Origin of the sequence: Rhodococcus sp. BH5 (assembly GCF_027583855.1) — a bacterium.
GTDB classification, from domain to species: Bacteria; Actinomycetota; Actinomycetes; order Mycobacteriales; family Mycobacteriaceae; genus Rhodococcus_F; species Rhodococcus_F qingshengii.
Window position 1 is genome coordinate 1 of record NZ_JAJHVW010000008.1, and the last position, 115,108, is coordinate 115,108.

The following is a 115,108-nucleotide window of genomic DNA, read 5'->3' on the forward strand; positions in this document are numbered from 1 at the left end:
AAGCACGCCGCCAGCGTTCGTCCTGAGCCAGGATCAAACTCTCCGTTGAAGACTCTAGATATCACCAACCCGAAGGCCGGCTAATCAGTCATAGACAAAAAGAGTCAAATCACTAGCAAAAAAACTCAACTAGCAAAAAATGTGTCGGCAATCATTCAGACGGAAGAATGAACAATCACCGACGAAAAATACTCACACCCCGAACATCAGAACCGAAACCCGAAGGCCCGGAACATCATCCGATATGTGAAGTACCAAAAATTATTTGGCACTGACATTCATCGACACACTGTTGAGTTCTCAAAGAACACGCACACACCATCACCACGACCCTATGGCCGCCGCTCCGGGGCAACTTTTCCAGCCTATCCCAACCTGGCCACCGGCGCAAACCGGAACCCCGTGAAGAAAAACTGGATTGTGTTCGCCAGGCACTTCGTACAACCTCGTGTCACTCACCCTTGCAGGTGGGAGTCGGTGTCCGTGTCGCTCTGACCTGGACAAAGTTACGCGAAGATCAACACAACACCAAATCGCCAGGTCAGAGCACTGCGGTCGGTTAACTTCACGGAACCCAGTACCTCTCGGCCAGTTCTTCGACGATCGGATCGCCTTCCGCGGCCTGCTCCAACGCTTCGAGATCGTCGTTGATCGACACCAACCGCGGATCGTCACCCTCAGCTTCCTGAATCGGGTGCCGACCGTCCTCGGCGAGTTGCCTCAGCAACTTTTCCTTGACGCGGGCTTTCAACGAATCAGCCATACCGCCAGCATGTGCCGCGCGGGCCCAGTTGTCGAGGCCTACTCGTCGTCCTTCTTGCCGAAGACACGTCGTGCCGTCGGAATCAAGATGATCAGCGCGCCGAGCAGAACGATGAGCGAAAAAACCTGCAGTGCCATGTCGACCTCTTACCGTCACGCCGGCGCGAGCCAGCTCCCCCACGGGGTGTTTCGAACAACCGTAAATGCAACGAGAACTCCGAGCACCACGATCGTCACAGTCGGCCGAAGCACGATCATGCGATCCCGCGTGCCTTTCCAACGGCGCACTGTCCAACCGATCCACGCGATCACCAACACCGCGATAAACGGCACGATCAAGGCATTGCTGGACACTGCGGCGCCAATATCCAGATTAGTCAGGTCATTGACCGCACGAAGGCCACCACACGCCGGGCACCACAATCCCGTCAACGCGTATATCGGACAAACGCCGTAACTACCCGCGCTGTGGGGATCACGGAAGTGGAGTACCGCGCCGGCCGTCACGGCCACTGCAGCAACACCGACGGGTGCGGCCAGCGAGCGTCGTCGACTTGTGACCGCTTCCAACTCCATGGCACCCACTGTAAGAGACCCCGGCAGCGACTAGCGGGCGCGAACGACTACCGACCGGACCACCATGTCGTGCCAGCACTGGTGCTTCGAGTCCCAGAGCGGCCAGAGATAGTTGAGGAAGCAGGCGCCACCCAGGATCGCCATCATGATCCAACGAAGCAGCGCCATCACCGGGCCGAGAGGCACACCGTCGGACTCCCGAATCACCGAAATTCCCAGCCACTTCTTGCCGAGCGTCTGTCCGGTGTTCCCTTGCCTGAAGACGAGATTCCACACCTCGATCAAGAAGATCGCCAGTATGCCGACGACCATGACGATCACCCCGACCGGATTACCGCCTTCAGCGCTCACGCTGCCGTCGTCGTATGTGGTCACTTCGGATCCGGAGAACGCGATCACTGCTCCGATGCCCGCGAGGATGACGCCGGGGAGCGGAACGACAAAGCCGTCGAGGATTGACGCAAACACCCGAGAGATCCAGCTTGCGTACGGATAGGCGGGCGTCGGCGGCTGATAACCCTGCGGCGGCATCGGCGGCATCTGCCCGTACGGCGGCTGATTCTGCGATGGTTGGCCTGGTCCCCAGTTCTGATCCGACATCGAGGTCTCTCCTGTTCAGGCACGTGTTCGCCGAACTCAGGATAAACCGCACATACGCAAGAATTGGGAACTAACGACAAGAGCCCCACATCCGGATTTCCGGGTGTGGGGCTCTTGGCTGAGCTGCCTGAGAGAATCGAACTCTCGACCTTTTCATTACGAGTGAAATGCTCTACCGACTGAGCTAAGGCAGCGTGCCTTTCGGCGGTGGCGAGTCTATCTGGTCAACCCCCGGATCGCGAAAACGGGGGTCGGAAAGCGGCTCCGATGGAGGCAACCATCGCATCGAGCGCCCACTGCAACTTGACGTTGAAGTCGACGGCCTCGCGGCATTCGAGCACCGCTTCGATGCACTTGAGCAACCCCTCCGGGGACGTTCGTGCAGCCAACTCGGCGGCCTGCCGAGCCATGTCGGGATGGGTCGCCGTCGACGTCGACCCCAGCGAATAGGAAAGCGCGTCCCGGTACATGCCGGCCAGGTCGATCAGCGTCCGGTCGAGAAGATCGCGGCGGGCCCGGGTGTCGCGCGATTTCTGACGCGCTTCGAGGTCCTTGATCAGACCAGCCGATCCGCGCAGAGTCCCGGCTGTTCCCTTGCCGGTTCCACCACCACCCAAGGAAACCTTGAGCTCCTCGAGCTCCTGTTCCTTGAGTTCGGCGTAGAACGCCTTGGTGTCAGCCTCGATCGACTTCACCAAGTTCTCTGCGGCCTTGTACGCCGTCGAAGCCCCGATCGCGTCTGCGGCAAGTCGAAGCGAACGCTGACGCTCGTCGCGCGCGCTCTCGTCGGTGGCGAGACGCCGAGCCCGGCCGACATGTCCGCCGCTGATCGATGCGGCGATTCTCGCCCGTTCCGGATCCAGCCCGTCGCGGTCGATCAGTACCTGGGCGATCGATTCGACGGACGGCGTCACCAACGGCATGTGCCTACACCGCGATCGGAGGGTGACAGACATGTCTTCCGGATCGGTCGTCGGCGCGCAGAGCAGGATGACCGTGCGGTCCGGCGGCTCCTCGACAACCTTCAGGAGGGCGTTGGCTGCGCCTTCGGTCAAACGATCGGCATCCTCGACCACGATCACCTGCCACCGCCCCGTCGTCGGTCGACGCGAAGCGATGTTGACTATCTCGCGCATGCCTTTGACGCTGATGCTCAGGCCGTCGGGGATGATCCGTCGTACGTCACCATGGGTTCCACCCATCGTCGTCGTACACGCATGACACTCACCGCACCCTGGTGCACCGTCGGAGGTGCATTGCAGGGCAGCGGCGAAGCAGAGAGCAGCCACCGAACGACCAGAGCCGGGTGGCCCGGTGAAGAGCCACGCGTGGGTCATCTCCGAGCCGCTGGAATCGCCACGAGCCGACAGTGCAGCATCACGCAGGCTCTGCTCGACGTCGTGCTGACCCACCAGCCGACCGAACACACCTCGTTCGGCCACTTCAGTACTCATGCAAAAACCCTAACCGTCGGCACCGACGAAGCCTTACGAGTCCTTCTTCGCCGGAGCCTTCTTGGCGGCGGCCTTCTTTGCCGGGGCCTTCTTTGCGGCTGTTTTCTTGGCAGCGGCCTTCTTGGCCGGAGCCTTCTTGGCTGCTGCCTTCTTCTTGACCGGGCCGCGCGCACGACGATCAGCCAGCAACTCCGACGCCCGAGCATCGGAAATGGATTCGACGTCGTCGTCCTTGCGAAGGCTGGCGTTAGTCTCGCCGTCGGTGACGTACGGACCGAATCGGCCGTCCTTGATCACCATCGGCTTCTCGCTGACCGGATCGACGCCCAACTCACGCAGCGGAGGCGTTGCCGACGCCTGACGCCCACGACGCTTCGGCTCGGCGTAAATCTTGAGGGCCTCGTCGAGCGTGACGGTGAACATCTGCTCTTCGTTGGCGAGCGAGCGTGAGTCCGTGCCCTTCTTCAGGTACGGACCGTAACGGCCGTTCTGCGCGGTGATCTCTTCCTTCGATTCGGGGTCGACACCCACGACGCGCGGAAGCGACAGCAGACGCAGCGCATCTTCCAAGGTGATCGTCGCCAAGTCCATGGACTTGAGCAGCGATCCGGTCCGCGGCTTGGGGCCTGCGACCTTCTTGGCAGCCTTCTTCGCAGGCGCCTTCTTGGCCGCGGCCTTCTTCACCGCAGTCTTGGTGCTGCCCGAGCTGATTTCTTCCGGCTCGGGAGCGGTGACGGGAACGATGTCCGGTTCCGGCTCGGCCGGCGGTTCGGGCAGGATCTCGGTCACGTAGGGACCGAAGCGGCCTTCCTTCGCGACGATCTCGTGGCCCGTCAGCGGGTCGACGCCCAGCTTGCGGCCCTCTTGAGGCGTCGAGAACAACTTCTCGGCGTACTCGGGAGTGAGCTCGTCCGGTGGCAGGTCATCGGGAAGATTTGCCCGCTGCGAGATCAAATCGCCTTCGGGATCGTCCGGGTTCTGAACCATGCGCTCGAGATACGGGCCGAACCGGCCGACGCGCACGTGAACCTCGCGACCCTCGGCGTCGTCGAACAGTCGGATGGAGTTGACCTCGCGAGCGTCGATCTCCTCGAGATTGACACCGACCATCTTCTTCAGCCCGCCCTCGCGGGCGACCGATCCCTCTGCGCCTGTCTCGCCGCCGAAGTAGAAGCTGCTCAGCCAGTTGCCACGCTGCTCACGGCCACCGGCGATCGCGTCGAGATCGTCTTCCATTCCTGCCGTGAAATCGAAGTCGACCAGCCGGCCGAAGTGCACCTCGAGCAGCCCGATGACGGCAAACGCCACCCAGGACGGAACCAGCGCGCTGCCACGTTTGTAGACGTATCCGCGATCGAGGATGGTCTTGATGATCGACGAGTAGGTCGAAGGACGGCCGATGCCGAGTTCTTCGAGCGTCTTGATCAGGCTGGCTTCTGTGTAGCGAGCGGGCGGGTTGGTGCTGTGCCCGTCCGGATCGAGCTTGGTGGCCGTGACTTCCTGACCCTTGACCAGCACCGGAAGCCTGGATTCGGCGTCGTCGGACTGACCGCCGGCCTCTTCGTCGACGCTCTCGACGTAAGCCTTGAGGAAGCCGGCGAACACGATGGTGCGACCCGAAGCGGAGAACGTGCAGTCCTCGCCGGTGCCTGCCGTGCCGGAGATGCGAAGCGTCAACGTCGTACCGCGGGCGTCGGCCATCTGCGAAGCGACGGTCCGCTGCCAGATCAGTTCGTACAGCTTGAACTCGTCGGAATCGAGCTTGGAGTGCAGCTGACCCGGGGTCTGGAACACGTCGCCGGCGGGGCGGATCGCCTCGTGGGCTTCCTGCGCGTTCTTGACCTTGCGGGTGTACTGACGCGGCGTCGGATGCACGTATTCCGGACCGTACAACTCGGTGGCCTGCGCACGAGCGGCAGCGATCGCCGACTCCGAGAGAGTCGTCGAGTCGGTACGCATGTAGGTGATGTAGCCGTTTTCGTACAGACGCTGTGCGATGCGCATTGCACGCTCGGACGTGAAACGAAGTTTGCGTCCGGCTTCCTGCTGGAGCGTCGACGTCATGAACGGCGGGTAAGGCTTGCGGGTGTACGGCTTGTCCTCGGCGGAGGAAACCGTGAGGTCGACGCCCTGCAATGCTTCCGCGAGACGACGCGCGTACGCCTCGTCGAGCACAGTGACCGCGCTGCCCTTGAGCTTTCCGTCAGCTCCGAAATCACGGCCGGAGGCGACACGCGAACCGTCGACGGAGACCAGGCGAGCACCGAAACTACGCGGGCTGGCCTCTGCACCGGCGTCGAGCGTCGCGGAAATGTCCCAGTACGACGCCGACTTGAACGCCATGCGCTCGCGTTCACGCTGGACGATGACGCGAGTGGCCACCGATTGGACGCGGCCGGCCGAGAGCTTCGGCATGACCTTCTTCCAGAGAACCGGGCTGACCTCGTAACCGTAGAGACGGTCGAGGATGCGGCGGGTTTCCTGAGCATCGACGAGGTCGGTGTCGAGTTCGCGGGTGTCTTCGGCGGCAGCACGGATTGCCGGCTCGGTGATCTCGTGGAAGACCATTCGACGAACCGGAATCTTGGGCTTGAGAGTCTCGAGGAGATGCCAGGCGATTGCCTCGCCCTCGCGGTCGGGGTCAGTTGCGAGGAAGAGCTCGTCGGCGTCCTTCAACAGAGACTTGAGTTCGGCGACCTTGCCCTTCTTTTCCGGGCTCACGACATAGAGCGGCTCGAAGTCGTGATCGACGTTGACGCCGAGACGGGCCCATGACTCGCCCTTGTACTTGGCCGGAACGTCTGCTGCGCCGCGCGGGAGGTCGCGAATGTGACCGACCGATGCCTCTACGACGTAGTCCTTACCGAGGTAGGGAGCGATTTTGCGCGCCTTGGTCGGTGACTCGACGATCACGAGGCGACGAGGGTTACCGGACGCTCCCTGACCGCTGCCGTTGTCCGCTTTAGCCACCTGCTGCCCGAGCCTTCCTTTGGACGTTCACTGCCGTCGGCAGATCTTCAGAACTAGACGTGTGGAGCAAGTTATACCCCGTGTCTCTCTTTACAGAGTGACATACCCGCAAGACATTCGTGCAGATCAGTACAGTATGGGCTCCGTCGGACACGCGGCATGAGCACCGTTGGACACGCGGCATCAGCACTGTCAGACGTGTGGCCAGGCGACCGAGGTGTCGACGTGTTTCGGCGCCTCACCGAGGTATTCGACGAGCTTTGTCAGTCTCTTCTTTCCCGACACACGGAGCCCCGGACCCGGTGTCCGGTTACCCAGTTGAGTCGGCGCGATACCAACCCTCATCAAGGCCTGAGCCAGCGGTGCGTGTGTCTCCTTCGCATGGGGGTCGAGGCCGAACACGAATCGTTCACCGCCTTCTTCGAGTCGGCCGGCGGCGACGGCCCACACTCGGAGTTGGCGAGAATTAGGAACCCACCCGACCGGCACCGCCTTCACTGCTCCCTTGGTCCATTGCACGGACAGCGGAAGGAGTGCGGGCGTCGACTGAGTTCGGACGAGTGGGCTGCCTTCTTCGCTACGCGTCACCTCGGCCCCGAGTCCGCACTGCGCGATCAACTCGGCAACGGCCTGCGCTCTCCAGTCCCGATCCACGACGATCGAGATCCGCGCGCGATCCTCCGAGGTCACGACCTGCCCCGGTCCGGCCAGCATTCCGGCAAGGTCCGTCACGGCAGGTGGAATCGACTCGGCAGAGAAAAAGGACAGTTGGCTCACAGAGTGAAACGTAAGCCACGAAGGTATCGACGGCATAGACGACCGGCCGTGGCCGAACAGCTGCGTGCATTCACCTCGGACAGGGAAAGTACTAACCCAGCCCGAAAAGATTTGTCCCCCACCGCACGGATGCGATGGGGGACAAATACTGTCCGAACTATTCGCTCAGCAAGTGAGCGGAAAAATCAGACCGCGCGAACGCCGGTAGCCTGGGGACCCTTGGTGCCCTGGCCGACCTCGAACTCCACACGCTGGTTCTCCTCGAGGGTACGGAAGCCGTTGCCCTGAATTTCGGAGTAGTGAACGAAGACGTCTGCGGAACCGTCTTCGGGAGCGATGAAGCCGAAGCCCTTTTCAGCGTTGAACCACTTCACAGTGCCCTGTGCCATGCTTTTCCTTCTCTTTCTAACACCGGATTCGGTGAACAGCCCTTACAGTCCACCGGGCCGGTTCCGACCGCTGTACGTCTTTATTTCCCCCTCAGGAAAGGCAGAGCACCGCGCCCGCAACAACGATCCTGCGAGCGTGCACTTTCTCAAGCCTACGAACACAGAAGCTGCGACCGATTGTCAGTCAACCATGTTCTCCGCGTGCACAACAGTCGAAAAGGGAACTAAAAACGTTAAAAGTTCGCTACGAGAAAAACAGCCCACGATCGTGGTTTCCCGCTCGCGCGCCGAGCACCCGGTTCCACCAAGACCGCCGACCGTTGCGTATCATCAAAACTGCAGGTAGCGACAGTTTCCGATTGCCGCCACACCCCAACGCCGAGCCCGGAGAGTCACGTGAACGCACCTTCCCCGATCCCCGCCCCGGGAGGGAAGCCTGGCGAGACCTACGGGCAGATGCTGCTCGATCGGGTCGTCGCCGGGGTCAGTGGAAGCGAAAAACCACTGATGTTCACCGCGCAGTTACCTGCTCGCGTAGCCGAGTTCACCGAATGGCCGGAGTGGGTGCACCCCAGCGTCGTACGCGCGCTCGCCGAGCACAGCGTGCGGTCCCCGTGGATCCACCAGAGTGAGGCCGCCGACCTCGCTTACGCCGGAAAACACGTGGTCGTGGCCACCGGTACGGCGTCGGGTAAGTCACTGGCGTACCAACTCCCGGTGCTGACGGCCATGGCGACCGATCCGCTCGCAACTGCCCTGTACCTCTCCCCCACCAAAGCGCTGGGCTCGGATCAACTGCGAGCAGTGCTGTCCCTCACCGACTTCGACGTCGAACTTCGCAGCACGAACGCCAGTGCGTACGACGGCGACACCTCGCAGGAACTCCGCACCTGGGCACGCGAGAACTCACGCTGGCTCTTCACCAACCCCGACATGATCCACATTTCGCTGCTCCGCACCCATCAGCGATGGGCACACTTCTTCCGCAACCTGAAATACGTGATCATCGACGAATGCCACTCCTACAGGGGAGTCTTCGGATCCAACGTCGCGCTCGTGATCCGGCGATTACGCAGAATTGCAGCCCGTTACGGCGCCGAACCTACCTTCATCCTGGCCAGCGCGACCACAGCAGATCCCGGCGCAGCGGCCTCGCGGCTCATCGGCGCACACTGCAGCGAGGTCACGGAAGACGGATCGCCTCACGGCCCACGCACCGTCGCACTGTGGGAGCCTCCGCTACTCGAGGCATTGACCGGCGAAAACGGTAGCCCGGTACGACGTCCCGCGGGCGCGGAAGCAGCCCGGATCATGGCCGACCTCATGATCGAAGGCGCCCGCACTCTCACCTTCGTCCGCTCCCGCCGCGGCGCCGAACTGACCGCGATGGCCACCAAACGTCTACTCGCCGAGGTGGACCCGGACCTCGCCGAGCGAGTCGCGTCGTATCGCGCCGGATATCTGGCCGAGGACCGACGTGAACTGGAAGCTGCACTCGCCGACGGCACACTGCTGGGCGCAGCCACCACCAACGCACTGGAGCTCGGCGTCGACATCGCAGGCCTCGACGCCGTTGTCGTGGCAGGCTTCCCGGGCACCGTCGCCTCGTTCTGGCAGCAAGCGGGTCGCTCCGGGCGACGCGGTGAGGGTTCACTCGTCGTGTTGATCGCCCGCGACGATCCACTCGACACCTACCTCGTTCACCATCCGTCAGCGGTACTCGACAAACCCGTCGAGGCGACGGTGACAGATCCCGGAAATCCGTACGTCCTGGGACCACAACTTCTCTGCGCTGCAATGGAACTCCCACTTTCCGATGCCGAGGTGGACGCGTTCGGGGCTCTCGAGGTTCTGACGAGACTGTCCGAGGAAGGCAAGATCCGGCGCCGAAAGCACGGATGGTTCGTCACCGCCGATTCGAACCCCCACGGCTCTTTGGACATTCGCGGCGGCATCGGAACTCAGGTGGCCATTGTCGACGGTGAATCCGGCCGGATGCTGGGCACTGTCGACGCGGGCCGCGCTCCGGCCACAGTTCATCCCGGCGCCGTGCACATCCATCAAGGCGAGACCTACGTCGTCGACGAACTGGACCTCGACGTCGGACTCGCACTGGTACACACCGAGAATCCGGACTGGACCACCTCGGCCCGCGAGACCACCGAAATCACGATCACCGAACAACTCGAGCACAAGAACTACGGCGACATCGCCGTCGCTCTCGTCCAGGTCGAGGTGACACATCAAGTCGTCGGATACCTACGACGGTTGACTTCGGGTGAAGTCCTCGACTCGATCGAACTCGACATGCCCGCACACACTTTGCCCACCAGGGCAGTGATGTACACGGTCACGCCGGAACTCCTCGAATCAATCGGGGTCCCGCCCGAACGGTTCCCCGGATCACTGCATGCCGCCGAACATGCCGCAATCGGCCTGCTGCCACTGGTGGCGATCTGCGACCGCGGAGACATCGGCGGAGTGTCCACCGCGATGCATGCGGACACCGGACTCCCGACCGTCTTCGTCTACGACGGTCATGCCGGCGGCGCCGGGTTCGCCGACCGAGGGCACAGCGAACTGTCCCGATGGCTCACCGCGACGCGCGACGCCATACTCTCCTGCGAGTGCGCTCACGGTTGCCCGTCCTGCGTCTATTCACCCAAGTGCGGCAACGGAAACGACCCACTCGACAAAGACGGCGCGGTCAAGGTTCTGACCGCCGTCATCGACACCATCAGCTGACCGGACCCGCACGCGCGTAAGCCTGCGCATCCCCGATCCCGAAGCCCGACAACAACACCGGTGCGCGTATCTCGACCAATACATCCCACCCCTGCACCTCGCACTCCTCGAGCACCGTACGCATCCGCTCCGCGATCACCGCGGACATCTCACACGCCGACTCGTCGCCGCCGTCCAAGGCGCCCGCACCGCCGAGAGCCGAAAGATCAGCGGCCGACTGAGCCGTGTGCCGAGCCACCACTGCGGAACCGACATGCAGCATCCCACCGGTCACCATCACGATCGCCGCCAGAACGCAGCACGCCAGAACCGTGGCAACACCTTCGTCGTCACGTAGGTTCACCCCTCCTCCACTCCCGACTCCACAGCTGCCACCGCCTCGGAAGAAATGTCGACCAACGGCAGCAACGCACTCTCGGCGCTGACAACGGCAACGGCAAAACCGTCCACGATCTCCACCGAGATCGACGCATCTTCGGGTGCGATCCGGCGGGCCGTGGCGACCGCAGACTCACGATCACCACGTGCCACCAACCGCGCGGCCTCACGAGCGGCGTCGACACACCGAACCTGCATCGACACCGCCAGGACTCCACCGACACACAGCACGACCACCGTGACGATCGAAGCCAGAGCAATCGCGGCCTCCACCGTCACGGCGCCGTCGTCGGCTTGCCGAATACCTCTCGTGGACAACATCACACAGCTGTCTTGAGCGCCTTGTCAATGATGCCTGTCAGCGCCGAGACAATGGAGTCGCCAGTGACAACCGTGTACAGGACGGCACCGAATGCGGCAGCCGCAATCGTGCCGATCGCATACTCCGCGGTGGACATGCCGTCGTCCTCGGCAACCAACAGCGCAAATCTGGCCGACACCGTCCTCAACGTCTTCGAAATCATTTCTCCCCCTTCAATCGAAACCTTTGGCAGCACTTCTGCCGCAGGAGCTTTCACTCGGATCCGGCTCACAGCAGGCCGTTACCGAGCACAGTCGTGGCAAGCCCGATCACCACCGGGACGATGCCCAAGGCGATGAACGCCGGCAGGAAACACAGCCCGAGTGGACCGCTGATCAGCACTCCCGCGCGTTCGGCTGCGGCAGCAGCAAGATCCTCGGCGTCACCTCGACTGCGCTCGGCGAGTTCGGCCATGGATGAGGACAGCGACGAACCCGAACGGGCGGAACGCCGAGCCATTCTGGCGAGCGCCTCGGTATCGGGATCGAGAGCGGCTTCGCTCCACGCGGCGTCGGGATCGGCACCGAGCGCCAGAAGGTCGGCAACGCGACGAAGCGAGTCGGCCATCGGTTTCGGTGCCGTCGACGCCATCGCTGTGATCGCGGCGGAGACGGGAAGCCCCGCTCGTAGGCAGGCCCCGAGAAGGTCGAGACTTGCGGCAACTGCGAGTGGATCCGGCTTGTCCGGGACTGAAACCGAATTTTCTGTTGTTGTGTCCGCGAAGAGAATTTCTGCCGCCCTGGCCGAAGCACCGCGCCGATCGGGAATGATCGCGAGCGCCAACGCCATCATCACCACGGATGCCCAACTCACGACGTGACCTTCGCAGCTATCCGGTCGGTCCAGAGCAGACCCGCTGAGACACAAGCGGTTCCGATCACCAGGAGCACGCCGCCGAGCCCACCTCCGAACAGCACGCGCAGCGGCGAAGCCCCCATCAATTGCCCGAGACCGATCCCCAACAGCGGGAGAAAGGCCAACACCGCAGCGGTCGCCCGAGCGCCCGCCAACCCGGCCTCGGTACGCTGACGAAAGCGTCTACGTCCCAACATGTCCGTCCGGACGGCGCCGAGTAGTTCCGCCAGCGCCAGCCCGTGTTGGTCTGCGACCCGCCAGACGGATCCGATGCGGGAGAACTCACGCTCGATGCACGAATCCGGTACCGCGAAGGCCGCTGCGGCAGAACCACCGAGACGCGCCCTGGCCCCAGCGGAACGGAATACGGCACTCACTTCTCCGGTACATTCCTCGCCTGCAACAGAACTGGCCGCTGCAGGATGCGCGCCGACGCTCAGCTCGGCGATCAGCACCTCCAGACCGGAGAGCAGCATCTTCTGTGAGAGATCCCGGGTTTCGGCTGCATTCGCGCGTCGGCCACGGAGGATCAGGGTCCCGGCGAGGACGACAGCCGCACACCCTGCCGGAAGACCTCCGAGGATCCACGCGGCCGAAATCGCGAGAAATGCGGCGACGAACTGCCACGGAATCTGCCGGGAGGGCTTGCGGACGCTCGGGGTGTACGTAGCGAGCCGAGCACGTGAATCCCGCACCGGCGCAATCGAGACCGCCAACGCGAAGGCCAAGAGGGAAACCGTCACGTCCCGACCTCTCGATTGCGAAGCCGGAACATCCGCTCGAGCCGCTCACGACCCGAACCGCCGTCCGGCCACGCCTGCATGATTCGTACATACCCGTCCGCACCGCGGTCGATGACACCGATCTGTTCGAGACGCCTCGATCCGTCAGCCAATCTGTGCACGTGCAGGATCACTTGAACTGCCGCGGCAAGTTGACTGTGCAACGCGTGGCGATCCATCCCGCCGAGCGCCGCCAACGCCTCGAGTCTGGCCGGCACCTCTTCGGGCGAATTGGCGTGAACGGTGCCGGCGCCGCCGTCGTGGCCGGTGTTCATCGCCGTGAGCAGATCAGTCACCTCTGCGCCGCGGACCTCACCGACGACGATGCGATCGGGACGCATCCGCAGTGCCTGCCGAACCAGATCGCGCACCGTCACCTCTCCGACGCCCTCGACGTTGGGAGCTCTGGCGACGAGGCGGACGACGTGCGGATGCGGCGGCGCCAGTTCGGCCGCGTCCTCGACACAGACGATTCGCTCGCGCGGGTCGACCGCGCCGAGCATGGCGGACAACAACGTGGTCTTTCCCGCACCGGTCCCGCCGATCACCAGAAAAGCCAAGCGACAAGAAATGATGCGATTGAGGAGCTCCCGCGCGTCCGGTTCCACGGCGCCGTGGGCGGACAGCGCGTCGAGACCCTGTGTTGCGGGCCGCAACACTCGCAGTGACACGCAGGTTCCACCCTGGGCCACGGGTGCGAGTACGGCATGAAGTCGTACCCCGAAGTGCCCGTCGCCGACGCCCCGCAGGCGGCCGTCGACCCACGGTTGGGCGTCGTCGAGGCGTCGACCTGCCGACAGTGCCAACCGCTGCGCCAGTCGACGCACGGCTGCCTCGTCGGTGAACCGGACCCCCGACCTTTCGAGGCCGACCCCGCGGTCCACCCAGACCTGATCCGGCGCGGTCACCAGTACGTCGGCGACCCCGGGTTCGTGCAGTAGAGGTTCGAGCGGCCCCGCGCCTGTCAGTTCCGTCTGGAGCACCCTGACGACCTCCAACAGATCCGTGTCCGCCAGAACGCCGGAGGACTCGGCTCGCACGGCATCGGCAACGGTGGCCGCCGTCGGCTCGGCGACCGACGACGCCGTCAATCGCTCGCGAACTCGGTCCAGCAGTTCGGCCGTGACCAACGCACTCATGCCGCAGCCCTGCGCGGGCGTGCGCCGGATTCGACGGCGTCGAGTACCGCTGTTGCCGCCACACTCAACGGACAACCGCGGGTCAATTCGAGGCCACCACGCTCGAGCATCGGCGCCAGCGATCGGTGGCCGCGCATCACGGCCGTCAGGGGCAGGCCGAGCATGTCTGCCACATCGGCGCCGCGTAGGCCTCCCGGTGCCGGCCCACGCACGACGAGCCCGACGTTGGAGTTGTGTCGCACCACCCAGGCTCCGACCTTCTCGGCCGCGACGCATGCGGCCACGGTGGCCGGAACCACCACGAGCACCGAATCCGACATCTCCAACACGGCCTGACCTACCTCGCTGGGATGACGTGGCACGTCGCAGACCACGAGCCCGCCGGAACTGCGACCTGCGTCCAGCACGGCGCGAACGGCGGTCACTGTCGGACCGTCGATCTCCCGGCGACTGCTCGCCAGAACCCTCAGAAACTTTCCCTTCGCCGGCAGTGCATCGCGCAGCGCATCCGGGGACAACCGCCCGCCCTCGACGGTCAGTGCACCCCAACGTAATCCGGGAGCAGTCTCGATACCCAACAGCACGTCGGCGCCGGAACCGAGTGCGTCGACGTCCACCAACAGCGTCGGGACGTGACGTGCCGCCGACGTCAACGCGACTGCCGCAGCAGTTGCCGAGGCTCCGCCGCCGCCACAACCACCCACCACGCTCACGACGGTGCCGTCACCACTGACGTCGACGTGGTCGGCCAGAACTGCGACCAGCGCGTTCTCTTCCTCGGGCAAGGACAGAACGCTGTCAGCTCCGATCGCGGTGGCGCTCTTCCAATCGTCGACGGTCGGTGTGCCGTCGCATACGAGGAACACTCGCGTTCGCTTGGGGGAACGAGCCAGAGCATCTCGCGCCGCCGACGCGTCCAGTACCACCGCCGAGGCCCGGTTCCACTGTTGCCGGGACACGGGATGTTCGGCCTCGTCCAGCCGGCGGTCCACCGCGGCAGCGACGCGTCGCACGCTCGCGAGGATTTTCGCGTCGTCGACGAGAACCAGAATGGGAGCCCCGGTTTCCTGAGAGCTGATCGTCGTGTTCATGACTGCAGAGCCTGAACGAGCACCGGCACCGAAAACAGTGGGCCGAACAACCCTGTGGACAACTGGGAGGTTGGGGAGAAACAGGCCTGAGACAGAGGACGACCCCCGCCAATGGGGGGAGGAGGCGGGGGCCGTCTGAGTTCAGCCCCGGGGGGTCGGGCTGAACTAGTTCGAACGAATCGAACAGCAACGATCTTACACCCGCCATCGGCGAGAAATGCAAGCCTGAGCTGCACTGAACTGCTGTTTTTCGCCGAAAGAGGACGCTTGCCGGAGAGCACACGAACCGCCTGTCGGACTATCCTCAATCCTGTGACCGACAAGCCTGCGAACGGACTGAAGACCGGGCGGACAGCCGCTTTCTTCGATTTGGACAAAACGATCATCGCGAAGTCGAGCACCCTGGCGTTCAGCAAGCCATTCTTCGCACAGGGTCTGATCAATCGACGCTCGGTTCTCAAGAGCAGCTATGCGCAATTCCTGTTTCTACTGTCCGGCGCCGATCACGATCAGATGGAGCGCATGCGCGAGCATCTGACGGCGATGTGTGCGGGCTGGGACGTGGAACAGGTGAAGGCCGTCGTCGCGGAGACTCTGCACGACATCGTCGATCCACTCGTCTTCGCCGAGGCGGCCGATCTGATCGCAGATCACAAGCTGCGTGGACACGACGTCATCGTCGTGTCTGCTTCGGGTGAAGAGATCGTCGCACCGATCGCCCGCGCCCTCGGCGCCACCCATTCCGTCGCGACGTCGATGAGGGAGGAAGACGGCCACTACACCGGCGAGGTGGACTTCTACTGCTACGGCCCCGGCAAGGTCGAAGCCATGGAAAAACTCGCCGCGGAGTACGGTTACGACCTCGCCGCCAGTTACGCCTACTCCGACTCGGTGACGGATTTACCCATGCTCGAGGCTGTCGGACATCCGACCGCAGTCAACCCCGATCGAGCGTTGCGCAAGGAAGCGGCCGTAAACGGTTGGCCCATACTGACTTTCTCGAATCCGGTCTCACTTCGTGCCCGATTGTCGGCCCAGTCCACGACCACGGTGGCTACTACCGCTGCGGTGGGAATCGCAGCTCTGGTGGCCGGCGCCATGACCTTCGGGCTACTGCGCCGGAAACGCTGAAATCCAAGGCCCACAAACAAAAATTGGTACTTGCTGTGAGCCCGGACACAGGGTACAAAGGAGTTACGGAAGAACGGAAGGCCAGGAACGGCTCGGAAGAGAAGGACCGTTTCCCCAACCGAAATTCCTAGCACGGGCACTAGGGCACCCACGCGGAGCACAAGCCACTATAAGGGCAGAAGCGTTGTGGGCCTGCGAGATTCGTTCAATTTGAGCGAGGACCCCGCACAGGTTGCGGGGACGACCTCAGAAAGTGCGATCCCTCGCCGAGGCCACCCACACAACCCACCGAGCACGCTTGGTAACGAGTAGTCCGTGCTGACGGGCGGCGAAGTCGATTTATCGGCAGCGCCGCCCGTTCGTTATGTTCCGGCAGGGGCAATTTGCCGGACTATCCGGTAGCGGCGTCGGCAATCGAAGTCGCCTCTCGCGCACCGGCTTCGAGAGCACCACAGCACAGAATCACCCAACTGCCGACGCCCGCCGGATTTCCCGAAGCGAATCCTGCCGCGCCGTCCGTGTACGCCTGTGGTCGCCGAAGCCAACTGACCTCGGGGACCCCGAGATTGTGCGGATCCAGCCCCGACGAGACCGCAACCAGACGCGAGGCCGCGCGGGCGACGATGCCGTCAGCGGTGCCGAACGGGCTCAGCGCCAAGAGTTCTCCGTGTACGACGGCCGCCAGAACAGGTGCCGGTGCACTGGTTCCGCCTGTAACGAGTTGGGCGAGAGCGTCCAACCGCTCCCCCACTCCGCGATCCGACCGTGGCCGCCCCAGTTGATCTGCGTCCTCGACGAGATCCGCCGCGGCCAACAGGTGCAGCCGGGCCAAAGCCTGAAGTGGGGCGCGCTTCCACGTCGACTCCATGAGCGGAAGGCTGTCGCCGTCGAGAGCCTGAGCCACGCGCAGAGCACCCGCGAGAATCGGATCACCGGCCATGCCCTCGGTCGGCAATTCGGTGGTGCCACCGGCGAGCGATGCGGAAGCGCGCGCGGCACGAACCGCGGCTTCGGCGGCAGTGGTGGGCCAACCGCGACGGTTGGTCTTGTGCCGATGAACCTCACCCAGAGCATCGCGCGCATGATCGGCGGCGGCGCGTACGCCTGGAAGATCGACGAGGGGCTGCAAGGGGTCCGTCACGATCAACGACGGTACCCTTGCAGCCCCTCTGCGGACTTGCCTACCTACCTGTTGCGTCAGCTTCCCAGCTTGATGGACCCACCGGGAATCGCGTCGAGCAACTTGCGGGTGTAGTCCTGTTGCGGATTACCGAACACGTCGTCGATCGGTGCCGATTCGACGATCGAGCCACGCGACATCACCAACACGTTGTCCGCGATCTGACGAACCACGGCCAGGTCGTGCGTGATGAAGAGGTACGTCAACCCGAACTCTGCCTGCAGGTCGTTGAGCAGGGTCAAGATCTGATCCTGCACGAGCACGTCGAGAGCGGAGACCGCCTCGTCGCAGATCACGACCTCCGGTTGCAGTGCCAACGCTCGCGCAATTGCGACGCGCTGACGCTGTCCGCCGGAGAGCTCGTTCGGGAACCGTCGCATGACCGACTGGGGCAGACCGACCTTGTCGAGAAGTTCGCGGACGCGAGCCTCCCGTTCGGCTTTGGTCCCGACCTTGTGGGTACGCAGCGGCTCTTCGATCGTGCGGTAGATCGAGTACATCGGGTCGAGCGTGCCGTAAGGGTTCTGGAAGATCGGCTGCACTCGACGACGGAACGCAAATGTTTCCTTCGCACCGAGTTTCGACACGTCCTGACCGTCGAAGACCACGTTGCCTGCAGTGGGCTCGAGCAGACCGAGGACCATCTGCGCGACCGTCGACTTACCGGAACCCGATTCACCGACGATCGCCGTCGTGGTTCCGCGGCGGACCTTGAAGGACACGTCGTTCACGGCTGTGAAGTCGGTGGTCTTGCGGAAACCCTTGCGCAGCTTGAACACCTTGGTCAGATGATCGACGACAAGAACGTCGTCGGTCGCCTTGCCGAAGGACTCTGCCGCAGTTTCCTCGGCCTTGACTGCTTCGGCGACCTCTTCCGCCTGTTCTCGAATCTCGGCGCGCACCACCGACGAGCTGAGTCGCTTCGACGCCAACGACGGCGCAGCAGCGACCAGCTTCTGCGTGTACGGATGCTGTGGACGCTTCAGAATCTCCAGTGCCGGACCGGATTCGACGATACGACCCTTGCTCATCACGATCAGATGCTCGGCGCGCTCGGCGGCCAGGCCCAGATCGTGAGTGATGAGAAGAACGGCGGTGCCGAGTTCCGTAGTCAGACCGTCGAGGTGGTCGAGGATCTGACGCTGGACGGTGACGTCGAGCGCCGACGTCGGCTCGTCCGCGATCAGGAGCTTCGGACGAGCGGACAACCCGATCGCGATGAGTGCGCGCTGACGCATACCGCCCGAGAACTCGTGCGGGTACTGCCCCAACCGGCTCTCGGCTTCGGCGAGTCCTGCCTCCTCGAGCAGTTCGGCGGCCCTAACCTTGGCTGCCTTGCCCTTGGCGATCCCGTTGGCGGCCAGTGCTTCCTCGATCTGGAAGCCCACTTTCCACACGGGATTCAGATTCGACATCGGGTCCTGCGGAACCAAACCGATCTGGCTTCCCCGGATGTGGACGAAGTCCTTCTCCGAGACCTTCGAGATGTCCTTGCCGTCGAAGATGATCTCGCCTGCCGTCACCTTGCCGGTGCCGGGAAGCAGATTGATGATCGAGTGGGCGGTGGTGGACTTACCCGAACCCGATTCGCCGACGATCGCGACCGTCTGACCCGGGTAGACGGTCAGGCTGACGCCTCGAACTGCCGGAACCGGACCGGAATTGGACTGGAAAGACACCTCGAGATCACGAATCTCGAGCAACGGAGTTTCCTCCGAGGTGAGAGTTTCCTTGGTGGTCATCGTGCTCACCGCTTCCGCGACTTGGGATCGAGGGCGTCGCGCAGAGCGTCACCCATCATGATGAATCCGAGAACGGTGATCGCCAAAGCCGTTGCCGGGTAGAACAGAATGGTCGAACCCTGACGCAGCGTCACCTGAGCGTTGCTGATGTCGCCGCCCCACGAAACCTCGGTGGACGGAAGACCGATACCGAGGAAGGACAGCGTCGCCTCGGCAACGATGTACGTACCGAGCGAGATGGTGGCGACCACGATGATGGGCGCCAACGAGTTCGGGATGACGTGGCGGATCAGTGTCTTGAGCTTCGAGACACCCAACGCTTCCGAGGCCATGACGTAATCGTTGTTCTTCGCCGAGATCACCGCGCCTCGAGCGATTCTTGCCATCTGCGGCCAGCCGAAGAGCGCCAGCACGCCGACGACGGTCCAGATGGTGCGATCGGTGAACAGCTGCATCAGGACGATGGCAGCCAGGATCAGCGGGATGCCGAAGAAGATGTCGGCGACGCGGGAGAGAATCGAATCGGTCCAGCCGCCGTAGAACCCGGACAGTGCACCGAAGATCACTCCGATCACCAGCACCGACGCCGTGACGCCGACGCCCACGAGTACGGATGCGCGAGCACCGTAGATGGTGCGCGAGTACACGTCACAGCCCTGGCGGTCGAAACCGAACCAGTGGCCGGAGGTCGGTCCCTGCATGCTGTAGGTGAGGTCGCAGAACCGCGGATCGGTACTCGTGAACAAGCTCGGAAACGCTGCGATGACGATGACCGCGAGGATGATGATCGTCGAGATGATGAACAGGGGGCGCTTGCGTAGGTCGCGCCACGCATCGGTCCACATGCTGGTCGGCGCCTGATCGAGTTTGACGGCGTCCGTCTCCCCCGGTGCCGCAACTTCGGGCGGTGCCACGAAATGACTTTGCCGGACGGCGCGTCCGGTCTTCACGGTCTCAGACATAGCGGATCCTCGGATCGAGCGCGGCGTACAAGAGGTCGACGAGCAGATTTGCGATCAGGTAGATCACGATCAGGATGGTGACGAACGAAACCACCGTCGGCGCTTCACCTCTGGTCACGGCCTGGTAGATCGTGCCGCCGACGCCGTTGATGTTGAAGATGCCCTCGGTGACGATGGCGCCGCCCATCAACGTTGCGAGGTCGGCACCCAGGAACGTGACCACGGGGATCAGCGAGTTGCGCAACACGTGCACGCGAACCACTCGTCCACGGGAAAGTCCCTTGGCGGTGGCAGTGCGCACGTAGTCGGCACTCAGGTTCTCCGCCACGGATGTTCGGGTCAGTCGCAGGACGTACGCGAACGAGACCGAACCCAGAACCAGGGCGGGGAGCAGGAGATTCTTGAAGCTGGTGTTGCCACCGACCGTCGGCGGGACGATGCCCCATTTGACGCCGATGAAGAACTGAGCCAGGAAGCCGATCACGAAGATCGGGATGGCGATGAGAACGAGGCTGAACAGCAGGACGGTGCTGTCGAAGAATCCGCCCTTACGCAGGCCTGCGATGAGGCCGAAGCCGACACCGAAGACGGTCTCGACGATCAGTGCCATGAAGGCAAGTTTCATCGTGATCGGAAATGCCTGTGCCAGAACTTCACTGACAGGTCGTCCGGAGAACGACGTGCCGAAGTCCAGCGTGAAGATGCCCTTCAGGTACAGCAGGTACTGCTGATAGAAGGGGAGATCGAGGTGGTAGCGCTCCCGAAGCTGTGCTGCCACAGCCGGACTGAGCGCCTTGTCGCCCGCCAACGCGGCAATCGGATCACCGGGAAGCAGGAAGACCATGGCGTAGATCAGAAGAGTGGCCCCGAGAAAAACCGGGATCATTTGAAGCACTCGGCGACCGATGTACCAGAGCATCGGATCACCTCCTTGTCGATGATCGTGTACGTCAGCGGACAGTCCGGTGTGAACACGAGTTCGGGACGGCAGGCAGGGCGCCTGCCGCCCCGAACTCACGTTTCAGATGCGGATCGTTCTACGCGTCAGTTCTTTTCGATGTCTTCGTAGACCGGAATGCCGTTCCAGCTGATGGTCACGTTGGAAACGTTCTCCGACCATCCACTGGCTGCGTTGCGGTACCACGTCGGAATTGCAGGCAGGTCCTTGAGCAGCACTTCCTGAGCCTGATCGAGCAGTTCCTGAGCCTTCGCCTTGTCCGTCTGGCCGGCCGATTCGCGCAGGAGGCGGTCGAACTCGGGGTTGGAGTACTCACCGTCGTTGGAGCTGCCGCCGGTCTGGTAGTTCTGCGCCAGGAAGCCGTACTGCTGCGGGTAGTCACCCTGCCAGCCGGAGCGGAACGCGCTCTGGATGGTGCGGTCGGTGGCTTCGGTGCGGATCTGCGCAAAGGTGGCGTACTGCTTGCCCTTTGCGTCGATGCCGAGCGTGTTGCGGATGCTGTTCGCCGTGGCGTCGACCCATTCCTGGTGTCCGCCGTCGGAGTTGTATCCGATCTCGAAGCTGCCGGACCACGGAGCGATGGCGTCGGCCTTGGCCCAAGCGGCCTTGGCTGCCTCGGGGTCGAACTTCAGGTTGCCGTTACCGGTCAGCGAGTCGTTCCAACCCTCGATTGCGGGGCTGGTGAAGTCGAGTGCAGGCGTCCTGGTCTTGTTGAAGATCTGCTGCGTGATCTGATCGCGGTTGATCGCCATCGAGATCGCCTGACGGCGGAGCATGCCCTCTTCACCACTGAAGTGCGCCAGGCGCCCCGGGATCGTGAACGTCTCGATGGTTGCCGACGGCTGGTTGACCGTGCGACCGGCAAGATCCGACTCGAAGGTCGTGACCGCGCTCGGCGGGACCTGGTCGAGAACGTCGACGTTGTTGGCGAGGAGATCCGTGTACGCCGTGTCGAGGCTGTTGTACATGATGAAGTCGACGCCGGCGTTCTTCGGCTTGCGGTTGCCGTTGTAGTCCGGGTTCACGACCGTGTCGATGCGGACGTTGTGCTGCCACGCGCCGGCGCCGTCGAGCTTGTACGGGCCGTTGCCGACCGGGTTCTCGCCGAATGCGGTCATGTCCTTGAACGCGACCTCGGGCAGCGGGTAGTACGCCGTGAAACCGAGGCGGTCGGGGAACGCCGACTCGGGCTGCTTGAGTTCGATGGTGAAGGTGGAGTCGTCCACAACCTTCAGACCCGACATCGTCTGAGCCGTCGGAACCTCGGCGGCAACTTCGTCGTAGCCCTTGATCGGATCGAAGAACGATGCCTGGATCTGAGCGTTGGTGGAGAGGGCTCCGAAGTTCCACGCGTCGACGAACGACTTCGCGGTGACGGGGGTGCCGTCCGTGAAGGTCCAACCGTCCTTGAGCTTGACGGTGAAGTTCTGACCGTCGGTGCTCTCGATGGACTCGGCAACCTCGTTCTCCGTGCCACCGTCGGCGGTGTACGAAACGAGACCGGCGAACAGGGAGTCGAGGACGCGGCCGCCCTGGTTCTCACTCGTGTTCGTGGGAATCAACGGGTTCTGGGGCTCGCCCGCCCAGGCGTTGACGACACCGCTGGACGATCCTCCCGACGAATCGCCGGACGAACATGCCGTGATCAGCACTGCCGTCATTCCGAGCGCGACCGCGCCGGTCGCTATGCGTGAGATACGCAAAGGAATTCCTTCCACATCTAAGTGACCCCGAGCATGCTCGCGGCCTGCCGACAGCCGTAACTGCCGGCGTCGTGTCGCCTACAACTGAAAGTGAACGTGACTTCGAGTTGTGGTCGAATAATGGTTTGACAATAGACACATCCGACGCGGGGCGCGCATCGCACCCATTGTCCGCAATTCCGAGGGAAATCTGTCCGCGCCCATTCACTCGTCGGCGGAAGCGACCACCCGTCGCATCAATTCGACCGATCGTCGCAGGACAACGGGTTGCAACGTGATGCAACGGTGCGTTTACGCGAGCTTGTGACTACCCTCACACGGAGTCAGAAAAGTGTCGATCAAAGTGGAAAGAAGGCCGTCAGCCATGACAAGCGCAGCCGAAACAGACGTCCCCCAGGCATATCCGTCGAGCGCAGAGTTCGCTGCGGCCGCCAACGCGGGACCGGAGTTGCAGGCTGCCGCAGATACCGACCGCCTCGCTTTCTGGGCGAATCAGGCTGAGCGCCTTCACTGGCACGAGAAATGGACCGACGTCCTCGACTGGACCGACGCCCCCGTCGCCAAGTGGTTCGTCGGCGGCAAACTCAACGTCGCCTACAACTGCGTCGACCGCCACGTCCTCGCCGGCAACGGCGACCGCGTCGCCATTCACTTCGAAGGCGAACCAGGCGATTCCCGGGATCTGACCTACAACGACCTCCTCGCCGAAGTCAGCCGCGCCGCAAACACTTTCACCGACCTCGGCCTCGTCGCCGGTGACCGCGTAGCGATCTACATGCCGATGATCCCCGAAGCGATCGTCACCATGCTCGCCTGCGCCCGCCTCGGCCTGACCCACTCGGTCGTCTTCGCCGGATTCTCCGCCACCGCCCTACGCTCACGCATCGACGACGCCCAAGCCAAACTCGTCGTCACCGTCGACGGCCAGTGGCGACGCGGCGCCGCAGCACCCATCAAGACAGCGGTCGACGAATCCGTCGCCGGAGCCGAATCCGTCCAGAACGTATTGGTGGTCAACCGGACCGGCATCGACGTCGAGTGGACCGACGGCCGCGACCTGTGGTGGCACGAAACCGTCGCACAGGCCTCACCCGAGCACGAGGCGCAGGCCTTCGACGCCGAGCATCCCCTGTTCATTCTCTACACCTCCGGCACCACCGGAAAGCCCAAGGGCATCATCCACACCTCCGGCGGCTACCTCACCCAGGCCTCGTACACCCACCACAACGTCTTCGATCACAAAGCGGGACAAGACGTCTACTGGTGCACCGCCGACATCGGCTGGGTCACCGGACACTCCTACATCGTCTACGGACCCCTCTCGAACGGCGTCACCCAGGTCGTCTACGAAGGCACCCCCAACTCCCCGAACGAGCACCGCCACTTCGACATCATCGAGAAGTACGGCGTCTCCATCTACTACACCGCCCCCACCCTCGTGCGGACGTTCATGAAGTGGGGCCGGGAAATCCCCGACGCCCACGACTTGTCTTCGATCCGTTTACTCGGATCTGTGGGCGAGCCCATCAACCCCGAAGCGTGGCGCTGGTTCCGAGAGGTCATCGGCGGCAACAAGGCCCCCATCGTCGACACCTGGTGGCAGACCGAGACCGGCGCGATCATGATCTCCCCGCTGCCCGGTATCACCGCCACCAAGCCCGGATCCGCGATGGCACCGCTGCCCGGTATCTCCGCCAAGATCGTCGACGACGACGCCAAGCCCCTCGGCCCCGGCGGCAACGGCTACCTCGTCCTCGACGAGCCGTGGCCGGCGATGCTCCGCGGCATCTGGGGCGACATGGACCGCTACCGCGACACCTACTGGTCCCGCTACGCCGAAGAAGGCTGGTACTTCGCCGGTGACGGCGCCAAGTACGACGACGACGGCGCACTCTGGGTCCTCGGCCGCGTCGACGACGTCATGAACGTCTCCGGTCACCGCATCTCCACCTCCGAGGTGGAATCAGCACTGGTGAACCATCACGGAGTCGCCGAAGCCGCCGTCGTCGGTGCCGCCGACGAGACCACCGGACAGGGCATCGTCGCGTTCGTCATCCTCCGTGAAGGCGTCGAGAACACCGGCGACGTCCTCATCGCCGAACTCAAGGCTCAGGTCTCCACCGACATCAGCCCCATCGCCAAACCGCGTCAGATCACGATCGTGCCGGAACTGCCGAAGACCCGGTCCGGCAAGATCATGCGCCGCCTCCTGCGCGACGTCGCCGAAGGCCGCGACCTCGGAGACACCTCGACCCTGGTCGACCCCAAGGTATTCGACGCCATCCGCGGCAAGTAGGGCCTTCGGCCCCTGTGCGCCTTTTTGGTAGTCCCCACTACCGGAAAGGCACACAGGGGCGAAGCCCCTCTCGCAACTTCACTTCCTCTTTCGACGTCAGCCAGGACTCCTCGGCTACGCGGATGTCTGCGGCAACCCTCTTGTGCAAGGACTTTCCGCGCGAGGAGAGAAACACGCGTACCTTCCGGCGATCGTCCTCCCCGACTTCGCGGTAGATGAGCGCGAGCGAGACCAACTTGTCCGCAACTCGCGTCAGCGTCGGAGCCGGTGTTCCCGTTCGATCGCGCAACTCAGCCATCGTCAGCCCCTCGGTCGACGCCAGGGCTTCGAGCGTCATCCAGTGATCGAGAGTGAGATTCTCTGCCGCCAGCGCCTTCTCCGCCGCTGCCGCGGCCATTCGAGCTGCTCGGACCAGCGCAGTCGTCAGCGACGCATCAAGAATTCCGGAGTCACTTTTTCCCACTGATCGCTCCCCCGCTGTTGCGCAGTTCACACTTCTCGGGCAATACTTTCAAATGAAATGATAGTAACCCAGGCCAGGCCGCTGACTCCCGATTCCGGCGGCGACGCATGAGCGCTACCGGCGCGCTCGAACGCGCGCGCAGCGCGGTGTGGCGCCTGGGCATGGTGCTTCCCCTCCAGGGACCTGCCGGACTGTTCGGCCCCTCCTGCGAAGCAATCAGCGAATTGGCCGCCCGCGACCTCAACAACTCCGGTGGCGTACTGGGACGCGAAGTCCAGATCGAAGTGATCGACGGCGGCGCTTCGCCGAGCGTCGTCGCAGCCCGCGTGCAACAGCTACTCGACGCAGGCGACATCGACGCGGTCAGCGGTTGGCACATCTCCTCTGTCCGCCACGCTCTTGCACCCGTGGTCGCGGACCGCATTCCGTACTCGTACACCTCGCTCTACGAGGGCGGCGAGGTCAGATCCGGAATCTACTGCTCCGGCGAAACACCACGGCAGCAGATCGCGCCGGCGCTGAAGTGGCTGCGCGACAACGTCGGAGCGCGTAAGTGGTTTGTCGTCGGGGACGACTACATTTGGCCGCACAGCTCTCTCGGAGCCGTGAGGCAATTCGCCACCGAACTCGATCTCAGCCTTGTCGGCGGTTCGTTTGTCGACCTGGGGCGCGGAAACATGAAGCAGTTGGTCGAGACCGTCTCGAACTCCGGTTGCGACGGCGTGATCATGCTCCTCGTCGGCCAGGACGCCGTCGATTTCAACCGCGCCTTCGCCCGCCGCGGCCTCGACGAGTCGATGATCCGGTTCAGCCCGTTGATGGAAGAGAACATGCTGCTCGCGAGCGGGCCGAGGGCAACCCGCAACCTGTTTGCCTCCGCCGCGTACTTCCGTTCGATGGTCGACGGCAACTCCATGGATCTTCTCGGGCGCTACGTTGCACTGCACGGCGCGCACGCTCCGGCGCTGAACAATGCCGCCGAATCGTGTTACGAAGGGATACATACCCTTTCGGCCCTGGTTCGACGCGCCGACAGCACTCATCCGCGTGACCTGGACGCCGTCGTCGAGGGTGCCGCGTACGACGGGCCTCGCGGAACCGTCGAGTTTCGTGATCGTGTTGCACGGCAGAAGATTCAGCTCGCCGTCGCCGACGGACTCGACTTCTCGATCATCGCAACGCTCTGAGATTTTCCCTGAGATCTCCCTCTTGACTTCTGTGGCGCGCATCACTTAGTTTCATTTGGAATCATTTCATTTGAAAGTAACCCGTCCCGAAGTAACCGTCCCGAAGTAACCGGAGGTGCCCGATGGGCAGTGTTGGTTTGCTTTACGTGGGAGCCGTCCTCTTCGTCAACGGACTGATGCTGCTCGGCACAGTTCCCGTTCGATCCGCCTCGGTCCTCAACCTCTTCGTCGGCGCACTTCAATGCGTCGTCCCCACCGTCATGTTGATTCAGGCTCAGGGAGATTCGAGTGCCGTCCTGGCGGCCTCAGGGCTCTATCTGTTCGGATTCACCTATCTCTACGTGGCATCAGCAATCTCGCCGGCTTCGAGCCGGAAGGAATCGGGTGGTTCTCGCTGTTCGTCGCGTGCGCCGCGCTCGTGTACTCCTTCCTCTCTTTCACAGTGAGCAACGACCCCGTCTTCGGGGTCATCTGGCTCGCATGGGCAGCGCTGTGGACGCTGTTCTTCCTGGTACTCGGGCTCGGCCGCGAGAATCTCAGTCGCTTCACCGGCTGGGCAGCGGTCCTCCTGAGCCAGCCCACGTGCACGGTCCCCGCATTTCTGATCCTGACCGACAACTTCCACACCACACCCGCCGTCGCGGCCGGTTGGGCCGGAGCACTTCTGGTTCTCCTGGGCCTGGCCAAGATCCTCGCTGCACCCAAAACCGCAGTACCCCAATCCCGTCCAGTCTTCAACTGATCGACACAACCAAGGAGTGAAAGACAATGCGACACGGTGACATCTCCTCGAGCAACGACACGGTCGGCGTAGCAGTGGTCAACTACAAGATGCCCCGCCTGCACGATCGCGCCGGCGTCCTCGAGAACGCGCGCAAGATCGCCGACATGATGATCGGCATGAAGACCGGCCTCCCCGGAATGGATCTGGTGGTCTTCCCCGAATACTCCACGCAGGGAATCATGTACAACGAAGAGGAGATGTACGCGACAGCAGCCACCATCCCGGGCGACGAGACCGCGATCTTCTCCGCAGCGTGCCGCGAAGCCGACACGTGGGGAATCTTCTCCATCACCGGCGAACAGCACGAAGACCACCCGAACAAGCCCCCGTACAACACGTTGATCCTCATCGACAACAAGGGCGAGATCGTTCAGAGGTACCGAAAGATCCTGCCCTGGTGCCCCATCGAAGGGTGGTACCCGGGAGACACGACGTATGTCACCGAAGGCCCGAAGGGGCTGAAGATCTCGCTCATCATCTGCGACGACGGCAACTACCCGGAGATCTGGCGCGACTGCGCGATGAAGGGTGCGGAACTGATCGTCCGTTGCCAGGGATACATGTACCCCGCCAAGGACCAGCAGGTAATGATGTCCAAGGCAATGGCCTGGGCCAACAATTGTTATGTGGCAGTTGCCAATGCGGCCGGATTCGACGGCGTCTACTCCTACTTCGGACACTCCGCGATCATCGGATTCGACGGCCGGACGCTGGGTGAAACCGGCGAAGAAGAATACGGAATCCAGTACGCGCAGCTTTCCGTCTCAGCCATTCGCGACGCACGCGAGAACGATCAGTCCCAGAACCACATCTTCAAACTCCTCCATCGCGGCTACTCCGGTGTCCACGCAGCAGGTGACGGAGACAAGGGCGTCGCGGACTGCCCGTTCGAGTTCTACAAGCTGTGGGTCACCGACGCCCAGAAGGCTCAGGAACGCGTCGAGGCCATCACCCGAGACACAGTGGGTGTAGCGGATTGTCGCGTCGGAAACCTGCCGGTCGAGAAGACAATCGAAGCGTAAGGATCTCACTGTGCCTTATATCACCGACATGCTCCATGACCGGAACAGTGCAGCAGCACCACCGCCGGCCGAGGAACGAACCGAACCCGTACCGGTCGGGGCCTTCGACGCTCGCAAGCTCTCGAAAGCCCTGAGTTCCAAGATCGTCGGACAACAGGCCGCCGTCGACGCAGTGGTTCGTGCGATTTCGATCGCGCATGTCGGTGCCACGGATCCGACGCGTCCGCTCGCAAACATCCTTCTCGTTGGCCCGACCGGCGTCGGCAAGACGGAATTGGTGCGGCGCGTGGCCGCAGAACTACGGTCAGGACCCGATGATCTGTGCCGCATCGACATGAATGCTCTTGCGCAAGAGCATTATGCGGCGTCATTCTCCGGGGCTCCACCTGGATATGCCGGTAGCAAGGAGTCCTTCACGCTGTTCGACAAGAACACCGTCGAGGGCGATCCGTACACCCCCGGAATCGTCCTGTTCGACGAAGTGGAGAAGGCCGACCCCACCGTGCTGCGTGCGCTCCTGCAGGTCCTCGACAACGGCGAACTCCGGTTGGCGAACGGTCAGCAGAAGATCTCGTTCCGCAACAGCTACGTGTTCCTGACCTCGAATCTCGGCTCTGCTGCGGTGGCAGAACGTCGGCGATCTCACCTGCGGCAGCTCGCCGATCGCGTCCGGATCGATCGACCGCGCCATGGTCATCATCTGGTGCAACGCGCGTTGGAGAAGTTCTTCGACCCCGAATTCTTCAACCGCATCGACGAAACCGTGATCCTCGACGAGTTCGACGAACAGACCGCGGAACAAGTGACCCGTCTCGAGATCGAACTGATCACGACTCGGTTGGCCAGGAGAGGCATCGACGTCGAGGTGGAGGACAGCGCCGTCGCCCTGTTGCAACGGCGCGGGTTCGACCCGGTGTACGGAGCACGTGGCCTGCGCCGGACCATCCGGAACGTCTTGGCCGACCCGGTGGCCGCCGCCGTTCTCGACCTTCGGCCGGTCGGGACGCAGCCACTCGCCTTGCAGGCGCGGGCAGTTGGTGATCAGATACAGGTAAAGAAAGTCCCATGAGTGCTCGCTCACGTTGCGGATCGAATCCGCAACGTGGGCGACACATTTCAAACATGTCCGCGTAACGCCACCTCCCTAGGTTGGGTGCCTGCACCACAAAGTGCACATGCACAGGCACCCAGGGGGAGTGACGTCATGACAGCAGTGAACGAGCAGGTGTCCGCCGGCGCACCGGACAGGGCAGATCTCGGTGAGAACGCCGCACTGAAGGAGACGCTGGAGGACTACACCCTCCGATTTGCGCCACGCAGCTACCGCAAATGGGGAACCGGCGTCGTCGCGACCTCCGCGCTCGGCGGAATCGCGTATCTCGCAGACTTCTCAATCGGCGCCAACATCGGCATCTCGTACGGCACCGGTAACGCATTGCTGGGCATCGCCGTGTTTGCCGTCGTCATCATGGCGACCGGCTTCCCACTCGCCTACTATGCCGCGCGATACAATATCGACCTCGATTTGATCACTCGCGGAAGCGGTTTCGGCTACTACGGCTCGGTGGTCACCAACGTCATCTTCGCGACGTTCACCTTCATCTTCTTCGCGCTCGAAGGTTCCATCATGGCCCAGGGTTTGAAACTGGGGCTCGGGATACCACTCTCGATCGGCTACGCGGTCTCGACCCTGATGGTCATTCCACTGGTCATCTACGGAATGAAGGCTCTGGCAAAGCTCCAAGTGTGGACGACGCCTCTGTGGCTCGTCATGATGGTGCTGCCGTTCCTGTATCTGCTGTTCAAGCACCCTGATTCGGTGAGCGCGTTCTTCGCCTTCGGCGGTGAGGACGGCGCAAACGGCAAGGGCGTCAACTTCGGATCGGTGATGCTGGCCGCGGGTGTCTGCTTGTCGCTGATCGCACAGATCGCCGAGCAGATCGACTACCTACGCTTCATGCCGCCCAAGACGCCGGAGAACACCCGCCGTTGGTGGGCTGCAGTAATTCTCGCCGGCCCCGGCTGGGTGATCTTCGGCGCGTTCAAGCAGATCGTCGGACTGTTCCTCGCCGTGTACATCATCGCGAACGTCGTCGACGGATCCTCGATCGCCAACCAGCCCGTGCACCAGTTCCTCGAGATCTACCAGGACATGATGCCTCACTGGCTGGCCATGACGCTGGCCGTGATCCTCGTGGTCATCAGCCAGATCAAGATCAACGTCACCAACGCGTACTCCGGCTCACTGGCCTGGACCAACTCGTACACCCGCGTCACCAAGACCTACCCCGGACGCATGGTCTTCGTTCTGGTCAACCTGGCGATCGCACTGATCTTGATGGAAGCCAACATGTTCGACTTCCTCAACACGATCCTCGGGTTCTACGCCAACTGCGGTATCGCCTGGGTCGTGGTCGTCGCCTCGGACATCGCGATCAACAAGTACTGGTTGAAGCTCTCCCCGAAAGTCCCCGAGTTCCGACGCGGGATGCTCTACGACGTCAACCCCGTCGGCTTCGTGTCGATGCTGCTGGCCGCGGGCATTTCGATCCTGGTGTTCTTCGGTGCTTTCGGTTCGGCGATCAAGCCGTTCTCCCCGATCGTCGCAATCGTCATCGCACTGGTGATGCCGCCGATCCTGGCCGTCGCCACCAAGGGAAAGTACTACCTACGACGCACCGACGACGGCATCGATCTGCCGATGTTCGACGAGTACGGGAACCCCTCCGGTGAAACGCTTCTGTGCTGCGTCAGCGGAATCGAATTCGAGCGTCCCGACATGCTCGCGTCGAACGTGCCCGGCCCGAACGGCGAGAAGCAGTACATCAGCTCCCTGGCCTTGAGCACCGACAAGACCGGTGAGCACGTCCTGCCTGCTCAGCTTCCCTGACAACTGCTGTGCGCCTTTATTAACCGCCGGGGGTTAATAAAGGCGCACAGCAGGGTTATGCCCCTACATCGTCGAGCGACTCACCCTTCGTCTCACGCATGACCAGCAGCGCAACAAAAGTCAGCGTCGCCGCTACGAGAAGATAGATGCCGACCCAACCGACGCCGTAGTTCTTCGCGAGGTAGACGGCGATGAACGGCGCCACCGCTGCGCCCAGAATACTGGCCGTGTTGTACGCGATTCCCGAGCCCGTGTAGCGGACGTTGGTCGGGAAGAGTTCCGGGAGAACGGCACTCATCGGGCCGAAGGTCAGGCCCATGAGCAGCATGCCCACGATGAGGAACGCCAACATGCGACCGTCGTTCATTCCGTCCGGTTCGAGGAAGACACCGAAGGTCAAGCCGAACACCATGATCAGACCGGTGATGATCAGCAAGGTGATACGACGCCCGTAACGGTCGGCGAGCCAACCCGAGACCGGCACGGCAGCAGCGAAGAACACGACTGCGATCAACTGCAGGACAAGGAAATCGGTGTACTTGAAGCCCGCACCGGTTCCACCGTCGGCCGCCGTCTTGCCGGTTCCGTGGCTGAGCACCCAGGTGGTCATGATGTAGAACAGCGTGTACGTCGCGAGCATCACGAACGTACCGATGATCAGCTGACGCCAACTGGTCTTGAACACCTCGGCCACCGGAGTCTTGACCTTCTCGCCGCGCTCGACTGCGCGCGCGAACACCGGGGTTTCCTCGAGCTTGAGCCGGACGTACAGGCCGATCATCACCATGATTGCGCTGAGCAGGAACGGAATTCGCCATCCCCAACTCAGGAAGGCACCCTCGAGGTCCGGGCTGGAATTGTCGTGGTTCATGAACAACGTGATGATCAGGAACAGTCCGTTGGCCATGAAGAAGCCGATGGGCGCACCGAGTTGCGGCCACATCGCCGCCCAGGCCCGCTTGCCTTCCTTGGCGGTCTCGGTCGCGAGCAGCGCCGCACCCGACCATTCGCCGCCGAGCCCGAGACCCTGGCAGAAACGCATGAGCGCCAACAACGCCGGGGCCAGCAGTCCGATCTGGTGATAAGTGGGCAGCAGTCCGATGAGGAAGGTCGCGATGCCCATCGTCAGTAGCGAGCCGACCAGAGTTGCCTTGCGTCCGACGCGGTCACCGAAGTGTCCGAAGAGAATCGAGCCGAGGGGACGGGCGACAAACGCGAGTCCGAACGTCGCCAACGACGCGAGAAGCGCGGTGGTGTCGTTGCCCTTCGGGAAGAACAGGTGCGGGAACACCGATACTGCCGCTGTTGCATAGATGTAGAAGTCGTAGAACTCGATGGACGTACCCACCATGCTGGCGACCACGATTCGGCTGCGCGGCACTCCGGCGACGGTATCTGCGTCGCCGCCCTCCGGCTTGGGTGGATTCTCACTGACTGACGTGCTCAAAACATGCTCCTGCGCCGTTATACGAAAGATGTCCAATTGGTGGGATAGTGTCCCAATCAGTAGGAATTGAACACCCGCGGGGTTTTCCGACGCAAATTCGGTTCGCGAATTCGGCTCAGCGGGCAATCCGCGATAAAATTCCGTAAAGGTGAGCCGGGAAGTCTGGTCGGCACGTGCATTCGATGCGTCACAACGTCGATCACGTTCATGTCTGTTGCATCCGAATTCGGTTGCACGAACAAAGGTCGTCCCCACGCGTGATCTCCACCCTGCGTTCCGAACTGTCCCGCTACCTCCGCACCGAAACGGTGGGCGGATCGATCCTCCTGATCGCTGCCGCCCTCGCTCTGATCTGGGTGAACTCTCCTTTCGGTGAGAGCTACATCGCACTACGTGACTTCCAGATCGGTCCGTCCGCACTCCATCTCGACCTCAGCTTGGGCACGTGGGCGCAGGACGGACTGCTTGCCGTCTTCTTCTTCGTTGCCGGCCTCGAACTCAAACGTGAACTGGTGGTCGGCGAACTCGCGGACCGCAAAGCCGCGATGCTCCCGATCATCGCGGCGTGCGGCGGCGTCCTGGTCCCCGCGATCATCGCGGCGTCCATCGGTTTCGGCACGCCCGGCATGGACAAGGGCTGGGCCATTCCCGTCGCGACGGACATCGCTTTTGCCCTCGGCGTGCTCGCGCTGACCGGCTCGAAGATCCCGGCGAGCGCCCGAGTTTTCCTGCTCAGCCTGGCCGTCGTCGACGATCTGCTCGCGATCATCCTCATCGCCGTACTGTTCACCGGTTCCCTCGCGATGTTGTGGCTGCTGACCGCGGCCGCAGCCCTGGCTGCCTACGCCTACGCCCAACACAAACGCATCACGACGCCGTTCCTCTACGTCCCGCTGGCACTACTGACCTGGTACGCGATGCACGAAGCGGGGATACACGCCACACTCGCGGGCGTCGCGCTCGGCTTACTCACCCGGGTGAGGCGCGATCCGGACGAGGAGTACGCGCCCGGTAGCCGTCTCGAGCACCGTATTCAGCCCTACTCTGCAGGCTTCTGTGTCCCCGTCTTCGCACTGTTCGCCTCCGGTGTTCCGATCAACGCGGCGGTGCTCGGCGACATTTTCACCGACCCCGTCGGGCAATCGGTCGTCGTCGGTCTTCTGGTCGGCAAAACCGTCGGAATCTTCGGAATTTCCCTGCTCGCGATCAAATTGGGGATAGCAACCAAACCCAAGACACTGGAATTGAGAGACATGTTTGCCCTCTCAGTTCTCGGTGGCATCGGGTTCACCGTTAGCCTGCTTGTAGCAGACCTCGCATTGGACGGGGTCGGCGATGGCAGCGAGGCCGAGATAGCGAAGGCCGCAGTTCTCGTGACATCGTTGGTGGCATCGCTGATCGGATCAGCGCTGCTGTGGCGACGTGGACGAGTTCATGCGGCTCGAGACGACGCTTCCACCGCCATTGCCACGGACGCGAGAGAACTACCTGGAGAGGTCGACAAGTGAGCTTGACCAACGGAGAGAGCCAGCGCTTCACCGGAGATGGAGTACCGAACACGGTCTCTTCCATCCCTCTCACCGATGTGGACGCCCGCACGCCGGGCGAGGCCACCATCGGGGCCCTCGTCAAGGACGCGACCGCACAGGTCTCCACCCTCGTGCGCGCCGAGGTCGAACTTGCCAAGGCCGAGGTGACGGGCGAGGTCAAGAAGGGTCTGCAGGGCAGCGTCTTCTTCATCCTGGCCTTCACGGTTCTGCTGTTCAGCTCGTTCTTCTTCTTTTTCTTCCTGGCCGAGATGCTCGACACCTGGGTGCCGCGCTGGCTGGCGTTCCTCATCGTCTTCCTGATCATGGTGGTGACCACCGCGATTCTGGCGCTGCTCGGTTATCTGCGCGTGCGCAAGCTGAGGGCTCCGGAGAAGACGATCGAATCGCTCAAGCAGGCCAAGAACGTCATCCCCGGCAGCCATGACGACGCAAAGCCGTCGGTCGATTTCAACGCGCGCCGGTAGCGAGTCTGATCGAAAGTGGCAGCCCCAGATCCATCTACCGTCAGGTTCGACGGCCCCTGGATTCACCGGGACATTCACGCCAACGGCATCCGGTTTCACGTCGTCGAGGTAGGCGACGCGGAGCCGGATGCTCCGTTGGTGGTCCTGTTGCACGGATTCGCCGATTTCTGGTGGTCCTGGCGCCATCAGTTGACGGCACTGTCGGAGCAGGGATTCCGCGTCGTCGCCATGGATCTTCGTGGGTACGGCGATTCCGACAAGCCCCCTCGTGGCTACGACGGTTGGACGCTCGCCGGTGACGTAGCCGGCCTCATTCGTGCGATGGGTTACGGCAAGGCCACGCTGATCGGTCATGCCGACGGCGGGTTGGTGTGCTGGGCGACCGCGCTCCTGCATCCACGCCTGGTGCGGTCGATAGCGCTGATCTCGTCTCCACACCCGATGGCGCTCAAGAAAGCAGTCGTCCGCGACCCCTATCAGCGCCGCGCGCTTTTGCCCTCGTTCCTGGCCTATCAGGTACCGCTACGCCCGGAACGTCGGTTGACGGCCGACAACGGCGCCGAAGTGGAGCGTCTGGTTCGCTCGCGGTCGGGCCCCACCTGGCCGCAGCAACCCGAATTCGCAGACGTCATGAGCAAGATGCGGTCCGCGATCCGGATCCCGGGCGTCGCGCATTCCACGTTGGAGTACCAGCGTTGGGCCTTCCGCAGCCAGCTCCGCCCCGAGGGCCGACGTTTCATGCGTTTGATGGATCAGGTTCTTCGCATTCCGATCGTCCAGATTCACGGCGAACTCGACCCGTACGTGCTCACCCGTACCGTGCGTCGCGACAAGCACTGGGCTCCCGGCGAAAAACTGCGCACCATTGCCGGAGTCGGTCATTACGCGCATCAGGAAGCCCCCGAGCGCGTCAATCGCGAACTCGGGGACTTCCTCCTTACGGAGAAGTGACCGCTACAGGATGCACGCGCCCGTCGGTACGGGCGTCGATGCCGAGGCAGCCGCGTTCAACTGGCGCGAGACTTCCTGCGCGGTGAGGACGAATCCGGTGTCACTGTCGTCGACGGCAGCACCGAACACGACGCCGAGGACCCGCCCCTGATCATCGACCATCGGTCCACCCGAGTTGCCCTGCCGGATGGATCCGCGGACGGTGTAGACCTCACGCTGGGTGGTTCCGGCCTTGTAGATGTCCGGCCCGTTCAGGTTGAGGACCTCACGAACGCGGGCTGCGCTGGCCGTGTACGGACCACCGCCGGGGTAGCCGAGCACCAACGCGTTGTCACCGGTCCGAGCCTGCTCCGGAGCGAACGGCAGCACCGGCGCGTCCAATCCGGGAACCGCCAGAATCGCGATGTCCACGGCGGAGTCGAAGAGAACCACCTGCGCGGGCAGTGCGCCCTCCATGGTGTCCACGGTGATGCTCTCGGTTCCGGCAACCACGTGGGCGTTGGTCATGACGCGTTCGGGGGCGACGATGAATCCGGATCCCTCGAGCGCGCGCTGGCAACTCGGTGCGACGCCGTTGATGCGGAGAACACTCGGACGCAACTGCGCCGCCAACGGACTGGCGAGAACGCTCGCGTCGGGTGCTTCGACCTCGGTGATGGGCGTGCGCCCGAACGGGCCGATGACGTCAGGCAGGCCGGAGGTGTCGAGCAGCGCCGAGAACTCGGTCGGGATGCGGCGCAGCCACTGCGGCGCCACTTCGTCCACGCTGGCGAGAACGTCCGAACCACGAACAGCTGCGGCAATGTTCGGCTGCGACGAGGAAGTGAGCGGAATCGCGAGCAACCACGCCGCGACCACGACAGCCACCGCCTGTAGACCCGCACCGATGACGCTGTCGACGGATCGCGCCGTCGGACTGTGCATTCCGCTGCGTGCCGCGCGTCCGAGCACCATGCCGGCGACCTCGCCGATGATGACCAACACCACGATCAGCGAGATGCCCGCGAGGATGCGCAGCTTGCCTTCGGTGACGTGCACGAGCAGGTGCGGCGCCAACAGAATCCCGGCGACGGCGCCGAGGATCACGCCGACGAACGCCAGCGCCGACGCCACCGCGCCCTGCCGCCATCCGGACGTGGCCGCGATGAGGGCGACCAGAACGATGGCGATGTCCACCCAACGAGAACCTGTCATCGCGGCACCGCCGAATCCTCGACACCTTCACCGAACTCGGACAGCGCTGTGTCCAGGTCTCTCACGTCCTCGTAGTTCCACGGAATCTCCCAGCCCGACACCGTGAACAGCGCCGCGAGGATTCCTGCTGTGAACCCCCAGACCAGCATGCCGTCGGCGCGGAACGCCGGGCCCTGGTACCCGAGGGGATGTCGAACCTGAAACCGGTTGTCTGGGTCGAGCAACGTGCGCAGCGGCACCCGGGCCACCCGTCCGACCTCGCCCTCGTCCTGAATGCCCACCGTCGTCGGCTGCTCCCAGTAGCCGAGCACCGGCGTCACGTCGAAACCCGACGGCGGGATGAAGATCTCCGGCAGCACGGTGAGCGGCTGAACTCCGCTCGGATCGAGCCCGGTCTCTTCCTGCGCTTCACGCAGCGCGGTGCCGACGGGGCCGTCGTCGCCCGGATCGGCGGCACCGCCGGGGAATGCGACCTGTCCGCTGTGCTGACGCATCGTCGACGCCCGTTGGGTCAGCAGGACGTCTGCGCCCTCCGGCAAGCCGCCGACGGCGAGAGGGTCGGCCTCACGCGGTCCGCCGAAGAGCACGAGCACCGCGGCCGGACGCGTCACGGTGCCGCGCGGCGCGCGACGCTCGAGGACGGGGTTGATCCGATGGGGATCGGTGGGCTGGGTGCTGGCGACAGCGCGCAACCACTCGGGAACCGGTGTACTCATACGACGACTCCCAGATATTGCGCCGCAGCGGCGGCGATCTCGTCCGCACTGCGGAAGGGTTGGGGCAAGACCTTGGCGACTGTTCCATCCGCGCGCACGAGCACCGACACCGGCAGCACCGGCGGTGCGCCCACTGCGATCCGTACCTTGCCGTCACCGTCCTGGACGCCGGGCAAACGCACCGAGTAGTCGATGAGTCGCGTCAAAGCGTTCTCCTGATTCGGATCCGAATGCACGGTCAGCACGTTGATGCTGCCGTCGGCGCGCTCCGCGAATTCCTGAAGGTACGGAAGCTCTTCGGCGCATGGCGCGCACCAGTACGCCCACAGATTGAGCAGAGTCGGCTTTCCGCCCACCGCTGCGGCAAGGTCGACGGGCGCTCCGTCGGAGACGCAGTCGAGGGTGATTCCGGCGAGAGCCGAGCCGGCAGGCGCTTCGCCGGTCGGAGTCGGGCAGGAAGCCAGAGCCGCCTGGCTACGGAGTTGATCGAGCGATTCCGACGACGGAGTGAACGTCGGCGGCTGATACGCGGACGAGGACGGGCCCGTCGAGGTGGGCGTCGTGTCGTCTCCCCCGCGCGGCCAGATCGCCACGACGAGAGCCGCGACGACCACGAGCGCAGCGAGAGACCATCTTCCGGCACTTGTCATCGGCGATCACAACCCTGCCAGGGCGAGCAGATGATCGGTCTCGGGGCCTTTCACCAGGGCCGCGGCCTCGGTTTTGTCGGTCGGGCCGAGACCGTACGACGGGCAGTCCTTGGCCAGAACACACACACCGCATGCGGGCTTGCGCGCGTGGCAGACCCGTCGGCCGTGAAAGATCACGCGATGCGAGAGCAGAGTCCATTCCTTACGTTCGATCAGTGCCCCGACGGCGTGTTCCACTTTGACGGCATCTTCTTCCTCGGTCCACTTCCACCGACGCACGAGCCGACCGAAGTGGGTGTCGACGGTGATTCCCGGAATGTCGAAGGCATTGCCCAGCACGACGTTCGCGGTCTTGCGTCCGATGCCTGGGAGTTTCACCAGATCTTCGAGCTTGTTCGGGACCTGCCCGTCGTGGCGTTCGAGTAGCGCCTGACCGAGTCCGATCAGCGACGTCGTCTTGTTCCGGTAGAAGCCGGTGGAGCGGATGTACTCCTCGAGTTCGGTCCGATCGGCTTCCGCGTATGCCTTTGCGTCGGGATAACGGGCGAAGAGTGCCGGCGTGACCATGTTGACGCGGACGTCGGTGCATTGCGCCGACAGGATTGTCGCCACTGCCAGTTCCAACGGAGTCGTGAAGTCGAGTTCGCAGTACACGTGTGGGAAAGCCACAGCGAGCTCACGATTCATCCGACGCGCCCGGCGTACCAATCCGAGGTGTGATTCTTCCTTCCGCGCACCCCCCGAACGCGGTTTCTTCCGCTGCTCTGAACTGCCTGTCGGGGTGGTCTGCACTCAGACAACTGTACGGATACGACATGAGTGGAGACTCCGTCGTGTCGATTCTGAGACCTTCGACGTGTTTACTTCCCCCTATGCAAGGACTCGCAGTAATTCTCTTTCCGCTACTGCTTATGCTCTTTGCCCTGGCGATGGAACGAGTCGAAGGGCGATTGCGTCGGCTCTCGGTCCAAGAGCATGAAGTAGAAGACTTCCTCGACCAGGCAAGTCACGACGACGTCGCCCGCCTGGCAAGCGATGGGTTTCCCCATGCGTTCGCCCGCTTCCACCGGAAGCGTAAGGGCCGTCAGTCGGAGGCTCCCGAGAGCGCCAGCCTGGGCGAAATCCGGACACAACGGGCAAGTTGACGGCCATACAAAGTAGTCACCGCAGCGGATTCCGGAAGAATTTTCGGCTCTTACGTGGCATCAATCACTCGTCGCGAGCTAACGGGACGTAGACTTCGATGCCGTACCTGTTGCATTGAACACAGATTGCATTGGACACAGTGTCTCACTCATGAGGGCTGAGCCTGTGTACGACGGTTTGTGCGCAGCGCGGGTACAAAGATAGATAGCGCAAAAATGACACCACAAACGAACAAATCCCAACAAGGAGCGCACGTGGACGACGTCCTGGCAAGAGCCGGCATCTTCCAAGGAGTCGAGCCCTCAGCGGTAGCGGCGCTGACAAAGCAGCTGCAGCCCGTCGACTTCCCCCGTGGACATGTCATCTTCAACGAAGGTGAACCCGGTGACCGCCTGTACATCATCGTGTCCGGCAAGGTGAAGATCGGTCGACGCTCACCCGACGGTCGCGAGAACCTGCTGACGATCATGGGCCCGTCCGACATGTTCGGCGAACTGTCCATCTTCGACCCCGGCCCCCGCACCTCGACGGCTACGACCGTCACCGAGGTTCGCGCCGTGAGCATGGACCGCGACGCTCTCAAGGCATGGATCCAGCAGCGCCCCGAGATCGCCGAGCAGCTTCTGCGCGTTCTCGCCCGCCGTCTGCGTCGTACCAACAACACCCTGGCCGACCTGATCTTCACGGACGTTCCCGGCCGTGTCGCCAAGGCGCTCCTGCAGCTCGCGCAGCGCTTCGGCACTCAGGAAGGTGGCGCCCTGCGCGTCACTCACGACCTCACGCAGGAAGAGATCGCCCAGCTCGTCGGCGCTTCCCGCGAGACCGTCAACAAGGCGCTCGCTGATTTCGCACACCGCGGATGGCTTCGCCTCGAAGGCAAGAGCGTCCTGATCTCGGATTCCGAGCGTCTCGCTCGTCGCGCGCGCTAGTTTCTTCCGGTTCGACTCTTTCGGCCGCTCCCGCTTCGGTGGGGGCGGCCGAAGTCGTTCACTGGACTCTTGTTGTACCTATCGGTAAAGTTTGTACCGATAGGTACACATCTGATCGAGAGGCCCCGCAATGACCGTCCGAGCACCGATTCCGCCCTTCACTCACGAAGCTGCCGTCCAGAAGGTCCGCCTCGCCGAGGACGGATGGAACTCACGCGATCCACACAAGGTGTCGCTGGCCTACACGCCGGACAGTTGGTGGCGTAATCGGTCGACGTTCGTCACCGGCCGATCCGAGATCGTCGAACTTCTGACCGAGAAGTGGACCCGCGAACTGGACTACCGGTTGATCAAAGAGCTGTGGGCACACAGCGACGACCGCATCGCAGTGCGATTCGCGTACGAGTGGCACGATCACGACGGGCAGTGGTTCCGCTCCTACGGCAACGAGAACTGGGAATTCGACGCCGACGGACTCATGCACCACCGTCATGCCAGCATCAACGACGTTCCCATCGAGGAGTCCGAGCGAAAGTTCTTCTGGGATCCGACCGGACCACGCCCGCACGATCATCCGGGCCTGAGCGAGTTGGGTCTGTGATGAAAGGATGAATCCATGGCCAGACAGGTAGCTGAACGCTCGGACACGATTCCCGCTCTCGCGAACGTGTTTCGAACCTACGGGTTCGACGGAGCAAGCCTGGCCGTGATCACCGAACACACCGGTTTGGGCAAAGGCAGTCTCTACAACTTCTTTCCGCGCGGGAAGGAAGAGATGGCCGAGGCGGTGCTCGACGAGGTCGACAGATGGTTTCGCGCCGAAGTCTTCGAACCTCTTCGAGCAGAATCGGTTCCACCGAGGCAGCGCATCCAGAGCATGTTCGCTACCGCGGGCGACTACTTTCGGTCAGGGCAACGCATTTGCCTGTTCGGCGCCTTTGCACTCGGTGAAGAGCGAAACCGCTTCGGCGCCAGGGTCCGAACATACTTCGACGAATGGACAGCGGCTCTCGAGGCGGCACTCGTCGGTGCCGAAGATTCCATCGGACTCGCCGAAGAAGCCGTGGCCGGGATCCAAGGGGCGATCGTGATGTCCCGGGCACTGGACGACGGTTCCGTATACAGCCGAGTGACGACGCGACTCGAAGATCGACTGGTACAGGCACTCACGCCGTAACGCATACCGCACGACCACAAAGGCATTTGTGCCGCGGCATCCACCTGGCATGCTCGAAAAAGCATGCACAAGAAGAAAGGAACCCATGCCCTCGTTCGAGACGGTGATCGCATCCACCCCTTCGGGGAAGGTCCGCGGCCGAAAGCGTGACGGTTCCTACTACTTCGGTGCGATCCCCTACGCCAGCGCACCGCGCTTCGAGAAGCCTCGACCGGTGGAACCGTTCTCCGACGTCTTCGACGCCACAGCGCTTGGAACGGTCTTCCCCCAACCACCTTCACGACTCGAACGCATCATGGGGCCACCGCTCCCCGAACCGGAGCACAGCGAGGACAGCTTCACCGTCACCGTCACAACCCCGTCGCTGACCGGTCATCGCCCGGTGATGGTGTGGCTTCACGGTGGCGGGTACTCCAGTGGCGGCGGCTCACTCCCCTGGTACGACGGCGGCGCTTTGTCAGCCGAGGGCGACGTCGTCGTGGTGTCGGTCAACTATCGCGTCGGCGTGCTCGGATACCTCCTCCTCGACGGCGTCAGCGAAGGCAATCTCGGGGTACACGATCAGATCGCGGCGCTCGAGTGGGTGCGCGAGAACATCGAGGCATTCGGCGGCGACCCAGACTCGGTCACCGTATTCGGGCAGTCGGCCGGCGCTCATTCCATTGTGAATCTGTTGAGCAGTAACAACTCTCGAACCCTGTTCCATCGAGCAATTCTGCAGAGCACCCCACGGCCGGACCTCAACTTCACGCAGGCTGCCGCGATCGAGAACGGGGAGACGTTTGCCCGACTGCTCGACGGAGATCCTCGGACCGCGCCGCTCTTCCACATTCTCGACGCATTCCGCGGCACGGCTGTCGAGTTCAGCCGGCGGTCCCCCAATGTCGTGCAACCGCCCTTCGCGCCGATCTCCGAACTGGAACCGGTGATCCGAACTTTCGAAACAGCGCCTGACGTCATCGTGGGATACACCCGAGACGAGGGATCTGCTTTCGTGCGCGACGTAGCGGGAGTACCCGATCCCGAACACGTCGCCGAAAAGGCACTGACACAGAACATGTTTGCCGAACCGGCAATGGAGCTGGCCGAGACCTTCACAGCGGCCGGCGCGTCGGTGTACACGTATCGCTTCGACTGGGCACCGACGGACGGCGTCTTCGGGGCCACTCACTGCATCGAACTACCCTTCGTGTTGGGAACCGAGCAGTCCTGGCAGGGCTCACCGATGCTGGGCAGCAGCGACTGGCAGAGCATCGACGCACTGGGCCGTCGGATACGCCGGCACTGGACGTCGTTTGCGCACACGGGAAGTCCGGACAGCAGCGAAACCTGGGAGAAGTACACCTCGTCCCAATCGATCGGAATCACCTTCTCCTGAGCAACTTCGGGCGCCTACCCACCCGGAGAAATCCCGTCTAGGATTGCTCCATGGACATGCCCAAGCTCCTCGACGGGCGACTCAAACTCCGCCATCTCCTGCTCGTCGACGCATTGAGCCGTCAGGGCAGTGTGGTCGGCGCCGCTGCCGCACTTCACATCACGCAACCCGTCGCGACCCGCAGTCTGCACGACATCGAGTCCATTCTCGGCGTCTCGCTCTTCGACCGCGGGCCACGCGGAATCACCCCGACCATTTTCGGCGAGGCCTTCACAACTCATGCACGGGCCGTGATCGCGCAGCTGACCGAAGCCGGGCGACACGTCGTCGAACTTGCCGACGCCAATCGCGGAACCGTCATCGTGGGAACACATCTCGCCGGATCCAACGTGCTGCTTCCCGGCGCTATCGCGCGCCTGAAGGTTCACCACCCGTTGCTCACCGTCGTCGTGCGCGAAGGTACGCCAGAGCAGTTGCTCACCGATCTGGAAGCGGGCCGAATCGACCTGATCGTCGGCCGGCTCACCTCACCTACCGATGACACCGCGACAAGACGGAACCTCTACGCCGAATCCGTCGAACTCGTCACCCGCGTAGATCACCCGCTCGCTCACCGCGAGGACGTCCAACTCGAAGAACTACGCGGCTTCCCCTGGATCCTTCCCGGGGTCGAGACAGTGCTCCGCCGCGAACTCGAGGAGTTCTTCGCCCGGAACGGCTTGCCGTTGCCCGAAAATCGGGTCGAGGCAACCTCTTTCCTCACCGTGCGTCAGCTACTGGTCGAGACCGACATGATCGCGGTACTACCGAGCCTCATCCCCCGCGACGACGCGCGCTTGACCACCCTGTCCATCACACTCGATCCGATCGGGCACAGCGTCGGCATCACCTCGTCGGCGACTCGCACGTCGAGTCCGTCCGCGCAGGCCCTGATCGCGACGCTGGAGTCCTTTGCAACTGAGCTCATGCGACCGTGAAACGCCGATCGGCCCGTTCCCTCCAGAGGGAACGGGCCGATGTCGGATCGACCAGGACTCAGGCGTTTTCGGAGACGCGAATCTCCTCGTGCTCCAAGCCCCGCGACGAATCGGGGACAATCTTGAACAGTGCGATGGCACCGACCAGGCTGATCGTGCACACCCCGGCGAGATACCAGGTCACACCGACCGAAGATCCGGTGGCGTCGAGCAGAGCCGTGGCGATCATCGGTGCCAGTCCACCGCCGAGAATCGCGCCGCTCTGGAGGATCAGAGACGAGCCGGAATAGCGGACCTTGGCCGGGAAGGTATCGGCGATGATGCTGCCCTGGACACAATGTGTGACCGGAACGATCAGGCCCATGCCCAGGAACGCGATGACGGCGACCATTTTGTTCTCGGTGTTGAGGAGCGGGAAGAACACGATGCACCACAACAGGATTGCAGCTGATCCGCCGATGAACATGTGCCGACGCCCGTACTTGTCGGCGATCTTTGTCCAGAACGGGATGGAAAGGAACCACAGGACTGCTGCCGCGGTCACGCTGAGCACCAGGAATTGCTTGTCGTAGCCCAGATGTTGAGTTCCGTACGACAGGGTGAACACCATGAAGGCGTACGCCACGGCGGAGTTCGCCAAGCACGCGGCAAGCGTGAGAGACAAACGGGGGAAGCCGACCTTGAGCGACTCACGCAGCGGGAAGCGGACTATTTCGCCCTTCTCCATGATCCCGGCGAATGACGGCGACTCGGTGACGCGCAGGCGAATCACCAGACCGATCGCCACCAGAACGAAGCTGAGCAGGAACGGGATTCGCCAACCCCACGAAGCGAATGCCGAGTCCGACATCACGGCGTTGGTCGTCAGGAAGATGCCGTTGGCGAGAACCAGTCCGGCGGGTGTGCCCATCTGCGGGAAACCTGCATAGAGATTCTTCTGCCCCGCCGGCGCGTGCTCCATCGACATGAGCGTCGCTCCGGCGCCTTCACCGCCCAGACCGATGCCCTGAACGACGCGCATTGCCACCAGGAGGACGGGCGCCCAGAAACCGATGGAGTCGTAGTTCGGGATGATGCCGATGAGTGTGGACCCGACGCCCATCATCACCAATGAGACCACGAGCGTGGCCTTGCGCCCGATCCGGTCACCGAAGTGCCCGAACACGAGTCCACCCACCGGCCGTGCAATGAACCCGACGGCGAAGGTGCTGAAGGCAGCCAGCGTGCCGGCCGTGGGGCTCAGGCTCGGGAAGAATTGTTTGTTGAAGATCAACGCGGCAGCTGTGCCGTAGAGGAAGAAGTCGTACCATTCGAGAGTTGTGCCGGCCAGGGTTGCCATGGCAACGCGGCTACGGGCCGCTTTCTCCGGCAACGGCTTTCCGTCGCTCGTAGTGCTGTTGGATATCTTGTCTGACATCGCGGAACCTATCGATTGGATGGGGCAGGCGGACGATGAAGTCTGTAGTCACCGACCCCGTCTTCGGGATTGTCGGTATCACGAGCGTCGTCGATCGTTGTGTTTGGAATTGTGCTCGCTCGAGACATGACTCACAAATGCCGAATTCACCGTCCGCCATACCGGAAAAGGTATAGCCGGGGCCTCAGACGAGACCCAGGAAGCGTTCGGCATTCCCCCGCGAAATCAGTTGGCGCGCAGTATCGTCCAAGAACTCACTCTTGCGAACCACCTCACCGACCGGACGCTCCCCCAAGGGGTACGGGTAATCACTACCCACCATCACACGGTCCACCCCCACCGTGTCCACCAACAGTCGCAGCGCACGCTCGTCGAAGACGACGGAATCCACGTAGAACCTTCCCAGGTAGTGCGAAGGCGGGAACTGCGACGTACCGATGATGTCGTTGCGGCCGTGCCAGGCGTTTTCCATCCGGCCCAACCAGAACGCGAAAGATCCACCACCGTGCGCAAATCCGATCTTGAGACGATCGTCGATCTTGTCGAACACCCCACCGAGAATCAGTGCGAGTATCGACAGGTGCGTTTCGGCCGGCATCGCAGTGAGCCACTGCGCCATCCAGCGATCGAGGCGCGGAGAGTTGGCCATGTCCCACGGGTGCACGAATACCGGCACGTCCAGCGACGCGCAGTGCTGCAGGAACGTCACCACCCCCTCGCTGTCGAGGTCCAGATCGCCGACATGATTGCCGATCTCGACACCGCGGTGCCCGTTCGCGATGCACCGCTCCAACTCACGGCACGCTGCGTCGGTGTCTTGCAGAGGCACCTGGCAGAACGGAATCAACCGATCCTTCGCCGGCTCCACGATCTCGAGTGCGAGGTCGTTGAAGATCCGTGCAATGCGACTTGCCTGCTCACCGCTCCGGCCGTAGTTGAAGAACGCCGGAGTAGGTGAGACGACCTGCGTCTGCACGCCGTCGGCATCCATGTCCCGAAGCCGCACCTCGGCGTCCCAGGCATCGGACTGGATGCGACGGAACTCCTTGGTGCCCATCATGATCATTGCTTCGGTTTCCGACTCGACCTTCAGCCACGGCGCTTGCGGCCCCGCGTCTTCGGTCAGATCCGGCCACCCGTTGGGCACGTAGTGGGTGTGGATGTCGATCAGGTTGCTCATAGCTCAGCCCTTGCCGGGATGGAGCGTGCCGCACTTGTCACACGTGCGGGCTTCTTCGCTCTCGTAGAACTTGACGAACACCGGCGGAAGGTCGGCCACGATGTCGCGCACCTGAAGTTCGACCTCGTGAATCTTGTGATCACATTCGAGGCAGTACCACTGGAACTTCTCGAGCGTGCCTTCCTTGCGGACGCGTTCGATGACCAGGCCGATCGAGCCCGCGGTGGGACGCTGCGGCGAATGCGGAATGTCTCCTGGCAGCAACCAAGTTTCACCCTCGCGAATGTCGACGCGCTGAGGACCGTCTTCGGTCATGACATTGACGTGGATGTCGCCTTCGAGCTGGTAGAACCACTCCTCGTACGGATCGAGGTGGTAGTCGGTCCGCTGGTTGGGGCCGCCGACGACCTGCACGATGAAATCGTCTCCGAGCGCCATCGTCTGATTGTTGACGGGCGGCTGCAGGAGGTGGCGGTTGTCGTCGATCCACTTCTTGAAGTCGATGACGGGAGGAATCGTGGTCATGATGCATTCTCCGTATCTTCGGACGCCGTGCGTTGGGAGGCGGGCACGTACGCCACGCCGGAAATTTCGATGAGCAGGTGAGGGTGGGGCAGCTGGTGAACAGCCACAGTCGTTCTCGTCGGACCGTTTTCGTCGAACAGTTCGGCGTACACCTCGTTGTATCCACCGAAGTCGTTCATCGACACCAGGTAGGAGGTGACCTGAACCAGATCACTGAGTTCTCCACCCACTTCGGCGAGGATTGCCGCGATGTTTTCGATGACGGCACGCGTCTGCGCCCGAATGTCGAGCGCCGTCGTCCCCATCTCGTCGACCTCGACGCCGACAAACGTGTTGTCGGGTCGACGCGAACTGGTCCCGGAGACATAGACGAAATCGCCGACCACCTTGACGTGGGGGAACTTTCCGCGCGGCTTCGCCAGCTTCTCGATGACCTGCGCCCCACTCATCGCTTCACACCTTTCACCGTGACGGTTCCGAGTCCGTCGATCGTGCACTGTGCGACGCCCTCGTCGAGTCGCACAGCTGCTGTGGCGGCACCGGCCAGAATTACCTGACCGGCGCGCAACGGAATTCGGCGTCGGCGGGCGATGTCGAGCAGTGCATGCAAAGCGCGCGCCGGATCGCCGAGAATGGCCGACGTGGAACCGACTACCGTCTCGCCGCCGACTTCCATACGTACGGAACGGTCTTCGACGTTCTGTAGCGGCAGCCACCTCCCGATCACGTACCCGGCAGCGCTGGTGTTGTCAGCGACGACGTCGGTGTAGGTGAAGCGGAAGTCGCGGTACCGCGAGTCGATGATCTCCATTGCGGGAGCCAGTGCGTCGACGCAGGTTTCGATGTCGACGTTCGGATCGTCGAGATCGACGTCCTTCGACAAGCGGTATGCCACTTCGGGTTCGATCTTGGGATGAATGAACGTCCTCAGGTCGACTTCGCCGCCGTTGCTCACGCACATCGCGTCGGTCAACTGACCGACGATCACTTCGGAGACACCCATCTGCGCCATCTTCGCTTTGCTCGTGAAGCCGAGCTTGATGCCCACAATCGATTCACCACGGCTGGTGCGCCGTTCGAGGAGTTCGTTCTGGATCCGGTAGGCCTGGTCGATGTCGATGGTGTGTTCGTCGGCGAGGCTCGGCGTGTCGGTGCGCGTCTGCGCAGCGTCGTCGAGGCGACGCGCGAGCGCGGATACGGTGTCTTCGGGGGCTGTCATCACGCCTCGCTCATTTCTGGAAATCTTTTGCGGTTTCGATGTTCACAGTTGCACACATACATTCGTCGGTTCGGTGTAGAAGTGCAGCGAGGACTCGCCGCCCTCACGTCCGATGCCGGACAGGCCCATGCCGCCGAAGGGAGATCGCAGTTCGCGGGTGAACCACGTGTTGACCCAGGAGATTCCGACGTTCATCTTCTGCGCGACGCGGTGCCCGCGGCGCAGGTCGTTGGTCCACACGGAGGCAGCAAGGCCGTACTCGGTGTCGTTTGCGAGGGCGATCGCTTCGCCTTCGGTCTCGAACGGAATGAGTGCTGCGACGGGTCCGAAGATCTCCTCGCGCACGACGCGATCCTTGTTGGTCAAGCCTGTCCACAGGGTAGGTTCGATCCAGGATCCGCCCGACAGTTCCTGTCCGAGGTCCGGAATACCGCCGCCGGTCAGCACTTTCGCGCCTTCCCGCTCGGCGATCTCGAAGTAGTCGAGTACCTTCTTCCGGTGTGCCTGCGAAATGAGCGGTCCGGTCGTCGTTGCATCGAGCGTCGGGTCGCCCAGACGCAGTCCTGCTGCCCGCTCGACGAGTCCACCGGCGATGTCGTCGAAAATGCTGCGGTGCACGTACACCCGCTCGGTGCACAGGCAGACCTGGCCGGTGTTGGTGAACACCGACTTGGTCAGACCCGTCAGAGCCTCGTCGATGTCGACGTCGTCGAACACGATCGCGGCGTTCTTGCCGCCGAGCTCGAACGAGACCGGACGGACCCGCGGGGCAACGGTTTTCATGACATGCGAACCCGTTGCCGAAGATCCGGTGAAGGTGACGCCGTCGATACCGGGGTGCGTGGTGAGGAACTCGCCGGCCGAGTTCGCACCGAATCCATGGACGACGTTGTAGACGCCGGCAGGCAGGCCGACCTCTTCGAGCACCTCGGCCAGCAACGACGCAGTCGCCGGGGTCTCCTCGGAGGGTTTGACCACCACGGAGTTTCCGCACGCGAGCGCGGGCGCAACCTTCCAGGTCAGGAGAAGCAGCGGCAGGTTCCACGGAACGATCACGGCGACGACGCCGAGCGGCTTGCGGATCGCGTAGTTCAGCGCCTGCTTGCCGCCCGCGAGATCCGTGACAAACGATTCCTGTCCCGCCGCGGCGACGATGTCGGCGAAGGTGCGGAAGTTCGTCAGGGCGCGCGCGACGTCGAGTTCGCGTGCCTGCGTGATCGGCTTGCCGGTGTCCGCCATCTCTGCGGCGACGAACTCTTCGAATCGCTCCTCGATCCGGTCGGCGGCGCGTCGCAGCAGAGCCGTCCGCTCTCGAACCGGCGTATCGGCCCAACCGTTGTCCAGAGCACGTCTGGCAGAGGTCACGGCCCGATCGACCAGGGCCTTGTCGGCCTCGTGGACCCGGGCGAGAACACGGCCCGTTGCTGGGTCGACCTGATCGAAGCTCGACGACTCGTCGGGTTCGACATAGGAGCCGTCCACGTAATTGCGGATCCATCCGTCGCATTGTGAGGTCATGGACTAACTATTGGCCCGTGACCCATATCAAACAAATGCAAAAACTGCCGCCAGCTATACCTCGATCGGCATAGATGGCGGCAGTTCGGCCACACAACTCAGCTCTGCATGTCGGCGCCGAGCGCCTCAGCGTCGCAGATACGCCAACTGCACGTTGACGGATTTCTCCGCGACCGGCCACAACTTCGGGTCCACGTCGGAGTAGACGTGTTCGACTACGTCGCGCACCGAGGCCGACTCCCCCAACGTCGACAGAGCGGCCCGCACCTGATCCAGACGCTCCTCGCGGTGGGCGAGGTACTGCTGCGAAATCGCCTGCAGATCGGGCAGGTCCGGACCGTGCCCGGGAAGAACCGTCAGTCCTTCGCCGAGTGCGGCCAGCGATCGCAGCGAGGTGAGGTAGTCCCCCAGATCGCCGTCGGAGTCGTCGAGAACTGCCGTGCCGCGGCCGAGAATGGTGTCGCCCGTCAGCACGCTCGCATCGTTCTCGATGACTATCGACACCGAATCCGCGGTATGGCCCGGCGTCGCGAGGATCCGCAACTTCAGGCCCGCTACCTCGATCACTTCACCGTCGACAAGCGCCGAAGCGCCCCCGCGAAGAAAAGTTGGGTCGACGGAACGCACTGGAGCCGAAGTCAATTCGTGGAAACGGTCCACCCCGCCGGTGTGGTCGTAGTGCCGGTGCGTGATCAAGGTCAGCGCTACCGGACCGATACCAGCGACACGTTGCAGGTGTTCCTCGTCGTTGTCGCCTGGATCGACGACAACACACTCGACGCTGCCCGGAGCATGCAGAATCCAAGTGTTCGTACCGTCCAGCGTCATCATGCCCGGGTTGTTCTCGAGCAAGACCGAAGCGATGTCGGTGACGCGGCGTAGCTGCGCGTAGGCGGGATGGACAGTCGACATCAGCGAACTTCGACGATCAGTTCCACCTCGACGGGTGAGCCGAGGGGAAGTTCTGCCACGCCGACTGCCGAACGGGCGTGGATACCGGCGTCGCCGAGCACCTCGCCGAGGAACTCGGATGCGCCGTTGATCACGCCGGGCTGGCCGGTGAATCCTTCGGCGGATGCCACGAAGCCGACAACCTTGACGACGCGAACGACGTTGTCGATGCCGACCAGGGCGTCGATGGCAGCAAGAGCGTTGAGCGCGCAGGTGCGAGCCGCGGCCTTGGCGTCCTCATCCGACACGCCCGCGCCGAGCTTGCCGGTCAGCGCCAGTTTTCCGTCGACGAACGGGAGCTGACCCGACGTGTACACGTGGTTGCCGCTGCGAACCGCGGGAACGTAAGCAGCGACGGGTGCCGCGACGGCGGGAAGTGCAATGCCCAGTTCGGCGAGACGCTCCGACCAGGTCTGTGTTGCCTCTGCCATGTGATTCAGCCCTTCGGACGCTTCATGTACGCGACGTGCTGCTCGCCCGACGCGCTCGGCAGGACGGCGACGAGTTCCCAGCCGTCGACACCCCAGTTGTCGAGAATTGCCTTCGGATTGTGGACCAGCAACGGAGTCACGGTGTATTCCCAGGAAGTTATTTCGCTCATGCGGTGAGCCTATCCCGCGTACATCTTCGGCCCCAGACTTATAGGCTCGCGGTGTGGTTGCATCCCAAGATGAGCTGAGCAGGACCTGGCCCGAGTCTGCGACGAAGGCCCGCCTGCACTTTGTGTCAGGTAAAGGCGGAACCGGTAAGTCCACGGTTGCCGCCGCGTTGGCGCTCGCGTTGGCCGAAGGCGGCAAGCGCGTTCTCCTCGTGGAGGTCGAGGGCCGCCAGGGAATCGCGCAGCTCTTCGACGTACCACCGCTTCCACCGCAGGAGACCAAGGTCGCGGCCGCCGAAGGTGGCGGTGAAGTGATGGCTCTGGCCGTCGACATCGAGACCGCGTTCCTCGAATACCTCGAAATGTTCTACAACCTCGGCTTCGCCGGCCGGGCGATGCGTAAGTTCGGCGCCATCGAATTCGCCACCACAATCGCTCCAGGCCTTCGCGACGTTCTGCTCACCGGCAAGATCAAGGAGTGCGTCATCCGCACCGATCGAACCGGCAAACGCGTGTACGACGCCGTTGTCGTCGATGCTCCCCCGACCGGGCGGATCGGCAGCTTCCTCGACGTCACCAAGGCGATGGCCGACCTCGCCAAGGGCGGCCCGGTGCATTCGCAGAGTGAAGGCGTCGTTCGGCTGCTGCACTCGCCGGAGACCGTCGTACATCTTGTTGCGCTTCTCGAAGCGCTGCCCGTTCAGGAAACCGCCGACGCCGCCGCAGAACTGGCGCGTGACGACCTCAACCTCGGTGCCATCATCGTCAACCGCGCCAGCCCGAGGTTCTTGCCCGAAGACCAACTCTCCGGTGCTGCAGCCGGCAACATCGATGCAGCTTCGATCCGGTCGACGCTCTCCGATGTCGGCATCGATCTGTCCGACGACGACTTCGCCGGCCTGCTCACCGAGACGATCGAGCACGCGTCGGTGCTCGAAGCTCAAGAATCCAGTGCGGAGAAGCTCCGCGAGATCGACGGCGCGCGGGTGCAACTTCCCGCACTCGCCGACGGCGTCGATCTCGGTGGGCTCTACGAGCTGGCCGAATACCTCACGGAACAGGGCGTGTGATGACCGAGACCACCGAGAACGTGACGGTCGGCAGTTCCAGGACCGGCCGACGCGCAGCTCCTGCCCTCGATATTTCGGCGATCATCAAGGACCCGACGGCCCGGATCGTGGTGTGTTGCGGCGCAGGTGGCGTCGGCAAGACCACGACGGCTGCGTCGCTGGCGTTGCGGGCAGCCGAAGAGGGCCGACGCGTAGTCGTCCTCACCATCGATCCGGCCCGTCGCCTCGCACAGGCCTTGGGTGTGGCCGAACTCGACAACACTCCGCAGCCGGTGAAGCTGGGTCCCGAGGCCACGGGCGAACTCCACGCGATGATGCTGAACATGCGTCGGACTTTCGACGAGATGGTCATCGAGCATTCGAGCCCTGAGAAGGCCGAGCAGATCCTGGCGAATCCCTTTTACCAAACCGTTGCCACATCGTTCTCCGGAACGCAGGAGTACATGGCGATGGAGAAGTTGGGGCAGCTGGCGTCGAACGACGCGTGGGATCTGGTGATCGTCGATACCCCGCCGTCGCGCAATGCGCTCGACTTCCTCGACGCTCCACAGAGGCTCGGAACATTCCTCGACGGACGGATGATCCGGCTGCTCTCGGCACCCGGCCGTGGCCTGACCAGGCTCGTGGCCGGCGCGATGGGATTGGCCCTGAAGGGTGTCTCGACCATCGTGGGAAGCCAAATGCTTTCGGATGCATCGGCATTCGTGCAGTCGCTCGACTCGATGTTCGGCGGTTTCCGTGAACGCGCCACGAAGACCTACGAGTTGCTGCGTCAGCCGGGCACTCATTTCCTGGTGATCGCAGCGGCCGAGCCCGACGCTCTCCGTGAGGCGGCGTTCTTCGTCGATCGCCTTGCGGGTGACTCGATGCCGTTGGCCGGTCTGGTTCTCAACCGCACTCACCCGACGTTGACGGCTCTGCCTGCCGATCATGCGGTGACCGCCGCCGACAAACTGGAAGCGAAGGAAAATGCGACCGAGGCCGAAGCCCTCACCGCAGCCGTTCTCCGCATCCATGCCCATCGGGCAGTGATCGCGAAGCGAGAAATCGCCTTGCTGAGTCGATTCACCGCAGCTCACCCGAGGGTGCCGCTGATCGGTGTTCCGTCGCTACCGTTCGAGGTCTCGGACCTCGAGGCGCTGCGCGCGGTGGGAGATCAGCTCACTCGTAAGGGCTGATCCCCCGATCGACCTGGATCAGACTGCTGAGTGATGCTGGCGCTGGTCTTCGAAGAACTCGGACCAGGAGTCGACGTCGGGGTGCTGCTTGAGCAGTGCACGGCGCTGACGTTCGGTCATTCCGCCCCACACACCGAACTCGACACGGTTGTCGAGAGCATCTGCTCCGCACTGCATGAGGACCGGGCAGTGACGGCAGATGGTGGCTGCCTTGCGCTGTGCGGCGCCACGAACAAAAAGTTGGTCGGGATCGACCTCGCGGCATCGCGCCTGAGTTACCCAGGCAATTCGTGCCTCGGCCTGCTCGATGTCCAAACGGCTACTCGGGGTGGCTGTGTACATTCTGGGTCCCCTCTACAAAGTCTGACCGTCGCCATGAGGCGAGCAGCGCACCATCTCAGCCGTCTCGCGGTAGCACGTGAAAGCTGAGACACATTCGTGATCGAGTGTTACGTCGATCACACTGATCACAATTTAGGTAAAGAACGCCCCTAACGCAAGACGGTCGGGAGCATTTTTTGGTACGGCAGTACAAAGCGCGTGTTCAGGAGGTTTTGAACACCCGCAAAACACTGAAACCGGTTCCAATGGGTGGGCACACGTACTCTGTAGATCGTGTCGATTGCAAAAACAGTGGCGAAGCTCGCCGGAAGCTCCGCATTGGCGGGTGTCCTGGTCGCAGGGGTGATGTTCCCGGTGGCCGGCGGATTCGGATTCGCGTCCAATCGCGCTGCCGATACCGTCGACAACGTCTCGGCCGAACTGGTCGAAGGCACGGTCCCCGCGGTGTCCACCATGGTCGATGCGGCAGGCAATCCCATTGCCTGGCTGTACGACCAACGACGCTTCGAAGTCCCGAGCGAGAAGATCTCCAACAACATGAAGTTGGCGATCGTCTCCATCGAGGACCGCCGGTTCCCCGACCACAAGGGCGTCGACTGGCAGGGAACGCTGCGCGCCTTCCTCACCAACACGACGACCGGTGAAGTGCAGCAGGGCGCGTCGACACTCGATCAGCAGTATGTGAAGAACTATCAACTGTTGGTCGTGGCCAAGACGGATGCCGAGCGCCGCGCTGCCATCGAGACCACCCCGGCCCGAAAGATCCGCGAGATCCGGATGGCGCTGACGCTGGACAAGGAACTCACGAAAGACGAGATCCTCACCCGGTACCTCAACCTCGTACCGTTCGGCAACGGATCCTTCGGCATTCAGGACGCGGCTCAGACCTACTTCGGCGTCGACGCCGCAGATCTGACCGTTCCGCAGTCCGCGATGCTGGCCGGCATGGTTCAGTCCAGCTCCGCGCTGAACCCGTACACGAACGTCGAGGGCGTGACCGAGCGTCGTAACACCGTGCTCGACACCATGATCACGAACATTCCGGATCGTGCCGACGAGTTCCGTGCAGCCAAGGAAGAGCCCCTCGGCGTCCTCGAAACCCCCAACAACTTGCCGCGCGGCTGCATCGCTGCAGGCGATCGCGGATTCTTCTGTGATTACGCACTGAAGTACCTCTCGGATGCCGGAATCACCCGCGACCAGATCAACGAGGGTGGTTACCTCATCAAGACCACTCTCGATCCGCAGGTCCAGGCGTCCACCAAGGCCGGACTGAACGCGAACGCGAGCGCCAACCTCGACGGCATCGCGAACGTGATGAACGTGATCAGGCCGGGCCAGGATTCACACAAGGTCATCGCGATGGCCAGCAGTCGCACGTACGGACTCAATGCCGACGCCGACGAAACCGTCCAGGCGCAGCCGTACTCCCTTGCCGGTGACGGTGCGGGTTCCGTCTTCAAGATCTTCACGACCGCTGCGGCGATGGAGAAGGGCCTCGGCATCAACGCGACCCTCGACGTGCCCAAGCGCTTCGAAGCCAAGGGCATGGGTAGCGGTGGTGCGGCAGGCTGCCCGGTCTCGACGTACTGCGTGGAGAACGCCGGCAACTATCCGCCGACGCTGTCCGTGACCGACGCCCTGGCACAGTCCCCAAACACCGCTTTCGTCAAGCTCATCGAGGCGACCGGCGTCACGCCGACCGTCGACATGGCTGTCCGTCTCGGCATGCGCTCGTACGCCGATCCCAACACCTCGGGCTTCGACGAGCGCAGCATGGCCGACTTCCAGAAGGAACAAAACCTCGGTTCGTTCACCCTCGGCCCCACCTGGATCAACCCGCTCGAACTCTCCAACGTCGCGGCCACTCTCGCCTCGCACGGCAAGTGGTGCCCGCCGAGTCCCATCGATTCGGTCTTCGACCGCTACGGCAAGCCGGTGGCCGTCACCGAGCAGGGCTGTGAGCAGGTCGTCGAGCCCGGCTTGGCAGACACACTCGCCAACGCCATGAGCCGTGACGACGTCGGCGCCGGTACGTCTGCCGGTGCCGCGAGCAGCGCCGGATGGAGCCTGCCGATGTCGGGCAAGACGGGTACCACCGAGACCCACAAGTCCTCGGCGTTCCTCGGTTTCACCAACAACCTCGCTGCGGCCGTCTACATCTTCGGCGACTCCCCGACACCCGGCGAGATCTGCTCGAGCCCGCTACGCCCCTGCTACAGCGGCAACCTGTACGGCGGTACCGAACCGGCGAGATCCTGGTTCGCGGCAATGAACCCGGTCGCCAACAACTTCGGGCCCACCTCGCTGCCCCCGATCGACGAGAAGTACGCACGGGGATCACAGAACGGCCAGGTTCCCGAGGTTGTCGGCCTGAGCCAGTCGGCGGCGACGTCGAGGTTGCAGGCGTCCGGCTTCACGGTCAATTCCGTGACCACGGCATCCGGAGCACGGGCGGGAACGGTCACCGGAGTTTCGCCGTCCGGGTCCGCGATCCCGGGTTCGACCGTCACGATCTACATCAGTGACGGGTCCGTAAGGGCTCCGGCAGCACCCGCATCCCCGGCAGCTCCAGCAGCTCCGGCACCGGGCGCGACTCCCCCGGATGCGACTCCGCCGGGAGGCGAACCCGCACCGCCTGCGGGGACCCCACCGAACTGACGGCCCTGAAAACTGACGGCCCTGAAAACAAGAACGGCCGCGATCTCCGAGTGACTCGAAGTTCGCGGCCGTTTTCGGTTTCCGGTGGCGCGCTTCTACAGGCGGGACTTCACTGCTGCAGAGATACGGGCGCCATCGGCCTTGCCCTTGGCCAGCGCGCTGGCGGCCTTGATGACCTGGCCCATCTGACGCATACCCGGACGCTCACCGAGCTCCTCGGACACCTGAGCGAGGGCGGTGTCGACGACGTCGACGAGTTCGGCGTCGGTCAACGGCGTCGGCAGGTACTCGTCGATGATCTGAGCTTCGGCGCGCTCTTTCGCGGCAAGTTCACCGCGGCCGTTCTCGGTGTAGATCTCGGCCGATTCGCCGCGCTTCTTCGATTCCTTTGCAAGGACTTTGATGATTTCTTCGTCGGTGAGGACCCGTGCTTCCTTACCGGCAACCTCTTCGGTCTGGATGGCTGCCATGAGCATCCGAAGGGTGGCTGTACGTAGCGGATCCTTCGCCTTCATGGATGCAACCATGTCGGTTCGGAGGGTGGCTTTGAGCGATGGTGTCGTGTCGGACATGGTGGAAACGCTACGCGCTCGGCGTTTCGAGCGTGCCGATAGTTACCTCCGCCCGGACACAATTCTCTGTGGAATAGCTGTAAAAGGCAGCGAGAGCGACGCAGAAGAACGCCACACCCGTATCCTTGAGAGGTGTCTTCCCAGTTCCGCACCAATCTGACCCGCACCGCACTTGGTGCCGCGGGCGCCGCTGCACTAGGGATCGGGTACGCATCCGGCATCGAACGCAATGCATTTGCACTGCGTGAGGTGACGATGCCAGTCCTGGCGCCCGGTTCGTCGTCGCTGCGGGTCCTTCATCTCAGCGACCTGCACATGATGCCGAACCAACGGTTGAAACAGAATTGGTTGCGTGAGCTCGAAGGCCTCGACCCCGACCTCGTGGTCAACACCGGAGACAACTTGTCGCATCAGCGCAGCGTCCCGGCAGTGGTCCAGGCGCTCGGCGATCTGTTGGCTCGGCCGGGTCTGTTCGTCTTCGGCAGCAACGACTACTTCGCTCCGAAACCGAAGAATCCACTGAGCTACATCTTCAACAAGGACAAGCGCATCACCGGCGATCCCCTCCCCTGGGGCGATCTGCGGGCCGCGTTCACCGAACGTGGATGGCTCGACATGACCCACGTGCGCCGCGAACTCGAAGTGGCCGGTATTCGCATTGCTGCCGCCGGCGTCGACGATCCGCACCTGAAGCGCGATCGCTACGACACCGTCGCCGGAACACCCAATCCCGTCGCCCAGCTCAAGCTCGGCCTGACGCACTCACCCGAACCTCGAGTTCTCGACCGATTCGCCGACGACGGCTACGACCTGGTGCTCGCCGGCCACACGCACGGTGGTCAGCTGTGCCTTCCGTTCTACGGCGCGCTGGTCACCAACTGCCAGATCGACCGATCCCGGGTCAAGGGACCGTCGAAGTGGGGCGCGCACACCCAGCTGCACGTCTCAGCGGGCATCGGCACTTCGCCGTGGGCTCCGGCACGCTTCTGCTGCCGCCCCGAGGCAACTCTGCTGACTTTGGTTCCGGCGACCAGGCGCGAACCGGAGCATGTCTCCGCACACAGTTCCGCAGAGTCTCCAGCGTCGGTTCTACGCAACTGACCTGCGGATTTAATGTCAGTCGACTCGGTAATGTAAGCTAACCGAGGTTCGACACGGGGTGTGGCGCAGCTTGGTAGCGCGCTTCGTTCGGGACGAAGAGGTCGTGGGTTCAAATCCCGCCACCCCGACAGTGAAGAACAGAAATCGAGGCCCTTCCGCTTACGCGGGAGGGCCTCGATTTCGTTGACGATAAGGTGAAGCCGTGGCATCCGAACCAGACTTCGCGCACAACGACATGGCGAGCCGTAGCCGACGTGAGAAAGCTGTCGGTCTTGCCAAGTTCGCCTGGGATCGCGATATCAGTAGTGCAGAGTTGCTCGACATGCCCGACGATCGGCTGCGCAAGCTTGCGCGGGCGGCGGGCGCCAATCCGCCGAGCACGCGGGAGACCTGGACGATCGCGGCCGGACTGCTCGACGAGAAAGCCGTGTGGGCAGCAGCCAACCCAGACCGTCCCGAAGCTCGGCGTGAGCATCCGGACGAGAAGATCATGTGGGTGAAGAAGCCGATCGAGCCCTGGCTGTGACAGCCGAATTGAGTGCAGCTGTGACAGCCGAATTGAGCGCAGCTGTGACAGCCGAATTCAGCGGAGCTGTGAACCGGTGATCGGGCAGGTCGATGAAGTAGTTGTGGATTGCTCCGCACCAGCCCAGTTGGCGATCTTCTGGGCCGGAATCCTCGGTGGGCAGCCGGTGGAGCGGAGCGCGGAGTGGGCGTTTGTCGACCCTCCAGGATGGACTCGCCTCGCCTTCCAACGTGTACCGGAATCCAAGCTGACGAAGAATCGTCTACACATCGACGTCAGTGTGGATGACGTCGTCGCTGCGACCGACGCTGCCGAGCGCCTCGGCGCAACTCGGGTCGGCACTGTCCAGGAGGACCCGGCCGGCACCTTTCAGGTGCTGCTGGATCCCGAGAGAAACGAGTGGTGCGTCGTCCGAAGTGCCGGAAGGTGATTTACGCTCCCGCTACGGTTTCGCGAGCCCAACGGTAGTCGGCCTTACCGCTGGGCGAGCGGAGGATGGTTGGTACGAGCACGATCGAGCGGGGGATCTTGTACCCGGCGACGTGGGTGCGGCAATGCTCCGACAATGATTCCGTCGCAACATCTTCGAATCCCGGTCGAACCTGCACCACCGCGGCGACCTTCTCGCCGAATCGTGCGTCGGGCGCACCCGCCACCAAAGCGTCGAAAACTGCCGGGTGAGTTTTGAGTGCCTGCTCCACTTCTTCGGGGTAGACCTTCTCGCCGCCGGAGTTGATGCACATCGAACCGCGCCCGAGCAGCACGATGGTTCCGTCGGCTTCCATCGTGCCCATGTCCCCGAGTACCGCCAGACGCACCCCGTCGACGACGGGAAAAGTTGCAGCAGTCTTGGCCGGGTCGCCGAAGTAGGCAACAGGAACATGGCCGGCCCGGGCGATGAAACCGACTGTGTCCGAGCCTGGTTCGATGCGACGGAATTCGTCGTCGACAAGAATCATGTTGGGGTTGGATCGAATTCGCTTGGAACCGTCCTCACCGAATTCGACGACGCCGTCGTTGCCGGATTCCGAAGCACCGAATGCATCCTTGATCACCAACCCCGGTAGTCGGGTTGTCAGTTCTGCCTTCAGGTTCGGGGAGAACAACGCGCCACCAGACCCGATCAGTTGGAGAGTCGAAAGGTCGTAGCGCCCTTCGCTTGCGGTGATGGCGTCGGCGATCGGCCGAGCAATCGCGTCGCCGACGACGGTGATTCCGGTGATCTTCTCGGCCTCGACCAGTCGCAGCACTTCCATCGGATCGAAGCTGCGGGTCAGTACTCGGGGCGCTCCCATGAGGAATGCCGTGAGCAGTGAATAGATTGCGGCTCCATGCATGAGCGGCGGGATGAGTAGCAGCACAGTTGGATTGGTGTTCGCTACAGCTGCATCCACAACCTCTTCGAGACTCCGACGCGGCGGCCCGCTGAGGTTCGCTCCGGACAGCGCGGCGAAGAAGAAGTCCTCGTGCCGCCACACCACACCCTTGGGCATTCCGGTTGTGCCGCCGGTGTAGATGATGAAATGGTCGTCGTTGCTGCGAGGGCCGAAGTCGCGGGTATCAGTCTGCGCGGCAAGGGCGTTCTCGTAGTCTTCGCCGACGATCAGCACGTGGGCGATCTCCGGACACTGCGGAACCACGGCCAATGCCGTCGGCGCGAATTCCTCTTCGACCAGCAGTGCCACCATTTGAGAGTTGGTGTAGATGTACAGGAGTTCTGCATCGGTATAGCGGAAGTTGACGTTGATCGGTACCGCTCTGATCTTCAAGCAAGCCAGGAGCGCTTCGACGTACTCGACGCAGTTACGCATGTGAATACCGACGTGCTGCCCAGGCTCGACGCCCACCGACTGCAGATGATGAGCGAGTCGGTTCGATCGCAGTTCGAGTTCGGCGTAGCTCAATCGCACGTCTTCCAGAATCAAGGGAACTCGATCGGGGATCGCATCGGCAACGGCCTCGAACAGATCGGCAATGTTCAGGGTCATCGAAATCCTCACTACACGCGTCTTCGCTTACCAGTACAGGTCTTTCGCGAAGCTAACACGTTGGTCGCACCCTGTAGTCCGAATTGCGTAGCGGTCCCGCTGAGCGAGACCTGACGCGCCGCTCACCTGGCATCAACGGTGCGGATACCTCCCTGACCAAGCCCGATAGCCGAAAGGTAGGGTAGCCTAATGCACTCACGCACCACTCTCCGGAGCCGCACGTCGGTCCGGGTCGCCATGGTTGCCTTGGCGACTGTTTTTTTCGCTACGGCCTGCGGCTCGTCCGACGCCGGCGGCAACGCAAACGGCAACACCGATGTCGCGACCGGCGGCAAGCTGTTCAGCACCGCCGACACGGAAACCGCGAAGCTCGGCAGCGATGCCGCGCCAGGCGAGTTCCCTCGCACCATCACCCATGCCCTGGGCGAGACCACCCTCGAGGCCAAGCCGACCCGCGTCGTCGTCCTCGACAGCGGTGAACTCGACGAGGTTCTCTCGCTCGGGATCACCCCGGTCGGCATCGCCAGCCCGGAAAGCGCCGCCGGTCAGCCGTCGTACCTGGCGGACAAGTTGGTCGGTGTCCCCGATGTCGGCACGACCAACAACCTCAACCTCGAGGCGATCACCGCACTGCAGCCCGATCTGATCCTCGGCAGCAAGCTGCGCCAGGACAAGCTTTACCCGCAACTCGCGGCAATCGCTCCGACGGTCTTCAGCATCCGCCCCGGCTTTCCGTGGAAGGAGAACTTCCTCCTTGCCGGTGACGCACTCGGCGAGGAGACCAAGGCTGAGCAGGTTCTCAACGACTACCAAGAGCACGCCGACAAGGTACGTGAGTCGATCGACGGCTCCCCGACCGTTTCACTGGTTCGTTTCATGTCCGGGAAGCTGCGCCTGTACGGCAATCTGTCGTTCATCGGCGTCATCTTGAAGGACGTCGGCCTGCCCCGCCCGGCGATCCAGGACATCGACGAACTGGCCGTCGAGGTCAGCCCCGAAACGATCACCGAGGCGGAGGGTGACCGAATCTTCTACTCCAGCTACGGAAATCCCGCCGACACGGGCCAGACCACGGTTGTTGCCGGACCGCTGTGGGCCAGCATGGACGCAGTCAAGGAAGGACGCGCCACCGAGGTGAGCGACGAGACCTGGTTCCTGGGCCTCGGCCCGACAGGTGCCGGCCTGGTTCTCGACGACCTGCAGGCCAAGCTCGGCAAGTAGCCGTCACCGGCACAAAGAACGCCGCCCGACTCTCCGGAGTCGAGCGGCGTTCTTTGTTCAGCGGTTGTCCTGCTCGAGGTGTTCGTTCATCGTCGAGTGAAGGTCGACGAGAAATTCCTCGAATCGACTGAGCAGTTCGGGCGGGTACTTCGCCATCATGGCGTCGAGTCGCACGGCAAGGGGCCCGAAGAACTCGTCCGCCAGGTCCTGCACATGCGCACTGCTGTGCAGCGTGACCACTCGCCGGTCGGCATTCTCTCGGGTCCGGACGATATGTCCCGCCTTCTCCAGGCGGTTGAGCAACGCGGTGGTTGCACCCGACGTCAGCGAGATCCGCTCTCCGAGTCGGGCGGGTGAGAGCGGCGTCCCCTTCTCCTCGGCAGCGGTGATTTCCATCAAGGCAGTCGCGTCGGTGGAATGCAGGCCGAGCCACGACGCGAATCGATGGCTGAATTCGGTGAACGTGCCACCGTACGCGCGGAATTCGTCCATCAGCCGCTCCCGCTCCACGGAGATGTCGCGCGGTGCCTCCACCTCGGTGATCCCACCTTTCCTGTGCCAGACGGCGGCCGGTCGAGCCCAGCGCGCACGTTGACAACTTACCGCCTCAAATATACCTTCATAATGAAGTTACTTCACAATGGAGGTTTATTCGTGAACATCTCACCCACCACCCGCAAGTGGTTGGGCCTGATCGCCATTGCACTCGGCGTGGCACTGATCGTCGTCGACACCACGATCGTCAACGTCATAGTTCCCTCGATCATCGAAGATCTCGGGATCAATTCCGTTCAGGCTCAATGGATCCAAGAGTCCTACGCAATCGTGTTCGCGGCACTCCTGCTTCTGGTCGGCAGAGTTGCCGACCTGGTCGGCGCCCGTCGTATCTTCATCGCCGGTGTCGTCGTGTTCGGCGCAACGAGCCTGCTGGCCGGACTGGCGCCGAACGGCGGTCTGCTCATCCTGGCGCGCTTCCTGCAGGGCGCCGGCGCGGCCATGATCCTGCCCACGTCACTGTCGCTTCTGAACGCGATGTTCACCGGAAAGGCGCGCGGCCAGGCCTTCGCGGTCTGGGGCTCCACCATCGGCGCTGCATCCGCCCTCGGCCCATTGCTCGGTGGCTGGCTTGCCGAACATGCCTCATGGCGTTGGGCATTCGGGATCAACATTCCGCTTGCTGCGCTCATTCTGATCGGCGCAGTGCTGTTCATCGCGCCCTCACCCCGCACCGCTGGGCGCATCGACGCCACCGGAGCAGCACTGTCCATCGCCGGGCTAGGCCTGCTGGCCTTCGGCCTCGTCGAGGGACGTACGTACGGGTGGCTGACGACGAAGGAACCCTTCGATCTGTTCGGTCTGTCATGGTCCAGCGGACCGTCGCCGGTTCTGGTGGCGTTGGTTCTCGCCGTTCTGTCGCTCGGTGCGTTCGCCTACCGTCAAACCATGCTCACCCGCAGCGCCGATCCGTCGCGGGCGCTGATGGACGTACGGTTGTTCTCCATCTCGTCGTTCCGCAACGGCAACATCGCGACGCTGATCATCGGGCTCGGCGAGTTCGGAATCGTTGCGGTGCTTCCTCTCTGGCTCCAGTTCACGCTCGGATACAGCGCACTCCAGGCAGGGCTCGCACTGGTTCCCATTGCCATCGGCAGCTTTGTCGCCAGTGGTGCGAGCTTCGGGCTGGCATCGAAGGTCTCGCCGTTGGGCTTGGTCCGTATCGGTTTGGCTCTCGAGGCGCTCGGTCTCGCCGGTCTCGGATTCATCGCTGCGACAGACAGCCCCTGGTGGACTATCGCCGCAGTGCTGTTCTTCTACGGAATCGGCGTCGGTTTTGCGACTGCGCAGGTGACCAACGTCGTGCTCGAGGAGATTCCCGAGCAGAGCGCCGGTCAAGGCTCCGGCATTCAGAGCGCGTTCCGCCAACTCGGATCCGCACTGGGCATCGCTGTCCTCACCACGGTCTTCTTCAGCACTCTCAATTCGACACTGAACAACGACCTCACCGGATCCGGTGTCGACCAAGCTCAGGCTGATCAGTTGACGCGGGCAGTCACCGACAGCGCAGGCGCCGCCATCGACTCGCTGGCCGGTTCACCGAACACTGCCTTCGTCGCCGACGCTGCCCGATCTGCGATGACTCACGGCATCACACTCGGCGGATACCTTGCGGCCGGATTTGTCGTGGTGGGCCTGATCGCCACGGCGCTCATCCCGAACAAGCCGGCCCCGTCAAACGAGGAGGAAACGAAAGCAGCAGCCGACGTCGCCTGACGGTCGGATCGGTGCAGTACGGTGCCGGTATGCGATTGCCCTGGTCACGGTCAGCACAGTCACGGTCAGCACAGTCACGGTCTGCACAGTCACGGTCAGCACCGGTGCTCAGTGAGGCCGACATCGTCGCCGTACGTGAGCAAGCACGCGAACTGGTAGTCCCAGGTTTCGCTACGTTCGACGAAATCTGCGAAGCCGCCCGAGACTGTGTCGAGGGCGGCTTCGAGAACGACGAACTCGGCAGACAGATCGACGCAGTAGTGCGTGAGGTCTGGGACCGAAGAGTCGAGGAGCAGACCCAGTGGACGGCTCCCGGAGACTTCGAGCGCCTCTCCGCAGCCTTCGCCGAACTCGAACGCAACGGCATCGTGGCCCGGATGAACTTCACCTGCTGCATGCAGTGCGGCACTACCGAAATCGACGACGAACGCACGCCGTCCGAACCCGACGAGAACGGGTATCCCTTTGCTCAGTGGGCGTACACGTTCTTCCACATGCAAGATGCGGAGCGTCTCGGCGACGAGCCGTCCGATCTCTACTTGTCCTACAGTGCGTTTCGTCCGGCCCACGATCTCGATCCCGCGCTGGTCGCCGCTGCCTTCGGCGGCGACGAAACCGCCAAGGCACACATGATCGCGCACACCGATCAGACCGTCGGGCGCCAGGTAGCCGACGCACTCCGAACTCAGGGGCTGAGCGTCGATTGGAACGGTGACAACAATCAGCGTATCCGTGTCACCGACGTATGTTGGCGCAAACCGCTTCCGCAGTAGGAGATTCAGCTGGGTGGCAATACGCGGTCGAGGAACGTATTGCTGAATACGCGGTGCGGGTCGTGCTCGTCGAGAGTGGCGAGAGCGAAGTCCCAATTCCCGTCGCCACCGGCACGAAAGGTGGCAGGCACTGTGCTGGTGAGGAATTCGTCGTCCTGGTACGCCGCCTGATCGGTGAATGCCCACCCCTTGGACCACTCCGGACGGAAGGTCGCGTAATCGCCGGAGTAGTTCGCGACCATCCACCGTTCCATTTCGCGAAGGAACGCAGGCAATCCCGCGGTGCCGGGAATCGAGACCACGTTCATCCAGATCGCTGTGTCCCAGTCCTGACGATCCGCCCGCGGCCGCACCGCTGACAGGTCCGGCACTCCGGCGCTGTCGACCAACACCTCGCCGTCATCGTCGACACCGCAGAGACGCACTTCGAACGGCATGTTGACGGGATACTGCCCCAGCGACGCGTAGTGCGTCATTCGTTCGTTCAGCCAACTCGTCATCTCGTGGACGACTCGGCCGATGTTGGACCGCTTGGTGATCACGGCTCCGCCCCCGGCTACGACGCGCAAGGTCGTGTGCCGGAGGTAGAACAGAACGTCTTTCGACCAGCCCCAGAGATCGTCGGTGTCGGTCAGCACCAATCCTGCTGCTACAGCGCCGAACTGAGAGGCGCCGAACAGCGGTGTCGCACCTTGGAGACCCTGTGCCACCATCCCCAACGGGGTGGTGACCTCTTCGGGAATCGCGTCGGAGAAGAAGTAGTTGTACGGCCCGCTCACCTCTCGGGACTCCGGCGGTTTGACCGGGGTCGGTGTCCAGACCTTGAGCCACGGTGTTTGCGTGAACGGGAACCAGATTGCTTCCACCCGTCCGGATTTCTCGACGAAACTCTCGTAGGTACGCCCTGGCGAACCGGGAGCAGCAAAGAGTTCTTGCCACGGAATGTCGGTGAAACTCTGGCACCGCAGCCGATAATTCTCCCCGGCTTGCAGCGTCACGGAGGTGACGAAGGTTCGACCCAGATGGGTCAGGAAGGCGGTGCTCTCGACGTCCGATCGGTGAAATGTCTTCAGTGCGTACCGATTGATGCCTTCGTCCCACGCCACCACCGTGATCTCGGTGATCAGGTTGCTCAGCGAACCATAGGATTGACCAGGGGTGATCGTCTCCCCCACCGCCGGATAGGTGGCCCCGTGAGCACCGATCGCCAGCGCGCCGGCGATGGACAGCTCACCGATCGCCGGAGAGTTGGCCCAGCCGAGCCCTTCTCGCTCGAGCGCTGTCAGAATCGCTTCGATACTGGCGCCGGCGCCCGCCGTGACCGTTGCGGGCGTGCCGTGCTGCACCACAACCGAATTCAAGTTGGCCATCGTATCGACCAGCAGAATTCGATCCGAAGGCGCGCCGGGCACCACCGTCAACGGGCTCCACCCGTGCATCGTTCCCTTCGCACGCACTGTGTACCCGTTGTCGAACGCCCAGTTGGCGAGGGTGACGACGTCATCGCTGTGACGTGCCGTGGCAGTCCACACGCTGTCGAGCATGATTTCTCGCGACCAGTTCGCGTACGCCTGCTGTGACAACGGAATGTCCGACGGAAATCCGGGCGGTGGCGCGATGGTCGATGCCGAACCCCAGGGAACTGCTCCAGCCGGCGCCCAGGAAATGCCCGCGAGAGCAGCTGCGCCGGCACTCGCTGCGAGAAATCCGCGCCGGCTCACACCGTCTTCGCTCGAGCTGTGCTCTGCCATGCGCTCTGCTTGATGCACCACTGCTCACTCCGTCAGCCGACTCGGTTCATGTCAGGGACGAACGTAGAACAAATATGATTACGATGCCAGTGGTTCCGTAATAAAAGTTTTCCGAAGCTCACTGCACCATCGGAGCGAAGACCGCGTAGATCGCTTCCGGGGCACCGTCGAACGCACTGATGATCAACCAGGCAGTCAGAACCGTCAACGCCGGCCCGATCAGGATCTTCTCGAGGTTCCCACCTGCACGGATGGACAGGAATGACGGCAGCCGTTGTTCCCACCATCGTTTGCCGCCGAGCGGAATCAGGGGCGCGAGAAACGGCACCCCTTCCTTGGTGATCGCATCGCCGAGACAGTGCGTGGCGCAACCCAGTGCCACCGCAACACCTAGCCCCGTGGATCCAGCCTCACTCGGATACCACTGCCAGGTGAGGGCAGAGAGCACCAACGCAACGGCGGAGACCGCGAGCCAACCCTTCTCCTTGGCCAATTCACCCGCCAATCCACGGATGGCCAACCCGAGGCAGAAGAACAGGGTGATGATGATGGCTGGCTTCCCGAACTGAACAACCAGCGCCGAGACCCCGGCACCCAACCCGGCGGCGAACAGCGCGGTGTGCGTGAGCGTCCGATGCCCACCACGACGCTTGCCGTCCTTCTTGCCTTTGGTGATGCGGTAGAAGGTCACCGAAATTGCGTCGATGCCTTTGGCCAGAGCCTTGCTGAGCGGACCGAATGATCGCGAAACCGTCGACTGACCGGTATCGAGGTCGGGAAGCAAGGCGGCTCCGGCACACACTCCGGCAAAGGTCAAAGTTTCCGCAGTGGATGTGGGCCCTCCCCAGTCGAGAGGCAACAACTCCGCAACCACCAACCCCACAGCAGCACCGGACATCGCGTGGGTGGGGCCCATGACCATGAAACACAACACCTTTCGAAACGCGCCCCGCATCAGGCCGTACCGCACCCTCTGCAAGACACCACACACATGACGCCGTCGGCGACGGCCCCGGCATGCTCGCCGAGACCGCCCCGAACGTAGCAAGTGCTACCGACAGGCTTGACCAACCTCCAGACCCAGTTGAGTACGGCCGTACCGTTCCAGGTCAAAGCGGTTCATGCGGAGCTTTTTTCGCTCGTCAGCCCGCGGCAACCGTGCATGACAGGGCAACGCCTTCCTCCAGCGGAGCGACACCGGCCATGTCGAGCACCTCTGCCGGAACACCTTCGGTGGTCGGAGCCCATTCGACGGTCGGCAACGCCGGCACCCCTTCACGCGCAACGAATGTCGCAGCTTCGCTCGGCACTTCGATAGTGACTGCGGCCGTACCGGCCTCCTCCGCGCGCACGACCTTCCCCTCGTCGATGAGCTTCTGCAGCTCCTCGTCGGAAATCGGCGCCGCGACACCACACGCTACTTCGGGAGCCACACCCAACTCGGACGGAGCGGTCGCGATCGACCGCACCGCCACCGGTGACCCGTCGGAAATCGGATTGGAAGCCCAGGCGATTCCCGGCGCCACTGCCATACCGAGGACCGCCACGGACGCCACCACCACACCGGTCCGGCGGGCCCGCTTGCCGTTCACTTTCAATCGCGTCATCGTAGTTCTCCTTGATCGAACGTTCTCGAGTTCTCGGCGCGGTCGCATCCGAGAAACCCGAGGTTATGAAGCCAACACTGCAGATCTGTTGTCGGTTTCTTAGGAGTTGATGAGAATGCGACGGCCCTCGCTCCGAGCGAGGCCCCAGGCCTTGATCCGATGGCACCATGGCTGGGGTGAGTACACGCGAGCGCATCCTGATCGTTGACGACGACGCGAAGGTTCTGAATTCGCTCGAACGTGGACTCCGATTGTCGGGCTTCGACACGGCAACTGCCGTCGACGGACGATCGGCCTTGTCATCGGTGAACAAGCAATGCCCGGCCGCGCTCGTTCTCGACGTCAACATGCCCGGTCTCGACGGCGTCGGGGTGGTGACCGCCCTGCGCGCGATCGGCAACGAGGTTCCGATCTGCGTGCTCAGCGCCCGAAGTTCCGTGGGTGATCGCATCGCGGGGCTGGAGGCGGGCGCCGACGACTACCTCACCAAGCCCTTCGAGTTGGCCGAGCTCGTCGCCAGACTCCGCGCATTACTTCGACGCACGACGCGAGCCACCCCGTCGGTCGACCATCCGATCACGGTGGGACCGCTGACGGTCGATCTCCGTGGCCATCGAGCGCACATCGATGGTAGGCGAATCGAACTCACCAAAAGAGAATTCGACCTGTTGTCGGTACTCGCCGAGCACACCGGTGTCGTACTCAGTCGCGCACAACTCCTGCGACTCGTCTGGGGTTACGACTTCGCCGCCGACACCAATGTCGTCGACGTCTTTGTCACCTACCTACGCAAGAAACTCGAAGTCGACGGAGCGCCCCGCGTGATCCACACAGTGCGTGGGGTGGGCTTCGTCCTGAGGGCCGAACGATGAAGCGGCCGCTGTCACTTCAGACTCGCGTAGCCATCGCCTCGGGCCTGGCAGCCGGAATCGTGATTGCCGCGATCGGAATTGCGTTCGCGGTCTTTCTGCGTGTCAACGGATCCGAACAACTCGAACGCACTCTCGATTCCGTCACCCTGGGCGTCGCGGCGAGTGCGCCGAGCCCGCTATTCATCGAGACACCAACTGCAACAACAGAACCATCCGTGGTCAGCCCCGGATTCAACGCCGCGACCGTCAGCGCCTTGGCTACCACCGATGTTCGCAGTCGTGATGTTCTGGTGCCCGGCGACAGCGGCGCCACACTGGCCGTCAGCATCCCCGAAGACCCACTGACCCAGGCAATCCGCGAGCAGCAGTTCCAAGTGGCCGCTGCAGCAGTGGTCGCCATCCTTGCCGCGGCCGGGCTCGGTTGGTTCCTCACCGGCCGAGCCGTCCGGCCACTACAGCAATTGACCGAGACCACCAGTTCGATCGGCAACAACCTCGACGTCGACGGACTCTCGCGCCGGGCACCGTCGGTACGTGGAACGCGAGAAGCCGAAGAACTGTCGGAGGCAATCCACAGCATGCTCAGTCGCATCGAAAGCGATCGAAGCCGCACCGAGGAGGCGTTGGAGTCGGCACGCGATTTCGCTCGCGTCTCCGCCCACGAACTGCGCACACCTCTCACGTCGATGCGTACCGATCTCGAAGTTCTCGCAACACTCGATCTCACGGAAAGCCAACGGCGCGAACTGTCCGGCGAATTGTTGGAGGCGCAGCGCCAGATCGAGCGCACCCTGACCGACCTCGAGACTCTAGCCCTGGGTGACGTGGCCGATCCCGAGGATTGTGCCGACGTCGATCTCGTGGAGGTTGCCGATCGCGCCGTCGCTGACGCAGGCCGTCTGCACCCGCAGGTCGACGTTCGTTTGAAAGCACCGGAAGAACTTTCGGTTCAGGCCTTTCCCGCGGGTATCCGTCTGGTGCTGACCAACGCCGTCACCAATTCCGTTCGGCACGGCAATGCCGACGAAGTCGAGATCACTGTCCGATCAGGGGCTGCGACGGGTTCGGCGACGGTATTCGTCGACGACAACGGCACCGTGATCGCGCCTTCGGAACGCGAAGCGATGTTCGAGAGATTCGTTCGTGGTACCGGTGCGGGCGACGCCGGAAGCGGTTTGGGACTGGCCCTCGTCGCGCAGCAGGCGAGGCTGCACGGCGGTAGCGCGCGACTCGACAAGAGCCCACTCGGCGGAACTCGATTGATCTTCTCGATCAACCCAATTCGACGTGCAGAGCCTCGAGCAGCGGCTTGGCCGCCTCGTCGAAGAATCGGTCTTGGGTATCTCCACCGATCTGTACCAGTGCCACATCGGTGAATCCGGCGTCCGTGTATGCCTTGACCGCTTCGACGATCACATCGAGATCGGGACCACACGGAATGCTTTCAGCTACATCCTCTTTGCGCACGAACTGAGTCGCACCCGAGAAGCTCGCCGGCGTCGGCAGTTCGGAGTTCACGGACCACCCTCCGCCGAACCACCGGAACTGCTGATGAGCTCGTGCAATTGCCGTGTCGCGATCAGGGTCCCACGAGATCGGAATCTGACCGATGGTCCTGCCTGCGGGAGCCAATCCGTATGCTCGGCCGTGCACGTGCTTCCACAAGTGCACTAGCTCCGCATCCGGTTGCACGGCAATCAGATCGTCGGCCATCGGACCGAAACGCTCGACGGACTTGTCTCCGGACATGGCCAGCGCCAGCGGAACCGGGTTCTCGGGGAGATCCCAGATCCTGGCGGACTGGACGTCGAAGTACTCCCCCTTCCAGCTCACCAGATCTCCGGCGAGCAGTGCGCGAATGATGCTCACCGCCTCCTGCAGCATGTCCTGGCGGGTGTCGATGGACGGCCAACCCTCGCCGACCACATGCTCGTTCAGGCTCTCGCCACTTCCCAATCCCAGGGTGAAGCGTCCGTCCGCGAGGATCTGGATCGTCGCAGCTTTCTGAGCGACGACGGCGGGGTGGTACCTCACGGTCGGACAAGTCACGTACGTCATCAAACCGACTCGCTCGGTGGCGTGGGCGACTGCCCCCAGCACCGACCAGGCGTAGGGTGCATGCCCCTGCTCGGTCAGCCACGGCGAGTAGTGATCACTCATCACTTCGAAGTCGAAGCCGACTTCTTCGGCCCGAACTGCATGGCGAACCAGTTCTTTCGGACCTGCCTGCTCCGTCATCAAGGTGTAGCCGAATCGTGCCATCACTGATCAACTCCCGGTATCTAGGCCTGAAACGAGTTCGGAAATCACACTGCCGTCGAGGTGGTCGAGGAGGTCGCGGGCGTCGTCGTACACGGCAGTCGCACCCGCACCTTCAAGTTCGTCGGTCGACATGCCACCACTGCGCACTCCCACAGCCACAACGCCCGCCCATGTCGCCGCCTTCATGTCCCAGACGGCATCCCCGACCATGACCGCATTGCCCGCGTCGACACCTGCCTTCGCGAGCGCGACCTCGATCAGGTCCGGATCAGGTTTGGCCTCGTCGACGGATTCCGAAGAGGTGGCGGCGTAGATCATTTCGTCGATGTCGAGCGTCCGGCGTAGCAACTTCAGTTCGTCGTCCGGCGCCGAGGTAGCGAGCACCACATGCAGTCCGAGCGAGTGAACTCGGCGGATCAACTCGCGCGCTCCCGGCAGTACTCGGAGACGGTCGGCCGACTGCCGGTAGTACGTGGTGTGAAGTTCTTTGGCTCGCGGTCCGCACCCGTCGATGTCTTCGCCGAGCAAGGACTCCAGTAGTTGGTCTCCGTCCATGCCGATGCTGCGGTGTACCCGCCACGCGTCGACCGGGCGACCTACCTCGAAGAAAGCTCGCGACCACGCTTCTACGTGCAGATAGTTGGAATCGACGAGCGTTCCGTCGATGTCGAAGAGAACCGCACCTATTGCCATGGGAATTGACTGCCCAACACCTCGGTTCGCGAAACTTGTGCCCCGAGCATTCTCAGCTCGAGAAGCGGATCATGGAGAGTGCGAACAGCAGAAGTGCACGTCGAACAGGGGTGTCGTCATGGAGTCAGTCGTTGTATTCCTTCTCGCATGCTTCGTCTATTGGTTTGCGCTTCTGTAGTTGGGTAGACGGAAACGGACCGCTGCCGGGAAGTGATTTCCCTTGCAGCGGTCCGCATTCGGTAGACCTAAGCGATGCTCATGTCAGCGGGTCACTGACCTGCGCGTACACCTTCTTCGACGCGCTTGCCCAAATCTGCGTCGACGTTCTTCCAGTACTCGAAGACACGCAACAGAACTTCCTCACTGACGCCGGCAAGGGCGTGGCCGACGATGTTGCTCACCAGGCGCTCACGAGCTGCGTCGTCGAGAACTTCACGGACCAGCGTTCCGGCCTGCGTGAAGTCGCCGTCCTCGGCGTGCTCGATGTATCCGGCGCGCACTGCCTTGCCGTCGAACGCCCACAGTCCTTCGTCACCGGCAACCGACGGATCGGCATGCGGTCCGCCGTACGAGTTCGGTGCGTACACCGGCGTCGACGGGGAATTGAAGCTGTAACGCATGGCGCCCTCCTTGGAGTAGGAGTTCACCTCGTTCTTCGGGGCATTGACCGGCAGGTCGGCGTAGTTGGTGCCGATGCGGTAACGATGTGCGTCGGCGTAGGAGAAGACGCGGCCGAGAAGCATCTTGTCCGGGCTGAATCCGATGCCGGGCACCACGTTCGACGGCTCGAACGAAGCCTGCTCGATCTGCGCGAAGAAGTTCTCCGGATTGCGGTTCAGCGTCCACTTGCCGACCTCGATCAGTGGGTAGTCCTTCTGGGACCAGACCTTGGTGAGGTCGAACGGGTTGAAGCGGTAGCCTTCGGCCTCGTCGACCGGCATGATCTGAACCTTGAGTGTCCAGCTCGGGAAATTACCGGCCTCGATGGCGTTGTACAGATCCGCGCGGTGGTAGTCGGGATCGCTACCGGCGAGGCTGTCTGCTTCGGCCTGCGTCAGGAACTCGATGCCCTGATCGGTCTTGAAGTGGTACTTCACCCAGAAGCGTTCACCCGCAGCGTTGACCCACTGGTAGGTGTGCGATCCGAAGCCGTCCATGTTGCGCCAGGTCTTCGGGATACCGCGGTCACCCATCAGCCAGGTCACCTGGTGAGCGGTCTCGGGACGCAGAGTCCAGAAGTCCCACTGCATGTCGTGGTCACGAAGACCGGAGCCGGGCAGTCGCTTCTGCGAACGAATGAAGTCGGGGAACTTGATGGCGTCCTTGATGAAGAACACCGGGGTGTTGTTGCCGACGAGGTCGTAGTTTCCCTCTTCGGTGTAGAACTTCATCGCGAAACCGCGCGGATCGCGCCAGGTGTCCGGGCTGCCCTGCTCACCGGCGACGGTGGAGAAGCGGACGAGTGACTCGGTCTTCTTACCCGGCTGCAGGAACGCGGCCTTGGTGTACTTGCTGACGTCGTGTGTGATGACGAGTTCACCGAAAGCGCCGCCGCCCTTGGCGTGGACGATGCGCTCCGGGACACGCTCGCGGTTGAACTGCGCGAGCTTCTCGATCAGGTAGTGGTCGTGAAGGAGCACCGGCCCCTGAATACCCGCGGTCAGCGATTCGTCATCACTTGCGACCGCGATACCGAAATTGTTGGTGGTGGGCTTGGTCATGGCGAAGCCTCCTAGCGTTGTGGGCTGGGCGTCAGAGGAGCGGGGCTGCATCCGAGTCGAACGCATGGGCTGCATGCGAGGTGGCTGACTCGGAGGTTCTGGACGCATCAATTCGATTCTGCGAGACCGCGTCCGACTCGGTGTCGGATTCGGCAGAATTCTTCAGGCAATCTTCGCAACGGCCCCAGAACACGACCTCGGCTTCGTCGATTTCGAAGCCGTGATTATCGGAAGGTTCGAGGCAGGGAGCTTGGCCGACAACACAATCGACGTCGACGACCTTGCCGCAGCCGCGACAGACGAGGTGATGGTGGTTGTCACCAGTCCTCGTCTCGAACCGTGCGGGCGAACCCGCCGGCTCGATGCGTCGCAGCAATCCTGCGTTCACGCATGCCTTCAGCACGTCGTAAACGGCCTGTGTGGATACCGATCCGAGCTGCTGCCGCACGAGTGCTGCAACAGAATCGGCGTCTGAATGCGGTTGGGCTGTAACCGCATCCAGCACGGCGAGGCGCGGAGCAGTGACCCTCAACCCGACGGCGCGCAATTGCGCTCGGGGGTCGAAGTCATGCTCTCCGTCTCGCATGTTTCCCAGTATGCCGCTTTTCTGGAATTAGTCAAGAAAAGGATTGCCTAAGTTGAATCGAGACCGGTGTCACATATCAAGGACGGGAACAAATCCGGGGAGACCGCCGTTGAACACCCTGTCGGCGTCCGAACAAGCCCCGGGCCCCACCCCTTTTGTCGCTGCGAGCGACCACCCGCCGAGAGGCGCCTGTGGGACGTCGACACCTGACTTTCACACCACACGACCAAGGCCGCCCGGTCACTGACGGGCGGCCTTGGTCGCTTTTTCGCAGGTCAAACCCCCGTTACCGACGCCTGGCCGCTCCCGTAGTCATTTTTCCGCCCAGAATCACGACGCCGTGATGGGTGCCCGCAGCCAACCAGTCCGGCAGGGTCTGCCCCTCTGCCTCGACGCTCACGCGCGCGTATCGGAACGATCCCGTCAGCCTTGCCGACGCGATCGCCAGACCTCCACCGGACTCCGGCTGCGCAAATCCCAACGCCCCGGCAATCGGCAGACGCGGCCCGAGCATCCGCGTATCCGAACGCACCCGCCATCCGTCGCCGGTTGCAGTGAATTTCTGCTGCACGTCTCCGTCGAACTCGGCCAGAACCTTGGGTAGTTGCCAGTGGACTCGCCCACCGTGCACCGACGGTTCCGAATCCACCGCGATGAAAGGGACCGCCATCCGCGGCATAGGCCCGATCCGTTTCCCTGGCGCATGCAAGACCGGACTGGCGAGGATCTCGCGATACGGGCCGACCGGCGAATCGAGGTAGTCCACCATCATGGCCACCGTCATCGGAATCGTTCGACCATCCGGGCCGAGCTCCCGCGCCGCCGACGTACTGCGGTGCCACCACAGTGTCGCGCGAACGCGAGCCGGCCACGGCGGCGGATCACTCACCGGCCAGTCGACGCGGTCACTTGTCGATTCAGGCACGCTCCACATCGGACACCTTCTCAGCTCGAATGGTCAGGGGAAGCCGCAAAGCGCCTGGTGCATGCGTCGGCACCACCGGATCGGACGGCAAAGTCGGATCGATACGTACGTATGGCTCGCCGGTCTTCGGGCGGGCGTCCGCGCCACCCTTGTTCGGCCACATCGCGCACGCTCGTTCCGCCTGCGCAGTGATGGTCAGGGAAGGATTCACTCCGAGATTTGCGCTCACCACCGAACCGTCCATGACGTGCAGTCCCTCATGACCGTATGCACGCAGATACGGATCGACGACGCCACTCGACGCGCTGTCACCGATCGCGCAGCCACCCAGAAAGTGTGCCGTCATCGGGATGTTCACGATCTCGGCGATGGAACCACCCGGGTCGCCGTCGATCTTCTCGGCGACCTTGCGAATGGCTGTATGACCCTGCGGAATCCACTGAGGAGGTGGATCGCCCGGTCCCGGTCTACTGGTGAGGGAGCGCCCGAATCGTTTGGTGTTCTTGGAAAGTTCGAGGGAGTTGTCGTCGGTCTGCATCACCAGCGCGATGACGGTTCGCTCGGACCAGTTCCGTACCGACAACGACCGCAAGAACGCTCCTGGGTGTCGGGCCGCGACTGCCAGAGTCTTCAGCACCCGGGGAGTTCGCCCACCGCCGTCACTCAGGACGGTCTGCAGAAGTCCTATTGCATTGCTGCCCTTGCCGTATCGCACCGGCTCGATGTGCGTGTGATCATCCGGGTGAAAGGACGACGTGATGGCTACGCCCTGCGTGAAGTTCCGTCGACGCGACTTCGACGTTGCGGCCAGTACGGCTTCGGAATTGGTACGTACGACGGTGCCGAGAGTATCCGACAGGCCCGGCAGGGCACCGGATTCCTTCATACCGAGCAGCAGTCTCGCCGTTCCGTACGTTCCGGCGGCAACCACCACCTGATCGGCGGTGAACCGAACTTCTCGCCGGCGGACGCCGTCCGTTCGCCTCGCGAGCAGGCGGTAACCACCGCTTGCCGCCGGCCGAAGGTCGGTGACGGTCGTGAGCGGATGAACCCTGGCGCCCGCTTGCTCGGCGAGATGGAGGTAGTTCTTGACCAGCGTGTTCTTCGCACCGACTCGGCAGCCGGTCATACATCCCCCGCATTCCGTGCAACCTGTGCGTTCGGGTCCTTTTCCGCCGAAGAACGGGTCCGGCACGGAAACTCCTGCCTCCCCGAAGAAAACACCGACGGGGGTGGACGTGAAGGTCTCCCCCACGCCCATCTCTTCGGCTACGTCCTTCATCACCGCATCGGCAGGAGTGAAGGACGGATTGGTGCGAACACCCAACATCCGTTTGGCCTGGTCGTAGTACGGCGCCAGTTCGTCGTGCCAGTCAGTGATGTGCGCCCACTGACGGTCTTCGAAGAACCGATTGGGTGGCTGATACAACGTGTTGGCGTAGTTCAACGACCCACCTCCGACGCCGGACCCCGCCATCACGAGCACATCCGGAAGAAGATGGATGCGCTGAACCCCATAACATCCGATCCACGGCGCCCACAGGTACTTTCGAAGTCTCCAACTGGTTTCAGGCAACTCGTCGTCGGCAAACCGTCGACCGGCTTCGAGCACCCCGACACGGTAGCCCTTCTCCGTCAGGCGAAGAGCGGCGACACTGCCACCGAATCCCGAACCGATAACCACCACGTCGTAGTGCGTCGCGGTCATGCCTCGACGCTTTCGATCTTGCGAGCGGAGTAGTTCTCCCGATCGAAATGCTCCAGCAGCGAACGGAATTTGAAAGTGAACGTCGGCCACTGCACCGAGTTGCGCCCCTCCGGATCGATGTACCAACTCGAGCATCCGCCCTTGTTCCACACCGTGTGCTGCAACTCGTGCTGAATTCCCTTGTTGTAGTGCACCTGCACCGTCTCGTTCACGTCGAGGGCATCGATCCGCTCTCGCTTCATGGTGTTCAAGGCGTCGTTGACGTACTCGGCCTGGGACTCGAGCATGTACACGATCGAACTGTGTCCGAGGTTGGTGTTCGGACCGTACATGAGGAACAGATTCGGGAACCCGCTGACCGCAGTACCCTTGTACGCGTTGGGACTACCGTTCCAATGTGCGGCCAGCGTCTCGCCACGTTTTCCGGTGATCAGATGCGCAACAGGCGGTTCCGTCGGCGTGAACCCCGTGGCGAAGATGATGGTGTCGACCTTGTGCTCGACTCCGCGTCCGTCGACCACTCCGTTTTCGGTGACCGAGACGAGCCCACTGTCGACCAGACTCACGTCCGCGCGGTCAAGGGTGCGCAACCAGTCGTTGGACAGAAGCATGCGCTTGCAACCGATCGTGAAATCGGGAGTCAGTTTCCGGCGCAACTCCGGATCTTTCACCTGTCTGCGCAGATGAAGGCGCGCGGCCGCCTCGAAGGCAGGCAGCACCCACGTCGCGTGCGACATCGCGGCACCGAGTAGCTCGCGGAAGCCGTAAACCCACCCTCGAATCACCTTCTGTGTAACGGGAATCCGCGAGTACACGGCCTTCTGTGCAGCAGGCAGGGTGCGATCCATCCGCGGAATCACCCAGGCCGGAGTTCGCTGGAACACGGTGACATGGGCAGCAGGGTCGGCAATTTCGGGAACGAACTGAACCGCCGACGCTCCCGTTCCGATCACGGCTACGCGCTCACCACGCAGTTCATGTTCGTGGTTCCACGTCGCCGAATGGAAAGTGGTCCCCGAGAATTGGTCGAGGCCGGGGAAATCCGGGATCTTGGGCGTCGACAACGCTCCGGTCGCGGCGACCAGAGCTTTGGCCGTCAACGACCCTCGAGATGTCCGAATACGCCACAGCACCGCATCCTCGTCCCACACAGCAGCTTCGAGTTCGCAGTTCAGGACTACGCGTTCCACGATGCCGGTGTCTGCGGCCACCTTCTTCAGATAGTTGTAGATCTCGGGTTGACGAGCAAAGGTATGACTCCAATCGGCGCTCGGCGCAAAAGAATACGAGTACAACGCCGTCGGCACGTCACAGGCACAGCCTGGATAGGTGTTGTCGCGCCAAGTGCCGCCGATGTCAGCTCCACGCTCGATCAACACGACGTCTGCAGCGCGGTTGTCGCGAAGCATTCTGGCGGCCAAGCCCATACCGGCAAATCCGGCACCGACGATCAGCGTTTCGACATGTTCGGGAAGCTTCACTTCTTCTCCACTCGGGATTGCCAGGCCGGCAACAGTCGCGCTCTGAGCGCGTCGTCGGCTTCGGATGTACGAAACAGGGCTGAGACGGCAAGCCCACGAACGAGTTCGATGGTGAGTTCGACCGACTCGGAATCGAACCGATCACCGAACAACTCGGCGCTGCCGAACTCGAGCGCCTCACTCACCTTGCGTTCGAGGGGCACCGTCGCCGCATGCAGAACGGGATCGGTCCGCGCCGCGACCCACAATTCGAGGGCGGCATAGAACAGCGGCCCGGAGAACGCGTCCGACAGGACCTCGAGGCCTCGACCACGATCCACTTCAGCGGTGAGGATTTCTTCCAGCCGCTTGTCGACCAGATACTCGACGGCCGCGACGACCAGCGATTCCTTGGTCGGAAAATGATGCAGTTGCGTACCCCGCGAGACGCCTGCCCGGCGGGCGATCTCTTGCGTGCTGGTCCGTGCGTAGCCCAGCTCGACCAACGATTCGACGGCGGCGTCGAGGAGGCGCCCACGCATCGCCGCTGTACGTTCGGCCTGGGTACGGCTTACTTTCGCATCGGAAGTGGTCTCGGTCACAAGACAACTGTAGAGCCGAAACGTAAAACAGTCCAGGCTGACTTCAAATCTTGACACGTAACATACCGGTCAGTCAGCTCTGCCTGATAACGTCCTCGCATCGAGCGGAGGGAAACAATCGCTATGCCAGAGCAAACAGCATTTCCACACCGCCGTGTCGGGTTGGTGGAAGACCACGAGTCGGTAGCAATCGGCGTGTCCGTGATGCTCGAGGACGAGCCGGACCTCGAATTGGTGTGCATCGCGACCACTGTGTCCGAGATGCTCGCTCAGAACGTCGCCTTGGATCTGGCAATCCTCGACCTCCGGCTGGCCGACGGTTCATCGCCCAAGAGCAATGTCGAGCAACTGCGGGCCGCCGGGCTCGAGACATTGATCTTCACCGGGGCGGAAAACCCGTACCTCGTTCGCTCGGCCGCCCGTGCCGGCGTACTGGGTGTTGTACGCAAGTCCGAACCGACTGCCGTCGTGGTTGATGCGATACGCGCCGCCGCGTCGGGAAGGCAGGTGGTGACGACAGAGTGGGCTGCCGCAATCGACGGGGATCCAGGTCTCGACGAAGTGGGTCTGAGCCCTCGACAACTCGAGGTCCTCGAACTTTACGCATCCGGAGAGAAGGCGGATCGAGTTGCGCGACTCACCGGTTTGGCGCCGCAGACGGTTAACGACTACCTCCAGCGCATCAGGCAGAAATATGCGGCTGTCGGACGACCCGCACCGACAAAAACGGATTTGTACAAACGCGCGGTCGAAGACGGGGTGTTACCAATTCCTGAACGGCCTACTTCCGGAAAAAAGCTGACTTTGACTAACAATGAGGTTCGGCAACAATAACTCTCACAGCGCTGCCCCTGAAAATATGGGCAGAGGAATTGATGTCTGGGAAAAATTTCCCTCTTCGAATTACATTCATCTGACAAGAAGACGGCACTGTCGGGGGTCTGTCATTCCGCTACAGAGAAGTAAGGACGAAACTCATGACAGTCACTGTGGAAAACTGCATGGCACAGGATCCCGTAGGACCGCACCTTTCGGAGCGCGAAATCGAGGTTCTCAGGGAATGGCTACTGAGTGATTCGAAGTCACGCGTTGCTCAAAACCTCTACATCAGCGTGGGAACGGTGGGGACCCACCTGTCGCGGATTCGCGAGAAGTATGCCGACGTTGGAAGGAACGCACCGACGAAATGCGAATTACTCGTGCGAGCGATACAAGATCAGATAGTGACGATCGACGAACTCTGATCGACAGAGTTGCTTTCGACAAAACAGCCAGTGCTTCTGACGAAATTCTGAGGCTCTTCGGCCGCTTCATCGGCGCCGGCTATGTCTGCTATTTGATATTGCTTGCCCCTGCGATTGCAGAAGCCACCACGATGTCTGCGTCGTGGTGGACTCCACTGGCGGTGGTCGCGACTTTCGGTAGTGGGCTGGCGCTGGGAGCATCGACGTTCCACGCCGACACCCGATGGGTGAAACGAACTGCGAGCGCAAATGCGGTTCTCTACGTCGTGGTCATCCTCCTGTGGTGGCCGGCGTGGAATGGTGACCACGTCACAGATTTCACCTTGTGGATTTCCAATTTCCCCGGCGTCGCCAGCCTTGCTGCCGCTGCAGCTTGGCGACCGGCCGCTGCCGTCGTGCACCTTTTCGTAGTGGCAACACTCGCACAGTTGACCAATCACATAATCCGGACGAGTCCCACGACGCACCTGTTGGTTCCCGACCTCGCCTTCGCCTGGACATTCTGCGCGGTTTTCGTAGCAGCGGCCGTCATGGCCTTGCGAACCGGACGAGTACTGGATGCGACCATCGCCACCACTCATGCCGCTGCCGCCCGCGCCGCCGCGGCCGAGGCCAAATCCGTCGAACGCGAGAGATTCGACGCACTCATCCACGACACCGTGATGTCGACTCTGCTCGCTGCTTCGAGAAACGATGCCGATCCCTCGGTCGTCGCTCAGGCGCGAAGGACGGTGGCAAGACTCGACGAACTGCGCTCCGGAACCGACCACGAGACGAGTTTCGACTTCGACGGAATCCTCGCTCAGTTGCGTTCAGCCGCTTCGGAAGTGGACGAAAACATCACGTTCGAGACCGCCCTCTCCGACGGGTCTGATCCGAGCGGATACGCACCCGACTCGATTCGTGCGATGGCCGGTGCGATGGCCGAGGCACTGCGCAACAGCGTCAAACACGCCGGAAGCAGTGCACGGCGTTCGGTCACGGTCACGGCAACCGCCACCCACCTCGAAGTAGTCGTCACCGACGACGGCGTCGGCTTCGATCCGAGCTCCGTCGAGACGCATCGCCTCGGAATCACTGTCAGCATCCGCGGCAGAATGCGTCAACTCGACGGCGGATCGGCAACCATTCGATCGTCACCCGGCCGCGGCACTTCGGTGACTCTGACGTTGAGCTTGCCCGTAGCGGTGATGACATGACCAGGCCGGACGGACGAGATGTCCGCGATCTTCTCGGCATGCACAGCCGTGCTGCTCGATTCATGGCTGCATGCTTCGCGCTCACCTGCGTGATCTCGGTCGCCTACACATCCTCCGACGTCCGCGCAGTCTGGCCGATGATCTTGGCAATTATCGTGTGCTCGACTGCGGCTTTCACACTCGTACTGAGCAGAGGCGACCCGATGCCGCTGGGGCAGAGCGTTCTGGTGTCTCTGACCGGCGCCGTCACGAGCGGCCTGGTGTTGTCAGTGGTTCCCGTCCCCGTCAACGACATGACTCAACTCTGGATGTTCGGGATGTCGACGGCAGTCTTCACCTTCATGTGCGTTCGTGGGCGTACAGCACTCGCGTGGCTCGGGCTTGGACTCATGGTGTTGGTGACCGCCATCTGGTCCTCCACCACCGGCCAGGGGGCCATGTACGGAGTGTCGTTGACGGTCATCAACGCGGGCCCTGTTCTGATGTCGACCTTCTTCGCATACACCATCCGTCCTCAAGCCAGGGTTATCTACGAACTTCGTGAGCAGTCCACCCAACGAATTGCCTCCGCATCCGCCAGTGCTGCGATTCTCGAGGAACGCGACGCGCAACTCGACAGGCTCGATGTCCTTGCACGCCCGCTCCTCGAACGGGTCGCTTCCGGGGTTCCACTGACAACCACCGAGCGGCAAGAATGCGAACTCCTCGAGGCGCAACTCCGAGATTCACTGAGGGCGACAGGCTTACAACAAACAGATGTCATCGATGCTGTGCGTGCCGCTCGAAACCGCGGCGTCGAAGTGGTCCTGCTCGACGACCACGGAATGGATGGCGCGAACCCCGACGTGCGCGACCGAATCCACTCGAGCATCGTCCGGGAACTCACCGCGATCACGCGAGGAAAAGTGACCATACGGATCCTTCCACCTCGGCGTACCGCTATGGCCACGATGCTGGTCGATACTGAAGACGTTCGACGAATCGAGTTCGATCACAACGGAATGCAGCTGCTACGGCAGGGGGACCGGGGAGAGCTCGGCACCTCGTCCATGTCCGTCGATCCGACTACAGACAGCGCCGTCGAACCCGAATAGCTTTCGAGGAGAGTGAGATTCACCGGGTCGATCACCAGGAGAAATGAATGATCTTCGAACTGCGTCCAGCGCATGTCGCACGTGCCCTCGCCGCACTGTGTGCCCTTCCGATTCTGTGGACCTTCGCAGTAGAGGGAATCACCACGACAACGGAATACGACTACAGCACAGGCGAAGTGTCCTCGTCGAGCGACCTGGGCTCTCAGATCGGAAGCGTCGTGATCTGGATCGTCCTCGCGATCGCATTTGCCGCCGGTGCCTGGTATCTGGAGAAGCAGCGCATCGGTTGGCCGCCGGCGGCGCACGAGCAGCTGGTCAGACTGCAGCTGGCATCACCCAACCGAGAAGAGTAAAGGTCCCTACCGCTTCCGATCGCCGGCGCGGAGAAGATTACTGGGAACCGTATGGCCCACTATCTCCTCTGCAACGGCAGCGGCACGAATGCTCGCATCCAGGTCGATACCCGTCGCAATGCCCATGTCTTCGAGCATGTAGACCAGTTCCTCCGTCGCGATGTTGCCACTGGCACCGGGAGCGAACGGACAACCGCCGAGACCTCCGGTGGACGCGTCGAGGTTTCGAACACCGTGCTGCACAGCCGCAAACGCGCAAGCAAGACCAGCGCCACGCGTGTTGTGGAAGTGCGCACCCAAGCCGAAGTCACCTACTCTTTCGCCCACAGCGTCGATCAATCGTCCGACACGTCCCGGCGTGGCAGTGCCGATGGTATCTGCGATCGAGAACTGATCAGCACCGAACTCCTTGGCCTGCTCCGCAATCCGCAGAACACGATCCGGGTCGGTTGGACCGTCGAACGGACAGTCCCAGGCTGTGGCCACGATGACCTCCACCCGTCCTCCGGCGTCGTGGACGATCCTGACGACCTCTCCGATACGTTCGGTCGCTTGCTCCGTCGTCGACCGAGTGTTGGCCTCGCTGTGGCCATTCGATGCCGACACAACATATTCGACGGTTTTCATTCCTGCGGCGACGGCCCGTTTCGCTCCACCGATTCCGGCGACCAATGCCGAGAACTCGATGCCGGGCCACTGGTGCAGTTCTGCTGCCAACAATTCCGCGTCGGCCAACGCCGGCACAGCGCGCGGTGAGACGAACGACGTCGCCTCGATACGCGAAACACCCGTCGCAGCCAGAGCGTCGACAAGACGAAGTTTCTCCGCCAGCGACACCGGGTCTTCGATCTGCAACCCGTCCCGTGGTCCGACTTCACGAATACTGACTGCTGGAATACCCACGCCAGGTACCGACATGTCAGATCACGCCCTTCATCTTCAGTTCTGCCTGCTCGTCGTCCGAGAGTCCGAGGAGCCCGCCCCACACCGAGGAGTTGTCGTGACCCGGCGCCGACGCTCCCGCGTTGCGCACGGATCCGGGTGTCTCACTGAAAGTAGGCACGACGCCCAAGCCGAGGACGTTTTCACCGATCCGCTCGTCGTAGTGGTCGACGAGCATCCCCCGCTCGATCAGCTGCGGATCCTTGACGACATCTTCAACCGTATTGATCGGCCCGGCAACAACTCCCACTTCGGTGAGGCGTTCCACCAGGCTAGTGGGATCTTGGAGCGCGACCCAGGCGCTGATCAGTTCGTCGAGCTCGTCCTGATGTTTGCCACGGGCAACATGATTGGAGAAGCGGTCGTCATGCGCTAGTTCCGGTCGCCCCATGATGGCGCACAGACGCACGAAGAGCGTATCCTGATTGGCTGCGATCACCACCCAGTTTCCTTCAGAGGTCTGATAGATGTTGGACGGCGCAATACCCTCCAATCTCGTTCCCGAGGGCTGCCGGATGATCCCGCCCCGATCGTAATCCGGGATCGTGGATTCCTGCACCGCCAGACAGGATTCCGTGAGGGCAACGTCGACCACCTGACCACGGCCGGTCCGCTCTCGTGAGAGCAACGCCGCCAGCACTCCCTGAACGGCGAACATCCCGCCGAGAGAATCTCCGAGCGAAAGGGCAATACGCGGAGGCGCCTGCCCTGGATAACCGTTCAGATGCCGAAATCCGCTGACCGCTTCGGCAACCGAGGCGTAGCCGGCGCTCTTGGCTTGCGGTCCGCTCTGCCCGTAACCGGATACCCTGGCCAACACCAACTTCGGATTGCGCGCACTGAGAACGTCGAATCCCAGGCCCCACTTCTCGAGGGTGCCCGGCCGGAAGTTCTCGACCACCACATCGGCATGTTCGATCAGATTCAGAAACAGGTCTCGTCCCGCGTCGACGCGAAGGTCCAACGTCACACACCGCTTGTTGCGGGCGTGAACCGTCCAGAAGAATCGATGACCGTCCTGCTCGGCCTGACCCCAGGTACGAAGCGGGTCCGGGCGGTCCGGCGATTCGATCTTGATCACGTCGGCGCCCATGTCGCCGAGCAGTTTCCCGGCGAAGGGCCCGGCGATCAAGGTTCCGAGTTCAATCACCCGATATCCGTCCAGGGGCCCGGTGGGCGTACCTTCCGACACAGCTGCCTCCTCTGGGAACTTTTCTCCCCTTGAAGGCTACGTCACCACCCGATATCGCAACATCATGTCGTGGTCTTCGTGATCGAGCATGTGGCAGTGCCAGACGTACCCCTGCAGGTCCCCCATACCGGCTTCTCCGTGTGCCGAGTGGTCTGCCATGGAACCTCTCGCGAAAGTTGCATCCGGATCGAAGCCCAACTCGTCGGCCGTCGGAAAGCGCACGATCACGCGGGTGATCGAGTTGGCATCCACGATGACAGTGTCCTTCTCCCCCGTTTCCCACACTTCGGGAGGCCGCAGCGAAGAGGTCACGAATTCCTCGGCCGACGGCGTCCACCGGACCCCCAAGTCAGGCACCGGATACCGCTGCATCAGTGCTGCAGTGTCGAGGCTTTGGCGTCCCACAACGCGGAACGCCACCAAGTGCAGATGAATCGGATGTGGTTCCGTGGTGATGTTGATCAGATTCCATTGCTCGACGGCTCCCTGACGTGGCAGTTCGATATCCGAATCGGTGAACCTCAAATTGTTGAGCGACATGGTGATCGACGGGTAATCCGAGGGACGCGACAGCTGCATGATCGTGAGATTTCGCACCATATCCGGGGACGCCGGATCGGCAGCAACGGAATTCAGCTGCTGCGGGATCGAGCCGGTGAATCCCTTTGCGCTGCCCACGTCGAACCGACAGAAGACCGGCATCACCTGTGTGCCGCGTTGCGCCACCGCAAGGGGTACCGGTTCGTCGTTGCGCAATTCCACCGTCGTGCCCGGCTCGAGCATGCTGAAGTCGACCAGCAGATCAGCGCGTTCACCCGGACTCAGCCGGACGTGATCCGTCGGCGCCGGAGCGGCCAAAAAACCGCCTTCGGAACCGATCACCCAGAACCGCATACGATTTGCGAAGTGCAGATTCCACACCGAATAGGTTGCGGCATTGAGCAGTCGCAATCGGTACAGCCCTCGAGCCACCTCCACTTTCGGCCACACGACGCCGTTCACCACGCCAACGTCACCGGGGGTCGCCGGATCCCAAGAACCCTGCGGAGTGAGCCACGTGGAACGGACACTCTGCTGACCGTCGGAGGTGAAGACCTTGTCCTGCAGAATCATCGGAAGCTCGAACTCACCGGACGGCAAGCCGAGAGAATTCCCGGCGGCGCCCGTGTCAACGTCGTCACGGAGAAAATACATCCCGACCAATCCGGCGTAGACGTTGAGGCGCGTCATTCCCATGGCGTGATCGTGGTACCAGAGATTGCCGGCGGCACGACCATTCGTGTATTCGTGGACCAAACCTTCGCCCGGACGCTGGATCAACTCCGGATGTCCGTCGAACTGTGGTGCAGTAACTCCCCCGTGCAGGTGAAGCGAGGTGGGGACCTGTGTGCGGTCGAGGTTGCTGACGCCGTGCAGACCCGGATCGACATCGGCGGCAAGCGGATACGCAGAAATGTCGTTGGCATATCGGACTGTCACGAGCTGATCGACGTGCGCCTCGATGGTGGGGCCCAGATAATCCATTCCGCCGTAACCCAGCGACGGCGACGACGGTAGGTCCGGATGGAAACGGTGCATCGACGATGCCGCACGAAGCTCCAGGTTGCCACCCGAAATGCCCGGCAGGACAGGAAGGGACTCCCGGAACGGTTCCAGACGGGGCGACGGAAGTTGGAATGGGCGCAGTGGATCGACATCAGGTGGTCGAGCCGTCGCTGATCCAGCGGACAACGCGCTCAGACCGGCCAGCAGGCCAAGCCCTTGAACAAACGATCGGCGACGGATCTTGTGTGACTCGTCCACTCACGGCCCCCTCACGCTGACGGCATCCGGAGCGGGTTACCCGTGTGCCCGCACGGTCAAACACCGACCACCTTCTCCAACCAGGGTTTGAGAATGGGTAGAACATGAGCCGGTTGCATTGCCTGCGTGTGATCCAGACCGTCGAGTACCTCGATATCCCACCCTGCCGACCGAACGGCGTCGAGGTCGAGATCGGCCGGCGCGACCCGTACCCCACCCCATCGGTCACCGTATTCGATGACGTCTCGCGAACCGACGAAACACATTCGCGGACAAAGGATGCGCCCTTGAATCGTTCGATCGTCGAATTCACCAAGTGCGCGGTACAGCGTCACGAACTGCCGGGTCTGCGCTCCGGTCAACGCAATGTCGATGGAGTTCCAATCGAATTCGTCTGATGATGCCGTGGGCTGTGATGTGCGCTGGGGCGGTTCACTCGCCATGCGGTGTGTAGCTTCGGTAACCTGGAGCATCGCCTTGTACGGCCCATCCACCGGCGGGAAACCACCCATGACCAGTGCGGTCAGACGATCGGTGCGCAGCGCCAACTGCAATCCGCACAGAGCCAGCCAGGAGTATCCGTAGTAGGCGAACTGGTCGATCCCAGCCGAATTCGCCACAGCCAGAATGTCGGACGCGATGTTGTCGGGAGTGAGCGTGTCCGGCGCGGGCGACGCCATCCGGTGCCCTTCGTAGTCGAAGGCAACCACAGTGAAGTTCGACGCCAACCCTTCCAGGAACGTTCGACCGAGCGAGGGGTCAACGCCCCAGGCGCGCAGTTCGTCCGCCTTGATGCCGGTAGCCGAAATCGGATTCACAGGTATCAGCACGGCAGGGCCATGCCCGAGAACCTCGACATCGATAGTTGTCCCGTCATGAAATCTTGCCTCAACCATGCCCACTCCCAAATCTTTACACTGTAAAGTAATTAAGAATAGCGCGACTCCACGAAAGCGACAAGATGAACAAACAGGCAGGCCGACGCGATATCGCACGCACGATTTCACTTCTGTGGCGTCAACCCGAGGCGCCTTCCGGCCGCCGAGGACCGAAGCCCGCGCTGTCCATTGACACAGTCGTTGACGCCGCGATCGAAGTCGCCGACGCCAACCCCACGACACCGTTGTCGATGCGCATGATCGGCGACCACCTCGGCCGCACTGCGATGTCGTTGTACACCTACATACCGGGAAAGGACGAACTGCTGGACCTGATGTACGACCGGGTGCATGCCGAGCTACCGCCGATCGCAGACACCGGCGACTGGCGCATGGCACTCTCCGACTGGGCCGCCGCACTCTTCGCCCTACATACACGCCATCCGTGGACATTGGATGTCTCGTTGGCGCGCCCCGTCCTAGGTCCGCACGAGCAGGCAGGACTCGAATCACTCCTGTCCATTCTCTACTCCACAAGTCTCGATGCTCCGACCATCCGCAGATCGGTGAGCATGCTTTTCCATTTCATCCGGGGGTCCGCGCGGACCTTAGCTGAGATCCGGAGCGCCTCGACCATCGGAGATTCCGAATCTCATTGGTGGGCAAAGTCTTCTGCTGCACTGGCCGATGCTGCACCGGATTTCGCGGACGACTTCCCCCACACGATGCAGTTGGGTCGGGAGGCCCCACCGGTACCGGGCGGCGACTTCTATCTCGAACGAGAAACCGAAGAGTCATTTACTCAGGGCCTACAGATCCTCCTTGACGGTATCGAATCGAGGATTCGAAAACACTCTTGACTCGAACGCATGTTCGAGTATGATTTGGAGAGGGGATCGGGGGGTTCAATGAGTGTTTGTCTGTCGGACGTGGTGTCTGGTTCTGCGGTGGGGTTACGCGGACGGTTGTGGCAGTTGACTGCTGCCGAGTTGCGCGCTGCTGCTGTCGAGGCGAGTGCGGAGATTCTTCGTCTCGAAGCTGTGCGTGTGGCGGTGGTGGACGAGTTGTCGTTGCGCCCGGATGATCAGGTGATTGCCAGTCGCGGTGCCGGTTCGTGGTTGGCGGGCAACACGATGCTGCAGGTTCGGGACGGGAAGAAGATCGCCGCGTTGGGTGCGGCTTTGCGGCCGTTTCCGGCGGTGGCGGCTCGGTTCGATGGCGGGGACTGCTCCTTCGAGCATGCCGTGTTGATCGTGGCGTTCTGCGAGTCACCACCTAAAGGCATGCCAGACGCCGCGCTCCCTCGCTGTATCGACCTACTGCTTGCGGCTGCTTCCGGAGTTGAGGCGACGACCACGAAGGTGCGGAACGTGATCGCGACGTTGGAGAGGTTGTTCGAATCGGATGAGATCCCGCCCGCCGAAGACATCGACCAGAACGAGCTCCGGATCGCCTCGACATTGAACGGTCGAGTGGTGGTGCGCGGCGATTTCGATGCCCTCACCGGTGAAATGTTGCTCTCGGCCCTGTCGAATCTGACGATGCCAACCCCAGCACCGGATGGGACGCCCGATGCCCGGTCGGCGGCGAAACGCACCGCGGACGGGTTCACCGAACTGATCCGCCGCTATCTGGACTGCGCCAAGACCGGTACCGATGGTGGTCAGCGTCCGCACGTGAACGTGCACATCAACGCGCGTGATTTGGCTGAGCATCGGGACTGCGCCGCAACACCCTCCAAGACTGATGACGGAATGGCCGTATCGGATCTCGATGTCGGGCACATGCCCTGGCTCGGACCACTGTCCGTATCGCAGACCAGACTCCTCGGGTGTGACTGCTTCCTCTCCACCGTCCTGCTCGACGATCACGGCGCACCCTTGGATGCGAAACCAGGAAAGAGGTTGGTCACCGCCGAACAACGGACTGCGTTGATTGCCCGCGACAGAGGCTGTGCCTTCCCGGGCTGCACATGCGTGCCCGCCTGGACGGATGCGCACCATATCCGGCACTGGGCGAACGGCGGCCCGACGGTGATGAACAACCTGGTCCTGCTGTGCCGTTCACATCACCGGCTGATGCACCGCAAATCCGGGTTCGTCGGCAAATGGGAAATCCGAATAGGCGCCGACAACAAACCCTGGTTCATCCCACCACCCTCGATCGACCCCGGACAGCAACCGCGGCCCGCGAACACCACCTTCAAAACCTGAGAGGTCAAACCTCTTTGGCGACAACAGAACACGGACCAAGCACCGCATCGAAGGGATCCCCCCGATGCGGTGCCAACAGACCGTGGCGAACCCGTCAGACGGCCTGCGCAACCTTGGCGGCTCGCGGGAATCGCTCCCGAATCTCCGCTGGCGTGACAACTCTCGGGTCCAGGGGTTGCTCGTCACGCAGGTGGCGCTCCAACACCTTGCCCGTCATCGGCGCAATGACTTTCAGAGCAGTGGTCATGTTCTTCGGTGAACTACCCAACCGGACTGCCGTTCGCACCGCGGGCGCAATTGCTCTGTCCAACAACGCTGGCTGATCGAACCCACCCATCGTTCGCATCCAGCCGGGCAAAGTCGCGATAGTGGCCGGCGCGACCAATCGGCTGAATGTCGCGAACTTCGTCTTCCCCTGCGCTCTCGGTGTTCTCAACAAGTAGTGCATCGCCCGGTTGGCACGCTCGGAGGTACACAATCTGGGCCTGACTTCAGCGAAGTACTCACGTACCTCGTCTCGGGAGCGTGGAACGTCGGAGGTCTTGCATGTCTGTAGTTCGGCAGCGATCACGCATTCTTCCCAGTACCGCTGCTCTTCGACAGCTGAAAGCGGGCCCGGCCCATACATCTCGTAGCACTTGAGCACCGAATGCCAACCCGTCACGTGGATCCAGAGCTGTGACGCCGGATTGTTTGCGCTGTAACGAGTTCCGGTGATCGGTTCAATGCCCGTGGCCTGAGCATGAACTGTCATGAGGTGGTCGGACAAGGCCAATGCCGTCCGCCCGTCGGCAGTGGCGACGGTCAGGAAGTACGCCAAGGTTCGGTCGAGTCGCCCGGCCGGATCGCTGTAAATCCCGCTCATGTCTGCCACTGCGGCAGCCAAGAAGGGGTCGAAGTGCTCGAGCACCACCGACCGCTGGAACCCGATCAGCGCTGTCGGCGCGGCCCAGATCTTCCAACTGGGTGATCCTGGGCCGAAGAAGCCGTAATCCTCACGCGGTCGATTCATCGTCAGTTCAGACATTTCATTCCTCCCCGTTCGTTGAGCCTGCACCGTTCATTTCGTAGGCACCAGACAAGGCGACTACTTGCTGCCAGACGTACTCGAATCGCTCCGCCGCGAACGTGGGGCGCCGGATAGATGCGAGTGCCAACCGTTGCTGATCTTCACTGGCGCTGGGTTTTCCGTACAACTCCACCGCTGCAGCACTGAAGTCGCGGACCAGGACATCGAAGATCTGATCCAGCACCCCACCGTTCCGCTGCTCCTCGTCCAATCCCAAGATCTCGGCTTGTTCGAGGATCAACTGGCCGTAGACGACGAGGGTGAAGAGTTCGGTGATCGCAAGGCCGAAGTCCAAGTCGACCTGCTGCGCCGCATCCGGTGCAGCTTCGACTAGAAGGGTCACGAGCGCTTCTGCCTGCTCCACGAACAGTGCAACGTTGGGAACATCCGCAAACTTCGCGTACACCGCTCGCCAGTCGTCGAATCGAACTTTCGACAACCCCCGTGCCGGACCCTGACGGAACAGGAACTCGTCGTCGGCTGCATCGTTGCGCGTCGGAATCGCCGGAAATGACTCGGGGGCAAAGAGGTACGCCGGCATGAACTTGGCGATCAGGGCGAGATTGACGGCGACGGTCCCCTCGAGCTTGGGCAACCCGTCGACATCTATCTTGGCCACCGCGAGGTAGCTGTCCTTCTCGAAGCCCTTTGCCGCAGCGATGTCGGAGAGCAGTCCGATCACTTTCTGCGCTTCGGTTGTCACCTTCATCTTGGTGACGGGGTTGAACAAGAGGTAACGGCGGTCTTCGGGAGATGCCGTCCGGAAGTAGTCCACCGCGCGATCCGAGAAGAGCCTCATCGCCAGCAGGCGTGCGTACGCGTCGACGAATTCTCGTCGCACGTGGGGGAAGGCAGTGACGGGATTGCCGAATAGAATTCGATTGTGCGCGTGGGTGATCGTCTCGTACAAGGCATGAGTCGACATACCGATTCCGCCGAAACACAGGTTGAATTTTCCGATGTTCACGGTGTTGAGTGCGGCACTGAATGCTGCCTCGCCGGTATGCAGGATATCCTCTGCCGCAACGGGATAGTCGACGAGCGAGAACTCCGCTACGTACATCTGCGCCGGAACGATGTTCTTCACCACGGTGAATGCCGGATGGTCCGAGTCGGCGTAGAAGAAGACGTACTGATCAGTGCCCTCCACTCCGTCGACACGACCGAAGACAGAGACCGTGTTGGCGCAGTTGCCATTTCCGATGTAGTACTTCGAACCGCTGGCCAGGTACCCGCCGCTGCCGTTGGGCGTCAAGACCATGTCGGTGGAGTAGACGTCCGCGCCATGCTCTTTCTCGGACAGCCCGAATGCCGCAAGGCCTCCGGAAGCCAAAGCGGAAGCTGCTCGCGCCCTTGCCGTCTCGTTGTCGCTCTGCCACACCGGCCCGAGACCGAGGATGGTCACCTGCCACGGGTACCAGTAGTTGAGTCCGTAGAAGCCGAGGATCTCGGACAGCGCGGCGATACGGCTGGTATCCCAGCGCTTGTCGGAGTCACCGCCGCTGTCGCGGGCGGGCGTCAGAAATGTGGCGAACAGACCTTCCTTCGCCGCGAAATCGAGGAAATCGGAGTAGAAGATCTTGTTGTGATAGTCGGCCAGGAGTCGGTTCTTTCCACGCGCCTCGAACCAGTCGACGGTCGCGCCCAGCAGTCTCCGCGTGGTCGCGTCGAACTCCGGCCGATCGTACGTGGAGGGATGGAGCAGCAGATCATTCGGCACTAAAGAGGTCGACGCTGTCATAGCGGTTGTTCTCCTCGAGATCTCGGCAGAGGCGCCTCACTGAGCACCATTCGAATACAACGCCACCGTAACAATTGCAGACGATGAATACAACGGTTGCGTATTATTCACGAAGAAGTGGCAGGCAGATTAGGGTGAGACCGGAGGTGATGCACACGATGACCAGGTCACAAGCTGACGCAACGGATACACCGCGGCGCAAGTACGCCCCTCGCATGGCGCCGGAGCAACGTCGCGAGCAGCTCCTCGACGCAGCATGCGAGGTCACCGGCCGCGTTGGCCTGCACAACCTCAGCATGGAATCCGTCGCTGCCGAAGCCGGTGTCGGCAAGCCCGTCCTCTACACGATTTTCGATACCAGGACCGATCTCGTCGCTGCACTGCTGCGCCGCGAGCACGAGCGTGCCATCGCTCAGGTGCTCGAAACCATGCCGACAGATCTGAGCGAACTCGGCCCAGCGGCGTCGTACACCGGGACCGTTGGCGCCTTCGTCGACGCCGTACTGGAGAACCCGACGCGCTGGCGCCTGATTCTGACGTCTGTCGAGAACGCCCCCAGCGAGTATCACGGCTTGTTGAAGCTCTCTCGCGGAGCTGTCTTCGCCCGCGCCGAAGAACTGGCCCGCGCCGGGATTGCCCTCGAGCCGAAGCTCGAAGGCCTTGATCCGGTTCTCCTCGCACACACCATGATGTCGTTCGCCGAAATGCTCGGACGACTGGCCGTCAGTGATCCCGAAACCTATACCCGAGAACGACTTTCCAGTTTTGCCGTGGCTCTCGCACAATCGGTCGGGCGTTAGCAGCCGACTGAAACCTGTCGGTCGGATCTGCTTCAATACTCACATGACATCACCATCGATCGAACCGCTGCAGCTTTTCGAAACGTCTTCGGGCAACTGGTCACTGATGCTCACCGACCAGCATTTCGGCAAGGTGGCATCGACATTCGAGCAGGTAGAGGGTTTCGAAGGCTCCGGTTACGACTGGGCGTCGGTCGCCCACGCAGTGGTAGGCCGCGATGCACCGCATCTGGAGGGCCGCTTCGGCACCGATCCCGAAGCGGGCATGTTTGTTGCGTACGGCAGCGACACCGAAGCTCTCGGTGAGCTCGGAGTGCTACTCGCCAAAGCGTATTCGGATGCCGAGTACCTCGGTGGCCTGGTCGCCATTTCCGAACTCGACTAGAGCGCCGGTCGAAACGACACCGGCCCCGCACCTAGGTGCGGGGCCGGTACCGAACGAAAGATCTAGCCGACCAACAGCTCGGCAATCTGAATCGTGTTGAGCGCGGCACCCTTACGCAGATTGTCGCCCGAAACGAAGAGCGCAAGTCCGCGTCCCTCCGGGACACCCGGATCCTGACGGATACGACCGACCAGCGACGCGTTGCCACCGGCAGCGGCCAGCGGCGTCGGAACCTCGACAAGCTCGACGCCCGGAGCGTCGGCGAGGATCTCCTTGGCGCGAGCAACCGAGAGCGGGTTGGCGAACTCTGCGTTGATCGCGAGCGAGTGCCCGGTCACGACGGGAACGCGCACGCACGTACCCGAAACCAACAGATCGGGAAGTCCGAGGATCTTGCGGCTCTCGTTGCGGAGCTTCTGATCCTCGTCGGTCTCGCCGCTTCCGTCGTCGACCAGCGAACCTGCGAGAGGCAGGACGTTGAACGCGATGGGGGCGACGTAGTTGTTCGGGGCCGGGAAGTCGACGGCACTGCCGTCGTGAACCAGCTTCTCCGCGTCTCCGACTACGGCGCGCACCTGGCCGAGGAGTTCCTCGACGCCGGCGATGCCGCTACCGGACACGGCCTGGTAGCTGGAGACGATCAGACGCTGCAGACCGGCTTCGTCGTGCAGAACCTTCAGCACCGGCATCGCTGCCATGGTGGTGCAGTTGGGGTTCGCGATAATGCCCTTGACCAGGTTCTGCGTGTCCTGCGGGTTGACCTCGCTGACCACGAGGGGAACCTCGGGATCCTTGCGCCATGCCGAAGAGTTGTCTACAACGGTCGCGCCGGCAGCAGCGAAGCGCGGAGCCTGGGCGCGCGAGAGCGTCGCACCGGCTGAGAACAGGGCGATGTCGATGCCCTTCAGGTCCTCATCCGATGTGGCGGCCGCATCCTCGACGATGATCTCTTCGCCGCGGAAGGGCAGCTTCTTACCGGCGGAGCGTGCAGATGCGAAGAACCGCACCTTGTCCGCGGGGAAGTTCCGCTCTTCGAGCAAAGTGCGCATGACGATGCCGACCTGACCGGTCGCACCGACAACAGCGATAGTCGTCATGAGAAATTACCGTCCCGTTCCAGCGTGTACTACTGCTTCTTCTTCGCCACCGAGCCCGAAAGCGTCGTGGATGACACGTACAGCGTCGTCCAATTCGGTGTCCTTGACCAGCACTGAGATGCGGATCTCAGAGGTCGAGATGAGGTCGATGTTGATGTCTGCCTTGGCCAGCGCCTCGCAGAACGTGGCGGTGACGCCCGGGTGGCTCCGCATTCCGGCGCCGACCAGGGAAACCTTGCCGATGTGGTCGTCGAACAAGATCTGCGTGAAGCCGATGTCTTCCTGACGCTTGGTCAGGATCTCGACGGCGCGGGGGCCGTCGGCCGTCGGAAGCGTGAAGGTGATGTCCGTCTTGTTGGTCTCCACCTTGGAGATGTTCTGCAGCACCATGTCGATGTTGATCTCGGCATCGGAGACTGCGCGGAACACCTTGGCAGCGTGTCCCGGTGTGTCCGGCAATCCGACAACGGTGATCTTGGCTTCGCCGCGATCGTGCGCGACTCCGGTGATCAGGGCCTCTTCCACAGGAATGTCCTCCATCGATCCGGACACGATTGTTCCGGGCTTGGTGGTGTATGACGAACGGACGTGCACAGGCACGTTGTAACGACGGGCGTACTCGACGCACCGGAGCATGAGCACCTTGGCACCACACGCTGCGAGTTCGAGCATTTCCTCGAAGGAAACCGTCTCGAGGCGGTGAGCGTCGGGGACGATGCGCGGATCGGCGGAGAAAACGCCGTCGACGTCGGTGTAGATCTCGCAGACGTCGGCGTTGAGTGCAGCTGCCAACGCCACGGCAGTGGTGTCCGAGCCACCGCGTCCGAGCGTCGTGATGTCCTTGCTGTCCTGGCTGACGCCTTGGAATCCGGCGACCAGAACGATCGAGCCTTCGTCCAGCGCAGTGCGAACACGGCCCGGCGTGACGTCGATGATCTTGGCGTTTCCGTGGCTGCCGGTCGTGATGACTCCGGCTTGTGAGCCCGAGAACGAACGAGCTTCGGCGCCGAGGGAGTGAATTGCCATCGCTACCAAGGAGTTGGAGATGCGCTCACCCGAGGTCAGCAGCATGTCCATTTCACGGGCCGGCGGGGAAGGGCACACCTGCTGAGCCAGATCGAGCAGCTCATCGGTGGTATCGCCCATCGCTGACACCACGACGACGACATCATTGCCGGCCTTCTTGGTCTCGACGATCCGTTCAGCGACTCGTCGGATGCGCTCGGCGGTTGCCACCGAGGATCCGCCGTACTTCTGGACGACGAGAGCCACGCGTTTCTACCTCCAGGTCGAAATTGTTTACAGATACCAGAGGTCGAGCTTACCGAGGTGGTCCTGGGACTTCCCGATGCGTACTGCTGTTCGCCTCAGATCCGCGCGGGATCAGTTGCGAGATCCGCGCTCGCATCAACGTCGCAGAACGCGAGCCACCGGCAACGTAACCGGCCACCGCGACGGCAACTCCGCAGGCGAGAAGCACGCGGATACTGCTGACCAGCGAAACTGCCAGCGCGTCGTACACCGCGACTGCCGCCTCGGATGACGGTATGTCTGAATTCTGTAAATAGACCCGCCGCACGACGGCCAGCGCCACCAACAGGGCGATCATCGCCACCGCCGTCGCCAGCCCGACCAGGGACAGTGCGCGCATTCGCCTCGGCGCAACTGCGACGGCCGCGATCGCACAGGCCAGCGACACCCACGGCAGCCAGGCCGCTGCCCGGTCGAGAGTGTTCGAGAGGTCCTGGGCCCGCACCAGCTCGTCGGACTGCAGGATCTCGAACTGCGGATCGAACGTCGGAAGACGATCGACGACGGTGAATCCGCGATCGCGGAGGTTCGTCCGCAGTTCTGTCATGATCGGCTCGAGGGACAAGGTGACTGTTCCGCTGTCGTCGGACCGAACGATGCCGTCGGTGGCTCTGCCGGTCACCATCGCAGCAAGTTGCGCGTGCGCCTGACGGTTGGCCGCGGTCCAGAGCGTCGCGAATTGGTCGCTGGAGACCAAGGACTGAGCCGCCTCCCGAACAAGTTTCTCGGCTTGTCTCGTCACCACCTGCGGAAACCGGTCCAACCGCTGCGTCAGTTCCTCGGTCAGCCGATCAACGACAGCCGCTTGGACAGCAGGTTCGGAAGCCAACGGGGCAACCGTCTCGACGTAACTGTCGGTGTCGTTCACCTGGGTGTGGACGAACAGCGCGAGCACCGAGCCGGCAGCACCGAGACCAGCGAGAACGATCAGCAGTGAACAGACGATCCAGCGGATCGAGCGCATCACGTGTGATTGGCGCGCGCCGGTCGAATCTTCGCGGTGATGTGGTGAATGCGGTGATCGTCAGCGGGTATCCGGAAGGTCTCGGTAACCCGAACGGTCATCAGGTTCCGCCCGAACAACCCGGCGTCGAGGAGGTAGTCAGCCCTCAGGTCGTCCCCGTCGACCGTCCACTCCACCTCACGAATGTCGCGGATCACGCGATACTGAGGACCTCCGGAAAGGCTGCGCCGCAAATGATTCCCCGAAAATCCGGTCTTGAGCCCGACCTCGTGGCGTACCGCGTCCGGAGCCAGCGGTACGGAACTGCCATCGTGACTGCGGAGCGCGTCGAGGTACGTGCTCGCCACGGCGATTCGGGGATCCATGGACGACAGTCCACCATTTTCGGGGCCGAAACGGCAGCACAATTCGGCGACAAATTGGACATGAGGGCGAACCCCACCGATTTCTCGCGAAATCCAGGAGTAGAGTGCTGTGCATGCAGCGCGCACTCCTTCTTGGTTGCCGCGACGGGGTCTGATCCAGACTGGCCTCCCGCCGCGGGGTTTTTGTGCGCCGGTCGACCAAGCCTTCCGGACTCATGGTCTTGACCAACAGGTCAACAGGCCGGGTCCACAATCCTGGAGATCACACCCATGTCCCCCGCTGACGCATTCACCACCGGCACTCGCACCATCACCCCGCCCACGAAGCCGGCACCGTCCGACCAGCCTGCGTGGAACACGCAGAAGAACTCGTCGATGCCGACGTTCCGCTACCGCCCGTTCGCCGAAGAGGTCGAGACGGTCACGCTGCCCGACCGCACCTGGCCGGACAAGATCATCGACCGAGCACCCCAGTGGTGTGCCGTTGACCTGCGCGACGGCAACCAGGCGCTGATCGATCCGATGAGCCCGGCGCGCAAGCGTCGTATGTTCGATCTCCTGGTTCGTATGGGCTACAAGGAGATCGAGGTCGGCTTCCCGTCCGCGAGCCAGACGGACTTCGATTTCGTTCGCGAGATCATCGAGGACGGCGCCATCCCGTCCGACGTCACCATCCAGGTGCTGACGCAGTCGCGTCCCGAGCTGATCAAGCGCACGTTCGAGGCCTGTGAAGGTGCCGAGAACGCGATCGTGCACTTCTACAACTCCACCTCGATTCTGCAGCGCCGCGTCGTGTTCCGCGCCGACAAGGACACGATCAAGAAGATCGCCACCGACGCCGCCGAACTGGTCCTCGCCGAGTCGAAGAAGTACCCGGACACGAACTGGCGCTGGGAATACTCGCCCGAGTCCTACACCGGCACCGAGCTCGAGTACGCCAAGGAAGTATGTGACGCCGTCACCGAAACCCTGGGTGCGACGCCGGCCAACCCGGTCATCCTGAACCTGCCCGCCACCGTCGAGATGGCTACACCCAACGTGTATGCCGACTCCATCGAGTGGATGCACCGCAACCTGGCCCGCCGCGATTCGGTCATCCTGTCGCTGCACCCCCACAACGACCGCGGCACGGGTGTCGCTGCAGCCGAGCTGGGCTACCAGGCCGGCGCGGACCGCATCGAAGGCTGCCTGTTCGGCAACGGTGAGCGCACCGGCAACGTCTGCCTGGTCACTCTCGCTCTGAACATGTTCACGCGCGGCGTCGACCCGCAGATCGATTTCTCGAACATCGACGAGATCCGTCGCACGGTCGAGTACTGCAACCAGCTGCCCGTCCACGAGCGTCATCCGTACGGCGGCGACCTGGTCTACACCGCGTTCTCCGGCAGCCACCAGGACGCGATCAACAAGGGCCTCGACGCCATGAAGGTCGACGCCGACAGCCAGAACTCCGACGTCGACGACATTCTCTGGCAGGTCCCCTACCTGCCGATCGACCCGAAGGACGTCGGCCGCAGCTACGAGGCCGTCATCCGTGTGAACTCGCAGTCCGGCAAGGGCGGCGTCGCATACATCATGAAGGCCGATCACGGTCTGGTGCTGCCGCGTCGTCTGCAGGTCGAGTTCTCGCAGTCGGTCCAGAAGATCACCGACGGCGAGGGCGGCGAGGTCTCGCCGAAGGAAATGTGGGACGTCTTCCACGAGGAGTACCTCGCTCCCATCACCCCGCTCGAGCGCATGAAGCAGAAGGTCACCGCGTCCGAGGAGGACGGCGGCACCGATGCGATCACCGCGATCGTCAAGGTGAACGGCAAGGAGCAGGAGATCTCGGGTACCGGCAACGGCCCGCTCGCTGCCTTCGTCGACGCGCTGGGAAGCATCAACTTCGACGTTCGTGTCCTCGACTACTCCGAGCACGCGATGTCCGCCGGTGACGACGCCCAGGCCGCGGCCTACGTCGAGTGCGCCGTGACGGGCCCGGAGGGTCAGAGCACCGTCGTCTGGGGTGTGGGTATCGCCACGTCGATCACGACGGCCTCGCTGCGCGCTGTGGTCTCGGCAGTGAACCGCGCCAGCTGACACTCAGCTCCCGACTCGTGAACAATCCCTGGTCTCACCCGATTTTCGGGTGGGGCCAGGGTCGTTTTCAGAGCACTGAAGATTTTCGGTCGATGTTTTCGATTCGGCATGACATTGGTCCCGAAAGAGTCGGTTAGCGAAGTTAACAAAAAGAATTCACCCATCGAGGATGATGCAGACGCCCCGTGCGCGTGAGATAGTCAGCTCAGACAAATCCGACTTGTGAAATGGAGCTCGACAATGGATTCCTTTTGGGACTTCCTCTGGCTGATCATCATCAGCTTCGCGTTCATCGCGTACTTGATCCTGCTCTTCTCGATCATCACCGACCTGTTCCGCGATCACAAGACCTCCGGCTGGGTGAAGGCAATCTGGATCGTCTTCCTGTTCTTCATTCCGCTGCTCACCTCGCTCGTCTACCTGATCGTTCGCAGTGACGGAATGGCACAGCGGTCCCTCGAGGCTGCGCAGCAGGTCAAGAACGCGCAGGACAGCTACATCCGTGAGGTTGCCGGAAAGTCCCCGGCCGAATCCATCGCAGATGCAAAGGCACTTCTCGACGCCGGCACCATCAGTGAAGAAGAATTCGCAGCACTGAAGGCCAAGGCTCTCGCCTGATACCGGCCCTCACTAAGCGACCCTCACTAAACCGTGAGGATTGCACTACCGAAACGGGAGCGACACTAATCGTGTCGCTCCCGTTTTGTGTTCATTCACCAACAGCTGCCCATTCACCGACAGCCGTTCATTCACCGACAGCCGTTCATTCACCAACGGCCCTTCATTCACCGACAGCCTTCATTCACCGACAGCACGCGCGACGTCACGAAAGGCGTCGAGCACGACTCCGATAGCCGGACTGCGGTTGGCGTGTAACCGAGTTGCCAATTCATAAACTCGTGCAGCGCGCACTCCCGCCACCGGTTTCCTCGACACTCCGGGATGTGTGATCGCGTATCGCGGCATCAAAGCCACGCCGTGGCCCGCCGCCACCAGTTCTTCGATGACGCGGAAATCGTTGATCCGATGAGCGACGCGAGGCTGGACGCCGGTTACCGACGCAACCGACAGCAGAACGTCGTCGACCGGAAACCCGCCGCGCACGCTTATCCAGTTCTCGTCGGCCAATTGTTCCAGCCGGACCGAATCCTGCTCGGCGAGTGGATGATCAGGCCGCAGCACCAGATCGATCGGTTCACGCATCAGCGGTTGCACGCTGACCCGGGGAAACGACGTCTCGGCTCCGCGTTCGTCACGGTGGGTGAGGATCACATCGTGATCGGCCAACAGTCCAGGGACGGCGGACGCCGGTTTGTCGACGTCGTAGGCGTCGATGTCCACGTCCGAGTTCTTCAGCGCCGTCAGGACACCGGGCAGCAGGAGCGCCGCGCCGGAGGGAAAGAACGCGACTCGCACCTTTCCCCGCGGCGAGCCTCGGTACGACGCCATCTCGTCCGCCGCCCGGTCTAGCGCCGCCACCACGTCGTCGGCGCGAAGCACCAGCGCTCGACCCGCGTCGGTGAGGCGCAGCGTGCGCCCGTCCGGTTCGAGGAGCGAGACCCCCGCTTCTCGTCCGAGGATCTTGAGTTGTTGCGAGACGGCGGACGGCGTCATCGAGAGGGCAAGAGCAGTAGCGCCGACGGTTCCTCGGTCGGCGAGCTCGCGGAGGATTCGCAGGCGCGTGGCATCCATACGGTGACGAATATCCATGTAGCAAAACTACATGGATAGTGCATCTATATTCGCTTGTTCTGATGCTTCGTACGGCTCACGATTAACGCATGACTCCCCGCGACCGTCTCCTCGGCCTGACCGTGATCGTCTTGTGGGGTCTGAACTTCCTGGCCATTCGCGTCGGCCTGGATCATTTCCCGCCGTTCTTCTTCGCAGCGCTGCGGTTTCTGATCATCGCGATTCCGGTGGTCATCTTCGTGCCGCGTCCACAGGTGCCGCTCCGCTGGCTGCTGCTCTACGGATTCGGTTTCGGATTCGGCCAGTTCGTCTTCCTCTTCTGGGCGATGCATTCGGGGATGCCGACGGGCCTTGCATCACTTGTCCTGCAGTCGTCAGCACCGTTCACCGTCCTACTCGGCGCTTTCCTGCTCCGCGAGAAGCTCAGCGTCTGGCAGGTCTCCGGTATCGCCGTCGCCGTTGGCGGGATGTCCTTGATCGGCTGGGACCGCTCGCACCACGCGGCACTGCTGCCCGTCGTCCTCACACTCCTCGGCGGCCTGTCCTGGGCGTTCGGCAATCTCGGCAGCCGCTTGGCTGCGGCGAACACCGTCGGCGAGCCTGCACCGATGCGCTTGATGTTGTGGATGTGTGTCATCCCGCCGTTACCGATGCTCGCACTGTCAGCCGTGGTCGAAGGCCCCACAGTCGGCTGGCACGCACTCGGCACCGCATTCAGCGCCGACGCCTGGCCGTCGCTGGTCGGGCTGGCCTACATCATTCTGCTCGGCACCATCGCCGGATCCGGGCTCTGGACGATGCTCATGGGCCGCTATCCCGCCGGCATGGTGGCGCCGCTCTCCTTGCTGGTGCCAGTCGTGGGAATCGGCGCGTCCTGGCTGTTCCTGCACGAGGATCCGAGCCCGTTGTCACTGGTCGGGGCGGTCATCGTGATCGCCGGAGCGAGTGCCGCACAGATGAGGCGTAAGCCCGCGAACACTGTTTTCTCGGACACACCTGCAGCCTCACCACCGGCGCGACTCGGCGTCTGACGACGCCCTGTGCCAAACTCGGGCCGTGGGAACTGGACTATCGATCACAGCGCGCGGAAAGCTCGCCATGCGAGCTGCCGCAGCAGCATCTTGGGCATCGCAGAAGGCCGGTCGCGGCAAGGGTTCGATGATCGGCGGGCTGATCGCCCTCAAGATCGACCCGACGCTCATGACTCAGCTCGGACGCGGCAAGCGCACCGTCGTGGTCACCGGCACCAACGGCAAGTCGACGACCACGCGTATGACCGCTGCAGCGCTCGCCACACTCGGTGACGTCGCGACCCAGGCCGACGGCGCCAACATGGATGCCGGGATCGTTGCCGCTCTGGCCGCCCGTACCGATGCGACGCTGGCGGCACTCGAGGTCGACGAACTGCACGTCCCCCACGTAGCCGACGCCGTGAACCCGGAAGTGATCGTGCTGCTCAACCTCAGCCGCGATCAACTCGACCGGGTCGGCGAGATCAACATGATCGAACGGAAACTGCGCGCGTGCGTCAACGCGCATCCGAATGCGGTGATCGTCGCCAACTGCGACGACGTACTGGTCACCTCCGTGGCATACGACGCCACCAACGTCGTGTGGGTTGCTGCCGGCGGCGGTTGGGCCGGCGATTCCGTCAGCTGCCCGCGCACCGGCGAACCCATCGTGTGGGAGGGAAAGCACTGGCGCAGTACCGGTTCCGACTTCGCGCGGCCCGAGCCGACCTGGTGGCTCGACGACGACAATCTCTACGGCCCCGACGGCCTGAAGATTCCGATGACGTTGACCCTCCCCGGAAAAGCCAACCGCGGCAACGCAGCTCAGGCCGTAGCGGCTGCAGCGGCTTTGGGTGCAGATCCGGTCGGGGCAGTTGCCGCCGCATCGACGGTTCAAGAAGTCGCAGGTCGATACAGCACCGTCGAGGTCGGACCGCACTCCGTTCACATGCTGCTCGCGAAGAATCCCGCCGGCTGGCAGGAAGCGCTGTCGATGATCGATCCCACGGTGGACGGTCTGGTCATCGCGGTGAACGGTCAGGTGCCGGACGGCGAGGACCTCTCCTGGCTGTGGGACGTGAAGTTCGAGCACTTCGAAGGTGTCAAGGTAGTGGCCGCCGGTGAACGCGGAACAGATCTGGCAGTTCGCCTCACGTACGCGGGCGTCGAGCACACTCTCGACCCGGACCCGTTGCGCGCCATCGCTTCCTGCCCTCCCGGACGTGTGGAGGTACTGGCGAACTACACGGCCTTCCGTGACCTCAACACTGCCATCGCGAAGGAGTCTCGCAATGTCTGACTCGACAGTTCGCATCGGTCTGGTACTCCCCGACGTCATGGGCACCTACGGCGACGGCGGCAATGCCCTGATCCTGCGTCAGCGTCTACGGATGCGCGGCTACGACGCCGAAATCGTAGACATCACCCTCAGCGATCCGGTCCCCGATTCGCTCGACGTGTACACGTTGGGTGGCGCCGAGGATTCCGCTCAGCGCCTCGCCACGCGTCACCTCGCGAAATACCCTGGCCTGCAACGTGCCGCCGAGCGTGGCGCACCGGTTCTGGCGATCTGCGCTGCCATTCAGGTGCTCGGCAACTGGTACGAAACCTCCAGCGGCGAACGCGTCGACGGTGTCTCGATGCTCGACGTCACAACCTCGCCGCAGGAGAAGCGTTCCATCGGCGAAGTCATCACGAAGCCGCTGATCGACGGACTCACCGCGCCCCTCTCAGGTTTCGAGAATCACCGCGGCGGAACAACTCTGGGTAGCTCAGCCTCTGGATTCGCACGTGTCACCCATGGTGTCGGAAACGGCGTCGGCGACGGATTCGAAGGCGTCGTGCAGGGTTCGGTGATCGGGACGTACATGCACGGACCCGCTTTGGCTCGCAACCCCGAACTCGCGGACCTCCTGCTCATGCGCGCCTTGGGTGTGAACGAGCTTGAACCCCTGCATCTGCCCGAGGTCGACAAGCTCCGCAAGGAGCGACTCGCGATTCGCTGACCCGGTTCAGACGGTTTCGGATTTGCCCTCGGTCAGAATCAGTTCCACGGCTAACAGCGCAGCGCAGGCCAGTCCCGCGACCAGCTCGGGCACCGCGGTGTAGGTACCACCGAGCACGACGACTATCGCGACCGAGAACGGCACGAGGGTGCGTACCGAGGAGTCGTGTAGTCGAATGTGGATGAACCACAAGGCGGCAAGGATGACCGCGACCGGAACGGTGACGGCAGCACCCGTCACCAACGCGCTGCCGTCACCGTGATGAGTCCAGAAGTCGACGCGCGAGGCCAACCCCGCACCGATGGCGGCAGCGGCGGCGAAGATGAAGTAGTGACCGAACCCCCAGACGAAGGGTGAGACGTTGTCACCGCCGATCACTTCGCCTGCATTGCGTTGGAAGTACAACCACCACAGGCTGAAGACAATCAGAATGCCGCCGATCACGACGTAGGTGACCTGCGCTGCCGGATGCTCACCGTCGACCGCGTCCTGAATCGCGATGGTGGTCGAAAGGATCGTCTCGCCCAGAACGATGATGAAGAACAACGAGTACCGCTCCGCGATGTGATGCGGGTGCCACGGCGTCATGCCCGGCTTCTCCGACCAGATCGGTACCGCGAATTCGCACAGAACCAACACCAGGAACGTCGGGACGTAAACGGCGGACGGCACGAAGTAGAAACCGATCCAACCGATCTGGACCAACACGATTCCGAGAGCGTATCGACGCGCCGTGAGCGCATGCTCGGGGTCGTTCCGCGAGACCCTGAGCCATTGGATGACCAGTGCTATTCGCATGATGACGTAGCCGACGATGATCAGCAGGGCGTCGTCGTTGAAGAAGCGGACGATGCCGGCTGCAAGGACCAGCGATCCGAGGATCTGGAATATGGTCAGCAGCCGGGCGATTCCGTCGTCGTTGTCGTACGCCGAGGTGAACCACGTGAAATTCAGCCACGTCCACCAGATCGCGAAAAACGCCATCGCGAAGTGCCCGACGCCCGAAGCCACGTGCCCTTCGCTGATCGCGTGGTGCAGGCCGGTGGCCGCTTGAGCGACCGCCACGACGAAGCAGAGGTCGGTGAGCAGTTCGAGCGGCGTCGCCACCCGGTGCGGCTCGTGCGGGTCCCGCGGAACCAACGGCCTGATGAACGAACTGGTGCGATTCACGAAGGGCAGAGTAGCGCGATGATTGCCGACGCGCTGCCCGTGACTGGAACCTGTCGTCTCAGATATTCACGCCGACGCCCCGATCTGGGCTCGGATCTCCAACTGATCGGCGAGTTCGGCGCCTATCGCCCCCGCGCTCCCCAAAGTGAAGGCGATCTGCCGTCCCCACAGGAAATAGCGGTGAATCGGATAGTCGACATCCGCGCCGATTCCGCCGTGCATGTGCTGGGTCGCGTGCACCACGCGCAAACCGCCGCGCGACGCCCACCATTTGGCGACCAGCGCAGCCGCTTCCGCTTCACTCTCGACTCCGCTGTCCATCAGCCAGGCAGCGCGGTGGGTGGTCAATCTTGTGCTCTCGGTGTCGAGGTACGCGTCGGCGGCCCGGACGGCAACTGCCTGGTTGGTCGAGAGTGGACGTCCGAATTGCACTCGCTCGGAGGTGTATTTCGCCGTCATCGCCAGCGCTTCCTCGCAGACGCCGGTAGCCAGGGCCGCCAGAGCGACCCGCGCACGTCGTAACGTCCAGTCTCGAACCACCGCGCCGTCCGCGGGAAGTGCGTCAGCTGCAGTAACCGCAACCCCGTCGAACTGCACAGCGCTGTTGCTCTCGCGGTTCGTCACCGCAAGCGGTGTACGCACCAGCGCGTCCCGGTCCGTCGGCACGATCATCACGGTGACACTGCCGTCCGGCATCGTCACCGGAACCACCAGTGCGGCAGCGAACTCGGCGGCCGGTACGGAGTCGACGTGGCCCGACAGCACCCAGCCGTCAGGAGCCGGCTCGGCGCGAACTGCCGTCTCGGCGTTGTAGCCGGTGTCGAAGGCGCCGGTGACGATCACCGAGCCGTCGAGCAGTCCCGGAAGCCACGACGCTTTCTGCTCCGTACTGCCGAACTCGGCAATCGGCAGCGCTGCCGTCGAAATCACCGACCAGAGCGGCACCTGGGCGACCCGGCGGCCTTGTTGTTCGAGCACCGCTGCCAGGCCTAGCATTCCGAGTCCCGCTCCCCCGACTTCCTCTGGCAGAGGAATTCCCAGAACGTCGGAGTCGGCGAGGAGCTTCCACAGTTCGGCGTCGAAACCGCCGGCGCCCTCCACTTCCCGCAGGCGGTCCACTCCGGACTTCGCCGAGAAGATCGATTCACTCAGATCCCGCACGGCGGACAAGTTGTCGTCGAATTCGAATTCCATGTCAGCTCTTTTCGTTCTGTGCAGCGGGCCGGCGACGCGCAGCAAGCGCCATGCCCAGACATTTTGCGGCGACAATTTCACGCATCACTTCGTTGGTACCACCGCCGAAGGTGTTGTTCTGGGCGCGTCGACCCAGGTTCTCGACCCGCCCTTCCAATACCGCTCCGGGTGTGCCGGGGCGCAGTAAGCCCTTGGCGCCCAGCACTTCCTGCAGCATGCCGTACGCACTGACGACGGCTTCGGTACCGAAGATCTTGGCCGCGGCCGAATCCCCGCCGCCCAAGGTGTTGGCGGCGACGTCCGCCACCAGTCGCAGGTTCATCAGGTCGGCAGCACTGAGCAGCGCGTAGACTTCCGCCAATTTCTCACGTACCCAGCCGATGTCGTAGACGTGGCCGTCACCGGCGGGCTCCGTCTTTGCCCACTCGACCACCTCGGCGAAGAGTTCGTTGGCGATGCCACCGCGTGCGGCCAGGGCAACACGTTCGTGGTTGAGCTGGTTGGTGATGAGCTTCCACCCTTGATTGAGCTCACCGACGACATTGGTGATCGGTACCCGAACATCTTCGTAATAGGTGGCCGAAGTGCTGATTCCACCCACGGTGTGAATTTCGGTGACCGAGAAACCCGGCGAGCTGGTCGGCACCAGGACCACGGAAATACCCTGATGCGTCGGCGCGTCAGGATCAGTACGAACGGCAAGCCAGACCCAGTCGGCAAACACACCGGCACTGGTGAAGATCTTGTTGCCGTTGATGACAAGCTCGTCACCCTCGATGCGGGCGCGTGTTTCGAGTGCCGCGAGGTCGGTGCCCGCATTGGGTTCGGTGTAGCCAATGGCAAAGATCAACTCGCCCGCCAGGATCGGACGCAGGAAGAAGTCCTTCTGAGCTTGCGTCCCGTGCTTGATCAGAGCGGGTCCGACGGTGTTCAGCGTGACCAGCGACAGCGGCGCATTGGCGCGAATCACCTCGTCGTAGAACACGTACAGAGCTTCGGGGTTCTCGCCCCGACCGCCGAATTCCTCCGGCCACCCCAAGCCCAGCCAACCGTCTTTACCCATCCGGCGCAGGATGCGATCGAAGACGGGGCCGCCTTCGGTCTGATCCACGAGAGCACGGCGGTCTTCGTCGTTGATGATCTCCGCGAAGTACGCCCGCAATTCCTTGCGCAGAGTCTTCGACTCCTCCGACAAATCCAAGTACATGGTGAAACTCCTAAGATCTACGAACGCGGCAGGCCGAGTACGCGCTGCGCGATGACGTTGAGTTGAATTTCGACGGTTCCGCCGCCGAACAGAATCGAGGGAAGTCCGATGTGGTCTATCGCGTAATTCGCCGACGGGTCGACAACGGCGGCACGAGGACCGAGCAGTCGCAACAGATCCCGCGAGCCCTCACGCTGCGCCAGGGCGTTGTACACCTTCGACACGCTGATCTCGGAGCCCGGTTCCTGACCCGCCAGTCGCGCCGACACCCCGCGTAGATTCATCGCGGACAGTGCCAACTCACGAGAGATACTGCGGCCGAGGCCCTCCACTGCGTCTTCGCGAGGGCAGTCGTGGCTCGCGTCGGCAATAACCTGACGGAACAGCCGACTCGAACCGTGGTGCAGCGTGCTGCCCATACTCAGGCGTTCGTTGGACAGCGTTGTCGCAGCAAGCTTCCACCCTTGCCCCGGCTCCGCCACCAGGCAGTCGTCCGGGACGAAGACGTCGTCGAGGAATACCTCGTTGAACTCCGACTTACCGGTGGCTTGTTTCAGCGGACGTACGTCGATGCCTTTCGAGGTCATGTCGACCAGGAAGTACGACAGCCCACGATGTTTCGGAGCGTCGGCGTCCGAACGCGCCAGGCATACTCCCCAATCGGCCTCGTGCGCGCCCGAGTTCCACACTTTCTGACCCGACAGGACCCAGCCACCGTCGACCTTGCGCGCTTTCGTGCTCAGACCGGCCAGGTCTGATCCCGCGTCCGGCTCACTGAACAGCTGGCACCAGATGATGTCGGCGCGCAGCGAAGGCTCGACGAACCTGTCCTGCTGCTCGGCGTTGCCGTGTTCGAGAATCGTGGGCAGCACCCATTCCCCGATCACCGTGGACGGTTGAGCCCAACCTCGCATCGCGAATTCGTGTGCGATGACGGCCTGTTCTCTCGGTCCTGCTCCCAGCCCGTACGGCGCCCGATAGTGCGGGGCAACCAGTTTGGCGTCGGCAAATCGGGCGCGTCGAGCGCTCCCCTTGGCCGGCGCCCAACTGGCGCTGGTGGTTCCGTCGTCGGGCAGCAGCGCAACCTCGTCCAGAACCCTGCGAACCTGCTCTCGTAGTTCAGGCAGCATGTCCGGGTCGACAAAGGAGAAATCCCGTTCCGAATCGGCAGACCGGTCTCCCAACGTGTGTGCCCACTTCACCTCGGAACCCGCCACCGCAGCGATACTGATTGCCCGGCGCCAGTACAGATGCGCGTCATGCTCCCAGGTGAATCCGATTCCGCCGAGCAACGTGACACATTCGAGGGCGTTCTCGATGCCGACGGGCAAAGCGGCCAACGCAGCTTGAGCCGAGACAAGTCTGTGCTGATCCTCGTCGTGCTCTTCGGACCGAGCGGCGTCCCACGCTGCGGCACAGGCAATCTCGGAGCGGACCAGCATCATGGCCGCCTTGTGCTGAACTGCCTGGAAGCTTCCGACCGGACGGCCGAACTGCTTCCGGGACTTCACGTAGTCGACCGCGGTGCGTAGCGCCCACCCGGCGATACCGCTCGCCTCCGCAGCCAACACCGTGTTGACGATCAGTTCGACTCGGTGCGCCTGGAGACCCTCGACGATCAGCCCAGCGTCGACCTTGTGATCGGTCAACGTCAGCGTCCCGATCGAGCGTGTCAGATCCACTCCGTCTTCGACCTCCACCGCAGCGGAAGACGACTGCTCGAGCCGGAACCACAACTCGCCGTCGTCGCTGTTCGCTTGCACGAGAACGACATCGGCTCCGGGCAGACCTAGAGCCGGGTCGGCAGAACCGCTCACGGTCCACCCTGCATCGCTGCGAGCCGCGCGCAATCCCACGCCGGTGCAGACTGCTCCGGTTGCACCGGCAGCCAATTCGGTCAGCATTGATTCCGCAGCCGGGCCGGCAGCTTTTGCGAGGATCCCACTGGCGATGACCGTCGGAACGTACGGTCCCGGGTAAAGCGCATCACCCAATTGCTCGACTACCACCGCCAGTTCGGCAAGACCTGCCCCGTCACCGCCGTACTGCTCCGGCAGGTGCACTGCGTGCAGTCCCTGACGGACCAATCCATCCCACGAGTCCGGCCGATCACCGGCGGCGTACCGCTTGACGTTGCTGCGCGTGTCGGCGATTCCACCGAAGCGGTTCGCGAATGCGGCTACCGCTTCCGCCAGGTCACGGTGATCTTCGAGCAGGGGCAGTGCCATGGCAGGTTCCTCAATCTTCGGTTCTTGTCAGATGCGTTCGAGAATCAGGCAGGTGGTTGCGGCGGACGCGCAGATCGCGATCAGTGCGATGGACTTGTCCCGGCGCTCCAGTTCGTCGATGACATTGGCCAACAGTCTGATTCCGGTTGCACCGGCCGGGTGGCCCAGTGCGATCGCACCACCGTTGACGTTCAGCAATTCGGGATCGACGCCGTGAACCTGCGCGAACGACATCGGTACCGAAGCAAATGCCTCGTTGACCTCGAACAGGTCGATGTCGTCGATCGTCAGACCGGTGCGTCCGAGCACGATGTTTGCCGCGTCCACGGGGCCGTCGAGCATGAACTCGATGTCTCCGCCGATGACGCACTGCGCCAATATCTTTGCCCGCGGCCGCACGCCGAGCATCCTGGCTCGATCCTCGGACATCAGCAGAGCGGCACTCGCACCGTCCGAGACCTGCGAAGACGTTCCAGCGGTGTGCAATCCGCCCTCTTGAACGGTCCGCAGTTTCGCGAGTCCTTCGAGACTCGATTCGCGCAGACCCTGATCCCGATGGACCGGAGCGTCAGAGCCCGGGGCGACCACATCGATGATGTGCGAGTCGAAGCGTCCTGCCTCCCATGCTGCTGCGGCTCGCTGCTGCGAGCGCAGCCCGAAGGAGTCGAGATCCTCGCGGCCGAAACCGCGCTTGACAGCAATCCGATCGGCCGCGGTGTACTGATCGACGGTATCGAGTGACCACGACTCCGGACGTGGTGTTCCGAGGCCGGTACCCACCTTGTAGGTGAGTGGTGCCCGCGACATCAGTTCCACACCGCACGCCACACCCACGTCGACTGCACCGATGGCAATCTGCCCGGCAATCAACTGCACCGATTGCTGCGCGGTTCCGCACTGCGCGTCGATCGTGGTGCAGCCCGCTTTCAACGGAAGGCCCGCATGCATCCAGGACGTACGCACGATGTTTCCGAACTGCTCACCGAGAGGCGTCACACAGCCGCCGATAACCTGGTCGACCGCGTCAGGATCCACGCCCACCCGATCCAGCACGCCCCTCTGCGCATAACCCAACAGTTCCGCCGCGTGGACTCCGGACAGCCAACCCTCACGCTTGCCGAACGGCGTTCGTGCTGCGTCCACGATGACGGGCTTCATGCCAACTCCTCGGTTCGTAATGCCGGGTTCTCCGGTAATGCCGTTCCGTCCAGACCACGCACGGTAAGGGACCACTCGTCGATCAGGTCCAAGCTGACGCTCGAGCGCGCGGTGAACTCGGTGTCGCAATCACACAGCGCTGTGACCGCTTCCACCATTTCTTCCATAGATTCGACCTGATCCGGCCGGATAGTCTCACCGACCAGGACCCTGGCGCCCTCACTGAGCACCGCTGCCCGCGGTTGAACCGTGTTGACGCGAACCCCCTGGCCGTAGAGTTCCACGCCCATGCCGTTGCTCATCCTGTTGAGCGCTGCTTTGGACGCGCCGTACACGGTCATGGCAGTTCCCGGTTCGACCCACGTGAACGGCGGGCCATGCCACGGTTTGACGGTGCCACTGGACACGTTCACGATCCAGCCGTATCCGTTTGCCACCATCCCCGGCACCACGGCTTGCATCAGATCGAGCGGTGCATGGACATTTGCCTCGAACATCAACCGTCGCCGCCGCAGTGGGTAATCCGAGAGCGGCTGATAGATCGCCGCTGCCGCGTTGTTCACCAGGATGTCTATAGTCCCGCCAAGCTTCTCGATCGCCAGCGGCACAACGGTGTCGCGCTGCTGCTCGTCCGTCAGATCTGCGACAACTATCTCGACTTTGTTTCCGTACTTGGCAATTCGAGCCGCAGTCTCTTCGAGACTGCCCGGCAGGGTTGCGTGTGCACCGAGCGTCCGGGCCACGAGAGCGACGTCAGCACCTTCCGCTGCCAGCCTCTCTGCGACGCCTGCACCGATTCCGCGGCTGGAACCGGTGACAAGCGCTCGGCGTCCTTCGAAGCGATCGGTCATGCTACTTCCACTTCGCGGCGAAGCGATTGATGCTCTCCGCAATCCGAGCAACTTCGTCGTCACGCAAACCGTGGCTCATGCCGAGTGTCATGCCGCGGGCAAAAACTGCGTCCGCTTCCGGCAAACCTTCGGCCGGCTGGCGAAATTCGATGTTGTTCATCATGGGGTGACGAGTGACGTTGCCGCTCCACACGGTTCGGGTGTCGATGCCGTCGGCCTCGATGGCTTCCTGCAGGTCGCTGCGCGTGAAGGGGGCGTTCTCGTTGATCATCACCGGGTAACACAGCCACGCCGTGTTGAGACCGTCGAGTTCTACCGGCGTCGTGAAGAATTCAGGATGGGCGCCGTATGCCGCCGTGAAGGCCGCAAATGTTGCCTTACGCGTCTTGTAGTTCTGTTCCAGCTTGTCGAGCTGCACGACGCCGTAAGCTGCGCCGAGTTCGGAGGGCTCGAAGTTCCACGACATGAGCTCGAAGATGAAGTCGTTGTCGTAGTCGACGCCGTCGAGTTCTTCACGGAAGACTCGGCCGGACTTGGTACTGCCGAACAGGTTCGGCTCGCTACGACGGCCCCAGCGGCGAAGCAGCAAAGCCTTGTCACGGCTGGCTTCGTCGTCGACGCACACCATTCCACCGGTTCCCGCGCACGTGATGATGTGTGCCATCGAGAAACTGGTGACGACGATGTCCGCCCGAGACCCGGTGGGAGTACCGCGGAGCGTGGCGCCGATCGCGTCACACGAATCCTCGATCACCTTGAGTCCATGGCGATCAGCGATATCACGGATGACGTCCCAGTCTGGGCAGTTGCCGGCCAGGTTCGGCATCAGGATGGCACCGGTCTTTTCGGTGACCATTGCCTCGATCTTGGTGACGTCGACGTTGAACGTGTTGGGTTCCACGTCCACGAACACCGGCACCAGACCGGCACGCACGATCGGTGCGATATCGGTGGAGAACGTCAGCGGCGACGTGATGATCTCGCTTCCCGCAGGCAGTCCGAGCAGCTCGACTGCCAAGTACAAACCCGAGGATCCCGAGTTGCACATGACGCCGAACTTCTTGCCGGCCAAGGCCGCGATACGTTCTTCCATCTCGAAGACGTTCTTGCCGATGCGCAATCCTTGATGCCCGCTGCGCAAGACGTCGACAACAGCCTGTATTTCTTCCTCACCGTGGGTGGCCCTGGCGTAGGTGATCCGCTCGCTCATCTTGTTCCTGCTTTCTCGAATAGGCGGCAGATTCAGCGATCTGCCGAGAGGACGAGCGCACTGTGCGGGACGGGAGAGCCGCCGGTCACGAGCACGTTGTCCAGAGTTTTGGTCGGTTGATTGGTGGAGGTGCCGCGGATCAGGCGAACACCTTCGGCAATACCGTTGACGCCGTGGATGTATCCCTCACCGAGTTGACCGCCGTGGGTGTTGATCGGCAGGCGACCGTCCAGCTCGAGATTGCCGTCGGAGATGAAGTCTTTTGCCTCGCCCCGACCGCAGAATCCGTACTCCTCGAGTTGAAGCAGAACCATCGGGGTGAAAGCGTCGTAGAGAATTGCGGCATCGATGTCGTCCGGCCCGATACCGGCCTGGTCCCACAGTTGGCGCGCCACGAGTTCGACTTCCGGCATGCTGTCGATGTCGTCTCGGTAGTAGCTGCTCATCGAAATCTGTTGCGGACCTACACCTTGCGCAGCGCCACTGATGACCGCAGGTTTGTGCGGCAGGTCGCGGGCGCGCTCCGCACTGACGATCACCAGCGCCTGTCCGCCGTCACTTTCCTGGCAGCAGTCGAGCAGACGGATGGGGTCAGCGATCATGCGCGAGTTCTGATGGTCCTCGATAGTGATCGGGCGTTCGTAGAACCAGGCCTTGGGGTTGTTCGCCGCATGCTTGCGTGAGAGGACCGAGATCTGGCCGAAGTCGGCGCTTGTTGCCCCGTACTTGTGCATGTACAGCTTGGCGAGGAAGGCTTCCTGCTGCGCCGGGGTCAGAAGCCCGTACGGGTTGATCCAGTTCCGATACTCCTGGTCCGTCGACGCGTTGTACGCAAAAGGTGGCGGGCCGGCGCCGAATCGGTGACCTGATCTTTCGTTGAAGGCACGGTAGACGACCACAACGTCGGCAACTCCGCTGGAGACGGCAAGAGCTGCTTGTTGAACGGGTGCGCAGGCACCGCCGCCGCCGTGTGGAATTCGACTGAAGAACGTCAATTCCGGGATCCCGAGGGCGCGTGCGACCGCAATCTCAGGATTGTTCTCCATGGTGAACAGCGCAAACCCGTTCACCTCTTCTGCCTCGATGTGAGCGTCGTCGAGTGCGGCGATCACGGATTCGCACGCCAACTGCCATTCGCTACGGCCGGAATTCTTGGAGAACTCGGTCGCGCCGATTCCGGCGATGGCTGCTTGCCTCGAAAATCCTCGTGTCATGCGATTACCCTTTCCACCGGTTCGAGAGTCACGTCGGCCGTCACGTGTGTTCCACGGGCGTTTTTCCCGAGAACCGTCACGGTGAGGGCCCGGCCGTCTGTGGCGGTGACCTTGCCGGTGAATGTCATGGTGTCTCCGGGGAAGTTCGGAACACCAAGCCGTAGTGATGTTTTGACGATCCGTGACGCCGGGCCGGACCAGTCGGTGATGTAGCGGTCGATGAGCCCGTTGGTAGTGTTGATGCTCATGAAGATGTCGGGAGTTCCGCGATCCTGTGCCTTGCCCGGATCGTGATGCACGTCCTCGAAATCCTGAGAAGAGATCGCGGTGGCGACGATCAGCGTTCGATCCAACGGCAATTCGAG

110 protein-coding genes, 2 tRNA genes and 1 pseudogene (1 of these 113 cut by a window edge) are annotated in these 115,108 nt (G+C 62.7%); 43 read left to right on the forward strand and 70 right to left on the reverse strand.

Annotation, left to right across the window (positions count from 1 at the left end; all coding sequences use genetic code 11):
* Positions 1-565: 565 nt before the first annotated feature.
* From RhoBH5_RS20220 to cspE, 8 genes are all read right to left on the reverse strand, one after another.
* The gene (locus RhoBH5_RS20220; RefSeq protein WP_270008722.1) at positions 566-763 is read right to left on the reverse strand and encodes a hypothetical protein; all 198 of its coding nucleotides are present in this window, start codon (positions 761-763) and stop codon (positions 566-568) included.
* 152 nt (positions 764-915) lie between these two features.
* Positions 916-1,338: a DUF2752 domain-containing protein gene (locus RhoBH5_RS20225; protein ID WP_270008723.1), complete on the reverse strand. Its 423-nt coding sequence runs from the start codon at positions 1,336-1,338 to the stop codon at positions 916-918.
* Positions 1,339-1,368: 30 nt separating this feature from the next.
* The gene (locus tag RhoBH5_RS20230) at positions 1,369-1,938 is read right to left on the reverse strand and encodes an RDD family protein (RefSeq protein ID WP_021342696.1); all 570 of its coding nucleotides are present in this window, start codon (positions 1,936-1,938) and stop codon (positions 1,369-1,371) included.
* A 121-nt stretch (positions 1,939-2,059) separates the two neighbouring features.
* Positions 2,060-2,132: transfer RNA gene (locus RhoBH5_RS20235), tRNA-Thr, on the reverse strand.
* A gap of 30 nt (positions 2,133-2,162) precedes the next feature.
* Positions 2,163-3,392, reverse strand: coding sequence for a DNA polymerase III subunit delta' (locus RhoBH5_RS20240; protein WP_019746652.1), 1,230 nt, complete (start codon positions 3,390-3,392; stop codon positions 2,163-2,165).
* A 33-nt stretch (positions 3,393-3,425) separates the two neighbouring features.
* The gene (topA, locus tag RhoBH5_RS20245) at positions 3,426-6,362 is read right to left on the reverse strand and encodes a type I DNA topoisomerase (protein ID WP_003946104.1); all 2,937 of its coding nucleotides are present in this window, start codon (positions 6,360-6,362) and stop codon (positions 3,426-3,428) included.
* Between the two features lie 192 nt (positions 6,363-6,554).
* Positions 6,555-7,139, reverse strand: a complete 585-nt coding sequence (locus RhoBH5_RS20250) for a hypothetical protein (RefSeq protein ID WP_003946106.1) — start codon at positions 7,137-7,139, stop codon at positions 6,555-6,557.
* A 185-nt stretch (positions 7,140-7,324) separates the two neighbouring features.
* Positions 7,325-7,528, reverse strand: coding sequence for a transcription antiterminator/RNA stability regulator CspE (cspE, locus tag RhoBH5_RS20255; protein ID WP_003946117.1), 204 nt, complete (start codon positions 7,526-7,528; stop codon positions 7,325-7,327).
* Positions 7,529-7,984: 456 nt separating this feature from the next.
* Between cspE and RhoBH5_RS20260 the strand changes: the two genes are divergently transcribed.
* A complete protein-coding gene (locus tag RhoBH5_RS20260) occupies positions 7,985-10,273 on the forward strand; it encodes a DEAD/DEAH box helicase (RefSeq protein ID WP_270008779.1) in 2,289 nt (762 codons plus the stop codon).
* Here RhoBH5_RS20260 and RhoBH5_RS20265 read toward each other — a convergent pair.
* The 7 genes from RhoBH5_RS20265 to ssd all read right to left on the reverse strand — a co-directional run bounded on the left by RhoBH5_RS20265 (position 10,266) and on the right by ssd (position 14,879).
* Positions 10,266-10,616 (reverse strand): Rv3654c family TadE-like protein, encoded by a 351-nt coding sequence (locus tag RhoBH5_RS20265; protein ID WP_007732450.1) that lies wholly within the window; start codon positions 10,614-10,616, stop codon positions 10,266-10,268. The two genes, RhoBH5_RS20260 and RhoBH5_RS20265, sit on opposite strands and share 8 nt — an antisense overlap.
* Positions 10,613-10,972, reverse strand: coding sequence for a TadE family type IV pilus minor pilin (locus RhoBH5_RS20270; RefSeq protein ID WP_047270007.1), 360 nt, complete (start codon positions 10,970-10,972; stop codon positions 10,613-10,615). Before RhoBH5_RS20270 ends, RhoBH5_RS20265 begins: the two co-directional genes overlap by 4 nt.
* A complete protein-coding gene (locus RhoBH5_RS20275) occupies positions 10,972-11,175 on the reverse strand; it encodes a DUF4244 domain-containing protein (RefSeq protein ID WP_007732448.1) in 204 nt (67 codons plus the stop codon). Before RhoBH5_RS20275 ends, RhoBH5_RS20270 begins: the two co-directional genes overlap by 1 nt.
* A gap of 65 nt (positions 11,176-11,240) precedes the next feature.
* On the reverse strand, positions 11,241-11,825 hold the full coding sequence (locus tag RhoBH5_RS20280; protein ID WP_058038260.1) for a type II secretion system F family protein: 585 nt from the start codon (positions 11,823-11,825) through the stop codon (positions 11,241-11,243).
* Positions 11,822-12,610 (reverse strand): type II secretion system F family protein, encoded by a 789-nt coding sequence (locus RhoBH5_RS20285; protein WP_058038259.1) that lies wholly within the window; start codon positions 12,608-12,610, stop codon positions 11,822-11,824. Before RhoBH5_RS20285 ends, RhoBH5_RS20280 begins: the two co-directional genes overlap by 4 nt.
* Positions 12,607-13,788, reverse strand: a complete 1,182-nt coding sequence (locus RhoBH5_RS20290; protein ID WP_003946116.1) for a TadA family conjugal transfer-associated ATPase — start codon at positions 13,786-13,788, stop codon at positions 12,607-12,609. The genes RhoBH5_RS20285 and RhoBH5_RS20290 overlap by 4 nt, the downstream gene beginning before the upstream one ends.
* On the reverse strand, positions 13,785-14,879 hold the full coding sequence (ssd, locus tag RhoBH5_RS20295; RefSeq protein ID WP_003946126.1) for a septum site-determining protein Ssd: 1,095 nt from the start codon (positions 14,877-14,879) through the stop codon (positions 13,785-13,787). The genes RhoBH5_RS20290 and ssd overlap by 4 nt, the downstream gene beginning before the upstream one ends.
* Positions 14,880-15,191: 312 nt before the next feature.
* Here ssd and RhoBH5_RS20300 point away from each other — a divergent pair, with 312 nt between their 5' ends.
* Entirely contained in the window at positions 15,192-16,010 is an 819-nt protein-coding gene (locus tag RhoBH5_RS20300; protein WP_073513331.1) for an HAD-IB family hydrolase, read from the forward strand.
* Positions 16,011-16,401: 391 nt separating this feature from the next.
* Here RhoBH5_RS20300 and RhoBH5_RS20305 read toward each other — a convergent pair whose 3' ends face one another.
* The 5 genes from RhoBH5_RS20305 to RhoBH5_RS20325 all read right to left on the reverse strand — a co-directional run bounded on the left by RhoBH5_RS20305 (position 16,402) and on the right by RhoBH5_RS20325 (position 22,555).
* Complete coding sequence (locus tag RhoBH5_RS20305) at positions 16,402-17,151, reverse strand: hypothetical protein (RefSeq protein WP_003946100.1); 750 nt, start codon at positions 17,149-17,151, stop codon at positions 16,402-16,404.
* A gap of 56 nt (positions 17,152-17,207) precedes the next feature.
* Positions 17,208-18,932, reverse strand: a complete 1,725-nt coding sequence (locus RhoBH5_RS20310; RefSeq protein ID WP_154100279.1) for a dipeptide ABC transporter ATP-binding protein — start codon at positions 18,930-18,932, stop codon at positions 17,208-17,210.
* A 5-nt stretch (positions 18,933-18,937) separates the two neighbouring features.
* The gene (locus tag RhoBH5_RS20315; RefSeq protein ID WP_019746638.1) at positions 18,938-19,894 is read right to left on the reverse strand and encodes an ABC transporter permease; all 957 of its coding nucleotides are present in this window, start codon (positions 19,892-19,894) and stop codon (positions 18,938-18,940) included.
* Positions 19,887-20,813: an ABC transporter permease gene (locus RhoBH5_RS20320; RefSeq protein WP_003946101.1), complete on the reverse strand. Its 927-nt coding sequence runs from the start codon at positions 20,811-20,813 to the stop codon at positions 19,887-19,889. The genes RhoBH5_RS20315 and RhoBH5_RS20320 overlap by 8 nt, the downstream gene beginning before the upstream one ends.
* 125 nt (positions 20,814-20,938) lie before the next feature.
* A complete protein-coding gene (locus tag RhoBH5_RS20325; protein WP_037132624.1) occupies positions 20,939-22,555 on the reverse strand; it encodes a peptide ABC transporter substrate-binding protein in 1,617 nt (538 codons plus the stop codon).
* 364 nt (positions 22,556-22,919) lie between these two features.
* On the opposite strand from RhoBH5_RS20325, the gene acs reads away from it, so the two are divergent.
* Positions 22,920-24,851, forward strand: a complete 1,932-nt coding sequence (acs, locus tag RhoBH5_RS20330; RefSeq protein ID WP_270008724.1) for an acetate--CoA ligase — start codon at positions 22,920-22,922, stop codon at positions 24,849-24,851.
* Positions 24,852-24,888: 37 nt separating this feature from the next.
* Here acs and RhoBH5_RS20335 read toward each other — a convergent pair whose 3' ends face one another.
* Positions 24,889-25,314, reverse strand: coding sequence for a MarR family transcriptional regulator (locus tag RhoBH5_RS20335; RefSeq protein WP_042446697.1), 426 nt, complete (start codon positions 25,312-25,314; stop codon positions 24,889-24,891).
* A gap of 107 nt (positions 25,315-25,421) precedes the next feature.
* On the opposite strand from RhoBH5_RS20335, the gene RhoBH5_RS20340 reads away from it, so the two are divergent.
* From RhoBH5_RS20340 to RhoBH5_RS20360, 5 genes and pseudogenes are all read left to right on the forward strand, one after another.
* Positions 25,422-26,501, forward strand: a complete 1,080-nt coding sequence (locus RhoBH5_RS20340) for a substrate-binding domain-containing protein (protein WP_221742616.1) — start codon at positions 25,422-25,424, stop codon at positions 26,499-26,501.
* A gap of 122 nt (positions 26,502-26,623) precedes the next feature.
* A pseudogene (locus RhoBH5_RS20345) lies at positions 26,624-27,243 on the forward strand (AmiS/UreI family transporter).
* Positions 27,244-27,269: 26 nt separating this feature from the next.
* A complete protein-coding gene (locus RhoBH5_RS20350) occupies positions 27,270-28,307 on the forward strand; it encodes an aliphatic amidase (protein WP_003946093.1) in 1,038 nt (345 codons plus the stop codon).
* A 10-nt stretch (positions 28,308-28,317) separates the two neighbouring features.
* On the forward strand, positions 28,318-29,376 hold the full coding sequence (locus RhoBH5_RS20355; RefSeq protein WP_007732419.1) for an AAA family ATPase: 1,059 nt from the start codon (positions 28,318-28,320) through the stop codon (positions 29,374-29,376).
* A gap of 135 nt (positions 29,377-29,511) precedes the next feature.
* Positions 29,512-31,197, forward strand: coding sequence for a purine-cytosine permease family protein (locus tag RhoBH5_RS20360; protein WP_047270014.1), 1,686 nt, complete (start codon positions 29,512-29,514; stop codon positions 31,195-31,197).
* A 55-nt stretch (positions 31,198-31,252) separates the two neighbouring features.
* On the opposite strand, the gene RhoBH5_RS20365 is transcribed toward RhoBH5_RS20360, so the two are convergent.
* Positions 31,253-32,644 carry an MFS transporter gene (locus RhoBH5_RS20365; protein WP_020968263.1) on the reverse strand — a complete coding sequence of 464 codons (1,392 nt, stop codon included), beginning with the start codon at positions 32,642-32,644 and terminating at the stop codon, positions 31,253-31,255.
* A gap of 173 nt (positions 32,645-32,817) precedes the next feature.
* On the opposite strand from RhoBH5_RS20365, the gene nhaA reads away from it, so the two are divergent.
* Genes nhaA through RhoBH5_RS20380 form a run of 3 tightly spaced genes read left to right on the forward strand, consistent with a single transcriptional unit; the run spans position 32,818 to position 35,609 of the window.
* Positions 32,818-34,152: a Na+/H+ antiporter NhaA gene (gene nhaA / locus RhoBH5_RS20370; RefSeq protein WP_007732414.1), complete on the forward strand. Its 1,335-nt coding sequence runs from the start codon at positions 32,818-32,820 to the stop codon at positions 34,150-34,152.
* Positions 34,149-34,658: a phage holin family protein gene (locus RhoBH5_RS20375; RefSeq protein WP_007732413.1), complete on the forward strand. Its 510-nt coding sequence runs from the start codon at positions 34,149-34,151 to the stop codon at positions 34,656-34,658. The genes nhaA and RhoBH5_RS20375 overlap by 4 nt, the downstream gene beginning before the upstream one ends.
* Before the next feature lie 15 nt (positions 34,659-34,673).
* Complete coding sequence (locus RhoBH5_RS20380) at positions 34,674-35,609, forward strand: alpha/beta fold hydrolase (protein ID WP_007732412.1); 936 nt, start codon at positions 34,674-34,676, stop codon at positions 35,607-35,609.
* A gap of 3 nt (positions 35,610-35,612) precedes the next feature.
* Here the strand turns inward: RhoBH5_RS20380 and RhoBH5_RS20385 are convergent, their stop codons facing one another.
* From RhoBH5_RS20385 to nth, 4 genes are read right to left on the reverse strand one after another with little or no spacing between them, the layout of a single operon-like run.
* Entirely contained in the window at positions 35,613-36,803 is a 1,191-nt protein-coding gene (locus tag RhoBH5_RS20385) for a MarP family serine protease (protein ID WP_003946095.1), read from the reverse strand.
* Positions 36,800-37,519, reverse strand: a complete 720-nt coding sequence (locus tag RhoBH5_RS20390) for an NUDIX hydrolase (RefSeq protein ID WP_007732411.1) — start codon at positions 37,517-37,519, stop codon at positions 36,800-36,802. The genes RhoBH5_RS20385 and RhoBH5_RS20390 overlap by 4 nt, the downstream gene beginning before the upstream one ends.
* Entirely contained in the window at positions 37,516-38,169 is a 654-nt protein-coding gene (locus RhoBH5_RS20395; protein ID WP_003943500.1) for a TlpA family protein disulfide reductase, read from the reverse strand. The genes RhoBH5_RS20390 and RhoBH5_RS20395 overlap by 4 nt, the downstream gene beginning before the upstream one ends.
* A gap of 6 nt (positions 38,170-38,175) precedes the next feature.
* Complete coding sequence (nth, locus tag RhoBH5_RS20400) at positions 38,176-38,961, reverse strand: endonuclease III (RefSeq protein ID WP_003943471.1); 786 nt, start codon at positions 38,959-38,961, stop codon at positions 38,176-38,178.
* A gap of 80 nt (positions 38,962-39,041) precedes the next feature.
* Here nth and RhoBH5_RS20405 point away from each other — a divergent pair, with 80 nt between their 5' ends.
* From RhoBH5_RS20405 to RhoBH5_RS20430, 6 genes are all read left to right on the forward strand, one after another.
* Entirely contained in the window at positions 39,042-39,314 is a 273-nt protein-coding gene (locus RhoBH5_RS20405; RefSeq protein ID WP_019746620.1) for a hypothetical protein, read from the forward strand.
* A gap of 255 nt (positions 39,315-39,569) precedes the next feature.
* Positions 39,570-40,244, forward strand: coding sequence for a Crp/Fnr family transcriptional regulator (locus tag RhoBH5_RS20410; protein ID WP_003943506.1), 675 nt, complete (start codon positions 39,570-39,572; stop codon positions 40,242-40,244).
* Between the two features lie 130 nt (positions 40,245-40,374).
* Positions 40,375-40,845 carry a nuclear transport factor 2 family protein gene (locus RhoBH5_RS20415; RefSeq protein ID WP_054827457.1) on the forward strand — a complete coding sequence of 157 codons (471 nt, stop codon included), beginning with the start codon at positions 40,375-40,377 and terminating at the stop codon, positions 40,843-40,845.
* A gap of 15 nt (positions 40,846-40,860) precedes the next feature.
* Positions 40,861-41,421: a TetR/AcrR family transcriptional regulator gene (locus tag RhoBH5_RS20420; RefSeq protein WP_054827456.1), complete on the forward strand. Its 561-nt coding sequence runs from the start codon at positions 40,861-40,863 to the stop codon at positions 41,419-41,421.
* Between the two features lie 85 nt (positions 41,422-41,506).
* On the forward strand, positions 41,507-42,799 hold the full coding sequence (locus tag RhoBH5_RS20425; RefSeq protein WP_270008725.1) for a carboxylesterase family protein: 1,293 nt from the start codon (positions 41,507-41,509) through the stop codon (positions 42,797-42,799).
* Between the two features lie 50 nt (positions 42,800-42,849).
* Positions 42,850-43,776, forward strand: coding sequence for a LysR substrate-binding domain-containing protein (locus tag RhoBH5_RS20430; protein ID WP_003943516.1), 927 nt, complete (start codon positions 42,850-42,852; stop codon positions 43,774-43,776).
* Positions 43,777-43,834: 58 nt separating this feature from the next.
* On the opposite strand, the gene RhoBH5_RS20435 is transcribed toward RhoBH5_RS20430, so the two are convergent.
* The 9 genes from RhoBH5_RS20435 to RhoBH5_RS20475 form a co-directional block, all read right to left on the reverse strand.
* Positions 43,835-45,193 carry an MFS transporter gene (locus RhoBH5_RS20435; protein ID WP_058227134.1) on the reverse strand — a complete coding sequence of 453 codons (1,359 nt, stop codon included), beginning with the start codon at positions 45,191-45,193 and terminating at the stop codon, positions 43,835-43,837.
* 184 nt (positions 45,194-45,377) lie between these two features.
* Positions 45,378-46,373 (reverse strand): amidohydrolase family protein, encoded by a 996-nt coding sequence (locus RhoBH5_RS20440; RefSeq protein WP_042922846.1) that lies wholly within the window; start codon positions 46,371-46,373, stop codon positions 45,378-45,380.
* Positions 46,374-46,376: 3 nt separating this feature from the next.
* Entirely contained in the window at positions 46,377-46,898 is a 522-nt protein-coding gene (locus RhoBH5_RS20445; RefSeq protein WP_003943511.1) for a 3-hydroxyanthranilate 3,4-dioxygenase, read from the reverse strand.
* The gene (locus RhoBH5_RS20450; protein WP_064443027.1) at positions 46,895-47,347 is read right to left on the reverse strand and encodes a RidA family protein; all 453 of its coding nucleotides are present in this window, start codon (positions 47,345-47,347) and stop codon (positions 46,895-46,897) included. The genes RhoBH5_RS20445 and RhoBH5_RS20450 overlap by 4 nt, the downstream gene beginning before the upstream one ends.
* The gene (locus RhoBH5_RS20455; protein ID WP_042446669.1) at positions 47,344-48,117 is read right to left on the reverse strand and encodes a 2-keto-4-pentenoate hydratase; all 774 of its coding nucleotides are present in this window, start codon (positions 48,115-48,117) and stop codon (positions 47,344-47,346) included. Before RhoBH5_RS20455 ends, RhoBH5_RS20450 begins: the two co-directional genes overlap by 4 nt.
* A gap of 42 nt (positions 48,118-48,159) precedes the next feature.
* A complete protein-coding gene (locus tag RhoBH5_RS20460) occupies positions 48,160-49,635 on the reverse strand; it encodes a 2-hydroxymuconic semialdehyde dehydrogenase (RefSeq protein ID WP_054187035.1) in 1,476 nt (491 codons plus the stop codon).
* A 126-nt stretch (positions 49,636-49,761) separates the two neighbouring features.
* Positions 49,762-50,547, reverse strand: coding sequence for an MBL fold metallo-hydrolase (locus RhoBH5_RS20465; RefSeq protein WP_007732381.1), 786 nt, complete (start codon positions 50,545-50,547; stop codon positions 49,762-49,764).
* A complete protein-coding gene (locus RhoBH5_RS20470) occupies positions 50,547-51,017 on the reverse strand; it encodes a RidA family protein (RefSeq protein ID WP_003943508.1) in 471 nt (156 codons plus the stop codon). The genes RhoBH5_RS20465 and RhoBH5_RS20470 overlap by 1 nt, the downstream gene beginning before the upstream one ends.
* A gap of 5 nt (positions 51,018-51,022) precedes the next feature.
* Complete coding sequence (locus RhoBH5_RS20475; protein ID WP_003943454.1) at positions 51,023-51,187, reverse strand: hypothetical protein; 165 nt, start codon at positions 51,185-51,187, stop codon at positions 51,023-51,025.
* 53 nt (positions 51,188-51,240) lie between these two features.
* Between RhoBH5_RS20475 and RhoBH5_RS20480 the strand changes: the two genes are divergently transcribed.
* Both RhoBH5_RS20480 and RhoBH5_RS20485 read left to right on the forward strand, forming a co-directional pair.
* Positions 51,241-52,254 (forward strand): ArsA family ATPase, encoded by a 1,014-nt coding sequence (locus tag RhoBH5_RS20480; protein ID WP_037130910.1) that lies wholly within the window; start codon positions 51,241-51,243, stop codon positions 52,252-52,254.
* Positions 52,254-53,432 carry an ArsA family ATPase gene (locus RhoBH5_RS20485; RefSeq protein WP_007732380.1) on the forward strand — a complete coding sequence of 393 codons (1,179 nt, stop codon included), beginning with the start codon at positions 52,254-52,256 and terminating at the stop codon, positions 53,430-53,432. The genes RhoBH5_RS20480 and RhoBH5_RS20485 overlap by 1 nt, the downstream gene beginning before the upstream one ends.
* Before the next feature lie 18 nt (positions 53,433-53,450).
* On the opposite strand, the gene RhoBH5_RS20490 is transcribed toward RhoBH5_RS20485, so the two are convergent.
* Positions 53,451-53,774, reverse strand: coding sequence for a WhiB family transcriptional regulator (locus tag RhoBH5_RS20490; RefSeq protein WP_007732375.1), 324 nt, complete (start codon positions 53,772-53,774; stop codon positions 53,451-53,453).
* A gap of 291 nt (positions 53,775-54,065) precedes the next feature.
* Here RhoBH5_RS20490 and RhoBH5_RS20495 point away from each other — a divergent pair, with 291 nt between their 5' ends.
* Entirely contained in the window at positions 54,066-56,435 is a 2,370-nt protein-coding gene (locus RhoBH5_RS20495; RefSeq protein ID WP_003943525.1) for a penicillin-binding protein, read from the forward strand.
* Positions 56,436-56,530: 95 nt separating this feature from the next.
* On the opposite strand, the gene RhoBH5_RS20500 is transcribed toward RhoBH5_RS20495, so the two are convergent.
* Positions 56,531-57,007: a GatB/YqeY domain-containing protein gene (locus tag RhoBH5_RS20500; RefSeq protein WP_003943491.1), complete on the reverse strand. Its 477-nt coding sequence runs from the start codon at positions 57,005-57,007 to the stop codon at positions 56,531-56,533.
* 132 nt (positions 57,008-57,139) lie between these two features.
* On the opposite strand from RhoBH5_RS20500, the gene RhoBH5_RS20505 reads away from it, so the two are divergent.
* From RhoBH5_RS20505 to RhoBH5_RS20520, 4 genes are all read left to right on the forward strand, one after another.
* A complete protein-coding gene (locus tag RhoBH5_RS20505; protein WP_003943461.1) occupies positions 57,140-58,108 on the forward strand; it encodes a metallophosphoesterase in 969 nt (322 codons plus the stop codon).
* Between the two features lie 54 nt (positions 58,109-58,162).
* Positions 58,163-58,236: transfer RNA gene (locus RhoBH5_RS20510), tRNA-Pro, on the forward strand.
* 74 nt (positions 58,237-58,310) lie between these two features.
* Complete coding sequence (locus RhoBH5_RS20515; protein ID WP_003943496.1) at positions 58,311-58,634, forward strand: hypothetical protein; 324 nt, start codon at positions 58,311-58,313, stop codon at positions 58,632-58,634.
* A gap of 76 nt (positions 58,635-58,710) precedes the next feature.
* Complete coding sequence (locus RhoBH5_RS20520) at positions 58,711-59,064, forward strand: VOC family protein (protein WP_270008726.1); 354 nt, start codon at positions 58,711-58,713, stop codon at positions 59,062-59,064.
* A 1-nt stretch (position 59,065) separates the two neighbouring features.
* On the opposite strand, the gene RhoBH5_RS20525 is transcribed toward RhoBH5_RS20520, so the two are convergent.
* Entirely contained in the window at positions 59,066-60,622 is a 1,557-nt protein-coding gene (locus RhoBH5_RS20525) for an acyl-CoA synthetase (RefSeq protein ID WP_270008727.1), read from the reverse strand.
* Between the two features lie 189 nt (positions 60,623-60,811).
* Here RhoBH5_RS20525 and RhoBH5_RS20530 point away from each other — a divergent pair, with 189 nt between their 5' ends.
* Positions 60,812-61,843, forward strand: a complete 1,032-nt coding sequence (locus RhoBH5_RS20530; protein WP_042446652.1) for an ABC transporter substrate-binding protein — start codon at positions 60,812-60,814, stop codon at positions 61,841-61,843.
* Between the two features lie 57 nt (positions 61,844-61,900).
* Here the strand turns inward: RhoBH5_RS20530 and RhoBH5_RS20535 are convergent, their stop codons facing one another.
* Positions 61,901-62,377 carry a MarR family winged helix-turn-helix transcriptional regulator gene (locus tag RhoBH5_RS20535; RefSeq protein ID WP_003943458.1) on the reverse strand — a complete coding sequence of 159 codons (477 nt, stop codon included), beginning with the start codon at positions 62,375-62,377 and terminating at the stop codon, positions 61,901-61,903.
* 120 nt (positions 62,378-62,497) lie between these two features.
* Between RhoBH5_RS20535 and RhoBH5_RS20540 the strand changes: the two genes are divergently transcribed.
* Together RhoBH5_RS20540 and RhoBH5_RS20545 are read left to right on the forward strand one after the other, a co-directional pair.
* Positions 62,498-64,114 carry a DHA2 family efflux MFS transporter permease subunit gene (locus RhoBH5_RS20540; RefSeq protein ID WP_270008728.1) on the forward strand — a complete coding sequence of 539 codons (1,617 nt, stop codon included), beginning with the start codon at positions 62,498-62,500 and terminating at the stop codon, positions 64,112-64,114.
* A 104-nt stretch (positions 64,115-64,218) separates the two neighbouring features.
* Positions 64,219-64,887: a DUF6891 domain-containing protein gene (locus RhoBH5_RS20545; RefSeq protein WP_063315195.1), complete on the forward strand. Its 669-nt coding sequence runs from the start codon at positions 64,219-64,221 to the stop codon at positions 64,885-64,887.
* 5 nt (positions 64,888-64,892) lie between these two features.
* Here RhoBH5_RS20545 and RhoBH5_RS20550 read toward each other — a convergent pair whose 3' ends face one another.
* The 3 genes from RhoBH5_RS20550 to RhoBH5_RS20560 all read right to left on the reverse strand — a co-directional run bounded on the left by RhoBH5_RS20550 (position 64,893) and on the right by RhoBH5_RS20560 (position 68,245).
* The gene (locus tag RhoBH5_RS20550) at positions 64,893-66,638 is read right to left on the reverse strand and encodes a cholesterol oxidase substrate-binding domain-containing protein (protein WP_270008729.1); all 1,746 of its coding nucleotides are present in this window, start codon (positions 66,636-66,638) and stop codon (positions 64,893-64,895) included.
* Positions 66,639-66,756: 118 nt separating this feature from the next.
* Positions 66,757-67,560 (reverse strand): metal-dependent hydrolase, encoded by an 804-nt coding sequence (locus RhoBH5_RS20555; RefSeq protein WP_007732353.1) that lies wholly within the window; start codon positions 67,558-67,560, stop codon positions 66,757-66,759.
* A gap of 220 nt (positions 67,561-67,780) precedes the next feature.
* Complete coding sequence (locus RhoBH5_RS20560) at positions 67,781-68,245, reverse strand: hypothetical protein (RefSeq protein ID WP_050656940.1); 465 nt, start codon at positions 68,243-68,245, stop codon at positions 67,781-67,783.
* A 167-nt stretch (positions 68,246-68,412) separates the two neighbouring features.
* Here RhoBH5_RS20560 and RhoBH5_RS20565 point away from each other — a divergent pair, with 167 nt between their 5' ends.
* Both RhoBH5_RS20565 and RhoBH5_RS20570 read left to right on the forward strand, forming a co-directional pair.
* On the forward strand, positions 68,413-69,117 hold the full coding sequence (locus tag RhoBH5_RS20565) for a response regulator transcription factor (protein ID WP_054187030.1): 705 nt from the start codon (positions 68,413-68,415) through the stop codon (positions 69,115-69,117).
* Entirely contained in the window at positions 69,114-70,493 is a 1,380-nt protein-coding gene (locus RhoBH5_RS20570) for a sensor histidine kinase (RefSeq protein ID WP_075831949.1), read from the forward strand. Before RhoBH5_RS20565 ends, RhoBH5_RS20570 begins: the two co-directional genes overlap by 4 nt.
* Here the strand turns inward: RhoBH5_RS20570 and RhoBH5_RS20575 are convergent.
* From RhoBH5_RS20575 to RhoBH5_RS20610, 8 genes are all read right to left on the reverse strand, one after another.
* Positions 70,390-71,379, reverse strand: coding sequence for an LLM class F420-dependent oxidoreductase (locus RhoBH5_RS20575; RefSeq protein WP_065455117.1), 990 nt, complete (start codon positions 71,377-71,379; stop codon positions 70,390-70,392). The genes RhoBH5_RS20570 and RhoBH5_RS20575 overlap by 104 nt on opposite strands.
* A gap of 6 nt (positions 71,380-71,385) precedes the next feature.
* The gene (locus RhoBH5_RS20580) at positions 71,386-72,072 is read right to left on the reverse strand and encodes an HAD family hydrolase (protein ID WP_065455116.1); all 687 of its coding nucleotides are present in this window, start codon (positions 72,070-72,072) and stop codon (positions 71,386-71,388) included.
* A 269-nt stretch (positions 72,073-72,341) separates the two neighbouring features.
* A complete protein-coding gene (locus RhoBH5_RS20585) occupies positions 72,342-73,793 on the reverse strand; it encodes a catalase (RefSeq protein ID WP_003943483.1) in 1,452 nt (483 codons plus the stop codon).
* 31 nt (positions 73,794-73,824) lie between these two features.
* Complete coding sequence (locus tag RhoBH5_RS20590) at positions 73,825-74,379, reverse strand: Fur family transcriptional regulator (RefSeq protein ID WP_003943517.1); 555 nt, start codon at positions 74,377-74,379, stop codon at positions 73,825-73,827.
* A gap of 286 nt (positions 74,380-74,665) precedes the next feature.
* Positions 74,666-75,313 (reverse strand): hypothetical protein, encoded by a 648-nt coding sequence (locus RhoBH5_RS20595; RefSeq protein ID WP_007732330.1) that lies wholly within the window; start codon positions 75,311-75,313, stop codon positions 74,666-74,668.
* Positions 75,297-77,012 carry a GMC oxidoreductase gene (locus tag RhoBH5_RS20600; protein ID WP_165638750.1) on the reverse strand — a complete coding sequence of 572 codons (1,716 nt, stop codon included), beginning with the start codon at positions 77,010-77,012 and terminating at the stop codon, positions 75,297-75,299. The genes RhoBH5_RS20595 and RhoBH5_RS20600 overlap by 17 nt, the downstream gene beginning before the upstream one ends.
* Positions 77,009-78,493, reverse strand: coding sequence for a flavin-containing monooxygenase (locus tag RhoBH5_RS20605; RefSeq protein ID WP_050656943.1), 1,485 nt, complete (start codon positions 78,491-78,493; stop codon positions 77,009-77,011). The genes RhoBH5_RS20600 and RhoBH5_RS20605 overlap by 4 nt, the downstream gene beginning before the upstream one ends.
* Positions 78,490-79,014 carry a TetR/AcrR family transcriptional regulator gene (locus RhoBH5_RS20610; protein WP_202427151.1) on the reverse strand — a complete coding sequence of 175 codons (525 nt, stop codon included), beginning with the start codon at positions 79,012-79,014 and terminating at the stop codon, positions 78,490-78,492. The genes RhoBH5_RS20605 and RhoBH5_RS20610 overlap by 4 nt, the downstream gene beginning before the upstream one ends.
* A gap of 183 nt (positions 79,015-79,197) precedes the next feature.
* Here RhoBH5_RS20610 and RhoBH5_RS20615 point away from each other — a divergent pair, with 183 nt between their 5' ends.
* The 5 genes from RhoBH5_RS20615 to RhoBH5_RS20635 all read left to right on the forward strand — a co-directional run bounded on the left by RhoBH5_RS20615 (position 79,198) and on the right by RhoBH5_RS20635 (position 82,964).
* Positions 79,198-79,908: a response regulator transcription factor gene (locus RhoBH5_RS20615; RefSeq protein WP_007732315.1), complete on the forward strand. Its 711-nt coding sequence runs from the start codon at positions 79,198-79,200 to the stop codon at positions 79,906-79,908.
* A gap of 167 nt (positions 79,909-80,075) precedes the next feature.
* Complete coding sequence (locus tag RhoBH5_RS20620; RefSeq protein WP_003943509.1) at positions 80,076-80,318, forward strand: LuxR C-terminal-related transcriptional regulator; 243 nt, start codon at positions 80,076-80,078, stop codon at positions 80,316-80,318.
* A 131-nt stretch (positions 80,319-80,449) separates the two neighbouring features.
* Positions 80,450-81,517, forward strand: coding sequence for a sensor histidine kinase (locus RhoBH5_RS20625; RefSeq protein ID WP_270008730.1), 1,068 nt, complete (start codon positions 80,450-80,452; stop codon positions 81,515-81,517).
* Positions 81,514-82,611 (forward strand): hypothetical protein, encoded by a 1,098-nt coding sequence (locus RhoBH5_RS20630; protein ID WP_065455112.1) that lies wholly within the window; start codon positions 81,514-81,516, stop codon positions 82,609-82,611. Before RhoBH5_RS20625 ends, RhoBH5_RS20630 begins: the two co-directional genes overlap by 4 nt.
* Before the next feature lie 47 nt (positions 82,612-82,658).
* Entirely contained in the window at positions 82,659-82,964 is a 306-nt protein-coding gene (locus tag RhoBH5_RS20635; protein ID WP_136471627.1) for a hypothetical protein, read from the forward strand.
* A 6-nt stretch (positions 82,965-82,970) separates the two neighbouring features.
* On the opposite strand, the gene RhoBH5_RS20640 is transcribed toward RhoBH5_RS20635, so the two are convergent.
* From RhoBH5_RS20640 to RhoBH5_RS20655, 4 genes are read right to left on the reverse strand one after another with little or no spacing between them, the layout of a single operon-like run.
* On the reverse strand, positions 82,971-83,867 hold the full coding sequence (locus tag RhoBH5_RS20640; protein WP_370852725.1) for a hydroxymethylglutaryl-CoA lyase: 897 nt from the start codon (positions 83,865-83,867) through the stop codon (positions 82,971-82,973).
* A gap of 16 nt (positions 83,868-83,883) precedes the next feature.
* Positions 83,884-85,098, reverse strand: a complete 1,215-nt coding sequence (locus RhoBH5_RS20645) for a CaiB/BaiF CoA transferase family protein (RefSeq protein ID WP_270008731.1) — start codon at positions 85,096-85,098, stop codon at positions 83,884-83,886.
* A gap of 36 nt (positions 85,099-85,134) precedes the next feature.
* Positions 85,135-86,901, reverse strand: coding sequence for a multicopper oxidase family protein (locus RhoBH5_RS20650; protein WP_270008732.1), 1,767 nt, complete (start codon positions 86,899-86,901; stop codon positions 85,135-85,137).
* A gap of 56 nt (positions 86,902-86,957) precedes the next feature.
* Entirely contained in the window at positions 86,958-87,797 is an 840-nt protein-coding gene (locus RhoBH5_RS20655) for an alpha/beta fold hydrolase (RefSeq protein ID WP_047270040.1), read from the reverse strand.
* 65 nt (positions 87,798-87,862) lie between these two features.
* On the opposite strand from RhoBH5_RS20655, the gene RhoBH5_RS20660 reads away from it, so the two are divergent.
* Together RhoBH5_RS20660 and RhoBH5_RS20665 are read left to right on the forward strand one after the other, a co-directional pair.
* On the forward strand, positions 87,863-88,639 hold the full coding sequence (locus RhoBH5_RS20660; RefSeq protein ID WP_047270037.1) for a TetR/AcrR family transcriptional regulator: 777 nt from the start codon (positions 87,863-87,865) through the stop codon (positions 88,637-88,639).
* Between the two features lie 48 nt (positions 88,640-88,687).
* The gene (locus tag RhoBH5_RS20665; RefSeq protein WP_054827453.1) at positions 88,688-89,992 is read left to right on the forward strand and encodes an HNH endonuclease signature motif containing protein; all 1,305 of its coding nucleotides are present in this window, start codon (positions 88,688-88,690) and stop codon (positions 89,990-89,992) included.
* 94 nt (positions 89,993-90,086) lie between these two features.
* Here the strand turns inward: RhoBH5_RS20665 and RhoBH5_RS20670 are convergent, their stop codons facing one another.
* Positions 90,087-91,019 carry an oxygenase MpaB family protein gene (locus RhoBH5_RS20670; RefSeq protein WP_080961232.1) on the reverse strand — a complete coding sequence of 311 codons (933 nt, stop codon included), beginning with the start codon at positions 91,017-91,019 and terminating at the stop codon, positions 90,087-90,089.
* 1 nt (position 91,020) lies between these two features.
* Positions 91,021-92,802 carry an acyl-CoA dehydrogenase gene (locus tag RhoBH5_RS20675; protein WP_270008733.1) on the reverse strand — a complete coding sequence of 594 codons (1,782 nt, stop codon included), beginning with the start codon at positions 92,800-92,802 and terminating at the stop codon, positions 91,021-91,023.
* Between the two features lie 149 nt (positions 92,803-92,951).
* Between RhoBH5_RS20675 and RhoBH5_RS20680 the strand changes: the two genes are divergently transcribed.
* Both RhoBH5_RS20680 and RhoBH5_RS20685 read left to right on the forward strand, forming a co-directional pair.
* A complete protein-coding gene (locus RhoBH5_RS20680) occupies positions 92,952-93,602 on the forward strand; it encodes a TetR/AcrR family transcriptional regulator (protein ID WP_270008780.1) in 651 nt (216 codons plus the stop codon).
* Between the two features lie 43 nt (positions 93,603-93,645).
* The gene (locus tag RhoBH5_RS20685; RefSeq protein ID WP_047271601.1) at positions 93,646-93,987 is read left to right on the forward strand and encodes an Imm51 family immunity protein; all 342 of its coding nucleotides are present in this window, start codon (positions 93,646-93,648) and stop codon (positions 93,985-93,987) included.
* 62 nt (positions 93,988-94,049) lie between these two features.
* Here the strand turns inward: RhoBH5_RS20685 and RhoBH5_RS20690 are convergent, their stop codons facing one another.
* The 4 genes from RhoBH5_RS20690 to RhoBH5_RS20705 are packed head-to-tail and all read right to left on the reverse strand — an operon-like array spanning position 94,050 to position 97,724.
* On the reverse strand, positions 94,050-95,084 hold the full coding sequence (locus RhoBH5_RS20690) for an aspartate-semialdehyde dehydrogenase (RefSeq protein WP_003943474.1): 1,035 nt from the start codon (positions 95,082-95,084) through the stop codon (positions 94,050-94,052).
* 6 nt (positions 95,085-95,090) lie between these two features.
* Complete coding sequence (locus RhoBH5_RS20695; protein ID WP_003943494.1) at positions 95,091-96,356, reverse strand: aspartate kinase; 1,266 nt, start codon at positions 96,354-96,356, stop codon at positions 95,091-95,093.
* Between the two features lie 49 nt (positions 96,357-96,405).
* A complete protein-coding gene (locus RhoBH5_RS20700) occupies positions 96,406-97,359 on the reverse strand; it encodes a hypothetical protein (RefSeq protein WP_050656980.1) in 954 nt (317 codons plus the stop codon).
* Positions 97,359-97,724 (reverse strand): hypothetical protein, encoded by a 366-nt coding sequence (locus RhoBH5_RS20705; RefSeq protein WP_270008734.1) that lies wholly within the window; start codon positions 97,722-97,724, stop codon positions 97,359-97,361. The genes RhoBH5_RS20700 and RhoBH5_RS20705 overlap by 1 nt, the downstream gene beginning before the upstream one ends.
* A 270-nt stretch (positions 97,725-97,994) precedes the next feature.
* Here RhoBH5_RS20705 and leuA point away from each other — a divergent pair, with 270 nt between their 5' ends.
* Together leuA and RhoBH5_RS20715 are read left to right on the forward strand one after the other, a co-directional pair.
* Positions 97,995-99,803, forward strand: coding sequence for a 2-isopropylmalate synthase (gene leuA / locus RhoBH5_RS20710; protein ID WP_003943488.1), 1,809 nt, complete (start codon positions 97,995-97,997; stop codon positions 99,801-99,803).
* 240 nt (positions 99,804-100,043) lie between these two features.
* Complete coding sequence (locus tag RhoBH5_RS20715) at positions 100,044-100,421, forward strand: SHOCT domain-containing protein (protein WP_003943489.1); 378 nt, start codon at positions 100,044-100,046, stop codon at positions 100,419-100,421.
* Between the two features lie 180 nt (positions 100,422-100,601).
* On the opposite strand, the gene RhoBH5_RS20720 is transcribed toward RhoBH5_RS20715, so the two are convergent.
* A complete protein-coding gene (locus RhoBH5_RS20720) occupies positions 100,602-101,495 on the reverse strand; it encodes a LysR family transcriptional regulator (protein ID WP_003943476.1) in 894 nt (297 codons plus the stop codon).
* 89 nt (positions 101,496-101,584) lie between these two features.
* Here RhoBH5_RS20720 and RhoBH5_RS20725 point away from each other — a divergent pair, with 89 nt between their 5' ends.
* The 3 genes from RhoBH5_RS20725 to RhoBH5_RS20735 are packed head-to-tail and all read left to right on the forward strand — an operon-like array spanning position 101,585 to position 104,511.
* Entirely contained in the window at positions 101,585-102,526 is a 942-nt protein-coding gene (locus RhoBH5_RS20725) for an EamA family transporter (protein ID WP_003943484.1), read from the forward strand.
* Positions 102,527-102,551: 25 nt separating this feature from the next.
* Entirely contained in the window at positions 102,552-103,805 is a 1,254-nt protein-coding gene (locus tag RhoBH5_RS20730) for a Mur ligase family protein (protein ID WP_003943457.1), read from the forward strand.
* Positions 103,798-104,511, forward strand: coding sequence for a type 1 glutamine amidotransferase (locus RhoBH5_RS20735; RefSeq protein ID WP_007731510.1), 714 nt, complete (start codon positions 103,798-103,800; stop codon positions 104,509-104,511). Before RhoBH5_RS20730 ends, RhoBH5_RS20735 begins: the two co-directional genes overlap by 8 nt.
* Positions 104,512-104,517: 6 nt before the next feature.
* Here RhoBH5_RS20735 and RhoBH5_RS20740 read toward each other — a convergent pair whose 3' ends face one another.
* From RhoBH5_RS20740 to RhoBH5_RS20780, 9 genes are all read right to left on the reverse strand, one after another.
* Positions 104,518-105,681: a low temperature requirement protein A gene (locus tag RhoBH5_RS20740; RefSeq protein WP_030535704.1), complete on the reverse strand. Its 1,164-nt coding sequence runs from the start codon at positions 105,679-105,681 to the stop codon at positions 104,518-104,520.
* Between the two features lie 66 nt (positions 105,682-105,747).
* Positions 105,748-106,875 (reverse strand): acyl-CoA dehydrogenase family protein, encoded by a 1,128-nt coding sequence (locus RhoBH5_RS20745; protein WP_058227094.1) that lies wholly within the window; start codon positions 106,873-106,875, stop codon positions 105,748-105,750.
* A gap of 1 nt (position 106,876) precedes the next feature.
* On the reverse strand, positions 106,877-108,082 hold the full coding sequence (locus RhoBH5_RS20750) for an acyl-CoA dehydrogenase family protein (protein ID WP_047271591.1): 1,206 nt from the start codon (positions 108,080-108,082) through the stop codon (positions 106,877-106,879).
* Positions 108,083-108,099: 17 nt separating this feature from the next.
* On the reverse strand, positions 108,100-110,310 hold the full coding sequence (locus RhoBH5_RS20755) for an acyl-CoA dehydrogenase (protein ID WP_065351818.1): 2,211 nt from the start codon (positions 110,308-110,310) through the stop codon (positions 108,100-108,102).
* 27 nt (positions 110,311-110,337) lie between these two features.
* Positions 110,338-111,468 (reverse strand): steroid 3-ketoacyl-CoA thiolase, encoded by a 1,131-nt coding sequence (locus tag RhoBH5_RS20760; protein WP_054188603.1) that lies wholly within the window; start codon positions 111,466-111,468, stop codon positions 110,338-110,340.
* Positions 111,465-112,319 carry an SDR family NAD(P)-dependent oxidoreductase gene (locus RhoBH5_RS20765; RefSeq protein ID WP_065351817.1) on the reverse strand — a complete coding sequence of 285 codons (855 nt, stop codon included), beginning with the start codon at positions 112,317-112,319 and terminating at the stop codon, positions 111,465-111,467. Before RhoBH5_RS20765 ends, RhoBH5_RS20760 begins: the two co-directional genes overlap by 4 nt.
* 1 nt (position 112,320) lies before the next feature.
* Entirely contained in the window at positions 112,321-113,529 is a 1,209-nt protein-coding gene (locus tag RhoBH5_RS20770; RefSeq protein ID WP_042447780.1) for a DegT/DnrJ/EryC1/StrS family aminotransferase, read from the reverse strand.
* A 32-nt stretch (positions 113,530-113,561) separates the two neighbouring features.
* A complete protein-coding gene (locus RhoBH5_RS20775) occupies positions 113,562-114,743 on the reverse strand; it encodes a lipid-transfer protein (protein WP_042447777.1) in 1,182 nt (393 codons plus the stop codon).
* Positions 114,740-115,108, reverse strand: the 3' portion of a protein-coding gene (locus RhoBH5_RS20780) for an acyl dehydratase (protein WP_030535712.1). It continues 45 nt past the right edge of the window; only the last 369 of its 414 coding nucleotides appear in the window; its start codon lies off the right edge, out of view; it ends in the stop codon at positions 114,740-114,742. Before RhoBH5_RS20780 ends, RhoBH5_RS20775 begins: the two co-directional genes overlap by 4 nt.

Coding starts and splice junctions, on each gene's coding strand:
- leuA (WP_003943488.1), top strand. CDS start 97,995: ATGTCCCCCGCTGACGCATTCACCACCGGCACTCGCACCATCACCCCG.
- RhoBH5_RS20405 (WP_019746620.1), top strand. CDS start 39,042: ATGCAAGGACTCGCAGTAATTCTCTTTCCGCTACTGCTTATGCTCTTT.
- RhoBH5_RS20660 (WP_047270037.1), top strand. CDS start 87,863: ATGAACAAACAGGCAGGCCGACGCGATATCGCACGCACGATTTCACTT.
- RhoBH5_RS20555 (WP_007732353.1), bottom strand. CDS start 67,560: ATGGTCATGGGCCCCACCCACGCGATGTCCGGTGCTGCTGTGGGGTTG.
- RhoBH5_RS20470 (WP_003943508.1), bottom strand. CDS start 51,017: ATGGCAGAGGCAACACAGACCTGGTCGGAGCGTCTCGCCGAACTGGGC.
- RhoBH5_RS20590 (WP_003943517.1), bottom strand. CDS start 74,379: ATGCGAGACGGAGAGCATGACTTCGACCCCCGAGCGCAATTGCGCGCC.
- RhoBH5_RS20530 (WP_042446652.1), top strand. CDS start 60,812: ATGCACTCACGCACCACTCTCCGGAGCCGCACGTCGGTCCGGGTCGCC.
- RhoBH5_RS20225 (WP_270008723.1), bottom strand. CDS start 1,338: ATGGAGTTGGAAGCGGTCACAAGTCGACGACGCTCGCTGGCCGCACCC.
- RhoBH5_RS20680 (WP_270008780.1), top strand. CDS start 92,952: ATGCACACGATGACCAGGTCACAAGCTGACGCAACGGATACACCGCGG.
- RhoBH5_RS20775 (WP_042447777.1), bottom strand. CDS start 114,743: ATGACACGAGGATTTTCGAGGCAAGCAGCCATCGCCGGAATCGGCGCG.
- RhoBH5_RS20570 (WP_075831949.1), top strand. CDS start 69,114: ATGAAGCGGCCGCTGTCACTTCAGACTCGCGTAGCCATCGCCTCGGGC.
- RhoBH5_RS20685 (WP_047271601.1), top strand. CDS start 93,646: ATGACATCACCATCGATCGAACCGCTGCAGCTTTTCGAAACGTCTTCG.
- RhoBH5_RS20475 (WP_003943454.1), bottom strand. CDS start 51,187: ATGAGCGAAATAACTTCCTGGGAATACACCGTGACTCCGTTGCTGGTC.
- RhoBH5_RS20700 (WP_050656980.1), bottom strand. CDS start 97,359: ATGCGCTCGATCCGCTGGATCGTCTGTTCACTGCTGATCGTTCTCGCT.
- RhoBH5_RS20310 (WP_154100279.1), bottom strand. CDS start 18,932: ATGACCACCAAGGAAACTCTCACCTCGGAGGAAACTCCGTTGCTCGAG.
- RhoBH5_RS20390 (WP_007732411.1), bottom strand. CDS start 37,519: ATGAGTACACCGGTTCCCGAGTGGTTGCGCGCTGTCGCCAGCACCCAG.
- RhoBH5_RS20630 (WP_065455112.1), top strand. CDS start 81,514: ATGACCAGGCCGGACGGACGAGATGTCCGCGATCTTCTCGGCATGCAC.
- RhoBH5_RS20565 (WP_054187030.1), top strand. CDS start 68,413: ATGGCTGGGGTGAGTACACGCGAGCGCATCCTGATCGTTGACGACGAC.
- RhoBH5_RS20430 (WP_003943516.1), top strand. CDS start 42,850: ATGGACATGCCCAAGCTCCTCGACGGGCGACTCAAACTCCGCCATCTC.
- RhoBH5_RS20500 (WP_003943491.1), bottom strand. CDS start 57,007: ATGTCCGACACGACACCATCGCTCAAAGCCACCCTCCGAACCGACATG.
- RhoBH5_RS20315 (WP_019746638.1), bottom strand. CDS start 19,894: ATGTCTGAGACCGTGAAGACCGGACGCGCCGTCCGGCAAAGTCATTTC.
- RhoBH5_RS20465 (WP_007732381.1), bottom strand. CDS start 50,547: ATGTCGACTGTCCATCCCGCCTACGCGCAGCTACGCCGCGTCACCGAC.
- RhoBH5_RS20585 (WP_003943483.1), bottom strand. CDS start 73,793: ATGACCAAGCCCACCACCAACAATTTCGGTATCGCGGTCGCAAGTGAT.
- RhoBH5_RS20275 (WP_007732448.1), bottom strand. CDS start 11,175: ATGATTTCGAAGACGTTGAGGACGGTGTCGGCCAGATTTGCGCTGTTG.
- RhoBH5_RS20765 (WP_065351817.1), bottom strand. CDS start 112,319: ATGACCGATCGCTTCGAAGGACGCCGAGCGCTTGTCACCGGTTCCAGC.
- RhoBH5_RS20625 (WP_270008730.1), top strand. CDS start 80,450: ATGTCTGCGTCGTGGTGGACTCCACTGGCGGTGGTCGCGACTTTCGGT.
- RhoBH5_RS20350 (WP_003946093.1), top strand. CDS start 27,270: ATGCGACACGGTGACATCTCCTCGAGCAACGACACGGTCGGCGTAGCA.
- RhoBH5_RS20600 (WP_165638750.1), bottom strand. CDS start 77,012: ATGACCGCGACGCACTACGACGTGGTGGTTATCGGTTCGGGATTCGGT.
- RhoBH5_RS20635 (WP_136471627.1), top strand. CDS start 82,659: ATGATCTTCGAACTGCGTCCAGCGCATGTCGCACGTGCCCTCGCCGCA.
- RhoBH5_RS20220 (WP_270008722.1), bottom strand. CDS start 763: ATGGCTGATTCGTTGAAAGCCCGCGTCAAGGAAAAGTTGCTGAGGCAA.
- RhoBH5_RS20240 (WP_019746652.1), bottom strand. CDS start 3,392: ATGAGTACTGAAGTGGCCGAACGAGGTGTGTTCGGTCGGCTGGTGGGT.
- RhoBH5_RS20550 (WP_270008729.1), bottom strand. CDS start 66,638: ATGGCAGAGCACAGCTCGAGCGAAGACGGTGTGAGCCGGCGCGGATTT.
- RhoBH5_RS20340 (WP_221742616.1), top strand. CDS start 25,422: ATGAGCGCTACCGGCGCGCTCGAACGCGCGCGCAGCGCGGTGTGGCGC.
- RhoBH5_RS20615 (WP_007732315.1), top strand. CDS start 79,198: ATGCCAGAGCAAACAGCATTTCCACACCGCCGTGTCGGGTTGGTGGAA.
- acs (WP_270008724.1), top strand. CDS start 22,920: ATGACAAGCGCAGCCGAAACAGACGTCCCCCAGGCATATCCGTCGAGC.
- RhoBH5_RS20720 (WP_003943476.1), bottom strand. CDS start 101,495: ATGGATGCCACGCGCCTGCGAATCCTCCGCGAGCTCGCCGACCGAGGA.
- RhoBH5_RS20575 (WP_065455117.1), bottom strand. CDS start 71,379: ATGGCACGATTCGGCTACACCTTGATGACGGAGCAGGCAGGTCCGAAA.
- RhoBH5_RS20750 (WP_047271591.1), bottom strand. CDS start 108,082: ATGTACTTGGATTTGTCGGAGGAGTCGAAGACTCTGCGCAAGGAATTG.
- RhoBH5_RS20525 (WP_270008727.1), bottom strand. CDS start 60,622: ATGACCCTGAACATTGCCGATCTGTTCGAGGCCGTTGCCGATGCGATC.
- RhoBH5_RS20755 (WP_065351818.1), bottom strand. CDS start 110,310: ATGGCACTGCCCCTGCTCGAAGATCACCGTGACCTGGCGGAAGCGGTA.
- cspE (WP_003946117.1), bottom strand. CDS start 7,528: ATGGCACAGGGCACTGTGAAGTGGTTCAACGCTGAAAAGGGCTTCGGC.
- RhoBH5_RS20460 (WP_054187035.1), bottom strand. CDS start 49,635: ATGACCTCACAATGCGACGGATGGATCCGCAATTACGTGGACGGCTCC.
- RhoBH5_RS20230 (WP_021342696.1), bottom strand. CDS start 1,938: ATGTCGGATCAGAACTGGGGACCAGGCCAACCATCGCAGAATCAGCCG.
- RhoBH5_RS20670 (WP_080961232.1), bottom strand. CDS start 91,019: ATGTCTGAACTGACGATGAATCGACCGCGTGAGGATTACGGCTTCTTC.
- RhoBH5_RS20610 (WP_202427151.1), bottom strand. CDS start 79,014: ATGCGTGGGCGCCTCCTCGACGCCGCCGTCGAATCGTTGGTCGAGCTG.
- RhoBH5_RS20770 (WP_042447780.1), bottom strand. CDS start 113,529: ATGAGCGAGCGGATCACCTACGCCAGGGCCACCCACGGTGAGGAAGAA.
- RhoBH5_RS20690 (WP_003943474.1), bottom strand. CDS start 95,084: ATGACGACTATCGCTGTTGTCGGTGCGACCGGTCAGGTCGGCATCGTC.
- RhoBH5_RS20725 (WP_003943484.1), top strand. CDS start 101,585: ATGACTCCCCGCGACCGTCTCCTCGGCCTGACCGTGATCGTCTTGTGG.
- RhoBH5_RS20485 (WP_007732380.1), top strand. CDS start 52,254: ATGACCGAGACCACCGAGAACGTGACGGTCGGCAGTTCCAGGACCGGC.
- RhoBH5_RS20445 (WP_003943511.1), bottom strand. CDS start 46,898: ATGACCACGATTCCTCCCGTCATCGACTTCAAGAAGTGGATCGACGAC.
- RhoBH5_RS20290 (WP_003946116.1), bottom strand. CDS start 13,788: ATGAGTGCGTTGGTCACGGCCGAACTGCTGGACCGAGTTCGCGAGCGA.
- RhoBH5_RS20425 (WP_270008725.1), top strand. CDS start 41,507: ATGCCCTCGTTCGAGACGGTGATCGCATCCACCCCTTCGGGGAAGGTC.
- RhoBH5_RS20760 (WP_054188603.1), bottom strand. CDS start 111,468: ATGAAGCCCGTCATCGTGGACGCAGCACGAACGCCGTTCGGCAAGCGT.
- RhoBH5_RS20715 (WP_003943489.1), top strand. CDS start 100,044: ATGGATTCCTTTTGGGACTTCCTCTGGCTGATCATCATCAGCTTCGCG.
- RhoBH5_RS20440 (WP_042922846.1), bottom strand. CDS start 46,373: ATGAGCAACCTGATCGACATCCACACCCACTACGTGCCCAACGGGTGG.
- RhoBH5_RS20270 (WP_047270007.1), bottom strand. CDS start 10,972: ATGTTGTCCACGAGAGGTATTCGGCAAGCCGACGACGGCGCCGTGACG.
- RhoBH5_RS20595 (WP_007732330.1), bottom strand. CDS start 75,313: ATGTGGAGCGTGCCTGAATCGACAAGTGACCGCGTCGACTGGCCGGTG.
- RhoBH5_RS20385 (WP_003946095.1), bottom strand. CDS start 36,803: ATGACAGGTTCTCGTTGGGTGGACATCGCCATCGTTCTGGTCGCCCTC.
- RhoBH5_RS20435 (WP_058227134.1), bottom strand. CDS start 45,193: ATGTCAGACAAGATATCCAACAGCACTACGAGCGACGGAAAGCCGTTG.
- RhoBH5_RS20360 (WP_047270014.1), top strand. CDS start 29,512: ATGACAGCAGTGAACGAGCAGGTGTCCGCCGGCGCACCGGACAGGGCA.
- RhoBH5_RS20735 (WP_007731510.1), top strand. CDS start 103,798: ATGTCTGACTCGACAGTTCGCATCGGTCTGGTACTCCCCGACGTCATG.
- RhoBH5_RS20665 (WP_054827453.1), top strand. CDS start 88,688: ATGAGTGTTTGTCTGTCGGACGTGGTGTCTGGTTCTGCGGTGGGGTTA.
- RhoBH5_RS20420 (WP_054827456.1), top strand. CDS start 40,861: ATGGCCAGACAGGTAGCTGAACGCTCGGACACGATTCCCGCTCTCGCG.
- RhoBH5_RS20705 (WP_270008734.1), bottom strand. CDS start 97,724: ATGGATCCCCGAATCGCCGTGGCGAGCACGTACCTCGACGCGCTCCGC.
- RhoBH5_RS20450 (WP_064443027.1), bottom strand. CDS start 47,347: ATGAGTGGGGCGCAGGTCATCGAGAAGCTGGCGAAGCCGCGCGGAAAG.
- RhoBH5_RS20455 (WP_042446669.1), bottom strand. CDS start 48,117: ATGACAGCCCCCGAAGACACCGTATCCGCGCTCGCGCGTCGCCTCGAC.
- RhoBH5_RS20415 (WP_054827457.1), top strand. CDS start 40,375: ATGACCGTCCGAGCACCGATTCCGCCCTTCACTCACGAAGCTGCCGTC.
- RhoBH5_RS20675 (WP_270008733.1), bottom strand. CDS start 92,802: ATGACAGCGTCGACCTCTTTAGTGCCGAATGATCTGCTGCTCCATCCC.
- RhoBH5_RS20560 (WP_050656940.1), bottom strand. CDS start 68,245: ATGACGCGATTGAAAGTGAACGGCAAGCGGGCCCGCCGGACCGGTGTG.
- RhoBH5_RS20260 (WP_270008779.1), top strand. CDS start 7,985: ATGCTGCTCGATCGGGTCGTCGCCGGGGTCAGTGGAAGCGAAAAACCA.
- RhoBH5_RS20395 (WP_003943500.1), bottom strand. CDS start 38,169: ATGACAAGTGCCGGAAGATGGTCTCTCGCTGCGCTCGTGGTCGTCGCG.
- RhoBH5_RS20490 (WP_007732375.1), bottom strand. CDS start 53,774: ATGTACACAGCCACCCCGAGTAGCCGTTTGGACATCGAGCAGGCCGAG.
- ssd (WP_003946126.1), bottom strand. CDS start 14,879: ATGAACACGACGATCAGCTCTCAGGAAACCGGGGCTCCCATTCTGGTT.
- RhoBH5_RS20745 (WP_058227094.1), bottom strand. CDS start 106,875: ATGGAATTCGAATTCGACGACAACTTGTCCGCCGTGCGGGATCTGAGT.
- RhoBH5_RS20655 (WP_047270040.1), bottom strand. CDS start 87,797: ATGGTTGAGGCAAGATTTCATGACGGGACAACTATCGATGTCGAGGTT.
- RhoBH5_RS20620 (WP_003943509.1), top strand. CDS start 80,076: ATGGCACAGGATCCCGTAGGACCGCACCTTTCGGAGCGCGAAATCGAG.
- RhoBH5_RS20320 (WP_003946101.1), bottom strand. CDS start 20,813: ATGCTCTGGTACATCGGTCGCCGAGTGCTTCAAATGATCCCGGTTTTT.
- RhoBH5_RS20580 (WP_065455116.1), bottom strand. CDS start 72,072: ATGGCAATAGGTGCGGTTCTCTTCGACATCGACGGAACGCTCGTCGAT.